The sequence below is a fragment of the Sphingomonas endophytica genome (assembly GCF_014199415.1).
Lineage (GTDB): Bacteria > Pseudomonadota > Alphaproteobacteria > Sphingomonadales > Sphingomonadaceae > Sphingomonas > Sphingomonas endophytica.
The window spans coordinates 112467-225407 of sequence record NZ_JACIJN010000002.1 but is presented as its reverse complement, the minus strand read 5'-3'; the positions used below and the strand labels follow the sequence as shown (position 1 = coordinate 225407).

Annotated in this window: 110 protein-coding genes, 1 tRNA gene and 1 riboswitch (2 of these 112 running past the window's edge); of the genes, 43 read left to right on the top strand and 68 right to left on the bottom strand. The window is 68.2% G+C overall.

Annotated features, from left to right (window positions below):
• The 3 genes from FHS97_RS03860 to FHS97_RS03850 all read right to left on the bottom strand — a co-directional run.
• Positions 1 to 829: the start of a CheR family methyltransferase gene (locus FHS97_RS03860; protein ID WP_343053359.1), read on the bottom strand. The gene continues 2636 nt to the left of window position 1, outside the view; only the first 829 of its 3465 coding nucleotides appear in the window; the start codon lies at positions 827 to 829; the stop codon falls past the left edge of the window.
• A complete protein-coding gene (locus FHS97_RS03855; protein WP_184033364.1) occupies positions 822 to 1379 on the bottom strand; it encodes a PAS domain-containing protein in 558 nt (185 codons plus the stop codon). Before FHS97_RS03855 ends, FHS97_RS03860 begins: the two co-directional genes overlap by 8 nt.
• Positions 1380 to 1539: 160 nt before the next feature.
• Positions 1540 to 2952: an L-serine ammonia-lyase gene (locus FHS97_RS03850; RefSeq protein WP_184033362.1), complete on the bottom strand. Its 1413-nt coding sequence runs from the start codon at positions 2950 to 2952 to the stop codon at positions 1540 to 1542.
• Positions 2953 to 3067: 115 nt separating this feature from the next.
• Positions 3068 to 3156: riboswitch (glycine riboswitch) on the bottom strand.
• Positions 3157 to 3233: 77 nt separating this feature from the next.
• Between FHS97_RS03850 and FHS97_RS03845 the strand changes: the two genes are divergently transcribed.
• Both FHS97_RS03845 and FHS97_RS03840 read left to right on the top strand, forming a co-directional pair.
• Positions 3234 to 3857, top strand: coding sequence for a TetR/AcrR family transcriptional regulator (locus tag FHS97_RS03845; RefSeq protein WP_184033360.1), 624 nt, complete (start codon positions 3234 to 3236; stop codon positions 3855 to 3857).
• A gap of 264 nt (positions 3858 to 4121) precedes the next feature.
• Positions 4122 to 4532 (top strand): hypothetical protein, encoded by a 411-nt coding sequence (locus FHS97_RS03840; RefSeq protein ID WP_246346426.1) that lies wholly within the window; start codon positions 4122 to 4124, stop codon positions 4530 to 4532.
• 84 nt (positions 4533 to 4616) lie between these two features.
• Here FHS97_RS03840 and FHS97_RS03835 read toward each other — a convergent pair whose 3' ends face one another.
• The 3 genes from FHS97_RS03835 to FHS97_RS03825 all read right to left on the bottom strand — a co-directional run bounded on the left by FHS97_RS03835 (position 4617) and on the right by FHS97_RS03825 (position 8106).
• Positions 4617 to 5867, bottom strand: a complete 1251-nt coding sequence (locus tag FHS97_RS03835) for an arsenic transporter (protein WP_184033358.1) — start codon at positions 5865 to 5867, stop codon at positions 4617 to 4619.
• 70 nt (positions 5868 to 5937) lie between these two features.
• Positions 5938 to 7206, bottom strand: a complete 1269-nt coding sequence (locus tag FHS97_RS03830; RefSeq protein WP_184033356.1) for an MFS transporter — start codon at positions 7204 to 7206, stop codon at positions 5938 to 5940.
• A gap of 408 nt (positions 7207 to 7614) precedes the next feature.
• Positions 7615 to 8106 carry a nucleoside deaminase gene (locus tag FHS97_RS03825; RefSeq protein ID WP_184034068.1) on the bottom strand — a complete coding sequence of 164 codons (492 nt, stop codon included), beginning with the start codon at positions 8104 to 8106 and terminating at the stop codon, positions 7615 to 7617.
• 108 nt (positions 8107 to 8214) lie between these two features.
• On the opposite strand from FHS97_RS03825, the gene FHS97_RS03820 reads away from it, so the two are divergent.
• Positions 8215 to 9198: a patatin-like phospholipase family protein gene (locus tag FHS97_RS03820; protein WP_184033353.1), complete on the top strand. Its 984-nt coding sequence runs from the start codon at positions 8215 to 8217 to the stop codon at positions 9196 to 9198.
• Positions 9199 to 9318: 120 nt separating this feature from the next.
• Here the strand turns inward: FHS97_RS03820 and FHS97_RS03815 are convergent, their stop codons facing one another.
• The 9 genes from FHS97_RS03815 to FHS97_RS03775 all read right to left on the bottom strand — a co-directional run bounded on the left by FHS97_RS03815 (position 9319) and on the right by FHS97_RS03775 (position 25648).
• A complete protein-coding gene (locus FHS97_RS03815; protein WP_184033351.1) occupies positions 9319 to 11661 on the bottom strand; it encodes a xanthine dehydrogenase family protein molybdopterin-binding subunit in 2343 nt (780 codons plus the stop codon).
• Positions 11658 to 12647 carry an FAD binding domain-containing protein gene (locus FHS97_RS03810; protein ID WP_184033349.1) on the bottom strand — a complete coding sequence of 330 codons (990 nt, stop codon included), beginning with the start codon at positions 12645 to 12647 and terminating at the stop codon, positions 11658 to 11660. The genes FHS97_RS03815 and FHS97_RS03810 overlap by 4 nt, the downstream gene beginning before the upstream one ends.
• Positions 12644 to 13135 carry a 2Fe-2S iron-sulfur cluster-binding protein gene (locus FHS97_RS03805; protein ID WP_184033347.1) on the bottom strand — a complete coding sequence of 164 codons (492 nt, stop codon included), beginning with the start codon at positions 13133 to 13135 and terminating at the stop codon, positions 12644 to 12646. The genes FHS97_RS03810 and FHS97_RS03805 overlap by 4 nt, the downstream gene beginning before the upstream one ends.
• 78 nt (positions 13136 to 13213) lie before the next feature.
• The gene (locus FHS97_RS03800) at positions 13214 to 14311 is read right to left on the bottom strand and encodes a lactonase family protein (protein ID WP_184033345.1); all 1098 of its coding nucleotides are present in this window, start codon (positions 14309 to 14311) and stop codon (positions 13214 to 13216) included.
• 35 nt (positions 14312 to 14346) lie between these two features.
• Positions 14347 to 17757 carry a glycosyl hydrolase 2 galactose-binding domain-containing protein gene (locus FHS97_RS03795; RefSeq protein WP_184033343.1) on the bottom strand — a complete coding sequence of 1137 codons (3411 nt, stop codon included), beginning with the start codon at positions 17755 to 17757 and terminating at the stop codon, positions 14347 to 14349.
• A complete protein-coding gene (locus FHS97_RS03790; protein ID WP_184033341.1) occupies positions 17758 to 18972 on the bottom strand; it encodes an ROK family transcriptional regulator in 1215 nt (404 codons plus the stop codon).
• A complete protein-coding gene (locus FHS97_RS03785) occupies positions 18969 to 20474 on the bottom strand; it encodes a tryptophan halogenase family protein (protein ID WP_184033339.1) in 1506 nt (501 codons plus the stop codon). Before FHS97_RS03785 ends, FHS97_RS03790 begins: the two co-directional genes overlap by 4 nt.
• 86 nt (positions 20475 to 20560) lie before the next feature.
• Complete coding sequence (locus FHS97_RS03780; protein ID WP_184033337.1) at positions 20561 to 23728, bottom strand: TonB-dependent receptor; 3168 nt, start codon at positions 23726 to 23728, stop codon at positions 20561 to 20563.
• A gap of 372 nt (positions 23729 to 24100) precedes the next feature.
• The gene (locus tag FHS97_RS03775) at positions 24101 to 25648 is read right to left on the bottom strand and encodes a glycoside hydrolase family 27 protein (protein ID WP_246346425.1); all 1548 of its coding nucleotides are present in this window, start codon (positions 25646 to 25648) and stop codon (positions 24101 to 24103) included.
• A 96-nt stretch (positions 25649 to 25744) separates the two neighbouring features.
• Here FHS97_RS03775 and FHS97_RS03770 point away from each other — a divergent pair, with 96 nt between their 5' ends.
• Together FHS97_RS03770 and FHS97_RS03765 are read left to right on the top strand one after the other, a co-directional pair.
• Entirely contained in the window at positions 25745 to 28120 is a 2376-nt protein-coding gene (locus tag FHS97_RS03770; RefSeq protein WP_246346424.1) for a glycoside hydrolase family 127 protein, read from the top strand.
• Positions 28117 to 29679 (top strand): family 43 glycosylhydrolase, encoded by a 1563-nt coding sequence (locus FHS97_RS03765; protein ID WP_184033335.1) that lies wholly within the window; start codon positions 28117 to 28119, stop codon positions 29677 to 29679. Before FHS97_RS03770 ends, FHS97_RS03765 begins: the two co-directional genes overlap by 4 nt.
• Before the next feature lie 354 nt (positions 29680 to 30033).
• Here the strand turns inward: FHS97_RS03765 and FHS97_RS03760 are convergent, their stop codons facing one another.
• The 3 genes from FHS97_RS03760 to FHS97_RS03750 form a co-directional block, all read right to left on the bottom strand.
• Complete coding sequence (locus FHS97_RS03760; protein WP_246346423.1) at positions 30034 to 30957, bottom strand: glycoside hydrolase; 924 nt, start codon at positions 30955 to 30957, stop codon at positions 30034 to 30036.
• Between the two features lie 2 nt (positions 30958 to 30959).
• On the bottom strand, positions 30960 to 32057 hold the full coding sequence (locus FHS97_RS17680) for a beta-L-arabinofuranosidase domain-containing protein (protein ID WP_221233099.1): 1098 nt from the start codon (positions 32055 to 32057) through the stop codon (positions 30960 to 30962).
• A 166-nt stretch (positions 32058 to 32223) separates the two neighbouring features.
• Positions 32224 to 32874: an OmpW/AlkL family protein gene (locus FHS97_RS03750; RefSeq protein WP_184033331.1), complete on the bottom strand. Its 651-nt coding sequence runs from the start codon at positions 32872 to 32874 to the stop codon at positions 32224 to 32226.
• 162 nt (positions 32875 to 33036) lie between these two features.
• Here FHS97_RS03750 and FHS97_RS03745 point away from each other — a divergent pair, with 162 nt between their 5' ends.
• Complete coding sequence (locus FHS97_RS03745; protein WP_184033329.1) at positions 33037 to 34698, top strand: methyl-accepting chemotaxis protein; 1662 nt, start codon at positions 33037 to 33039, stop codon at positions 34696 to 34698.
• Between the two features lie 135 nt (positions 34699 to 34833).
• On the opposite strand, the gene FHS97_RS03740 is transcribed toward FHS97_RS03745, so the two are convergent.
• From FHS97_RS03740 to FHS97_RS03730, 3 genes are all read right to left on the bottom strand, one after another.
• Positions 34834 to 35208 (bottom strand): response regulator, encoded by a 375-nt coding sequence (locus FHS97_RS03740; RefSeq protein WP_343053358.1) that lies wholly within the window; start codon positions 35206 to 35208, stop codon positions 34834 to 34836.
• A 208-nt stretch (positions 35209 to 35416) separates the two neighbouring features.
• Positions 35417 to 36304: a sensor histidine kinase gene (locus FHS97_RS03735; protein WP_184034058.1), complete on the bottom strand. Its 888-nt coding sequence runs from the start codon at positions 36302 to 36304 to the stop codon at positions 35417 to 35419.
• Between the two features lie 312 nt (positions 36305 to 36616).
• Positions 36617 to 36706 (bottom strand) — tRNA-Ser (locus FHS97_RS03730).
• Positions 36707 to 36834: 128 nt separating this feature from the next.
• On the opposite strand from FHS97_RS03730, the gene hspQ reads away from it, so the two are divergent.
• The 4 genes from hspQ (at position 36835) to FHS97_RS03710 (ending at position 38680) form a co-directional block, all read left to right on the top strand.
• Entirely contained in the window at positions 36835 to 37215 is a 381-nt protein-coding gene (hspQ, locus tag FHS97_RS03725; protein ID WP_184033325.1) for a heat shock protein HspQ, read from the top strand.
• A gap of 134 nt (positions 37216 to 37349) precedes the next feature.
• Complete coding sequence (gene rplU, locus FHS97_RS03720) at positions 37350 to 37646, top strand: 50S ribosomal protein L21 (protein ID WP_022687449.1); 297 nt, start codon at positions 37350 to 37352, stop codon at positions 37644 to 37646.
• A gap of 28 nt (positions 37647 to 37674) precedes the next feature.
• Positions 37675 to 37944, top strand: a complete 270-nt coding sequence (gene rpmA / locus FHS97_RS03715) for a 50S ribosomal protein L27 (protein WP_022687450.1) — start codon at positions 37675 to 37677, stop codon at positions 37942 to 37944.
• 184 nt (positions 37945 to 38128) lie between these two features.
• Positions 38129 to 38680 carry a GNAT family N-acetyltransferase gene (locus FHS97_RS03710; protein ID WP_184033323.1) on the top strand — a complete coding sequence of 184 codons (552 nt, stop codon included), beginning with the start codon at positions 38129 to 38131 and terminating at the stop codon, positions 38678 to 38680.
• An 85-nt stretch (positions 38681 to 38765) separates the two neighbouring features.
• Here FHS97_RS03710 and FHS97_RS03705 read toward each other — a convergent pair whose 3' ends face one another.
• Complete coding sequence (locus FHS97_RS03705; RefSeq protein ID WP_184033321.1) at positions 38766 to 40004, bottom strand: S41 family peptidase; 1239 nt, start codon at positions 40002 to 40004, stop codon at positions 38766 to 38768.
• A gap of 49 nt (positions 40005 to 40053) precedes the next feature.
• Complete coding sequence (locus FHS97_RS03700; RefSeq protein ID WP_184033319.1) at positions 40054 to 40908, bottom strand: metal-dependent hydrolase; 855 nt, start codon at positions 40906 to 40908, stop codon at positions 40054 to 40056.
• 55 nt (positions 40909 to 40963) lie between these two features.
• Here FHS97_RS03700 and FHS97_RS03695 point away from each other — a divergent pair, with 55 nt between their 5' ends.
• On the top strand, positions 40964 to 41563 hold the full coding sequence (locus FHS97_RS03695; protein ID WP_221233098.1) for a TetR/AcrR family transcriptional regulator: 600 nt from the start codon (positions 40964 to 40966) through the stop codon (positions 41561 to 41563).
• 19 nt (positions 41564 to 41582) lie between these two features.
• Here the strand turns inward: FHS97_RS03695 and FHS97_RS03690 are convergent, their stop codons facing one another.
• On the bottom strand, positions 41583 to 42203 hold the full coding sequence (locus tag FHS97_RS03690; RefSeq protein ID WP_184034054.1) for a DJ-1/PfpI family protein: 621 nt from the start codon (positions 42201 to 42203) through the stop codon (positions 41583 to 41585).
• A gap of 214 nt (positions 42204 to 42417) precedes the next feature.
• Between FHS97_RS03690 and obgE the strand changes: the two genes are divergently transcribed.
• The 9 genes from obgE to lptG all read left to right on the top strand — a co-directional run bounded on the left by obgE (position 42418) and on the right by lptG (position 52035).
• Entirely contained in the window at positions 42418 to 43464 is a 1047-nt protein-coding gene (obgE, locus tag FHS97_RS03685) for a GTPase ObgE (RefSeq protein WP_184033317.1), read from the top strand.
• Positions 43465 to 43477: 13 nt separating this feature from the next.
• Positions 43478 to 44068 carry a Uma2 family endonuclease gene (locus tag FHS97_RS03680; protein WP_246346422.1) on the top strand — a complete coding sequence of 197 codons (591 nt, stop codon included), beginning with the start codon at positions 43478 to 43480 and terminating at the stop codon, positions 44066 to 44068.
• A gap of 32 nt (positions 44069 to 44100) precedes the next feature.
• Positions 44101 to 45204, top strand: a complete 1104-nt coding sequence (gene proB / locus FHS97_RS03675; protein WP_184033315.1) for a glutamate 5-kinase — start codon at positions 44101 to 44103, stop codon at positions 45202 to 45204.
• Entirely contained in the window at positions 45201 to 46100 is a 900-nt protein-coding gene (locus tag FHS97_RS03670; RefSeq protein WP_184033313.1) for an NAD(P)H-binding protein, read from the top strand. The genes proB and FHS97_RS03670 overlap by 4 nt, the downstream gene beginning before the upstream one ends.
• Positions 46101 to 46142: 42 nt before the next feature.
• Positions 46143 to 46385: an acyl carrier protein gene (locus tag FHS97_RS03665; RefSeq protein ID WP_184033311.1), complete on the top strand. Its 243-nt coding sequence runs from the start codon at positions 46143 to 46145 to the stop codon at positions 46383 to 46385.
• 5 nt (positions 46386 to 46390) lie between these two features.
• Positions 46391 to 47659 carry a serine palmitoyltransferase gene (gene spt / locus FHS97_RS03660; RefSeq protein WP_184033309.1) on the top strand — a complete coding sequence of 423 codons (1269 nt, stop codon included), beginning with the start codon at positions 46391 to 46393 and terminating at the stop codon, positions 47657 to 47659.
• 47 nt (positions 47660 to 47706) lie between these two features.
• A complete protein-coding gene (locus FHS97_RS03655; RefSeq protein ID WP_343053357.1) occupies positions 47707 to 49659 on the top strand; it encodes an ATP-binding protein in 1953 nt (650 codons plus the stop codon).
• Between the two features lie 85 nt (positions 49660 to 49744).
• The gene (gene lptF / locus FHS97_RS03650) at positions 49745 to 50944 is read left to right on the top strand and encodes an LPS export ABC transporter permease LptF (RefSeq protein WP_184033307.1); all 1200 of its coding nucleotides are present in this window, start codon (positions 49745 to 49747) and stop codon (positions 50942 to 50944) included.
• Positions 50941 to 52035: an LPS export ABC transporter permease LptG gene (lptG, locus tag FHS97_RS03645; RefSeq protein ID WP_184033305.1), complete on the top strand. Its 1095-nt coding sequence runs from the start codon at positions 50941 to 50943 to the stop codon at positions 52033 to 52035. The genes lptF and lptG overlap by 4 nt, the downstream gene beginning before the upstream one ends.
• A gap of 161 nt (positions 52036 to 52196) precedes the next feature.
• On the opposite strand, the gene FHS97_RS03640 is transcribed toward lptG, so the two are convergent.
• Positions 52197 to 53276, bottom strand: a complete 1080-nt coding sequence (locus FHS97_RS03640) for a fatty acid desaturase family protein (protein WP_184033303.1) — start codon at positions 53274 to 53276, stop codon at positions 52197 to 52199.
• A 120-nt stretch (positions 53277 to 53396) separates the two neighbouring features.
• On the opposite strand from FHS97_RS03640, the gene FHS97_RS03635 reads away from it, so the two are divergent.
• Positions 53397 to 54548, top strand: a complete 1152-nt coding sequence (locus FHS97_RS03635; protein WP_184033302.1) for an N-acetyltransferase — start codon at positions 53397 to 53399, stop codon at positions 54546 to 54548.
• Between the two features lie 52 nt (positions 54549 to 54600).
• Here FHS97_RS03635 and FHS97_RS03630 read toward each other — a convergent pair whose 3' ends face one another.
• From FHS97_RS03630 to FHS97_RS03600, 7 genes are all read right to left on the bottom strand, one after another.
• Positions 54601 to 54846: a hypothetical protein gene (locus FHS97_RS03630; protein ID WP_184033300.1), complete on the bottom strand. Its 246-nt coding sequence runs from the start codon at positions 54844 to 54846 to the stop codon at positions 54601 to 54603.
• A 155-nt stretch (positions 54847 to 55001) separates the two neighbouring features.
• A complete protein-coding gene (locus FHS97_RS03625) occupies positions 55002 to 55802 on the bottom strand; it encodes a transporter (RefSeq protein WP_246346463.1) in 801 nt (266 codons plus the stop codon).
• Positions 55802 to 56572 (bottom strand): exodeoxyribonuclease III, encoded by a 771-nt coding sequence (xth, locus tag FHS97_RS03620; RefSeq protein ID WP_184033298.1) that lies wholly within the window; start codon positions 56570 to 56572, stop codon positions 55802 to 55804. Before xth ends, FHS97_RS03625 begins: the two co-directional genes overlap by 1 nt.
• 37 nt (positions 56573 to 56609) lie before the next feature.
• The gene (gene erpA, locus FHS97_RS03615; RefSeq protein WP_184033297.1) at positions 56610 to 56948 is read right to left on the bottom strand and encodes an iron-sulfur cluster insertion protein ErpA; all 339 of its coding nucleotides are present in this window, start codon (positions 56946 to 56948) and stop codon (positions 56610 to 56612) included.
• A gap of 156 nt (positions 56949 to 57104) precedes the next feature.
• Positions 57105 to 58241, bottom strand: a complete 1137-nt coding sequence (locus FHS97_RS17385) for a M23 family metallopeptidase (RefSeq protein ID WP_246346421.1) — start codon at positions 58239 to 58241, stop codon at positions 57105 to 57107.
• Between the two features lie 521 nt (positions 58242 to 58762).
• Positions 58763 to 59209, bottom strand: a complete 447-nt coding sequence (locus FHS97_RS03605; protein ID WP_184033296.1) for a peroxiredoxin — start codon at positions 59207 to 59209, stop codon at positions 58763 to 58765.
• Positions 59188 to 61833 (bottom strand): bifunctional [glutamine synthetase] adenylyltransferase/[glutamine synthetase]-adenylyl-L-tyrosine phosphorylase, encoded by a 2646-nt coding sequence (locus tag FHS97_RS03600; RefSeq protein WP_184033295.1) that lies wholly within the window; start codon positions 61831 to 61833, stop codon positions 59188 to 59190. The genes FHS97_RS03605 and FHS97_RS03600 overlap by 22 nt, the downstream gene beginning before the upstream one ends.
• A gap of 39 nt (positions 61834 to 61872) precedes the next feature.
• Here FHS97_RS03600 and FHS97_RS03595 point away from each other — a divergent pair, with 39 nt between their 5' ends.
• Positions 61873 to 62052, top strand: a complete 180-nt coding sequence (locus tag FHS97_RS03595; RefSeq protein WP_184033292.1) for a hypothetical protein — start codon at positions 61873 to 61875, stop codon at positions 62050 to 62052.
• Positions 62053 to 62116: 64 nt separating this feature from the next.
• Here the strand turns inward: FHS97_RS03595 and FHS97_RS03590 are convergent, their stop codons facing one another.
• The 3 genes from FHS97_RS03590 to FHS97_RS03580 form a co-directional block, all read right to left on the bottom strand.
• Positions 62117 to 62764 carry a sigma-70 family RNA polymerase sigma factor gene (locus tag FHS97_RS03590; RefSeq protein WP_184033290.1) on the bottom strand — a complete coding sequence of 216 codons (648 nt, stop codon included), beginning with the start codon at positions 62762 to 62764 and terminating at the stop codon, positions 62117 to 62119.
• 103 nt (positions 62765 to 62867) lie between these two features.
• Positions 62868 to 63005 (bottom strand): hypothetical protein, encoded by a 138-nt coding sequence (locus FHS97_RS03585; protein WP_184033288.1) that lies wholly within the window; start codon positions 63003 to 63005, stop codon positions 62868 to 62870.
• 86 nt (positions 63006 to 63091) lie between these two features.
• Complete coding sequence (locus FHS97_RS03580) at positions 63092 to 63886, bottom strand: response regulator (protein WP_184033287.1); 795 nt, start codon at positions 63884 to 63886, stop codon at positions 63092 to 63094.
• A 265-nt stretch (positions 63887 to 64151) separates the two neighbouring features.
• On the opposite strand from FHS97_RS03580, the gene FHS97_RS17380 reads away from it, so the two are divergent.
• The 3 genes from FHS97_RS17380 to FHS97_RS03565 all read left to right on the top strand — a co-directional run bounded on the left by FHS97_RS17380 (position 64152) and on the right by FHS97_RS03565 (position 66294).
• Complete coding sequence (locus FHS97_RS17380; RefSeq protein WP_246346420.1) at positions 64152 to 64310, top strand: NepR family anti-sigma factor; 159 nt, start codon at positions 64152 to 64154, stop codon at positions 64308 to 64310.
• A gap of 60 nt (positions 64311 to 64370) precedes the next feature.
• Positions 64371 to 65909: a sensor histidine kinase gene (locus FHS97_RS03570; protein ID WP_184033284.1), complete on the top strand. Its 1539-nt coding sequence runs from the start codon at positions 64371 to 64373 to the stop codon at positions 65907 to 65909.
• Between the two features lie 250 nt (positions 65910 to 66159).
• Positions 66160 to 66294 carry an entericidin A/B family lipoprotein gene (locus FHS97_RS03565; RefSeq protein ID WP_184033282.1) on the top strand — a complete coding sequence of 45 codons (135 nt, stop codon included), beginning with the start codon at positions 66160 to 66162 and terminating at the stop codon, positions 66292 to 66294.
• Between the two features lie 155 nt (positions 66295 to 66449).
• Here the strand turns inward: FHS97_RS03565 and tatC are convergent, their stop codons facing one another.
• The 10 genes from tatC to petA all read right to left on the bottom strand — a co-directional run bounded on the left by tatC (position 66450) and on the right by petA (position 73431).
• Positions 66450 to 67223, bottom strand: a complete 774-nt coding sequence (gene tatC, locus FHS97_RS03560) for a twin-arginine translocase subunit TatC (protein ID WP_184034045.1) — start codon at positions 67221 to 67223, stop codon at positions 66450 to 66452.
• Positions 67224 to 67228: 5 nt separating this feature from the next.
• Positions 67229 to 67747, bottom strand: coding sequence for a Sec-independent protein translocase protein TatB (tatB, locus tag FHS97_RS17375; protein ID WP_246346419.1), 519 nt, complete (start codon positions 67745 to 67747; stop codon positions 67229 to 67231).
• 29 nt (positions 67748 to 67776) lie between these two features.
• The gene (locus tag FHS97_RS03550) at positions 67777 to 68016 is read right to left on the bottom strand and encodes a twin-arginine translocase TatA/TatE family subunit (RefSeq protein WP_184033281.1); all 240 of its coding nucleotides are present in this window, start codon (positions 68014 to 68016) and stop codon (positions 67777 to 67779) included.
• A gap of 28 nt (positions 68017 to 68044) precedes the next feature.
• Entirely contained in the window at positions 68045 to 68614 is a 570-nt protein-coding gene (gene scpB / locus FHS97_RS03545) for an SMC-Scp complex subunit ScpB (protein ID WP_343053356.1), read from the bottom strand.
• Complete coding sequence (locus FHS97_RS03540; RefSeq protein WP_184033279.1) at positions 68611 to 69348, bottom strand: segregation and condensation protein A; 738 nt, start codon at positions 69346 to 69348, stop codon at positions 68611 to 68613. The genes scpB and FHS97_RS03540 overlap by 4 nt, the downstream gene beginning before the upstream one ends.
• Positions 69349 to 69419: 71 nt before the next feature.
• Complete coding sequence (locus FHS97_RS03535; protein WP_184033277.1) at positions 69420 to 69968, bottom strand: hypothetical protein; 549 nt, start codon at positions 69966 to 69968, stop codon at positions 69420 to 69422.
• An 89-nt stretch (positions 69969 to 70057) separates the two neighbouring features.
• Positions 70058 to 70588: an adenine phosphoribosyltransferase gene (locus FHS97_RS03530; protein ID WP_184033275.1), complete on the bottom strand. Its 531-nt coding sequence runs from the start codon at positions 70586 to 70588 to the stop codon at positions 70058 to 70060.
• Between the two features lie 90 nt (positions 70589 to 70678).
• Positions 70679 to 71521: a cytochrome c1 gene (locus tag FHS97_RS03525; RefSeq protein WP_184033273.1), complete on the bottom strand. Its 843-nt coding sequence runs from the start codon at positions 71519 to 71521 to the stop codon at positions 70679 to 70681.
• 30 nt (positions 71522 to 71551) lie between these two features.
• A complete protein-coding gene (locus FHS97_RS03520) occupies positions 71552 to 72838 on the bottom strand; it encodes a cytochrome b (protein ID WP_184033271.1) in 1287 nt (428 codons plus the stop codon).
• Positions 72839 to 72852: 14 nt separating this feature from the next.
• Positions 72853 to 73431, bottom strand: a complete 579-nt coding sequence (gene petA, locus FHS97_RS03515) for a ubiquinol-cytochrome c reductase iron-sulfur subunit (protein WP_376699661.1) — start codon at positions 73429 to 73431, stop codon at positions 72853 to 72855.
• A gap of 174 nt (positions 73432 to 73605) precedes the next feature.
• Here petA and FHS97_RS03510 point away from each other — a divergent pair, with 174 nt between their 5' ends.
• Entirely contained in the window at positions 73606 to 74058 is a 453-nt protein-coding gene (locus FHS97_RS03510) for a tRNA (cytidine(34)-2'-O)-methyltransferase (protein ID WP_184033269.1), read from the top strand.
• On the opposite strand, the gene FHS97_RS03505 is transcribed toward FHS97_RS03510, so the two are convergent.
• Complete coding sequence (locus tag FHS97_RS03505; RefSeq protein WP_184033267.1) at positions 73985 to 74761, bottom strand: AcvB/VirJ family lysyl-phosphatidylglycerol hydrolase; 777 nt, start codon at positions 74759 to 74761, stop codon at positions 73985 to 73987. The genes FHS97_RS03510 and FHS97_RS03505 overlap by 74 nt on opposite strands.
• 65 nt (positions 74762 to 74826) lie before the next feature.
• Here FHS97_RS03505 and hemF point away from each other — a divergent pair, with 65 nt between their 5' ends.
• A complete protein-coding gene (gene hemF, locus FHS97_RS03500) occupies positions 74827 to 75669 on the top strand; it encodes an oxygen-dependent coproporphyrinogen oxidase (protein WP_184033264.1) in 843 nt (280 codons plus the stop codon).
• 2 nt (positions 75670 to 75671) lie between these two features.
• Entirely contained in the window at positions 75672 to 76268 is a 597-nt protein-coding gene (locus FHS97_RS03495; protein WP_184033262.1) for a GNAT family N-acetyltransferase, read from the top strand.
• Here FHS97_RS03495 and FHS97_RS03490 read toward each other — a convergent pair.
• Together FHS97_RS03490 and FHS97_RS03485 are read right to left on the bottom strand one after the other, a co-directional pair.
• On the bottom strand, positions 76238 to 76981 hold the full coding sequence (locus FHS97_RS03490; protein WP_184033260.1) for a hypothetical protein: 744 nt from the start codon (positions 76979 to 76981) through the stop codon (positions 76238 to 76240). The genes FHS97_RS03495 and FHS97_RS03490 overlap by 31 nt on opposite strands.
• Positions 76978 to 77799, bottom strand: a complete 822-nt coding sequence (locus tag FHS97_RS03485) for a hypothetical protein (protein ID WP_184033258.1) — start codon at positions 77797 to 77799, stop codon at positions 76978 to 76980. The genes FHS97_RS03490 and FHS97_RS03485 overlap by 4 nt, the downstream gene beginning before the upstream one ends.
• Positions 77800 to 77923: 124 nt before the next feature.
• On the opposite strand from FHS97_RS03485, the gene lipB reads away from it, so the two are divergent.
• From lipB to FHS97_RS03470, 3 genes are all read left to right on the top strand, one after another.
• Positions 77924 to 78601 (top strand): lipoyl(octanoyl) transferase LipB, encoded by a 678-nt coding sequence (gene lipB, locus FHS97_RS03480; RefSeq protein ID WP_184033256.1) that lies wholly within the window; start codon positions 77924 to 77926, stop codon positions 78599 to 78601.
• A 92-nt stretch (positions 78602 to 78693) separates the two neighbouring features.
• Complete coding sequence (locus FHS97_RS03475; RefSeq protein WP_184033254.1) at positions 78694 to 78954, top strand: hypothetical protein; 261 nt, start codon at positions 78694 to 78696, stop codon at positions 78952 to 78954.
• A gap of 219 nt (positions 78955 to 79173) precedes the next feature.
• On the top strand, positions 79174 to 79863 hold the full coding sequence (locus FHS97_RS03470; RefSeq protein ID WP_184033252.1) for a hypothetical protein: 690 nt from the start codon (positions 79174 to 79176) through the stop codon (positions 79861 to 79863).
• Between the two features lie 40 nt (positions 79864 to 79903).
• Here FHS97_RS03470 and queE read toward each other — a convergent pair whose 3' ends face one another.
• The 7 genes from queE to parE form a co-directional block, all read right to left on the bottom strand.
• The gene (gene queE / locus FHS97_RS03465) at positions 79904 to 80536 is read right to left on the bottom strand and encodes a 7-carboxy-7-deazaguanine synthase (RefSeq protein ID WP_184033250.1); all 633 of its coding nucleotides are present in this window, start codon (positions 80534 to 80536) and stop codon (positions 79904 to 79906) included.
• Positions 80537 to 80546: 10 nt separating this feature from the next.
• The gene (queC, locus tag FHS97_RS03460; RefSeq protein ID WP_184033248.1) at positions 80547 to 81245 is read right to left on the bottom strand and encodes a 7-cyano-7-deazaguanine synthase QueC; all 699 of its coding nucleotides are present in this window, start codon (positions 81243 to 81245) and stop codon (positions 80547 to 80549) included.
• A gap of 297 nt (positions 81246 to 81542) precedes the next feature.
• Positions 81543 to 82457, bottom strand: a complete 915-nt coding sequence (gene hslO / locus FHS97_RS03455; protein WP_184033247.1) for an Hsp33 family molecular chaperone HslO — start codon at positions 82455 to 82457, stop codon at positions 81543 to 81545.
• Between the two features lie 147 nt (positions 82458 to 82604).
• Complete coding sequence (gene argF, locus FHS97_RS03450) at positions 82605 to 83522, bottom strand: ornithine carbamoyltransferase (protein ID WP_184033246.1); 918 nt, start codon at positions 83520 to 83522, stop codon at positions 82605 to 82607.
• A 51-nt stretch (positions 83523 to 83573) separates the two neighbouring features.
• The gene (locus FHS97_RS03445) at positions 83574 to 84776 is read right to left on the bottom strand and encodes an aspartate aminotransferase family protein (RefSeq protein ID WP_343053355.1); all 1203 of its coding nucleotides are present in this window, start codon (positions 84774 to 84776) and stop codon (positions 83574 to 83576) included.
• A 90-nt stretch (positions 84777 to 84866) separates the two neighbouring features.
• Positions 84867 to 85508: a YoaK family protein gene (locus FHS97_RS03440; RefSeq protein WP_184033245.1), complete on the bottom strand. Its 642-nt coding sequence runs from the start codon at positions 85506 to 85508 to the stop codon at positions 84867 to 84869.
• A gap of 324 nt (positions 85509 to 85832) precedes the next feature.
• A complete protein-coding gene (parE, locus tag FHS97_RS03435; protein WP_184033244.1) occupies positions 85833 to 87809 on the bottom strand; it encodes a DNA topoisomerase IV subunit B in 1977 nt (658 codons plus the stop codon).
• Between the two features lie 119 nt (positions 87810 to 87928).
• On the opposite strand from parE, the gene FHS97_RS03430 reads away from it, so the two are divergent.
• Complete coding sequence (locus tag FHS97_RS03430; protein ID WP_184033243.1) at positions 87929 to 88789, top strand: outer membrane protein; 861 nt, start codon at positions 87929 to 87931, stop codon at positions 88787 to 88789.
• A 333-nt stretch (positions 88790 to 89122) separates the two neighbouring features.
• Here FHS97_RS03430 and FHS97_RS03425 read toward each other — a convergent pair whose 3' ends face one another.
• Positions 89123 to 89872 carry a GcrA family cell cycle regulator gene (locus FHS97_RS03425; RefSeq protein ID WP_184033242.1) on the bottom strand — a complete coding sequence of 250 codons (750 nt, stop codon included), beginning with the start codon at positions 89870 to 89872 and terminating at the stop codon, positions 89123 to 89125.
• Positions 89873 to 89935: 63 nt separating this feature from the next.
• On the opposite strand from FHS97_RS03425, the gene FHS97_RS03420 reads away from it, so the two are divergent.
• Positions 89936 to 90787: an ABC transporter permease gene (locus tag FHS97_RS03420; protein ID WP_184033240.1), complete on the top strand. Its 852-nt coding sequence runs from the start codon at positions 89936 to 89938 to the stop codon at positions 90785 to 90787.
• A 92-nt stretch (positions 90788 to 90879) separates the two neighbouring features.
• Positions 90880 to 91491, top strand: a complete 612-nt coding sequence (locus tag FHS97_RS03415; RefSeq protein ID WP_343053353.1) for a phosphatase PAP2 family protein — start codon at positions 90880 to 90882, stop codon at positions 91489 to 91491.
• Between the two features lie 61 nt (positions 91492 to 91552).
• Here the strand turns inward: FHS97_RS03415 and galE are convergent, their stop codons facing one another.
• Positions 91553 to 92554 carry a UDP-glucose 4-epimerase GalE gene (gene galE, locus FHS97_RS03410; protein WP_246346418.1) on the bottom strand — a complete coding sequence of 334 codons (1002 nt, stop codon included), beginning with the start codon at positions 92552 to 92554 and terminating at the stop codon, positions 91553 to 91555.
• Between the two features lie 67 nt (positions 92555 to 92621).
• Between galE and msrA the strand changes: the two genes are divergently transcribed.
• Positions 92622 to 93161, top strand: coding sequence for a peptide-methionine (S)-S-oxide reductase MsrA (gene msrA, locus FHS97_RS03405; RefSeq protein WP_184033239.1), 540 nt, complete (start codon positions 92622 to 92624; stop codon positions 93159 to 93161).
• Between the two features lie 248 nt (positions 93162 to 93409).
• On the opposite strand, the gene FHS97_RS03400 is transcribed toward msrA, so the two are convergent.
• The gene (locus FHS97_RS03400; RefSeq protein WP_246346417.1) at positions 93410 to 94300 is read right to left on the bottom strand and encodes an L-threonylcarbamoyladenylate synthase; all 891 of its coding nucleotides are present in this window, start codon (positions 94298 to 94300) and stop codon (positions 93410 to 93412) included.
• Positions 94301 to 94373: 73 nt separating this feature from the next.
• Here FHS97_RS03400 and FHS97_RS03395 point away from each other — a divergent pair, with 73 nt between their 5' ends.
• Positions 94374 to 96044 (top strand): acyl-CoA dehydrogenase family protein, encoded by a 1671-nt coding sequence (locus FHS97_RS03395; protein ID WP_184033237.1) that lies wholly within the window; start codon positions 94374 to 94376, stop codon positions 96042 to 96044.
• A gap of 188 nt (positions 96045 to 96232) precedes the next feature.
• Here the strand turns inward: FHS97_RS03395 and FHS97_RS03390 are convergent, their stop codons facing one another.
• From FHS97_RS03390 to FHS97_RS03380, 3 genes are read right to left on the bottom strand one after another with little or no spacing between them, the layout of a single operon-like run.
• A complete protein-coding gene (locus tag FHS97_RS03390; RefSeq protein WP_184033236.1) occupies positions 96233 to 96721 on the bottom strand; it encodes a hypothetical protein in 489 nt (162 codons plus the stop codon).
• A gap of 16 nt (positions 96722 to 96737) precedes the next feature.
• On the bottom strand, positions 96738 to 97094 hold the full coding sequence (locus FHS97_RS03385) for a GntR family transcriptional regulator (RefSeq protein WP_159754887.1): 357 nt from the start codon (positions 97092 to 97094) through the stop codon (positions 96738 to 96740).
• Between the two features lie 37 nt (positions 97095 to 97131).
• Positions 97132 to 97710, bottom strand: coding sequence for a nitroreductase family protein (locus tag FHS97_RS03380; protein ID WP_184033235.1), 579 nt, complete (start codon positions 97708 to 97710; stop codon positions 97132 to 97134).
• Between the two features lie 129 nt (positions 97711 to 97839).
• On the opposite strand from FHS97_RS03380, the gene FHS97_RS03375 reads away from it, so the two are divergent.
• The 3 genes from FHS97_RS03375 to FHS97_RS03365 all read left to right on the top strand — a co-directional run bounded on the left by FHS97_RS03375 (position 97840) and on the right by FHS97_RS03365 (position 102546).
• Positions 97840 to 99639 (top strand): peptide MFS transporter, encoded by a 1800-nt coding sequence (locus tag FHS97_RS03375; protein ID WP_184033234.1) that lies wholly within the window; start codon positions 97840 to 97842, stop codon positions 99637 to 99639.
• 109 nt (positions 99640 to 99748) lie between these two features.
• Entirely contained in the window at positions 99749 to 101377 is a 1629-nt protein-coding gene (locus FHS97_RS03370) for a long-chain-fatty-acid--CoA ligase (protein ID WP_221233097.1), read from the top strand.
• 83 nt (positions 101378 to 101460) lie between these two features.
• Positions 101461 to 102546, top strand: coding sequence for a mechanosensitive ion channel family protein (locus FHS97_RS03365; RefSeq protein ID WP_184033233.1), 1086 nt, complete (start codon positions 101461 to 101463; stop codon positions 102544 to 102546).
• Here FHS97_RS03365 and FHS97_RS17675 read toward each other — a convergent pair.
• The 6 genes from FHS97_RS17675 to FHS97_RS03335 all read right to left on the bottom strand — a co-directional run bounded on the left by FHS97_RS17675 (position 102519) and on the right by FHS97_RS03335 (position 109502).
• Positions 102519 to 103673: a diguanylate cyclase domain-containing protein gene (locus FHS97_RS17675; protein ID WP_221233096.1), complete on the bottom strand. Its 1155-nt coding sequence runs from the start codon at positions 103671 to 103673 to the stop codon at positions 102519 to 102521. The genes FHS97_RS03365 and FHS97_RS17675 overlap by 28 nt on opposite strands.
• A 94-nt stretch (positions 103674 to 103767) precedes the next feature.
• A complete protein-coding gene (locus tag FHS97_RS03355; RefSeq protein ID WP_184033232.1) occupies positions 103768 to 105162 on the bottom strand; it encodes an alpha,alpha-trehalose-phosphate synthase (UDP-forming) in 1395 nt (464 codons plus the stop codon).
• Positions 105159 to 106940 carry a glycoside hydrolase family 15 protein gene (locus FHS97_RS03350; protein WP_184033230.1) on the bottom strand — a complete coding sequence of 594 codons (1782 nt, stop codon included), beginning with the start codon at positions 106938 to 106940 and terminating at the stop codon, positions 105159 to 105161. Before FHS97_RS03350 ends, FHS97_RS03355 begins: the two co-directional genes overlap by 4 nt.
• On the bottom strand, positions 106937 to 107680 hold the full coding sequence (gene otsB, locus FHS97_RS03345; protein WP_184033228.1) for a trehalose-phosphatase: 744 nt from the start codon (positions 107678 to 107680) through the stop codon (positions 106937 to 106939). Before otsB ends, FHS97_RS03350 begins: the two co-directional genes overlap by 4 nt.
• 47 nt (positions 107681 to 107727) lie before the next feature.
• Complete coding sequence (locus FHS97_RS03340) at positions 107728 to 108273, bottom strand: hypothetical protein (protein ID WP_184033227.1); 546 nt, start codon at positions 108271 to 108273, stop codon at positions 107728 to 107730.
• Positions 108274 to 108515: 242 nt separating this feature from the next.
• Positions 108516 to 109502: an NAD(P)H-dependent flavin oxidoreductase gene (locus FHS97_RS03335; RefSeq protein WP_184034029.1), complete on the bottom strand. Its 987-nt coding sequence runs from the start codon at positions 109500 to 109502 to the stop codon at positions 108516 to 108518.
• 234 nt (positions 109503 to 109736) lie between these two features.
• Between FHS97_RS03335 and FHS97_RS17610 the strand changes: the two genes are divergently transcribed.
• From FHS97_RS17610 to FHS97_RS03320, 4 genes are all read left to right on the top strand, one after another.
• Positions 109737 to 109871, top strand: a complete 135-nt coding sequence (locus FHS97_RS17610; RefSeq protein WP_260396382.1) for a hypothetical protein — start codon at positions 109737 to 109739, stop codon at positions 109869 to 109871.
• A gap of 95 nt (positions 109872 to 109966) precedes the next feature.
• Positions 109967 to 110878, top strand: coding sequence for a UDP-2,3-diacylglucosamine diphosphatase (locus FHS97_RS03330; protein ID WP_184033226.1), 912 nt, complete (start codon positions 109967 to 109969; stop codon positions 110876 to 110878).
• Between the two features lie 4 nt (positions 110879 to 110882).
• Positions 110883 to 111905 carry a glycosyltransferase family 4 protein gene (locus FHS97_RS03325; RefSeq protein ID WP_184033225.1) on the top strand — a complete coding sequence of 341 codons (1023 nt, stop codon included), beginning with the start codon at positions 110883 to 110885 and terminating at the stop codon, positions 111903 to 111905.
• Positions 111906 to 112004: 99 nt separating this feature from the next.
• Complete coding sequence (locus FHS97_RS03320) at positions 112005 to 112682, top strand: DUF1013 domain-containing protein (protein WP_184033224.1); 678 nt, start codon at positions 112005 to 112007, stop codon at positions 112680 to 112682.
• 242 nt (positions 112683 to 112924) lie between these two features.
• On the opposite strand, the gene ypfJ is transcribed toward FHS97_RS03320, so the two are convergent.
• Positions 112925 to 112941, bottom strand: partial view of a KPN_02809 family neutral zinc metallopeptidase gene (ypfJ, locus tag FHS97_RS03315; protein ID WP_184033223.1) — the final stretch only. Its footprint extends 886 nt past the window's final position; only the last 17 of its 903 coding nucleotides appear in the window; the start codon falls outside the window, past its right edge; the stop codon is at positions 112925 to 112927.

Here is a 112941-nt window from a genome sequence, read left to right as displayed (position 1 = left end):
GGAACAGCGCCTCGCACTCATCGGCGTCGCTGCGCACCCGCGTCAGATAGGCGCGCCCGGTATCGATCCCCAGCACGTGCATCCGCCGTTCGACCCGGCGGATCAGCGTCGAGCGCTTGTACCCCGAAAAGTCGTGCCCGATCGCGTTGCGCAGCACGCGGCACAATTCGTCGACATGGTCCGCGACCACCCCGGCCTCGGCCTCGCCCGTTTCGGTGTTGCGCCGCCCGAAGAAGCCGCGCAGGCAATCGAGGATCTCCCCCGCCGGCTTGACGAAATCGATCAGCCCGGTGCCAACCGCCGACAGCGGCATCCCGTCGTAGCGCGCGCTCTCCGGCTGCTGGACGACCCCGACGCCGCCGTTCTCCTTGATCGCGCGCAGCCCGGTCGTCCCGTCCGCGCCGGTCCCCGACAGGATCACGCAGGCGGCGTTCGATTGCTGGTCGCTCGCCAGCGACTGGAAGAAGTCGTCGATCGGGCGCCGCATTCCGCGCGGCTGCGCGAAGTCGGTCAGCTCCAGCACGCCGTCGCGGATCGCCAGCCCGCGCCCGGGCGGGATGATATAGACCTTGTCGGCCTCGATTCGCTCACCGCCCGCGCTCTGCAGCACCTCCAGCGCGGTGGCGCGGTCGAGCAGTTCGGCGAGCATGCTTTCGTGATTGGGGTCGAGATGCTGGACGACCACGAACGCCAGCCCGGTCGGGCGCTGTGCCGGCGCGAGCATCTCGCGCAACGCCTCCAGCCCGCCCGCCGATGCGCCGATCCCGACCACCGGAACGGTCCGTCCGGTCGCGGCGGGCGTGAGGCGGGCGCCGCCGGCGTTATGCACGATAATCGTGCTCCAGTCCGGCGAGCATCATCTTGGCCTGCGCCACCGTCGCGGCGCTGTTGGCGATCGTCAGCAGCGTGCCCTCGACGACGATCCCGGCATCGCCCGCGATCGGCGACAGCCGCCCGAGCGTCCGGCCAAGCTCGGAATCGTACTCGCTCAGCAGGTCGGGCTGCGAGCGGCTGACATCGAATTGCGAAGCGAAGATGTAATCGGCCGACCCGTCGATCGCGCGCAGCCGCGACATGTACAGCAGGTTGACGAACGGCGTCCCGTCCTTGCGGAAATTGACGATCGGCGTGCGGACATTCTCCTGCCGCGGGTTGGCGAGAAACTCGCGCAACCGCTCGCGCGGCTCGGTATTGGGCGCGGAGCGCTGCAACATCCGGCAATTGCGCCCGAGCACGTCCTCCGGCGTATAGCCGGTCAGCTGGCAGAAGCGGTCGCTGACCGCGAGCAGATGATTGTCGTCATCGGCAGTCGCGATCGCCAGCGCCACGCGCGACTGGCGCAGGTAATCGAGCAGCGCAGGGGGTAGTTCGGGGGTCACGCATACTCCGATCCGACACGATCCAAATCTGGATTACGCCCGAAGGCGTCCGCTCTACAACCGTCTTCGCGCGCGCGAGTGCCCCGGAACCGGCCAGCGGGGTTAAAACAGGTCATGACAGATGCGTCGCCATGTCCTTGATCCAGGGCAGGCGCATGGATCAACATTCCACGACGTTCACCGCCAGCCCGCCGAGACTGGTCTCCTTATATTGCGTCCGCATGTCCTCGCCGGTCTGGCGCATCGTCTCGATCACCGCGTCGAGGCTGACGACATGGCTGCCGTCGCCGCGCAGCGCCAGATAGGCGGCGTTGATCGCCTTCACCGCGCCCATCGTGTTGCGCTCGATGCACGGGATCTGCACCAGCCCGCCGATCGGATCGCAGGTCAGCCCGAGGTTATGCTCCATCCCGATCTCGGCGGCATTCTCGATCTGGCGGTTGGTGCCGCCCAGCACCGCCGCCAGCGCGCCCGCCGCCATCGAGCAGGCGACGCCGACCTCGCCCTGGCACCCCATTTCCGCCGCCGAGATCGACGCGCGCTTCTTGTAGAGCATCCCGATCGCCGCCGCGGTGTAGAGGAAGCAGCGCACCCCCGCCTGCCGCACCGGCGCGGGCTTGGTCTGCGCGACCAGGGTCTCGTAGAAGCGCAGCACCGCCGGCAGCACCCCGGCCGCGCCATTGGTCGGCGCGGTGACGACCCGCCCGCCCGCCGCATTCTCCTCGTTGACCGCCAACGCCCACAGGCTGACCCATTCGAACACCTCGGCCGGGTTGCGCCCGGGCGTGTTGCCGGTCAGCGCCTGTTCCAGCGCGCGCGCCCGCCGCCGCACCTTGAGTCCGCCGGGCAGCAATCCGTCCTGCGCGATCCCGCGATCGATGCACGCGTTCATGGCCGCATGGACCGCGTCGAGGAAGGCGTCCGCCTCCGCACCACTGCGCCACGCCTCCTCGTTGGCGCGGACCAGTTCGGCGATCGTCAGCCCGGTCGCGTCACCGAGCGCGAGCAGTTCGGCGCTCGACGAAAAGGGATGGCGCACCGCGACGTTCGCCGCCGCGACCGGCGCGCCCTTGCGCAGGATCGCGCCGCCGCCGATCGAGAAATAGGTCTCGGCATAGCCGGTGCCGTCGGCCAGCCGCGCGGTGAACCCGATCCCGTTCGGATGTTCGGGCAGGAAGTCGCGCGGGTGGAAGACGATGTCCGCCGCCTCGGCGAACGGGATCGTGCGCGCGCCCGCCAGCCGCAACCGCGAGGTCTCCCGGATCGTCTCCAGCACCGCCGGCGCGGCATCCGGGTCGACGCGCTCGGGCTCCCATCCCGCCAGCCCGAGGATCGCCGCGGTGTCGGTGGCGTGGCCGCGCCCGGTCAGCGCCAGCGAGCCATACAGGTCGCAGCGCACCGCGACGACGTCCTGCGCCAGCCCGATCGCGCGCTGCGCGAAGTCGAACGCCGCGCGCATCGGCCCGACGGTATGCGAACTCGACGGTCCGATGCCGATCGTGAACAGCTCCGCGACGCTGATCGGGCGCGTGGCGCAGCGGTCGAGCGGCTGATGGGTCGTGTCGACGTGCATGTGCTCTCCCCGGACGCCCCGTCGGCGCCGTCATGCCCCATCTGTCCCTTGCGCCTGAGATCGCTATCCCGTCGGCGGGCGCGAGGGAATGCCCCGCGCCTCTCTCCAGATGTCCGTCGTCGACCTGGTCCTTCTGCCTGAGAGTTTCCGGGGCGGTTGCTCCTTCGGCGCCGGGTCTGCCCCGGTCTCTCCCACATCGACACAGGCGGTATCGGGGAGCGCACCGGGCCGGTCAAGCGCCCCTCGACGCCGCGGGTCGGCGTGATTATATACCGCCCGTTATGGAATCGATCACCACCGCCGACGCCCCCGTTCCCACCCGTGGGCGTCCGCGCGAATTCTGTCCCGATGCCGCGTTGTCGGCGGCGCTCGGCGTGTTCTGGGCCAAGGGCTATGACGGCGCGTCGATGGCGGACCTGACCGCCGCGATGGGCATCACCAAGCCCAGCCTCTACGCCGCATTCGGCAACAAGGAACAGCTCTTCCACCAGGCGCTCGACCGCTACGAGGCCGAGAAGCTCGCCTATACCCGCGAGGCGCTGAAACAGCCGACCGCGCGCGCGGTCGCGGAGCATTTCATGCGCGGCGCGGTCGCGGCGCAGACCAGCACCTGCGATCCCAAGGGCTGCATGGGCGTCATCAGCGCCACCGCCTGCGGCGCGGAGGGCGATTCGATCAAGGCGCACATCATGGAGCGTCGGCAATCCTCGAACGCCGCGCTGGTCGCGCGCTTCGAACAGGCGCGGCAGGACGGCGACCTGCCGCAACACCTCGATCCGCAGGGGCTGGCCTATTATCTCTATGCCATCCTGCAGGGCATGGCGGTGCTCGCCACCTCCGGTGCGACCCGCGCCGATCTCGACGGCGTGGTGACGATTGCGCTGTCGATGTGGCCGACAAGTTGATTGAAAAATAAATTACCGATCGGTACACAAAGCCGTTGACGGGCCTTCGACCCCTTTATATACCACACGGTATGGAATAAGGAGCCAGCGCGGTTCCTTCCCTTCGAAGGAGCCGCTGATGGTTTCTCGTCGCTTCGTTCGTACCGGCGCGTCTTGAGACGGGCGCGCTCCGCCCGCTCTTTGCCTTTCACCTGCCAGCGCTTCCACCCGTCGTCCGCGACGCCGGGAACGACTGCGCCCGTCCGTTTCCAAGGGAGTTCGCCCATGGCCTATCTGATGCTCGACGACGATCGCTCGGTCGTCACCACCGCCCCGCTGCCCGCTACCGTCATCACGCCGTGCGCCGATCCGCTGCCGACCGACGCGCCGGCGCGGCTCAGCGCGCTCGAATGGTCGGTGGTCGCGCTGGCGCGCAAGGACCGGCTGTGGTCGCTCGACAAGCCCGGCCGGATCGCCAAGGCGATGGCGGTGCTCTTCAAGCCGCCGCACAACCACATGCTCGCCGACGAGCGGCTCGAGGCGCTGCGCCGCATCGCGGTGCTCGGCTGGCATTACGGCTATACGATCCCGACCGAGGAGCTGAAGCGCTTCCTCCACGCCGGTTTCTCGCCCGCGCAATATGAGCTGCTGATGGACAGCATCGGCGTCGCCAGACTGCGCAGCGCGCAACGGTGATCCCTCGTCATTGCGAGTGTAGCGCGGCAATCCAGGGCGTCCTGGTCCGGCACTGGATTGCCGCGCTACGCTCGCAATGACGGTTTACCCGATCAGCAACCGCACCCCCAACGCCGCGACCAGCGCCGGGATCATCGTCGCCACGCCGACCTTCAGAAACCGCCAGAAGCCGACATCCTCGCCCTCGCGCCGGATCGCCTGCAACCACAGGATCGTCGCGAGGCTCCCGGTGATCGACAGGTTCGGCCCGAGATCGACCCCGATCAGCAGCGCATCGACGATCACCCGCGGCGGCTGCGCCTGCGCCACGGCGGTGCTCGCGATCAACCCGGCGGGCAGGTTGTTCATCAGGTTCGACGCAAAGGCGAGGATCGTCCCGCTCCACGCCGCGCCGCGCACCGGGTCCGCCGCCACGCTACGCAGCCCGTCCGCCACCCAGGCGATCACGCCGGTGCGGTCGAGCGCCTCGACCAGTACGAACAGCCCCGCGACCAGCGGCAGCACGCTCCACGACACCGCGCGCAGCGTGTCGACCGGCGAGCGCTTCACCAGCGCCGCCACCCCCAGCATCGTCGCTACCCCGGCGACACAGGTCGGCAATCCCAGCGGCCGGTCGAGCGCCGACACCACCAGCAACAGCAAGGCCGTCGCCGCGATCCCTGCCAGCGCCGCCTTGCCCGGCCCACTCAGCGGGTCGCGCGTCACCGCCGCCTCGCACCCGCCCGTCAGCCGCGCGCGCTCGACATGGCGCAACGCGAAGAACGTGACGACGATCGCCGCCACCGATGGCAAGGCAAACGACGCGAACCACGCCCCCAGCGGCGGCATCTTCCCCCCGTACAGCACCAGATTGGCGGGGTTCGAGATCGGCAGCACGAAGCTCGCCGCATTGGCGATCAGCGCGCAGGCGAACAGCAACGGCAGCGGCTCGGCCTTCGCCTTGCGCGCGGCGGCATAGACCGCCGGGGTCAGCACCACCGCGGTCGCGTCGTTCGACAGGAAGGTCGTCGTCACGACCCCGGTCGCATAGACCAGCAGGAACAGCCGCCTCGGCGACCCCCCGGCATGGCCGATCGCCGTCGCCGCCACCCAGTCGAACAGCCTCTGCTCGCGCGCGGTCTCGCTCAGCAGCATCATCCCGATCAGGAACAGATAGACGTCGCCGCCCTTCGCGACCGCCGCCAGCGCGTCGCCCGGCGTCACCAGCCCGAACAGCAGCAGCGCCACCGCGCCCGCCACTGCCCAGATCGCCTCCGGCCAGCGGAACGGCCGCGCGATCACCCCCGCGGTCGCAGCGGCGCAAATCGCCCAGGTCGCCCCCGTGGCAAGGATCATCGCGCGCGGCCGGACAGGATCGACATGCCGCCCCCCTGCCGCAACGCCCGCCGCTCCGCCAGCGCCCGCGTCACGCCTGCGCCGTCGCGCACGCCTCGCGCACCACGCCCGCGAACACCACCCACAGCGCGACGCTGACCAAAGCGAAGCTTCCGAGAATATAGAAAGCAACGTGATAGCCGAGTTCCTGCGCCAGCCATCCGCCGATCGCCGGGCTCAGCGATGCACCGACCCCCTGCACCGTCATCACCGCGCCCTGACCCACATTGACGCGGCCCGTCCCGTTCAACAGGCACGCGACGAGTCCGGGCACCGCGACGCTCTGCAATCCCGCGCCGATCCCGTCGAGCGCCTGCACCGGCCACACGCCCCAATGTTCGATGAACGTCCCCGCCAGCGCGCCGCGCACCGGGAGCGCCGCGAACGAGATCAACAGCACCAGCCAGTAACCGCGGCCTGCCGACATCCGCGTCGCGACCAGCGCGGCGACGATCATCACCGCCTGCGCCACCACCACCGTCTCGGCGGTAAAGATCGCCGCATTGCCCTTCCCCGCGCCGACCACCGCCAGCCCGTAGAGCGGCAGCATCGCGCCATTCCCCAGATGGAAACACGCCAGCGCGGCGGCAAGCGCCAGCATCGGCCGGTTGCGGAGCAGCGCGCGAAAGCCTTCGGCCTGCCCGCCGTCCGCGCCGTCGTCGTCGCCCTTCTCCAGCCCGCGCGCGGCGCGGTGATCGATCGCTTTCTCCGGGATCATCAACACGCTGGTGATCGCCAGCACCCCGAACACCGCCGCGAGATAGAAGATCGCCGGCATCCCGAACCGCCAGCCGAGATAGCCCGACAGCCCCGCGCCGACCATGTTGCCGGCGTGGTTCCACGCCTGATTGCGCCCGTTCTGCGCGTTGAAGCCTTTCTGGCGGACGATCCCCAGCGTCATGCCGGTCACCGCCGGCCCGATCGCCGCCCCGGCGATCGCGGTCGCGACCTGACTGACCGTCACCACCCAGCCGGCCTGCGAGAACAGGATCAGGAACGACGCCATCACCGTGCAGATGCCGGTGACGATCACCACCAGCCGCTTCTTCTCGGTATGGTCGATGAACGCGCCGGCCGGAACGGTCATCAGCATGCCGGCGACCCCGCCGGCGGTCATCACCGATCCGATCGGCCCCGCGGTCCAGCCGCGCTGCTGGAGGAACACGCCCAGAAACGGGCCGATCCCCGCCTGCATGTCCGCCATGAAGAAGTTGAGCGCCTCCAGCGGCCGCGTCGCGCGCTTCCGCTCACCACCACGCGCCGGTGCTGCTCCACTCGGCGTGTCCGCCACCGTCGCCATGGTCCGCGCTCCTCCACCGTTCGCGCGCCCAACCCGGCAACAATCGGAAATATCCCGTTCGAACCTGATTTATATTGCTGACCGGGGTTCAGGAGCCGGCGAAGGTCGCGGTCCAGTGGGGCGAGGCTGATGAAGCGTACTCCGCTTCGTGCCGATGCCCGTCGCCCCGGACCCTTCGGGAAGCTCAAGAGAGCCTTGATCCGGGGCCCCGCTTCTTCCGCTGTGGGAATAAACCACGACACCCCCCCGTCATTGCGAGCGCAGCGAAGCAATCCAGGGCCGGATCAGGACGCCCTGGATTGCTTCGCTTCGCTCGCAATGACGCAAAAGCGGGATCGCGGATCAAGGCTCTCCTGAGCTTGTCGAAGGGTCCGGGATGACGGAAGACAGATAATCGGTCACCCCACCCTATAAATTCGCCTGCTCCTCCTCCGGCAGCTCGGCATCCGGCGGATAGTAGAGCGCCGCACATTCCTCGCGCAGGCACCCGCCCTCGATCACGATATCGTCACGATAGGCGTCAGCGATGAACGACAGCGTGTCGACATGCTTCGCCTCGAAATACATCGCATGGACGTCCTCACGCCCCGCGCCGTAGACGACCCGCCCGACCTTCGACCAGATCGACGCCATCGTGCACATCCCGCACGGTTGCAGCGTCGAATAGAGCGTCGCGTCGCGCAGCTCCAGCTCGCCCTCGGCCTCGCAGCCGCGCCGGATCGCCATCATCTCGGCATGCGCGGTGGCGTCGGGCAGTTCGTGGGTCTGGTTGCGCTCGGCGGCGATCACCCGCCCGCCGCGCACGATCACCGATCCCAGCGGCGAGGTGGAAGGGTCGCTGCCCTTGGACCGCGCGACCTTGATCGCCTCGCGCATCCAGCGTTCGTCATCCTGTGTCATCGCCGCTGAACGCCGCATCGTGCGATCAAGTGCCGTCGCCCGCACCTTTTCGCCGTGTGCAAGGGTTTGAAGGGACAAGCACCAATCGCACGGGATATTAAATGGCCATTGCTCCCCCCCTGTGACATCGCGCTGGTGCTGAGCGGCGGCAATGCGCTGGGCGCGTATCAGGCGGGCGCCTATCAGGCACTCGCCGAAGCCGGGATCGTCCCCGACCGGATCGTCGGCACCTCGATCGGCGCGATCAACGGCGCCTTGATCGCCGGCAACGCACCCGCCAACCGCCTGTCGCGGCTCGCCGATTTCTGGCGACCCGCGCCCGCTGCCGGCGCCGACTGGCTGGCGATTCCGGACGACTGGCGACGAACGGGGGAGGTGCTCGGCACCCTGTTCAGCGGCCGCGCCGGCATGTTCTCGCCGCCCGGCGCCACGCTGCCCGGTGGGCGCCCTGCGCTTTACGACACCGCGCCGCTGCTGCGCACGCTTGCGCAGTCGGTCGATCTCGACCGGCTCAACACCGGCGCGATCCGCTATGCCGCCACCGCGGTCGATCTCGACTCCGGCCGCGACGCGGTCTTCGATACCCGCGCGCTCGACGTCACCGCCGCGCATATCGGCGCCAGCGGCTCGCTCCCGCCGGGCTTCCCGCCGGTCACCATCGAGGGCGTCCGCTATGTCGACGGCGGCCTGTCGGCGAACCTACCGCTCGACCCGTTGCTCTCGGACCCCGGCGAGCGCCCCGTCTGGTGCATCGCCATCGACCTCCTGCCGCTCGCCGCTCACAACCCCGCGACCCTCGGCGCGATGGCCGAACGCGCACAGGACCTCACCTTCGCGATCCAGTCCCGCCGCAGCATCACCCGGTGGACGGAGCGCTACGCCACCGATCCGGCGTTCGCGGCGCGCGCGGTGACGCTCAGCCTGCTCACTTATGCCGACCAGCAGCCGGAAGTGGCGGGCAAGGCGATGGACTTCTCCCCCGCCTCGGTGCGCCGCCGCTGGGACGCCGGCCACCGCGACGCCAGCGCGCTCGTCGCGCGCTGGCGGCAGGGCGCGCTCCCGATCGGCGAACGCGGCCTGCGTCTCACCTAAAATCCAGCGCACATAGCACTCCGTCATGGCGAGCGGAGCGAAGCAATCCAGGGCGTCCTGATCCGGCTCTGGATTGGTTCGCTACGCTCGCCATGACGAGACGGCGGATCAACGAACCGCCTACAACAGCTTGTCGAGCGTAATCGGCAGCTCGCGCACGCGCTTCCCCGTCGCATGCCACACCGCATTGGCGACCGCCGCCGCAACGCCGGTGATCCCGATCTCGCCGATCCCGTGTGCGCCCATCGGCGTGTGCGGATCAGGGATATCGGTCCACAACACCTCGATCTCCGGCACGTCCATGTGCACGGGCAGGTGGTATTCGGCGAGGCTCGGGTTCATGATCCGCCCGTTGCGCTCGTCGAACTGCGTCTCCTCCATCAGCGCCATCCCCAGCCCCATGATCATCCCGCCGCGGAACTGGCTGGCGGCAGTGCGCGGGTTGAGGATACGCCCGCAATCAAACGACCCGAGCAAGCGGCTGACGCGCAACTCGCCGGTCACCGCATTAACCCGCACCTCGCAGAAGATCGCGCTGTGCGAGTGCATCGACCAGTGCATCAGTTCGAGCGGCATCGACCCCGCCTTGGTCACCGACACGCTCCCCCGCTGCGCGCGCGACAGGATCGAGGCATAGCTCTCGCGTCGCGCCGGATCGGTGCGGCTCGCCAGCCCACCGTCGATGCTCCCGACCTCGTCCGCCGACAGCCCCGCCAGCGGCGAGTCGTTGCCCGCCAGCTTGAGCAAGTCGGCGACCAGCGCATTATGCGCCGCGATCACCGCCGCGCCGATCGCGGCGGTCTGCTGCGACCCGCCCGCCATGATCGCACCGGGGATCGCCGAGTCGCCGTAGCCGACCTCGACCTGTTCGATCGGCAGCCCCAGCCGCTCCGCCGCGACGATCGCGGTGGTGGTGGAGGTGCCCATCCCCATCTCCGCCGCCGCGACCTCGACCTGCGCGCGCACCGCATCGCCGTCGCGCGTCAGCGTGATTCGCGCCTCCGCGCCGGGCATCCGGTAATAGGGATAGGTGCCGGTCGCGCAGCCGGTGCCGACCAGCCACTCGCCCTCGCGCCGCACGCCCGCACGCGGATCGCGCCCGGCCCAGCCGAACCGCGCCGCCCCCTGCCGCCACGCCGTGACGATATGTCGCGACGAGAAGGGTACGCCGCTCAGCGGGTCCTTGTCGGGCTCGTTGAGGATCCGCAGCTCGACCGGGTCGATCCCCAGCTCCACCGCCAGCTCGTCGACCGCCACCTCCAGCGCGAAGGTGCCGACCGCCTCACCCGGCGCGCGCATGAAGGTGTTGGCGAGCATGTTCATCCGCGCCACCTCGACCTTCAGCGCGAAGCTGCGCGCGGCATAGGTGCAGCGCGTGCCGAGGATGAACGGCTCGGGCATGTTGTTGTGCGGGGTCATGACCGAAAGGCCGGTGTGGACGATCGCGTCGAACGTCCCGTCCTGCTGCGCGCCGATCGCGACACGCTGTTCGGTCAGCGTGCGCCCGCCGACCGTCCGGTACACGCCCTCGCGCGACAGCGTGATCCGCACCGGGCGTCCCGCCAGCTTCGCCGCCGCCGCGCCGATCACCTGATGATCCCACAGCCCCTTGCTGCCGAACCCGCCGCCGACATAGGGCGAGGTCAGCCGCACCTTGTCCGCCGCCAGCCCGAACACCGCGCCGATCGACTCGGCCTGTTGCGAGACCATCTGGCTGGCGTCGTGGATCACCAGCCCGTCTTCGACCCACGCGATCGTCGCGGCGTGCGGCTCGATCGGGTTATGGTTGTGGCGCGGCGTGCGATAGGTCTGGTCGACCTTGACCGGCGCCTTGGCCAGCAGCGCCTCGGCATCGCCGACATCGTTGCGCAGCGGCTGGCCGAAGAACATCGCCTGCTCGGTCCCGTTCGCCACCGCCCCGGCGACCGTGGTGGTCGAGGGTTCAGCGTCATAAGTCACCTTCAGCAGCGAGGCGGCATGATCGGCCTGCTCCTGCGTCTCGGCGAGCACGCACGCGACCGGCTGCCCGTTCCAGTGGATGCGATCGTCCTGCAACACCGGCAGATTGTGCGGCCCGACCGCATTCGGCGACGACCCGAACACCGGCATGTTCTTCATCCGCGGCGCGTTCAGGTGCGTCATCACCAGCGCCACGCCCGGCGCAGCTTCCGCCGCCGCGCTGTCGATCGCCGCGACGCGCCCACGCGCGATCGGTGCATAGACCAAAGCGGCATAGGCCATGTTCTCGAAGCGATATTCCGCCGCGAACCCCGCCGCGCCCTTCACCTTCAGCGCGCCGTCCAGCCGCGACACCGGCGTCCCGATCAGCCCGTGTTTGCGCGCGATCAGCGGGTCGGGCACCCCACCGGGGATCCAGCTGTCGGGCGCGAGCGGCACCAATTTCTGCATCGCCCCCATCATCAGCCCCTGGGCAGCCTGCTTGGCGTCGTCGACGATGCTCATGCCGTCTCTCCCGTCTTCAGCGCGTTCAGCACCGCGATCAGCGTCCGCGTCGCCAGCGCCGGCTTGAACGCATTGTCGCGCAACGGCTGCGCGTCCGCGAACTCGCGCGCCGCCGCTGCCCCGATCGCCTCATCGGTCAACGCCGCCCCGCGCAGCGCGTCCTCAACCTGCGTCGCACGCCACGGCTTGTGCGCCACCCCGCCGAACGCGACACGAATGTCCGCGACCCGCTCGCCGTCCATCTCCAGCGCCGCCGCTACCGAGATCAGCGCAAAGGCATAGCTCGCCCGGTCGCGCACCTTCCGATACGTCGACCGCCCCGCGACCGGCAGCGCGGGCAATTCGATCGCGGTAATCAGCTCGCCCGGCTCCAGCACGGTATCCAGATCGGGCCGCTCGCCCGGCAGGCGGTGGAAGTCGCCGAACGCCACCGTCCGCGTCGCGCCCGCGCGCTCGACATGCACCATTGCATCCAGCGCAGCCAACGCCACGCACATATCCGACGGATGCGTCGCGACGCACGCCTCGCTCGCCCCCAGCACGGCGTGGATGCGCGTGAACCCGCCCCGCGCGTCGCACCCGCTGGCCGGCTCCCGCTTGTTGCAGCGCGACCCATCAGTGTCGTAGAAATAGGTGCACCGCGTCCGCTGCATCAGATTGCCGCCGACCGTCGCCATGTTCCGGATCTGCGCCGACGCCCCCGCAAGGATCGCGCGCGACAGCACCGGATAGCGTTCGCGCACCACCGGATGCGCCGCCAGCGCGGTGTTGCGCACCCCCGCCCCGATCAGCAACCCGCCGTCGTCGGTTTCGCTGATCGCATCCGACAGCGCCGAGACATCGACCAGCCGCTCCGGCCGCGCCACCGTTTCACGCAACAGGTCGACCAGATTGGTCCCGCCGCCCAGATATGCCGCGCCCGGCGCCGCGCCCATCCGCACCGCCTCGGCGACATCGCCGGCCCGGTCGTAGCTGAACGGCGTCATGCCACCGTCTCCAGAATCGCGTCGATGATCCCGTTATGCGCGCCGCAGCGGCACAGATTGCCGCTCATCCGCTCCTGCACTTCCTCGCGCGTCAGCGTCACCGCGCCGCCCAGATCGGCGGAGACATGGCTCGGCACGCCGCGCTTCGCCTCCGCCGCCATTCCGATCGCCGAGCAGATCTGCCCCGGCGTGCAGTAACCGCACTGGAAGCCGTCATGTTCGATGAACGCGGCCTGCAACGGATGCAGCGCATCGCCCTCCGCCAGTCCCTCGATCGTCGTGATGTCGCGCCCGTCGTACTGCACCGCCAGCGCGAGGCACGACAGGATGCGCTCGCCGTCCACCAGCACCGTGCACGCCCCGCACGCCCCCTGGTTGCAGCCCTTCTTGGTGCCCGTCAGGTGAAGCGTCTCGCGGAGGTGATCCAGCAGCGACACGCGCGGATCGCCCGGCGGTGCCACCGCCAGACCATTGACGACGATCGACATCCCACTCTCCATCTTCAGACAGAAACACAGGATAACAATCATTTCGCGCGGCGGAAGCCCCGCGCGCGAAGATCGTCGTCAGATACCGATGAACACCGCCGACGGAATCCGCACCACCTGCGTCGGCCGCCCCACGACGCCGTCACGCCCGACCGGCAGCCGCGCGACATCGCCCGAGCGCTGGTTGGCGACCAGCATTTCGCCGCTCGCTTCCAGCATCCGGAAATAGCGCGGCCAATGCCCACCGCTGGCGACATGCCCGATCAGCCGCAGCTCGCCCCGGCCATCGATCGCGAAGGTCGCGATACTGTCGTGCCCGCGGTTGGAGACATACAGCCGCGTCCCCGCCGCGTTCATCGCGATATGCCCGGCATAGCTCTCGCCGCGGTAGCCGGCGGGCACCGTCGACAGCACCTTGTGCGCCACGAAGCGCCCGTCCGGCAACGCCCGCAGCACCGTGATCGTATTCGCCAGCTCGGCGACCAGATAGGCGACCGGCAGGTGCGGATGCCGCGCCAGATGCCGCGGCCCCGACCCCGGCACCGCGCGATAGGCGATGTCGGTCCCGGTCACGCCACCCGCCCCGAGCCGGTGCGCAAAGATCGCGTCCGCGCCGAGATCGACCGAATGGAGCGTTCGCCCGTCGCGCGTGAAGCCGACCCAATGCGCGTGCGGCCCGGCCTGCCGCTCCTTGTTGGGGCCGCTGCCCTTGTGCTGGAGCGCGAGCACCGGCCCCTTCGGCAGACCGGTCGCCCGGTCGAGCGTCCACAGCGCGACGCTCCCGCTCGAATAATTGGCCGCCGCCAGCATCCCGCCATCCGGCGACAGCGCGGCATGGCACGGGTCGGCGCCCAACGTCGACGACACCGCCACCCGGCGGAAGCCACGATCGTAAACGCCCAGCCCGCCTTTCTGCTGCTCGTCGAGCACGTAGCGCAGCCCGCGCGCGCCACCCACCGCAAACGAGGCGTTGCGAATGCCCGCCACCGCCGCTCCGATTCCCCACGCATCGCCGACCTTGCGCAGCGGCACCACGCCCGCCCCGCCCTCGGCGACATAGGTGCCGACCCATAACGCCGGCGCGGCCACCGCCGCCCGCACCGGCAACGCGCCCAGCGCCAGCAGCCCACCGACGCAGCCGCGCCGCGTCATCATCAGGGTTCGATCGTCGTTCATGGCTCCAGCCAACGCTTTTTGTCCCGCGCCGTCAATCACCCGGCCGGGATCGTCGCGGCGGGCACGTTCCACCCGCCCAGCGTCACGCGCGCCGCGCCCTCCACCGTCGCCGGATAACGGATCGCGATCGCACGCCGCTCGCCGGGCAGCAGCGAGACGTAATTGTCGTCGTAGAAGGCCGGCAGGATGCGCTTGCCCTGCGCGTCGACCAGCGTCAGCTTGGCGTTGAGCGCGGGCGTCGTGGTCTCGTTCGCCAGCGTCACCCGCACGACGCGATCATTGCCCTCGACCACCGCCGCCGCCGCGCGCGCGGTCAGCTCCGCCGGCGCCAGCGTGTCGAGCGCCCGGTACGCGCTCTCGTCGCGTCCGCGCCAATAGAAGTTCTCCGACACCAATGCCCCGTCCGCGCCGATCAGCGACAATTTGACCAGCAACATCGGGTTCGCCGCGAACAGCCCGTCGAGCGGCACCGCCGCCAGCGCGGTCGCGCGATTGGCGAGCGCATCCAGCTTCGTGTCGCGCGCGAACAACTCGCGATTGTCGAGACCGACCACCTTCACCCGTGCGGTCAGCCCCTTGGCATCGGCCTGCGTGGTGTTGAGCACCACCAGTTCATTGCCCGGCAGGTTGAGCTGGACGTGCAGCGGCTCGACCGCCTTCTTCGCCCCGTAATAGGATGCCTGTGTGTCATAATCCCACGAATAGATCTGCCACGCGTTCGACGGCCACGCCGGGTGCGTCATCCACAGCAGCCGCCCCGAATTCTTGGTCCACAGATGCCCCAGGAAGCCCTCGTACATCGCCTTGTGCGTTTCGAGGTTCATCATCTGCGCCTTGCGCTCGAAATCGGCGAAGCTGGTCCCCGCGCCATACATGCGGTCGAGCGCGGCCATGAACGTCTTGGTGTCGCCGTTCCCGCCGAAATGCCAGTCGTGATAGGCGAGCACGTCGCCGAGCGGCCAGCGGTCGCCCGCGGGCACGTAACTGGCGATCGACTCCGCGGTCGAGAAGGACGGCGTGCCCGTTTCGACCGAGAAGCCGGTGGCAAGATCGGTGAAATAGCCGACCGGCGCGCGGTAATTGTACGGCCCCGACCCTTGCAGGTTCACGACGTTCGAGCTGCCCGTGAACCAGCGCGTCCCGTCCAGCTCGAACACCGCCTTCGCCAGCCCCTCGTTGAGCACCGGATAGGGCACGCCCTCGTTGCGCCCGAACCACAGGATGATCGACGGATGGTTGCGATAGCGCGCGATCGTGTCGCGCGCATTGTCGAGGAACAGCGACGCATCTTCCGGTTCGATCTGGAAATTCTGCGTCGACTGCCAGAAGTCGTTGAGGACCATCATGCCGTTCTCGTCGGCGAGGTCGAAGAACTCCTCCTCGTTGTTGTTGCCCATCCAGTTGCGGATGATGTTCATGTGCGCCTCGCGCTGGAGGCGGAAATAGGGCGCGAGCCGCTCATAGCTGACGCGCTTCATCGCATCGTCCATGCCCCAATTGCCGCCGCGCGCCGCAATCCGCACGCCGTTGACGCGGATCGTCAGATGCGGCTCGGGCAGCGTCTCGGTGATCGGCGTCACCGCGCGAGACGTCTCGCCCGCCGCGGTCAGCGACTCCGCCCAGCCGGTCGGCGACTGCTTGATCGCGGCGTGGCGAATGTCGATCAGCGGCGTGCCCGCCAGCCCACCATCGGTGGTCTGGACGTTGACGCGCCGCAGCGCTCCGCCCGCGTCGAACAGCGACAGGTCGTAACTGACCTCGCGAATCCCGAACCGCGCCTTGCGCTCGTCCGACACGCCGCGCGCATCCGCGACCTGATAGGTCACGTCGTACAGATGCGGCTCACCATAGCCGTTCGGCCACCAGAGCTTGGGATTGGCGACGCTGAGCTGGCGGAACTCGGCGGGCGTGAACTTGACCTCGCTCTTGCCCGCCGGCGCAGTCACCTGCTTCTCGACCGTCACGCCCTCGAACGCGACGCGCACCGTCACTGGCGTTGCCGCCTCGGCATTGTCGAGCGGCACCGTGACATAGACGTCGGCGCGATCGGTGCGCGGCAGCGGCAGGTCGGTGACGACATGCGGATCGCCGATCCGCACCGCGCCGGTCGCGACCAGCTCGACCGGCCGCCACAGCCCGGTGTTGCGGTCGCGGATACCGGGGATCCAGTCCCAGCCCTCGGTCGCGACGAACGTCGGCCCGTCGATCGCAAGCTGCCCGCCGTTCTCGCCGACCCCCGCTTTGACCGACTGCTCGTGCGGGATGCCCGGATGCGGCGGCGGCGACACGCGCACCGCGATGACATTCTCCCCCGCGACCGGCACATAATCGAATTGCCCGCGCACGAACGCGCCGCGCGTCTCGCCGAGGCGCTGTCCGTTCGCCCAGATTTCCGACGCGTAATTGATCCCGCCGAACACCAGCGTCAGCCTTTTGCCCGCCGCCGCCTCGGGAACGGTGAAGCGCGTGCGATACCAATAATCCTGCCGCGCGAGGCTCTCGGGAATCTTCAGGTTGTTCAGCCCGTAATAGGGATCGGGATAGACGCCGCGATCCACGAGGGTCTGGAGCACCGTCCCCGGCACCGTCGCCGCGCGCCACGTCCCCGAAGGCGCGCCGGGCCGCGACAGCGTCGCCCCGTCCCCCTTCACCTCGGGCGCGGCGGCGAGCGTCCAGCCGTTCACCTGCCAGCGATGGTCGGCGAGCGGCTGCATCACCGCAACGTTTGCGACCGGCTTTGCGACCGGCGCGGTGTACGCACCGTCGCGCGACTGCGGCAGCGTCCACGCGTCCTGCTGCGTGGTCAGCCCGATATTGGCCTGCTTCTGGAACGGCCAGCCGACCCCGACCTCGGTCATCTGCACCAGCGCGGCATCGGGCTTCGCCCGCGCGATTGCCGCCACCTGCCGCGCGTCGAGCGCCGTGCCGCCGACCCGCGCGTCGATCAGCTGTCCGCCGAAATGTGGCTCGCCCGGCGTCGCCGGCGCGATCGCGATCTGCGCGGCGACCGCGCTCGCCCGCGCCGCGCCACCGCCGACGCGGCGGCCGTCGAGATACAAGGTCACCCGCCCACCATCCGATACGGCGGCGAGATGATGCCAGCCCTTCGGCACCACGGCACCGCGCAGCATCGTCGCGCCATCGCGCAGCACCATTCGCCCGTTTTCGAGCGACAGCGCGCGCACGGAGGCTGGTATTCCGAGCCGGATCAGCGTCCCCGACGCGTCATTTGGCGCACCCGCCTCGACCCAGGTGGCGATCGTGTACGCCGCCCCTGCGGCCACCAGCGCATCGGCACGCACCAACGGCCGCTCGATTCCGATCCCGCCCTGCAGGAAGCGCGCATTATACGGTCCCGCATTGCCGATTTCCTGCGCCTGCGCGCTCCCGGCCAGCGTGGTGCCGGCCAGCAGCAGCCCGGCGACCATCCTCGATGCGCGCGTCATTTATCGCCCTTTGTCTCGTGAAATCACTGCCGCCGGCTGCCGCCCCGGCGTGTCGGCGGGCAGCAGCAGATGCCCGAACGCCAGCAACGCCGCGCCGATCGCCGGGGAGTCCTCGGCCAAGGCAGCGGTACGAATCGGTGCCAATACAGGCGCATGGCCGCCGTCGCGCTGCATCAGCGCGCTGGTCGCCTGCGCCAGCCGCTCGACCAGCGCGACCGGCAGCCGCCCGCCGACCAGCACCGCGCCGGGATTGAGCAGGCAACTGACCGCGATCAACGGCTGCGCCAGCGCCGCCGCGGCGCGCGCCACCCAGGCGTCGGTCACCGCAGCCACCGCCGGATCGTCGAGGTCCAGCGCGTGAATCGCCTGCCCGCCCAGTCCCTTGGCCGCCAGCGCGCGCGCCAGCCCGCCGATCGACAGCACCTCCTGCAACGGCACGCGCCGCGCGTCCTGGTCCTCGACCAGCAGGAAGCCGATCTCGCCGCTGCGCCCGTCGGCACCGCGATCGTAAAGCGAGTTGACGACCACGCTCCCGCCGAGCCCGACGGTAATCAACAGATAGAAAAAGCTCGCATATTGCTGCCCGAGCCCGAACTGCATCTCGCCGATCGCCGCCGCCGCGGCATCGTTCTCGACCGTCACCGGCAGATCGAGCGGCTCGGCGAACAGCGAGGCGACATCGTGCGTCGACCAGCGATCATAGTCGCGCGGCCGCCCCGGCAGGTCGATCGCGCCGAGATCGTCCGGGCGCGCCACCCCGATCCCGCTCAATGCCTCGGGAGCGATCCCGCCCTGTTCCAGCAGCTTGTGGACATGCTTGCGATAGAAACACTGGACATCCTCGGGGCTCGAATAGGCGGCCTCGCGGCTGATCCGCGCGCGCGACCGTCCCTCGAAATCGACTGCCACCATCGTCAGGTGATCGCGGTCGATGTTCACCCCGATCGCGAACGCGCCATCGGGGTTGACGCACAGCCGCGTCGCCGGCTGCCCGCGCCCGCCGCGCCGCTGCCCGGCACGATCGAGCAATCCTTCTTCGAGCAAGCGATTGGTAATATTGGTGACGGTCGCAGTCGTCAGCCCGGTGACCGCCGCCACCTCGGCGCGCGTCGCCGACCCCGCGACGCGGATCGCATGCAGCACGACGCGCTGGTTGTGGAGCCCGGCATGTTCGATATTGGCGCCGGTCAGGCGCAGCAGCGCCGCGACGTTCATGCCCGACCTGCATGGACGCGGGTCAGGAAATCTTCGTGCGGCTCGGCATGGCGCAGCGTCCCGTCGATCGCCGCGCGCATCCGCATCAGGCTGTCGCGCAGGTCAGCCACCGGCACCTCGTCGGCGCGCACTGCATAACGTGCTGGCAGATCATCGAATCCTGCATACATGCTCAGCCAGCTCGCATCCTGGAACGTGTCCCACTCGCGCCGCACGAACTCACCCGCCGCGCGCCACGCGTCGAGCTTGCCCTGCAACCCCTCGGTCGGTTTGATCGCGCGGACATGGTCCCAGAAGGGCTCGCCGACCCGTTGGTTACCGCTGTAATGCAACATCAGGAAATCGCGGATCCGCTCGAACTCCAGCACCGACTGACGATTGTAGGTCGCGGCAAGCCGCGGGTCGATATCGCACGCCGGAAACAGCGGGATCAATCGCTCCAGCCCCGACTGGATCAGCGTGATGCTGGTCGATTCAAGCGGTTCGAGGAACCCCGATGCCAGCCCGAGCCCGACGACATTTTTCTCCCAGAAGCGTGCGCGATGCCCGGCGGTGAAGCGGATGCGGTTCGGTGCGGCGAGCGGCTCACCCTCCAGCGCAGCGAGCAATTCGTCCTCCGCCGCGGCATCGTCGATGAAGTCCGAGCAATAGACATGCCCGTTGCCGACACGATGGCGGAGCGGGATGTGCCAGCGCCAGCCCGCCCGCGTCGCGGTGGCGGTGGTGAACGGCCGGTGCACCTGCGCCGCCGTGCACGGGATCGCCACCGCCCGGTCGCACGGCAGCCAGCGCCGCCAGTCGACGAAGGGCACATGGAGGGCCTCACCGAGCAACAGGCTGCGAAACCCCGAACAATCGATCCACAGATCGCCCGCGATCGCGCGACCGTCGTCGAGCGTCACCGTGGTCACCCGCCCGTCCTCGCCGTCGCGCGCCACCGCGTCGATCCGCGCATCCACATGCTGCACGCCATTAGCGAGCGCGAGCCGCCGGAGCAGCGCCGCGAATTTCGATGCATCGAAATGCACCGCGAAGTTGAACACGCCCAGCTCGTTGGCCGGGCGGTCGACCGGCGGCAAAAACAGCCCGCGCTCCGCCAGTTGCGTCGCGAGACAATAAGCGCCGAGCGGGGTCGCGTCGCCGTTCGCGCGCAGCTTCAGCCAGTAATGATGAAACGGCACGCCATGCGCGGCGACGCCGTACAGGCCGAAGGGGTGGAAGAAGTCGTGCCCCGGTTCCTTCCATCCGGCGAAGCGGATGCCGTATTTGATCGTCGCTTCGGTTTCGCGCAGGACGTCCGCCTCGCCGAGGTCGATCGCGGCGAAGAAGTCGCGGACCGCGGGCACCGTCGCCTCGCCGACCCCGATCGTGCCGATCGCCGAGCTTTCGACAACGGTGATCGACAGCCGCAGGTGCGCCAGCCGCCGCGCCAGGAAGGTCGCGGCCATCCAGCCTGCCGTTCCGCCGCCGACGATCACGATCGATCGTATCGGATCACGCATTCTGCTCTCTCACCCTCACGCTGTCGCGGGCCTTGGGCCGTCGTACGTGCGAACACAGCACGACGGCCCGCGGCAGGGAAGCGCGATCAGAAGCGCACGCGCGCCCCGGCGATGAAGCGGCGCTCGTAGATGTTCTCGTTGAACACCTGATCGGTCCAGGTCAGGTAATAACGCTCGGTCTCGCCGGTCAGGTTCGAGGCCTGGCCGTACAGCGTAATGAACGGCGTCACGTCGTAGGAGATCGACGCATCGAGATAGTTGGTCGGCGCCTGATATTGCGCCAGCCCGACGATCCCGCCGTAATTCGACGACACCAGTCGCTTCGAGCGATAGTTATAGGCGACGCGCGCCTGCAACCCGTACTTTTCGAACCACAGCGCCGCATTGACCTGATGTTTCGAATTGTCCTGGAACGGCTGGTTGTTGCCGGCCAGATCGACCAGTCCGGCATCGCCCAGCGACAGCGTGTAGTTGGCGTCGACGCCGAACCCGCCGAGGAAGCCGTTGACGCCATAATCGGCGAGCGACTGCCGCGCCGAGGCCTCGATGCCCTTCAGCGTCCCGCCTTCACCCTGCGCGAGCGTGTTGGTGACGACCGGACGACGGATCACGCCGTCATTGTCGGGGATGTCGTTGCGGATCTCGGTCGTGTTCGTGATGAAGCTGTCGACCGCGATGTAGAACGCGCCGACCGCGAGCAGGCTCGACCGTCCGGTATAATATTCGAAGCTGGCCTCGACGTTGGTCGCGCGCCACGGGTTGAGGTTCGGATTGCCGACCGAGGTCGCGGTCTGCGCCTCGAAGCGCGCCGGATTGATCGTGGTGTTGATCGCATAGCCGACGTTCAGACCGCCGCCCCATTGCTGGAAGTCGAGCAAGGTCATCGTCTTCGAGAAAGCGGCGCGTGCGCGCAGCTTGCTGGTGACGTCGAAGGCGATGTTGATCGACGGCAGGAAGTCGGTGAACTCGCGCTTGGTCACCAGATCACCCGCGTCGACGCCCGATACGCCGTACGGCTGCGGATTGCCGACGATGTTCTGGCGGACGTTCAGCTTGGTGTTGACGACCTGCAGGCCGCCATTGGCGCGGAACGGCATCCCGAGCAGCTCGCCCTCACCCGACACCTGCGCATAGCCCGAGATCTGGCGCGTGTGGACGTCGAACGACAGCGCCGGGTTCACGAGATTCTGGCTGCCTGGATAGAATTTGTTCTGCCAGGCCTCACTGTCGTCCATCGCCTTCGGATCGAGCGCGTAGAGGTTCGGCGCACCATTGGCCGGCAGCTGATATTGCTTGATGAGCCCGGCGAAGATCGGATCGGTCGCCTGCCGCGTCAGCCCGGCGGTATAGGCATTGCCCTGCGGATCGAGCACCGAGCACGACTTGTCGTTCAGGTTGACGTCGAACGCCTTCCACTTGACGAGGCAGCCCGCCGCCGGGTTGACCGCATTGTCGCGGTTGCCGGCATAGAAGGGCGACACGCGGTCGAACGTGAACTGATCGACGCTCCGCTCGCCGTAGCGGCCGCCGAACGCGACCTTGAGCTGGTCGTTGGCCTGCCATTCGGCATCGCCGCGCAGCGCCCAGATGTCGCCGTTCTGATAGACGTTGCCTTCGGACGAGATCGTCTTCAGCCCGTAACGCGACGGGTCCGACGCCTGCGCCAGGAAGCCCGGCGAGAAGCCGAAGACAGGCGCGCCGCTCGAATAGTCGACGGTCGCGGTGTCGCCGTAGATCTGATAGCCGGTAGGATTGAAGGTGACGTCACCGCCTGGATAATTGCCGACGCCATTATACGCCCACTGCTTGCCATTGGTCAGGCTGAACTGCGTATAGGACTGATCGCGGTTGCGATATGCCTTGCCGTAGATGCCGCGCACCGTCGCCTTGAAGGTCTCGGACGGCTTCCAGTCGAGCTGCAGATTGTAGTTCTGCGACTCGCTCTTGGTGCGGAAGGTTTCCGAATAGCTGTCGAAGTTGGGCAACCCGTAGGTATATTGCTGGACGGTGTTGACGTTGAACGGCCGGCTGGCGGTGATGGGAATACGGTCGCCACCGTTCGGGTTGGCGCGGTCGCCGATATTGACCGCCTGATTGTAGGTCGCGCCGGTATCGGTCGACTTGGTCGGCACGAACGGCGACGACAGCCAGTCAACATTCTGGAACTGGAAGCCCGCGGTGCGATCATATTGGGTCTGACGCGTGTAGAAGGCGTCAGCCGTCAGTTGCAGCGCATCGTTGATCTCGAATTGCAATGAAGCGTTCGCGCCGAAACGCTGACGATCGGTGATCCGGTTCCACGCGGTGTGCGATTGCGGCGTGATGAAGGTGTCGTTTGCGTCACCATCGCCGTTGAGGTCGTAACCGACGAGCGCGCCCGACGCGTTGCGGATCGGCGTGCCTCGGCTGACGCCATTGTTGCCGGTGGCGAACTGCCCCGCGATCGCGGGTGACAGCACGCCATCGCTGCCCAGCACGGCGTCGCGGCCATATTCGTTGTTCAGCGCGACACCATAATCCTGGATCCCGCGGAAGCTGTTGGCGAGCGTCAGGTCGCTGTAGGCGGCCGACACCAGCAGGCCAACGCGCTCGCCATGAAAGGCGATCAGGCCGTTGGCGGACGGATTCCACTTCTTGGTCTTGTCGCCATACTGCCCCTCGGCGGCGGCCGAGAAGGTCAGGCCGCGCTTCAGGTCGAACGGGCGGCGCGTCAGCAGGTCGACGGTGCCCGACAGGCCCGCCTGCTGGAGCGAGGCGGTCGGCGACTTGAACACGGTCGCGCCCGAGAAGAGCTGCGACGGAATGTCGGTGAAGTTCGGCTGCACGGTGGTGACCGAATTGGCGCCGAGGAACTGCTCGCCGTTGAGCAACGTCGTCACCTGCGGCAGGCCGCGGATGTTGATCGCCGCGCCCTCGCCCGCGTCGCGACGGATCTGGACGCCGGCGATGCGTTGGAGCGAATCGGAGATGGTGACGTCGGGCAGTTTGCCGATGTCCTGAGCGCTGATCGCCTCGACGACGCTGTCGGCATTGCGCTTCACCTCGATCGCACGCGCCTGCGACGCGCGGATGCCGGTGACAACGATATCGCCGGCGCCATCGTCGGTCTGCGTGGGTGCGGCGACCTGATCGGCGGACGTGGCGACGGCATCGGCGGTGGCGGTCTGCGCCGCGGCGCTCCCGATCATCGCCATGGTGAGCACGACCGGCGAGGCGGCGGCCATCATGGCGCCGCGCATTGTAATCTTACGCATTGATCCTCCCCTTCATCCCTGAAAACAGCTTTTTATTTAATAAGGCTTTTTTATTTAATGAGCCACGCCGCGATTTTGTCAAGCGCTTCTCACGCCAGACATCTTGATCTGCAGCGATTTTCAAGGCCGCACATCATGGTAAAGAGACGACGATCTGCCGGCGACTTGAGCAGACCAGCGTTCGTCCGCCTCCAACTGCGACAAGTCTATAAAACCAAAGACTTACCAATATCAAGCCTCTTTGATGATTGGCATTGCCCTTCGAGTGGAGGGGCCGCCAGCCGCGACGCGGCAATGCGCGCGCGGTCGGTCCGCAGCTATCCATTGGCGAGCTTGGAACCTCGCGCGTGACGACACGCGGGGTGGAGGCGATTACGCCCGCTCGCCCGCGGCGCGCAGGAGGACCGTGCCATGCGCCGGGACGGTAAAGGTGGTGCCCGCAGGCGGCAGGTCCGCATCACGCCACAGATCGCGGAGCGCCGAGAAGCGCGCGAAGCCGGCGTCGGCGGCCGTCACGCGCATCTCAACCGGCCGGTCGCCGCGGTTGAACAGGGCGATCGCCACCGCGCCGTCCGCCAGCCGCTTGGCCCAGACTTCCTGTGCGCCGGCCACGCGCACCGCCTTCCCCTGAACGCCGGCCGCATCCTGATCGATCGCAATCACCGCGCGGTGCGACAGCAGCGCCAGCGCAGCGGGACTGGTGGTGCGCACGTCATGCCCCATCATCAGCGGCGCGGCGGACATCGCCCATAACGTCAAGTGGGTGCGATATTCGTCGTCGCTCATCCCGCCATTACCGATCTCGAGCATGTCGGGATCGTTCCACCCGCCCGGGCCGGCAGGCGCGAAGCGCGGGTTTCGCACGAAGCCGATTTCGCTCATGCTGGCATAGTCGTCGGTGATGTCGCCGGTCGTGCGCCACAGATGCCCGCCGACCGCACGGCCCCAGCTGGCTACTTCGAACCGCCCGTATTCGCACAGCGAGTAGACGATCGCGCGGCCGGTCGCCTTCAGCGCCGCCCCCATCTCGTAATAGCTGCGGCGCACGCGGTCGGCATCGTCATATTGCCATTCGCCCGAGCAGAGATCGTACTTCAGATAGTCGACACCCCAGCGCGCAAAGGTCCGCGCATCCTGCGCGACATGGCCGTAACTGCCCGTATAGCCCGCGCAGGTCTTCAATCCCGGCGAGCTATAGAGCCCGAGCTTCAGCCCGCGCGCATGGACGTAATCGGCCAGCGCCCTCATGTCGGGGAATTTCGCATTCGGCCGCAGTTCGCCATCCGCGCCGCGCTCCCCCTGCCAGCCGTCGTCGATGTTGACGTAGCGATAGCCGGCATCGCGCAGCCCGCTCGACACCATCGCATCGGCGATCGCGCGGATCGTACGATCATCGATCCGTTCGGCAAACTTGTTCCAGCTGCTCCACCCCATCGGCGGTGTCGCCGCCAGCCCGTCGGGCGCGATCGTGCCGAGCGCGGGCAAGGCGACCGCGTGATGCGCCAGCGCCGCCGCGCGCGCCGCGCCGACCGGCTTGCCGGTCTGCCGCACCTCCGAGAACCAGATACCGCCGGTCAGCAGCACCCCGGACGGGGTCAGCGTCGCGGTCCAGCGCCGCACCGGCTGGCCGGGCGTGTTGATGTTGCGGACATCGAAGCGGACCGTGTCGCCGTCACGGACGATGTTGCGCATCGGCATCGTCCCGTACCAGTCGGAGGTGAGCTGCCCCCGCCAGCCGTCGCGCGTCCGCGTCAGCTCCAGCAATCGCACGCCGGGCCGCGGCGCGCGCTGGTCGAAGGCGACGCGCAACGTCGCGCCCGGCCTGGCCGGCAACACGGGCGCGGCGGCGCGCGCCAGCGCCGGCGCCGACGCCACGCTCGCCGCCATGATCGAAAACGCCATCGCGAATGTGCGCATCATCCCACCCCCTGTCGTCATCAGCGACCCTTGCACCGCAGCAGATATCGTATACGTTTTATGTCCGAGTAAAGTAGAGCAATCAACAGGAGGATCTGGATGTCGGCCTTAACCCGCCGCGCGCTGATGACCGGAGCGGCTGCCGTGGCGACCGCGACCGCGCTGCCGCAGGCGCTTCGAGCTGCCGGGCGCGCTCGCCTCCCGGCGCACGCCGCGCCGCTGCCGCTCTCCGACATCCGCCTCGCTCCCTCCGACTTCGCGACCGCAGTCGAGGCCGATCGCGCCTATCTGCTCGGGCTCAGCGCCGACCGCTTGCTGCACAATTTCCGCAAATATGCCGGGCTCGAGCCCAAGGCCGAGATCTACGGCGGCTGGGAGAGTGACTCGCTCGCCGGTCACACGCTCGGCCATTATCTGACCGCGCTGGTGCTGATGCACCAGCAGACCGGCGACACCGAATGCCGCCGTCGCGCCGATTACATCGTCGCCGAACTCGCCGAAGCGCAGGCGAAGCGCGGCACCGGCTATGTCGGCGCGCTCGGCCGCAAGCGGAAGGGCGAAACCGCGATCGTCGACGGCGAGGAGATCTTCCCCGAGCTGATGCGCGGCGAGATCCGCTCGGGCGGGTTCGACCTCAACGGCTCATGGTCGCCGCTCTACACCGTCCACAAATTGTTCGCCGGCCTGCTCGACGTCCACGCCGGCTGGGGCAATGCGCAGGCGCTGACCGTCGTGCTGGGGCTCGCGACCTATTTCGAGCGCGTGTTCGCCGCGCTCGACGACGAGCAGATGCAAAAGGTGCTCGCCTGCGAATATGGCGGGCTCAACGAAAGCTTCGCCGAACTTTATGCGCGCACCAAGGATCCACGCTGGCTCGCGATCGCACGGCGCATCTACGACCGTCGCGTGCTCGATCCGCTGGCGAACCAGGAGGACAAGCTCGCCGGCTTCCACGCCAATACGCAGGTGCCGAAACTGGTCGGGCTCGCGCGGCTCTACGAGCTGACCGGCGAGCAACGCTATCGCACCGCGTCGCACTTCTTCTGGGCGCGCGTGACCCAGCATCACAGCTACGTCATCGGCGGCAATGCCGACCGCGAATATTTCTTTGGCCCGGATCGCATCGCGCGCAATCTCAGCGAGGCGACCTGCGAGCATTGCAACACCTACAACATGCTCAAATTGTCGCGGCACCTGTTCGCCCAGACGCCGGATGGCGGCTATTTCGACTATTACGAGCGCGCCCACCTGAACCACACGCTGTCGCAACTGAACCCGCGCACCCGCGGCTTCACCTATTTTACCCCAATGCTCTCGGGCGCGGCGCGCGACCATGCGCCGGCCGGTCAGGAAGGCTTCGTCTGCTGCGGCGGCAGCGGCATGGAGGCGCACGCCAAGCACGGCGACTCGATCTTCTGGGAGGGCGAGGGCATGTTGCTCGTCAACCTCTACATTCCCGCGCAGGCGCAGTGGCGCGCACGGGCCGCGACGCTGGCGCTGGCGACCGGCTACCCGTACGAGTCCGAGGCGCGGCTGACCTTCACGACGCTCGGCAAGCGCGGCCGCTTCCCGGTCGCGCTGCGCGTCCCGGCCTGGGCGGCGGGCCGCGAGCAGGTCACCGTCAACGGCGAGCCGGTGACGACCGGGCACGCTGGCGGCTATGCGATCGTCGAGCGCCGCTGGAAGGCCGGCGATACGCTCGCGATCACGCTGCCGCTGGAGCTGCGCACCGAAGTCGCGCAGGGCGGCGGGCGGGTCGCGATCCTGCGCGGCCCGCTGGTGCTCGCCGCCGACATGGGGCCGGCGGAGACGCCGTGGCAGGGCGCCGAGCCGGCGCTGGTCGGCGACGACGTTCTCGCCGCCTTCACGCCCGTCGCGGGTGCGGCGGCGACCTTCGCCACCAAAGGAGTCGGCCGCCCGGGCGACCTGACCTTCGTTCCCTTTTACCGCCAGTACGAACGTCGCAGCGCGGTCTATTTTCGCGAGTTCACCGAGGGCGAGTGGCGCAAGGAGGAAGCCGCCTTCCGCGCCGAACAGGCCCGCCAGCAGGACGTCGCCGCGCGCTCAATCGACGTCATGCACTTCGGCGAGATGCAGCCCGAGCGCGACCATAATCTCGAAAGCGAGCAATCGTGGCCGGTCAGCTATCGCGGCCGCAACGGGCGCGACGTACGCTCGGGCGGCTATATGGCATTCACGCTCAAGGCGCGGCCCGGCCCGTTGGTGCTGCAGGCGACCTATTGGGGCGATGACAGCAATCGCGGCTTCGACATTCTGGTCGACGACGTGAAGGTCGCCAGCGAATTGCTCAAGGGCAGCGCGCCCGGCCGCTTCATCGACATCGACTATCCGCTGCCGCAGGCGCTGACGCGCGGCAAGTCATCGCTGCGTGTCCGCGTGGTGCCGCATCAGGGGCAGACCGCCGGCCCGCTGTTCGGGGCGCGGCTGCTCGCCGAGAAGGAGGCCGCGAAGTGAGCCGCTTCACCATCGCCGCCGTGCTCGCCACCCTCCCCGCCGCGGTGCTTGCACAGGATGGCATTCCGGTAGTCGCGCCGGGCAATCCGATCCTCGCCGACGGGCGTTATTACTCGACCGATCCCGCACCGTTCGTCGATGGCGGGACCTTGTGGATCCTCGCCGGCCGCGACGAGGCGGCACCGAACGTCAACGACTTCATCATGAACGAATGGCAATTGCTGTCGACCAAGGACCCCGCCTCCGGGCGCTGGCGCCACTATCCGTCGATCGCGCGCCCGGAGGCGGTGTTCGCCTGGGCCGAGCCGGGCCGCGCCTATGCGGGACAGATCGTCAAGGGCCTCGACGGCCGTTATTACCTGTACGCGCCGGTGCTGGAGCGCGACAGCGACGCGCCGGACCGGTTCGCGATCGGCGTCGCGGTCGCCGATCGGATCACCGGGCCGTGGCGCGACGCGCATCCCTCCGGGCCGATCATCTCGCAGCGCGTGGGCGTTCCGAACGACATCCAGAACATTGACCCCACCGTGCTGATCGATGACGACAAGCGCGTCTATCTCTACTGGGGCACGTTCGGTCAGTTGCGCGGGGTGGAACTGGCGCAGGACATGCTGACGCCGAAGGGCGACGCGATCAGCGTGAAGACGCTCACCGGTTTCTTCGAGGCGCCGTGGCTGATGAAGCGCAAGGGCACCTATTACATGCTCTATGCGGGCAACAACGCCGGCCCGAACTCGCCCTGCACCCCCGCGGTCTATCACGCCTGCATCGCCTATGGCAGCGCGCCCTCGGCGCTCGGGCCATGGACCTATCGCGGCGTCGTGCTGCCGCCGGTCAGCTCGACCACCGACCATCCCGGCGCGGTCGCGTTCAAGGGGCAATGGTATCTCACCTACCATACCGCCGATGCGGTCGGCGGCGGGCATTTCCGCCGCAGCGTCGCGATCGACCGAATGGAATGGGACGACAGCGTCACCCCCGCGGCGATCCGCCCGGTCACGCCGACCCGCCGCCCGCAGCCACCCGCGACCCCGACGCGCAACATCGCCGCTGCCGCCCATGCTGCTGCCTCGAACGAGCCGATCCCGCTGCAATATTGGATCAAGTCGCTCAACGACGGCGTGGTCAAGGACAACCCGCTGCCGCCCGACCTGTGGGGCAGCTGGTCGCCCAGCAACCCGCCGCAGCAATGGATCGAATATCGGTGGCCGAAGCCGGTGACGCTGGACGGCAGCCGCATCTACTTCTGGTCCGACCACCCCGCCGGCGCGGAAGAAGGCGTCGCGCCGCCGCGCGGCTGGCATCTCGAATATTGGCGAGACGGGTGGAAGCCGGTGCCGGACGCCAGCGGCTATGGCACGGGCGTGAACGGCTGGCAGGCAGTGCGCTTCCCGACGATCACCACCCGCTGCCTGCGCGCGGTGTTCGACGCCTCGGGTCGCGCCGGCAAATATGCCGGCGTCGCGGTACAGGAATGGGAAGCACTCGCCCCCCGCGCGGCGGTGCCGACGAAGGCGAAGCCATCGGTCGTCCCGGGTTGCGGCGCGTCGAAGGGCTAAGTCCAGCGCCACCTCTCGTCGCCCCGGGGCTCGACCCGGGGCCCCGCTTCTTCGGCATTGACGGGGTAAAAGCGGGGCCCGGATCAAGGCTCTCCTGAGCTTGCCGAAGGGTCCGGGACGACAGACAAAGGCAAGTGCCGGCCACTTGTTGAAGGTAAAGAACCTGCTTCAGCAAAGCTGACGCCCCACCCCGGCGAAGGCCGGGCCCGGTTGGGGGACGCTGAGGATGCGTCGCGCTTCGTTACCTCGGCCTCCCCAACTGGGCCCCGGCCTTCGCCGGGGTGACGGGCGCAGATACTTCAACCCAGCGCAATCAAATCGCCGCGCCAACCTACCGACAAATCAACAGCCGCCTCAACACACCTCGGCAGTCGCCCGCGGCGGCGCGCCAGCGGGCGCCCCCGGCCGTACCCGCGCCGGATGCATGTAGAACACGTCGCCCGACAGATGGTGGTTGCTGCCATACACTTCCGACAGCACGTTATAGAGCGCCGGATCGTAGCGGAGCAGGTCGGCATCGTTCAGGATCACCTGCCCGTCGACCACCGCCTGCATGTTCGAATTGAACCAGGTCTGCGTGCCCTCCGCCCAATATTCCTGCATCGTGGTCATCGCATATTCGCCCTTCCACATGCCGCGCGCCGCGGCCGCCGCATAGGCGCGCTCGACCCGCGCATAGAGCGCCGGATCGGCGACCGCGACCGCGCTGAGGATGCCATGCGAGAATTCGTGGACGAAGATATGCTCGCCGAAATAGCGCTCGCCAGGGATGCCGAGCAGATTCTCCGCCCCGGCGCTGATCAGCTGCCCGCCGGTACCCCGCGCGCGGCCGTTCCAATATTGCGCATCGGTCAACCGCCCGATTCGCTCGTCATAATGTTTGCGCTCGCAGATCGTCAGACGCGGATCGTCGCGCGTCGGCTTCTTCCAGTCGCGCTGCTCGGGCAGGTCGACCGTCCCCTCCTGCACGCCGAGGATCGCGACGCGGATATGTTGCGCGATCATCACGCGCCGCACGTCGGGGCGGTCGATCAGCATCCCGGTCACGATGTCGCGCGCGCGCAGCAACGCGGCATCGGGCACCGCGGCCGACGAGGTGATTGGAATCCCCACCGCATCGACATAGCGTTTGTAGAAGGAATCGAGCTTCCATTCGGCTGGCGGCGCGCCGATCACGCTCGCCGCATAATCGCCGCCCGGTGCCTGCGCCGTCGCCGTGCCGGCCATGCTTGCCGCCGCCAGCAGCAGCGCGCGGCGGATCTTCTTCGTCACGTTCATGTTCAGGCCTGCCCCTTCCGGTCCTGCGCAATCCACACCAGCGACTGCGGCCCCCGCTCCCTGCGCCGCTCCTGCGCGACCGCCTGTTGCGCGCCTCCGGCATCCACGCTGCCCGGTGCATATTCGACGTTGGCGCGCCCCGGAAATTCGGGGATTGCCCAACCGGTGCGGTTCATCCGCGCATAATTGGGGATCGCGGTCAGCGGCGAGCCGTCCGCCCAGCGCCCGCGGATCGCGACCACCCCGCCGAGCAGGTCGCCGGGCCATTCCGGCACCAGCGGGTCCGTACCAATCGGCAAGTCAATCCGCCGCTGGTCGGCACGCTCGACGTTATACACCAACGGTCCATAGCGCAGCGCGACCTTGCCGCGCGTCGCCTCCTCGCGCTCGTCGGCGGTGACGCGCTGCACCGCCATCGGCAATTCCAGCTCGACCTTGTCACCCTCGCGCCATTCGCGCGTGATGACGGCATAGCCTTTCTCCGCGCGGTCGACCCCCTTGCCGACCACCGGCGCGAAGGCCGCGACCGGCCCGGCGTTGTAAACCTTCCATTGCAGCATGCCGACCGACTTCTGCCCGTCACCGACGAATTCCAGCTTCAGCTTCCACGTCGTGATGCGGTCGAAGGTGGTGCGGTTGAAGCGGTCCCCCGCCACCCCGCCACCGCGCGCGTTGCGCACCGGGACGAAGGCCTTACCGTCCCAGAAGGAGAGCTGCGCCGAGGTCGGCAGCGCGATCCCTTGCGCGTCCTGCCACCAATAGAGATCGACGCTGTCGGTCGAGACTGGCTGCTCCCATTCATAGAGCACCCATTGCCGCCCGGTTTGCGGCCAGGTGCCATAGGCGCCATGCGAGGCATCGGCGGAACTGCTTGGTTCGGCACTGTTGTTGAGCGCCGCATAGCTCGTGTCCCCCGACACGAACCCGCCATGCGCCTTCGTCACCTTGGCCAGGTTGACCGGCCCGTCCGCCGGCTCCGCCGCCGCGACACCGACCGCGAGCGGCAGCCCGAGGCCCGTCGCCAACCCGGCGAGCACCTTGCGCCGGCCGATCCCGAACGCCTCCTGACGCTCGCCGCCGTTCACCTCATCCTGCGCCACGCCGCTACCTCCCCCGTCTACGATGTGCGACGCTTCCTGGAGGAGCCGATGCACAACAAGGCTAATAGGGATACGGTATACGAAAGCCATATTGCAGGCCAAGCCTGTTTGATGCGGCAAGCGCGCTATGGATAAAGCGCCTGTCGGCTAGCCGCCGCTAGGATTGTCAGAGTCGGAGCGCCACTCCGGCTTGCAGCACCGTCGGATCCATCTGCAGGCGCGTCGACGACGGATAGCCGGCGACGGTCCCGCGGGCGACGGTGCGCACATAAGCCTTTTTGACGTCTGCAAAGACGCCCCAGCGGTGATGCGGAAAGAGCGAAAGCCCCGCTTGCAGGACCGGCGCAACGTCATCGTCGACCGTTGCGTCCGCCATTCCGCGATCGCGGGTTGCCACGACATGCATGTAGGTCACGCCGGCACCGACATAGGGGGTGATCACGCGGGCGCGCAGGGGAGACCAGACGAGCGTAACCGCGGGTGCGGCATAGCGGACGTCGAGCAGCGGTCCCGCCGTCGCCAGAACACCCGCGCCGCGATACTTGATCGTCGGGGGCAGACCGGTGCTCAGGTTCAGGCCGAGGTCGAACTTCACAAAGCGGGTGACGTTCAGCGACGGCACCCATTGCGGATCGCTCTTGACACCTGCGCTGGCCAGCCGCTGCCCGGCCAACGTCACCTCGGCCTTGTCGACCATCGCGAGACGCGTGACGCCCACGTTGATCAGCCACGCCGCCCGGTTCGCCGCCTGCGCGCTGGCCAAGCCCGGCGTCGCCGTCAGCATCGCGGCGAGCAGCATCTTGATCGTCGGCCTCATCATCAAACTTCCTGCTCTCGGTATGTGGCCCGGCGGTTAGGTGCGGGCACACTAACGAGCAGTGAAGGTGGATAGCCGTTAAATGGCTGGTCTTCGTCAACATTCCCGCGCAATGTTGACGACATTAACTATCCCGCAAGGTCGCTGGACGACGAAGCCGGCATGACAGCCGACACCAGCTCGCTCCCAGCACCTCGCGCTCGCGCCGTCATCGCAGAGGCGCGCAGCTACCTGGTCGATGTGCTCACCGTCACCGCCGGTGACGAGCCACAACGTCAAAAGGTGTTCGCCCAGCAACTGATCGGCGTGGTGCGCGGTCTCAGGCCGCTCATCCCGCTCGCCTACCTGCTGGTCGTCATCGCGGTCGCATTGTTGTGGCGCGATGCAAACCATCCGCTGATGACGGCGGGCGCCGCGACGATCGTCGTCACCGCCACCTTCGCACGACTGAGGCTGATGCGGCCTTGGGCCGACCTGAACGCCTTCGCGCGCGCGCACGTCGGGGTTGCCGCGGCGTTCGGCATCGGCTGGGCCGTCTTCAGCACCGCGATCCTGTGGTCCAGCGACGAGCGACTCGTCACGGTGATCCTGTGGATCGAGATGGGGCTGATCGCCTCCGGGCTGGTCATGTACATGTACCTCCCGGTCGCGTTCGTCGTCTATGCGGTGCCGATCGCGGTCCCGATGACGATCATGTCGGCGAAGTTCGGGGTCGGCGGATCGATGACCGCGGTGCCGCTCACCATTCTCTATCTCGTCGTGCTGGCGCGTTGCGCGGTCGACCAGTGCCGGATGTTCGTCGAGGGCGAAGTGACGACGGCGCGCCTCATCGCCAGCGAGGCCGCCGCCGCGCTGGCGGACGCCGATGTCGCGGTCGCCCGCAGCGAGGCGGCGGAAGCACGTCTCGCGACGGCGCAGGCGCAGAGCAATGCGACGCGGGCGATGGCCGCGGCGGCGCAGCTGGCGGAGGAACGGCGCCACGCCGACATGATCGCGCTTGCCGAGCGCTTCGAGCGTAGCGTCCTCTCGGCGGCACGGCAGGTCTCGTCAGCGGTTCACGATCTCGACGGCTCGGCGCAGCGGCTGGCGGAGGTCGCGCTGCGCAGCACCGATGCGGTGCGCGGCATCTCCGAGCGGACGCACGAGGCCTCCTTGTCGGTGTCGACGCTCGCAGCCGCCGCAACCCAGCTCGGCACCACCATCACCAACATTTCGAGCCAGGTGGATGAGCATGCCGCGCTGTGCACGTCCGCGCACGCGTTGGCGGCCGAGAGTTCGACGGCGATCCGGGGGATGATCGACAGCGCGACGCAGATCGGGGACATGACCGCGATCATCAGCAACGTCGCACGTCAGACCAATATGCTCGCGTTGAACGCGACGATCGAGGCCGCTCGCGCCGGCCAGGCGGGCCGCGGCTTCTCGGTCGTCGCGGCGGAGGTGAAATCGCTCGCCAACCGGACGCAGACGACGGCGGGCAGCGTCTCGCTGCAGATCGGGGATATCCTGTCGCGGGTCGATGTCGCCGCCGGCAGCGTCCGCGAGACGGTTCAGGGTATCGACGACGTCGCCGGCATCGCGAGTTCGATCGCGGACAGCATCGTCGAACAGCGTCTCGCCACGATCGACATCGGCGAGGCCGCACAGATGGTTGCCAATCGCGTCAACGAGGCGCGCGACCATGTCGCGCTGTTTGCCGATGGCGCGCAGGCCGCGAGCCTGCTCACCGACGACGTCAGCGCGACCAGCCGGAAGGTTGCGGCGCAATCCGCGGCGCTGCAGGCGGCAACCGCCGAGTTTCTCTCCCAGCTGCGCGCAGCGTAGCAGGCGGGAAACACGCGGTACGATCGCCGGTCGTGCCGTCCGCTCACCGCGGCGAGAAGAGAAGCACGGCGAGACGAGGCCGGCGCGACGCCGGGTCGCGGAAGCCGGCGTCGCGCCCGGCCAGCCGGACCGGGATCACACCGCCGTTCTAAGCGGCGCCGGCTTCTTGTCGTCGGGCAATGTCCGTTTGAGATGTTCGTGCACCGTCCGCTGATTGAACGGCTTCGCAACGAACGTCGCCTTGCCCGGCATGTCGCCCGGGTTCGGGGAAACGTGGCCGGAGGCGATGACGATCTCGATGAGCGGCCAGTGCCCGGCGACGTGGCGCGCAAGCGCGAAGCCGTCGGTCGCGCCCGGCATGTCGACGTCCGAGAATAACAGGATCGTGCGCTCCCAATGCTCGGCCAGATGCGCGATCGCTTCGTCCCCGTCGAAACATTCCTGAACCCGGAAACCGGCCTCTTCAAGGATATGCGTCGTCTCCATGATGATCAGGGGATCGTCTTCCACGACGACGGCATAAGGTTTGGTCGAAAGCGGCATAGCGCCCCAACTTCCGGCCGCCGCGCAAGTTGCAGCGTCTTGCCCCGATCGGTCGATCGGTCGTCAGACCCAGCAGGCCGCTCGGCCATCGGCTCCCGTGCCGTGGCGCGCGCGTTCAGGACGGTTGGCGATCGTCCGCGACCGCGCTTGGCGGCGTACGCCCCTCACCACCCGATCAGCTGGCCAGACGCTCCCGCCTGGCACGCAGCGTGACGATCAGGCCGTCTTCCGACCAGTCGTAATGGTTCGCGCCGCTCAACTGCCCGGTGACGCTGCGATTGACCAGCCTGCTCCCGAAGCCGGCCACGTCGTCGGGCTTCTCGACGCGTGGGCCACCCTGCTCCAGCCATGTCAGAACGAGATCCTCGCCATCGGTGGCGCTGGAAACGTCGAGCGTTCCGGTGGGCGAGGAAAGCGCGCCGTATTTCATGGAGTTGGTCGCAAGCTCATAGATAATGAGCGCGATCGCCGTGGCCGAGGCTTCGCCGACCCCGATGCGCTCGACCGCCACGCGGATGCGGCCCTTGAAGGCGCCGAGATCGTCATACGGGAACAGCAGGATCGAGAGCAGATCCCCCAGCAGCGCCGCCGTCCCCTGGTCGGGGGACAGCGGCCGAACCAAATTGTGGGCACGCCCCAGTGCCGACAGGCGGCCGGTCAGTTCGTGCGCCATCTGCTCGACGCTGGTCGCCGATCGCGAGCTGATCGCGGTCAGCCCCGACGCGATCGCGAGCAGGTTCTTGACGCGGTGGCTCATCTCCCCGGCGAGAAGCTCGCTGCTTTCCTCGGCCTGCTTCCGGCCGGTCACATCGAGGAAGATGCCGAACATGGTGCGCGCGACGATGTCGGCGTCGTTGCCTTTTCCGCGCGCCGCCACCCAGCGAACCTTGTCGCCGATCAGGATGCGGAAATCCGTCTCGTACGATCCGGTCATCACCCGCGTGGCATTGAAGGCGGAGCGGACCCGGTCGCGATCGGCAGGATGGATGCGGGCCGGCAATTCCTCGAACGTCACCTTGTTGCTCCAGGGCAGACCCCAGAGCTCAAACCCGCACGGGTCCATCGTCAGCACGCCCGTGTCGACGTTCCAGGACCAGAGCGCCACCCCCGCCGCCTTGATCGCACGCTGAAGCTGGTCGAGTTGCCATTCGTGCGTCGCAGGTGCTTCGGTCGCCACATCTTTCCCCCTCGCCGATTGTCTGCGCTCATCCACTGCCCCGGGGGCCGGCGGTCTATGATCTGCGCTAAGCCGGTGCAGCCACGGCCCTCCGCCGCATCAGCCCCGCGCGGCTCCATCGTTCGGCTCGCACGGCTTCCCGCATGAGCGGAGATCGACCCCGTCCGGGGCCTTTGGAAACCAGCTGAGATGATGAAGTGGCGGAGAGGGTGGGATTCGAACCCACGGTACCCGTGAGGGCACGCCGCATTTCGAGTGCGGTGCATTCGACCACTCTGCCACCTCTCCGCGAGGGTCACCGGCGGCTCCGAAAAGCGCCCGGCGGTGGGTCGAGGCGCGGCCCCTAGCGGCTTGCGATACACAGCGCAAGCGCATCTCGTGTTGTGCTGCACGATTTCTGCACTAGATACGCTGGCATGACCCGCGATGCGCTGGCTGATACCCGCCTCCCTGCCGATCCGATCGCCCCGCCGATCGCCCACGCCCGTTTCTCGATCGGCGACGTGGTGCGCCACCGCATGCTCGATTTCCGCGGCGTGATCTTCGACGTCGATCCGGTCTTCGCCAACAGCGAGGAATGGTATCAGTCGATCCCGGAGACGCTGCGTCCCGCCAAGGACCAGCCCTTCTACCATCTGCTCGCCGAGAATCTCGAATCGAGCTACGTCGCCTATGTCAGCCAGCAGAACCTGGAGCATGACGACAGCGACGAACCCGTCGACCACCCCGCGATTGCTGGGCTGTTCGACCGGTTCGACGGCGGACGCTATGGACTGAAGCGGCTGCACCGCCATTAACCTGTCCCGCGGCCGGGGAATCGGTTGACATCCCGAAAGGGCTATCCTAACCGCCACGCTTCAACCGTGCGGCTGTGTCCGTCGCGGTCCATGACATTTGGGAAGCAATTCCCGTTGAAGGAAACATCGTAGCCATGTTCGCAGTCGTGCGCACGGGCGGCAAGCAGTACCGCGTCGCCGCCGGAGACAAGATCGTCGTCGAGAAGATCGAGGGCGAGGCCGGCGCGTCGGTGACGCTGGGTGACGTGCTGCTCGCTGGCGAGGGCGCGGAGCTGAAGGACGTCGCGGGCCTGACGGTCGCCGCCGAAATCATCGCCCAGGCGAAGGGTGAGAAGGTGATCGTTTTCAAGAAGCGTCGCCGTCACAACTATCGTCGCCGCAATGGCCATCGCCAGAACCACACGATCCTGAAGATCGTCTCGGTCGGCTGAGCCCCAAAGCGCGAAAGGAACAGACACAATGGCACATAAGAAAGCAGGCGGTTCGTCGCGTAACGGTCGTGATTCGGCCGGCCGTCGCCTTGGCGTGAAGAAGTTCGGCGGTCAGGAAGCGATCGCGGGCAACATCCTCGTGCGTCAGCGCGGGACCAAGTTCTATCCGGGCCGCAACGTCGGCATCGGCAAGGACCATACCCTGTTTGCGCTCGTCGACGGCCGCGTGGTGTTCCACGACGGCAAGCTCGGCCGCAAATTCTGTTCGGTCGACATGATTGCGGCCGCGGCCGAATAACATCGGGTGACCACACGGGTTGCCCACCAGGGCGACCCGGGGTTCCGCGACGGAACCCAGCCAGACAAGGGAGACGGGTCCGCCCCGGCTCCCTTTTTTATTGCTGCTCCCTCCACTTAACCGTTCCCGTGTCGCGCGCGCGTCATTGTCGCGTGCCACGGGCCCGTCGCAGGAGATGGAGCACATGTTCGCGTTGACGCCCCGCTTGACGTTACGGCCCGGCTGGTTCGAGGACGCGCCCGCGCTTGCGCAGGCGATCGGCCACGAAGCGGTCGTCAACCGCCTTGCGCGCGCGCCCTGTTCCTATACGCCGGCGGATGCCGAAACCTTCCTGTCGCTCCCGCGTGGCGCGACCGAGCCGCGCTTCGTCATCGTCGAGCGCAGCGGCGATCACCGGCTGATCGGCGGGATCGGGCTGCACCGCGCCGAAAACGGCGATCACGAACTCGGCTACTGGCTGACCCCCAACGCCTGGGGCCGCGGCTATGCGACCGAGGCAGGGCGTGCGGTGCTCGCCATTGCGCGCCACGCGCTCCCGCTGACGCGACTCACCGCCTATCATCACGCCGACAATCCGGCGTCGGGGGCGGTCCTGCGCAAGCTCGGCTTCGTTGAGACGGGTCGCTCACAGCGCTGGTCGCTGGCGCGCGGCGGGACGGTCGCGGCGGTCGACTTCGCGCTCGATCTCGACGCCGCAGCGGCACCGTTTGCCGGGACGATGCCGATCGCGGCTTGACCGCGCGATCGGATGCGGCATTCGCGCGCGCCGGATCGGCGAGGCTGGCGCATCGCGACCATCCGCACGCGCACCGGGGCGGTCGTCAGCGCGCGATCGCTGCCAGCACCGGGTCGCCCTGCGCGGTGCGTTCGGCATGGTCCAGATAGAGCGTCGGACGATAGGACTCGCGGGGCAGCCCGGTTACGGTGAACAATTGTTCGGTGCCGAGGTCGATCGTCGCGCCCGATCCCTCGATGGTGGCATTGTCGAGCGCGCCGAGCAGGTGCGCCAGCACGCTGCCGACCGTCGTCGCGCCGATCGCGTCGAAACCGATCATCAGTCCTTCGCCCATGCTGCCCGTCCAGCGCCCCCCGGCGACATAGACCTTACCAGGATAGCGCGTGCCGAACGGCGCGACATATTCGACGAACTTGCGCGTCGGCCCCAGCACCCGCGTCTCGAAGGGGACGACGTGCATCTGGTACGGCCGGTCGTGATCGACGAAATGCCCCATGATGCCGCGTGCGACGCTCGTGTTGCCGCCGCTCGGCGTATTGCGCAGGTCGATCAGCAGCGTATCGGTGTCGGACAGCCCGGCCAGCGCCGCGCCGAACGCCGCAATCAGCTTCTGGTCGCCGAGTGAATTGTTGATGCGGATCACCCCGATGCGCCCGTGCCGTTCGACGGTCAGCAGTGGACCGTCCTCGATCCGCTGCGCCAGATCATTGCTCGCCGTCAGCGCGAACCGCCGCTGCCGTCCGCCATCGGCAAGCTCCAGCGTCCGCGCGCGCTTGCGATGCCCGGCCAGCGCGACGTTGAACGCAAAATCGATCTGCAGCGCGCTCAGCTCGGCGAAGCGTCGTCCGGTCACATCCTCGACGGCCGCGCGCGGCGTGAGTCCCTCGACACGCACAACCGTCATGCCCGGCCGTACGCCCTGCCCGGCGGCATCGCCATTCTCGCGCACGTCCGAAATTACGAAGTTGCCGCCATCGTAGCGGCCGAAAAGATCAGAGGCGGTCGGGACGATCGACCAGTCCTCGCTGTCGAGCGGACCGACGACGAAATGCGGGTCGGCGAAATTGTGCGCGACGTGCTGCAGGACATTGATGAACGCCTTGTCGTCCGGCGCGGTGCGCGCGCGATCGGCGAAGGCGGCGAGGATCCGTTCGCCATCGACCCCGCTGCGCGCGAAATAACCGTAACGCTCGTGCAGCAGCGTCGCGAACTCGGCCCATGCCTTCGGTGCTTCGAACGCGGCGGCGCGCTCCTGTGCGCCGACGGCCGTGGCGGGCAGCGACAACAGCGCTGCGATACAGGCGATCAGGCTAGGGCTTTTCATCGCGGCAGCATCGATGACGCGGGCGGCCGAGGCAAGCGCCGCGACCGGCTCAGGCGGCAACCTTCGGCAGCACCGCCGCCTCGTAATCGCTCTCGGCCAGCCCGATCAGCGCCCGATCGTCGTGCTTCCACGGGTGAAAGCCGGGCAGGAAATATGCCAGCCACACCCCCGCCACTTTCCGCGCCATTCCCGGATAACCGAACGCATACCATGCCATCCGCGCCCACACTTTCGGCCCGGTCAACCCGTCCTGCCGCAGCAACTCGGCCATCCCGCGCGCGCGGCCATGAACGAACCGCCACGTCGTGATCAGCATCACCAGCGCCTTGACGCGCCAGCGCGTGAAGCGCGGCCAGTCGCGCGTGGCGTGCAGCCAGGTGTCATAGGCGACGCCCTTGTGCTCGATCTCCTCGGCGGCGTGCCACAGCCACAACGCCCGCGCCTGTTCGTCGCCGCCGGCCAGATGGCGCGGATCGGCGATTAACTCGTGCGCGAGCATCGCCGTGAAATGTTCGAGCGCGGTGGTCGCGGCGAGGCTGCCGATCGGCGGGCGTCCCTTGGTCAGCGCCAGCGCGGCATCGACATCGCGATCCAGCAGCGCCGTGTCATACCCCTGATCGGCGACATGGCGGTTGAACGCCACATGCTCGCGGGTATGCAGCACCTCCTGTTTGATGAAGGCGTTGATCTCGCGCGTCAGCCGCGGCGGGGTGCCGTCGCGAAACGTGCGCACGCTGTCGACGAAGAACCCTTCGCCCTTCGGGAAGGTGACGGACAGCGCGTTGTAGAAGGCGGTCGCATAGGGATCGTCGTTGAGCCACCAGCGGCGAATCGCCGCACCGCGTCCGAACCGCCGGTCGCGCGGGGTGATGGTCAGGTCGGCGGGAGTGGTTGCTTTCGCCATGGAAACCTCCACTAAGGACGAACACGATCCGTCTATTTACATTGGTGTCAGTTAATTGTCTCCTGCCCCGATTGCAACCCCACGCCGGCGGCTGAGCCCCGAGGCGTCGCGCGACGCGGCGCTGGAGGCGGCGCGCGTGCTGCTGGTCGAACAGGGACCGCAAGCGGTCACGCTGAAGGCGGTAGCGGGGCGGATCGGGCGGACGCACGCCAACCTGCTCCACCATTTCGGCTCGGCGGACGGGCTGCAATCGGCGCTGATCGAGCGGATGACCGCCTTGGTTGTCGCGCCGATCCGTGACGCGGCGCGCCGCTCGCGCGAGCGCAAGGACCCGGCCGAGCTGGTCGACGTGGTGTTCGACGCCTTTGGCGCGAACGGCGCGGGGGCGCTGGCGACGTGGATGATCCTCAACGGCAATCAGGACGCGCTCGACCCGATCCTCACCGCGGTCCACGATCTGGTCGAGGATTTGTCGCGCGAGGAACAACGCCCCGACGCGCCGATCAAGGACGAGACGCTGCAACTGGTGCTGGCGGCGCTGGGCGACGCGCTGCTGGGTGGGCCGATGGCGCGCGCACTGGGGCTGCCGCGCGACCGCGCGCGGGCGATCGCGCGGACGATGTTGCTCAGGGATCGGGGCGTGACGGAGGCATAATCGCCGATCCGTTACACCATCAGGCAGCGATCGCAGCGTCGTCGCTGAGAAACGGAGCGACGACACCCACCGCTCGATCGACATAGAGCGCCTTTTCGCCGACCGGCGCGACATAACGGATCGCCTCCTCGGCATCGCGGATCGATGCGCCACGCGCGATCATCCAGGTCGCAAGATACTGCGATGCGAGGCATCCACCTGCGGTCGCAACATTGCCATGGGCGACGAACGGCGCATCGATCACTTTCACTCCCGCCTCGACGACCCATGGCTTCGTCGTCAGATCGGTGCAGGCGGGAAGATCGCCGATCAGACCCAATTTGGCGAGCAACAATGTCCCGGAACATTGCGCGCCGATCAGCTGCCGGGCGGGATCAAGCTCGATCCGGGCAAGCAGGTCTTCGTCAGCCGCGATGTCACGCGTCTTGATGCCGCTGCCGATCAGCACGGCATCCGCCTCGGCCGCAAAGGCCAGCGGCTTTTGACGCTGAACCGTGATGCCGTTCATCGACGTCACTTGCTCGGTCGGGGAGGTGATGTGCGCTGCCCATCCAAGCGGCTTCAGGCGATTAAGGATTGCCGCCGCAACGAACGAGTCCAGTTCGTTGAACCCCTCGAACGTCAGAACTGCAATCTGCATGGCCGCTTTCCTTGGCGATGATTGAGGCGCCTTCATACAGCGCCAGCCCACGGAACGCCCGCAATTTCACCGTTCCACCCGCGTTTGCGTACAAGCGATTGCCGTCGCTCGATCTTCGCGAAGGAAGCCGCGTTGTCGGTCGCGGGACGAGCCCGCGACTGCCGGGCGCGCTCCGATATCGCTTTAGCCGCGCTAAAGCGGTACGGAGCACGCCATGCACTTTCTCGATCAAGCGAAAATCTTCGTCCGCTCCGGCGCGGGCGGTCCCGGCGCGGTCAGCTTCCGGCGCGAAAAATTCATCGAATATGGCGGACCGGACGGCGGCAACGGCGGCAAGGGCGGCGACATCGTCTTCGAGACCGTCGCTGGGCTGAACACGCTGATCGACTTCCGCTACACCCAGCATTTCCGCGCCCCGCGCGGGCTGGGCGGCTCGGGCAGCAATCGCACCGGCGCGGGCGGCGACGATCTCGTCATCCGCGTGCCGGTCGGGACGCAGATCCTCGCCGACGACGAGGAACGCACGCTGCTCGCCGACATGACGCGCGTCGGGGAGCGGCTCACCTTCCTGCGCGGCGGCGACGGCGGGCGCGGCAACGCCAGCTACAAGACTTCGACCAACCGCGCGCCGCGCCAGCACGGCACCGGCTGGCCGTATGAGGAGGCGTGGGTGTGGCTGCGGCTCAAGCTGCTCGCCGACGCTGGCCTCGTCGGCCTCCCCAATGCCGGCAAGTCGACCTTCATCAACCAGGTGACGAACGCGCAGGCCAAGGTCGGCGCCTACGCCTTCACCACCACCCGCCCGCAGCTCGGCGTCGTCCGCCACAAGCAGCGCGAGTTCGTCGTCGCCGACATTCCGGGTCTGATCGAGGGCGCGGCGGACGGCGCCGGGATCGGCGACCGCTTCCTCGGCCATATCGAGCGCTGCCGCGTGCTGCTCCACCTGATCGACGCCAACGACAAGGACGTCGCCGAGAGCTACCGGATCGTCCGCGACGAGCTGACCGCCTATGGCGGCGGGCTCGACGAGAAGCCGGTGGTGGTCGCGCTCAACAAGATCGACACGCTCGACGACGAGCTGATCGCGGCACTGTCGGCCGAGTTGGAGGAAGCGAGCGGCGCCGAGGTGATCCCAATCTCGGGCGCGAGCGGCGTCGGGGTCGACTGGGCGCTCGACCGGCTGCTCGAGGCGATCCCGACCCCCGACCGCCCCGTCGACGACGATGGCGAGGAGCAGGAAGTCGAATGGTCGCCGGTGTGAGGCGGTGGTCAGCATGGCCGCCAGCGACTATGCTGGCACCATGTCAACACTGGTCGTCCCCGACTATCCGCTGCTAAGTGCCGCGGGGTTTCTCGAAGTCGATTTCGGCGACCTGAAGGCGGAACTGGATAACGGGATCATCCGCATGATGGCGGGCGGCTCGGCGCGGCACGCCGAAGTGGCCGGCAACATCCAGGCATTCCTGCGAACGGCGCTGCGCGGCAGCGGGTGCAAGCCCTATACGTCGGACATGGCGACGCGCACCCACGATCTGTCGGTGCGCTACCCCGATGTGTCGGTGTTCTGCGGCAAGAACGATCCTGCGCACGACGCCGCCAAGTCGTTCGACGATCCGCGCGTGCTGTTCGAGGTGCTGTCTGCCAACACCGCGCGTACCGATCTGCGGACGAAGCTCGACGAATATAAGGCGCTCGACAGCGTCGACACGATCGTCTTCGTCGACATCGCCAGCGAGCGGCTGCGCGTCATCCAGCGCACCGGCCCGCACGGCTGGAGCGACGTGGCGCACGACGGACCGTTCGACGTGCCGCTGCCGACCTTGTCGCTCACCCTCCCCCATGCCGAGATCTTCGCGCGCGATTGAGCCCCGCCGCGCGCCGCGCTAACGCCGCGCCCATGTCGCTCTTCCCCCCCGCCGCCTGTCCGCGGCTGATCGTCAAGATCGGCTCGGCATTGCTCGTCGACCCCGAAGGCGGCGTGCGGCGCGCGTGGCTGGAGGGGATCGCGCGCGACATCGCCGAACGTGCCGCCGCCGGGCAACAGGTCGCGGTCGTCTCGTCGGGCGCGATCGCGCTCGGCGCGCGCCGGCTCGGGCTCGCCAAGGGCGGGCGCGCCAGTCTCGAGGATGCGCAGGCCGCCGCCGCCACCGGGCAGATCGCGCTGGCGGGCGTATGGGCCGACGTCCTCGCCGCGCAGGGGCTGACCGCCGCACAGATGCTGGTGACGCTCGGCGATCTCGAGGAGCGCCGCCGCTACCTCAACGCCGCCGCGACGCTTGGGCGGCTGCTCCAGCTCGGCACCGTGCCGGTCATCAACGAGAACGATTCGGTCGCCACCGAGGAAATCCGTTTCGGTGACAACGACCGGCTCGCCGCGCGAATCGCGCAGGCGGCGGGCGCGCAGGGCGTTGTGCTGCTCTCCGACATCGACGGGCTCTACGATCGCAACCCCGCGCAGCCCGGCGCGCAGCACATCCCGCGCGTCGAGCGGATCGACGCCGGTATCGAGGCGATGGCCGATCGCGGCTCGGCCTCCGGCATGGGCTCGGGCGGGATGGTGTCGAAGATCGCCGCCGCGCGGATCGCGAATGCCGCCGGGGCCGCGCTCGCGATCGCCTCCGGCCACGCCGAGCGCCCGCTGTCGACTGCCGCGCGCCACACCCTGTTCGTCGCCGAGCGCACCGCACCCGCGCGCAAGGCGTGGCTGGCGGGCGGGCTAACCGCGGCGGGGACGATCCACGTCGATGCCGGCGCGGCGCAGGCGCTGACCGAGGGCCGCAGCCTGCTCGCCGCTGGCGCGACTCGCGTCGAGGGCACGTTCGCGCGCGGCGATCTCGTCGCAATCACCGGTCCGGCTGGCCCGATCGCGCGCGGCCTGTCCGAATATGACGCCGCCGAGACCGCACGGCTGCTCGGACGGCGCAGCGACGAACATGCCGCGCTGCTCGGCTACGCGCCACGCGCCGCGCTCGTCCATCGCAACCATATGGCGTTGCTGTGATCCTCGCGCTGACCGGCGGCACCGGCTTCGTCGGCGGTGTGCTGATCGAACAGGCGCTTGCCGCCGGGCATCAGGTGCGCGCGCTCGCCCGCCGCCCGCAGCCGCCGCGCGAGGGCGTGACGTGGATCGCCGGCGCACTCGACGACCCGTCGGCGATCTCGACGCTCGTCTCGACCGCCGGGGCGGTCATCCACGTCGCGGGCGCGGTCAACGCCCCCGATCGCGCTGCCTTCGCCGCCGCCAACATCGATGGTACGCGCAACGTGGTCGACGCGGCGCGGACGTGGAACGTCCGCCGCTTCGTCCATGTCTCGTCGCTGGCGGCACGCGAGCCTTCGCTGTCGAACTACGGCTGGTCGAAGGGCGGCGCCGAAGACGTGGTCACCGCCAGCGCGCTCGACTGGACGATCGTCCGCCCGCCCGGCGTCTACGGCCCCGGCGACGTGGAGCAGCGCGATCTGTTCCGCGCCGCGCGCCGCACCGGGGTGGTGCCGATTCCGCCGCGCGGGCGATTGTCGATCATCCATGTCGCCGATCTCGCCCGCCTGTTGCTCGCGCTCGCCGAAGCGCCCGGCGACGGTGCCGTCTACGAAGCCAGCGACGGCCACCCGCTCAGCTATGCCGATTTCGCGCGCGCGATCGGCGCGGCGGTCGGGCGGCGCGCCGTCCCGCTTCCGCTCCCCGCCGCGCTGCTGCGCACCGCCGCCCGCGCCGACCGGCTGCTGCGCGGCCGGAAGGCGAAGCTGACCGCCGACCGCGTCGCCTATATGGTCCACCCCGACTGGACCGCCGACCCCGCCAAGGCTCCGCCGCCTGCGCTCTGGCAGCCGCAAATCGCCGCCGCCGGGGGGCTGGCCGAAACGGCACGATGGTATCGCGCCCACGGCTTGCTATAGCGCGGTCAGACAACTGCCGCATTTCAGGGCCACAGCATCCGCATGACCGACCGCACCGCCATTCTCGACACGCTGCGCACGCAGATCGAACCCTTCAACAAGAAGGGCGTCGCGATCACCGAAGCGACCAGCTTCCAGGGCGACCTGGAATGGGATTCGCTGACCGTGATGGACTTCGTCGCCGCGATCGAGGACGAATTCGACATCATCATCACGATGAACATGCAGGCCGAGATCGAAAACGTCGGCCAGCTCGCCGACGCGGTCGAGAAGCTGCGGGGCTGAACGACATGACCGAGACCGGCCTCCAGAGCGAGAAGCTGCCCGCCGAGCCCGTCGCCGCGCCGCCCGCACGCGATCTGTTCGCGAAGTTCGATCCGCTGCTCGCCGAGCGCACGGCGCTGATGAGCTCGGGCGTACGCGATCCGTTCGGGATCGTCATGGAGGAGGTCACCTCGCCGACCACCGCGGTGATCCGCGGTCAGGAGACGATCCTGCTCGGCACCTACAATTACATGGGGATGACGTTCGACCCGGACGTGATCGCCGCCGGCACCCGCGCGCTCGAACGCTTCGGCAGCGGCACCAACGGCAGCCGGATGCTCAACGGCACCTTCCGCGATCACGTCGAGGCCGAGGACGCGCTCAAGGAATTCTACGGCGCGAGCGGCGCGATCGTCTTCTCGACCGGCTATCAGGCCAACCTCGGCACGATCTCGACGATGGCGGGCCGCGGCGAGTACGTCATCCTCGACGCCGACAGCCACGCCTCGATCTACGACGGCTGCAAGATGGGCGATGCGGAGATCGTCCGCTTCCGCCACAATTCGGTCGAGGACCTCGACAAGCGCCTCGGCCGCCTGCCCAAGGAGCCGGGCAAATTGGTGGTGCTGGAGGGCGTCTACTCGATGCTCGGCGACATCGCCCCGCTGCGCGAGATGGTGCAGGTCGCCAAGAAGCACGGCTGCATGGTACTGGTCGACGAGGCGCATTCGATGGGCTTCTTCGGCGAGCATGGCCGCGGCGTCTACGAGGCGCAGGGGCTGGTGCTCGGCGAGGACGTCGATCTGGTGATCGGCACCTTCTCCAAGTCGGTCGGCACGGTCGGCGGCTTCTGCATCTCGAACCATCCCAAGTTCGAGGGGCTGCGCTTCTCGTGCCGCCCGTACATCTTCACCGCCTCGCTGCCGCCATCGGTGGTCGCGACCGCCGCCACTTCGGTGCGCAAGCTGATGACCGCGCACGACAAGCGCGCGCGGCTATGGGACAATGCCCGCCGGCTCCACGCCGGGCTGAAGGGGCTGGGCTTCGCGCTCGGCACCGAAACCTGCGACTCGGCGATCGTCGCGGTGATCCTGCAGGATCAGGCGCAGGCGGTGGTGATGTGGCAGGCGCTGCTGGAAGCGGGGCTGTACGTCAACGTCGCGCGCCCGCCCGCCACGCCCTCGGGCACCTTCCTGCTGCGCTGCTCGATCTGTGCCGAACATACATCGGAACAGATCGAACAGGTCATCACGATGTTTGCGGCGGCGGGCCGCCTTGCGGGTGCGACCAAGTGATGGCGCATTTGCCTTCTCTTTACGCTTGTTAACCTAACGTCGCGGCCGTGACCGATCGCGACGACATCACCGGACGACTGACCGGCGCCTGGCGCACCATCACGCTCAGCGTGATGGCGATCGCCGGCGCGGTCGTGCTCGCGTTGCTCGTCGTCACGCTGGCCGAGGTGAACGGGCAGCGCGACCGCGCGCTGGCGTCGCAGCGGCACAGCTATGACGTGATGATCCTCGCCCGCACGGTGCAGGGGACGGTCGCGCATGCCGAGGCGTCGCTCGGCCGCTACGTGATCTCGGGCGACCAGCAACTCGGCCAGATCTATTACGACGACTGGCGGCGCGCGCGGCAGGCGATCGGGCGGCTTGCCAAGCTGGTCCGCGACAATGACGTGCAGCTCACGCATGTCGCGATCCTGCAGGAGGCGTTCCGCACCCGCGGCGACGAACTGGCGCTGACCGCGCTCAGCACCAATTACGGCAAGAACAGCCAGGCGCTCTCGCGCTTCTACCAGGCGCGGCAGAGCGACGCGCTTACGCGCATCAACGATTCGCTCGACGGGATCATCACCGACGAACGGCTGCTGCTGGAGATGCGCACCACGCAGGCGCGCGCCTCGGTGCGCCGCTCGACAACCATCGCCAAGGTGCTCGCGGTGTTCGGCGTGCTGCTGGTCGGCGGCGGGATCACGATGGGCTGGGTGATGGTCGAGGCGCTTGCGGGCCGCGCGATCGCGCGCGACGAGGCCGAAAGCGAGCGGCTCCGCGCCGACGAACTGGCGGAGGCGGTGGCGCGCGCGACCGAGGAATTGCGCGCGCAGGAGGCGCGGCTGCGACAGGTGCAGAAGATGGAGGCGGTCGGGCAATTGACCGGCGGCATCGCGCACGACTTCAACAACATGCTCGCGGTGGTGCTGAGCGGGGTCGAACTCGCCGCCCGCCATCTGCCGCACGGCGCGGATGAGACCGCGCGGCATCTGGAGGGCGCGCGCGAGGGGGCGGAGCGCGCCGCGGCGCTGACCGCGCGGCTGCTCGCCTTCGCGCGCGAGACCGCGATCAACCCCGAACCGATCACCGCCGCCGCGCTGTTCGATGGGCTGGGCGACATGCTCACCCGCTCGCTGGGCGACGGCATGACGCTGGTGCTGAAGGATGAAAGCGACGGCTGGTGCGTGCGCGTCGACCGCGTGCAGCTGGAAAACACCCTGGTCAACCTCGCGGTCAATGCCCGCGACGCGATGGAGGGACGCGGCACGCTGACGATCCGCGCCGGCCATACGTCGCTTCCCGGCGACGGTGCGGCGGGCGCGAGCGGCGAGTTCATGACGCTTGCGGTCGCCGACACCGGCTGCGGCATCGCACCGGACGTCCTCGACCGCGTGTTCGAGCCGTTCTTTACCACCAAGCCGCTCGGCAAGGGCACCGGGCTGGGGCTCAGCCAGACCTTCGCCTTCGCGCGCCAGATCGGCGGCGAGGTGACGATCGCCTCGCGCGTCGCAGAGGGTACGACCGTGACGCTGCTGTTGCCGCGCGACCGGCGCAGCGAGAAGTCCCCGTCGGCGCCTACGCCCATCGCCCCGACGCCGATCGCGCTGGCGCCCGCCGCGCCGGCCGATGCCGGCCGCGCGATCCTCGTCGTCGAGGACGATCCGCGCGTCCTGTCCGCGACGATGGAGGCGCTTGCCGACCTCGGCCATCAGCCGGTCGCCTGCGACGACGCGACGCAGGTCGGCACGGTGCTGGCGGGGATGACGCAGGTCGACCTGATCCTGTCTGACGTGCTGATGCCGGCGCTGACCGGGCCGGAGATGATCGCGACGCTCCCGCCCGCCTTCGCGCACGTGCCGGTCCTCTTCGTCACCGGCTTCGCGGGGGAGGCGAACGGCGGCGTCGCGCTCGGCGACCATCCGGTGCTCCGCAAGCCGTTCACGCTCGCCGCGCTCGACCGCGCGGTGACCGCCGCGGCGGCGCGCGGCGATCATCCGGCACCGCTTGCGGCGGAATGACCCAAATCGGCTACTGACGCGCCCGCCGACCCATCCTATAGCCGGTCGTCTCGTCTCCCCTCGCAAAGGCAGCGCCGCCCCGCCCATGACCTCGATCGACCGCTACATGGCCCGGCTGATCGCGCTGCCATTGTTCTCGACGTTGCTGATCTCGGCGATGCTGCTGATCCTCGACCGGATCCGCCGCTTGTTCGACTTCGTCGCGACGCAGGGCGGGCCGGTCAGCGTCGTGTGGAAGATGCTCGCCAACCTGCTCCCCGAATATCTCGGGCTCGGCATTCCGATCGGGCTGATGCTCGGCGTGCTGCTCGCCTTCCGCCGCATCGCGACCTCCAGCGAGCTGGACGTGATGCGCGCGGTCGGGATGAGCTACGGTCGGCTGCTGCGCGTGCCGTATTTCTACGCGATCGTGCTGGCGGCGCTCAACATCGCGATCGTCGGCTATATCCAGCCGCAGGCACGCTACGCCTATGAGCAGTTGCGCTTCGAGCTGCGCACCGGCGCGCTCGGCGCGTCGATCAAGGTCGGCGAGTTCACGCATCTCGGCGACCGGATGACGCTCCGCATCGAGCGCAGCCAGGATCGCGGCCGGCAATTGTCGGGGATCTTCGTCCATGCCGAATCGCCCAAGGGCGACTGGGTCGGCGTCACCGCCGCGACCGGGCAGTTCCTTGCGACGGATGATCCGAACGTCATCATCTTCCGCCTGACCAACGGCACGCTGATCCACAACCGCCCGGATTTCACGACGCCGCGAACCTTGACCTTCACCGCGCACGATCTGCCGATCAACCTGCCGCGCTTCGAGAGCTTCCGCACCCGCGGCGGCAAGAATCTCGAATATACGCTCCCCGAACTGGCCAAGCTCGGCCACGCGCCGACGCGCAGCGCGGAGCAACGCGACGGCAGCCGCGCCGAATTCCATTTCCGGCTGGTCGAGGTCGCGTCGATGTTCCTGCTGCCGCTGCTGGCGGTCGCGCTCGGCGTCCCGCCGAAACGCTCGACCTCGGCGCTCGGCGTGTTCCTGTCGATCGTGATGGTCGTCACCTATCACAAGATCAACCAATATGCCGCGTCGCTCGGCGAGCGCGGCGCGGTCGACCCGGCGATCGCCTTGTGGGTGCCGTTCGTCATCTTCGCCGCGTTGATCTTGTGGATGTACCACACCATCGCCAACGTCCCCGGCGGGCAGCCGATCGGCGCGCTCGAGCGGTTCTTCGGCAAGGCCTGGGCGATGGTGGCGCGCTACCTGCCCGGTCGCCGCCGCAAGGAGGCCCGCGCATGACCGCGCTGTTCCCGTCGCGCACCGTCGCGATCTACATGGCGCGGCTGTTCCTGACGCGCACCTTCGGCATCCTGTTCGGGCTGGTGCTGGTGCTCCAGACGCTCGACCTGCTCAGTGAGAGCGGCCGCATCCTCGCCACCGCCGGCAACGGCGATGCCGAGGTGTGGCGCTACGTCTCGCTGCGCGCGCCGCAGCTCATCTCGACCTTCCTGCCCTTCTCGGTGCTGCTCGGCACGATCCTGACGCTGATCACGATGAACGCGAACAGCGAGGTCGTGGCGCTGAAGGCCGCCGGGCTGTCGGCGCATCAGGTGCTGGCGCCGCTGGTGATCGCCAGCGTCGGCATCGCGCTCGTCACCTTCGCGTTCAACGACCGCGTGGTCAGCCGCGCCACGGCGGAGCTGAGCGCGTGGCAGAAGGTCAATTACGGTACGATGCCGATCGATCGCGGCAACCGCAGCAACGTCTGGGTTCGCGCCGGTGACGATCTGATCCAGGCGGGCGCGATCGGCGGGCGCGGCACCGGTGCGCGGCTGGGCAATGTCACGGTCTACGAACGCAATCCCGATGGCGGGCTGCGCGGGCTCATCAACGCGCCGAACGGCGTGCGTGACGGCGATGGCTGGCGGATCTGGCCGGCGCGCCGTTTCGACGTGGCGTCGGGCGCGGTGACGCGGCTGGGCGCGACCGTCGTCGGGCGCGGGGTGACCCCCGACCAGTTCACGCTCGCCAACGTCGACGGCGACGCCTTGTCGTTCGCCGGCCTGCGCGAGGCGATCGGCGATCTCGAGGAAGCCGGCCGCCCGACCAAGGCGCTGGAGGGCGTGCTTTGGCACAAATTGTCGGGGCCGCTGTCGTCGGTGCTGATGCCGCTGCTCGGTGCGGTCGCGGCGTTCGGGATCGCGCGTTCGGGGGCGCTGTTCGTCCGAGCGGTGATCGGCATGGCGCTCGGCTTCGCTTATTTCGTCGCCGACAGTTTCGCGCTGGCGATGGGCAATCTCGGCGCCTACCCGCCGTTCCTCGCCGCGTGGGCACCGTTCCTGCTGTTCCTGCTGATCGGCGAAGCGGTGCTGCTCAGGACCGAGGAATAGCGGCGGCACGTTCCGGGCTGCGAAGACCCCGGACACTTCAATGAACGGCTCGGAATTCGCCATTGTGAGCGTAGCGCGGCAATCCAGGGCGTCGTGATCCGGCGCTGGATTGCCGCACTACGCCCGCAGTGACAGCCTGACTGGAAACGACGACGGACCGATCAACGCCCGCGTAGCGTCGCCATCGTCAGCTTGCCGACCAGCCCCGGCAGCCCGCGATAGTTCGCCTTGTAATAAGGCGAGTCTGCTTCCAGCACCCCGCTCAGCCGCTGATGCGCCTCGCCCAGCGCGTGGTACGGCACGCCCGGCAGCAGATGGTGCAGTGCGTGATAGCGCAGCCCGATCGGCGCCCACAGCACCGGCAGCAGCGCCGGCGGCGGCACGTTGACCGAGTCGAGATATTGCGCGGTGACGGTCATCACCTCACCCTCGTTCTCCCACAGATGCGCGACCAGCGTCCGCACCTGGTTGATGAGCGCCACGCCCGACCCGACGGCAAGGAAAATCAGGAACGCCGTGAGCGGCAGCACGCCGGTGGCGGTGAGCACGATCAGCGCGAGCGCCCATACCGCGGTCGCGGCCTCCAGCCGCTCCCAGCGCGTCTTTTCGTCGCCCTGCGGCATCCGACGACGGAACTGTGGGTTGATCGACAGCGCCGAATAACGCGACACCACCGCCGCCCGCAGCTTCGGCGACAACACCGACAGCGGGGCGAGCACGCCGAAACGGATCAGCAGCCCGACCGGCGCCAGCGCCGAAACGAGGATGAACACCGGCAGCGTCCACGGCTTCATCAGCGCGAGCGGCAGATACTCCGGGTCCTCCGACGTGCCGTAACGCGTCTTGGCATGGTGCAGGTTATGCACGCCTTCATACATGAAGGACGGGATCATCATCGGCACGCCGATCAGTGCGTTCCACCCCGCGCGGAAACCGGGCAGCGCGGCATGCTTCACGTGCGTCAGCTCGTGGATCATGCTCATCCCGCGATACAGCGCGAACACCGAAACCACTCCGGCGACGATCGCCAGCGCGGTCGAGGTGGCGACGATCGCCACCGCCAGCGCACCATAGCCGACCAACGACGAGGCGATCAGATCGGCCCAGTAGATGCCGGGGCGCGGCTTGAGCAGGTCGCGGGTCAACTCGGCAGCCGCGCGCAGCATCGCCTTGTCGTCAGCGATCACCGGGCGTGCCGCCCGCGCGTCGGCAGTCGCACGATCGAGAGTCATGGTGTTCATGGGCATATCCATTGTCCGAACATAGTGGCGACAGCGTGACCGGAACAGGACCGGCGTGCCCGCCATTCTGGATAATTGTTCACTCGCCATGATCGAGTGAGCCGTTTACACGCCAGCAACATGGCTGAGCTTTCGATCACTCCCGTCCTGACCAAGAGCGACCGCAAGGCGTTCGTCGACCTGCCATTTCGTCTTTACAAGGACGATCCCTACTGGGTGCCGCCGCTGAAGGGCGAGGCGCTCGGGCTGATCACGCCGGAGAAGAACGGCTGGTTCAGCCACGCCAAGGCGCAATTGTTCCTCGCACGCCGCGACGGCCGGGTGGTCGGGCGCATCTCCGCGCACATCGACACGCTCGGGCTGGAGATGCCCGCCGAACGCGGCTTCGGACCCGGCTGCGGGCAATGGGGGCTGATGGATGCTGAGGACGAGGGCATCTTCACGTCCTTGCTCGCGACGGCGGAGGGCTGGTTGCGCGAACAGGGGATGACGCGCGCGCTTGGCCCGGTCAGCATGTCGATCTGGGAAGAGCCGGGCCTGCTCATCCAGGGCTATCACCAGTCGCCGACCGTGATGATGGGGCATCACAAGCCGGAATATCGCGGCTGGATCGAGCGCGCCGGCTATGGGCCGGTCAAGCAGCTCATCACCTACGAGCTGGACATTACGCAGGAATTTCCGCCGCTGGTGAAGCGGATCATCCGCTCGGGCGATGCGAACAAGAGCATCGTCATCCGCGAGGTGAACAAGAACAAATTCGAGGAAGAGGCGGGGATCATCCTCGACATCCTCAACGACGCATGGTCGGACAATTGGGGCTTTATCCCGCTCACCCCGCCCGAGATCAAGGATGTCGGCGTCAAGCTGAAGCCGATCGTCTTCAACGACCTGATCCGCATCGCCGAGCTGGACGGCAAGCCGGTCGCGTTCATGATCACGCTTCCCGACCTCAACGAGGCGATCAAGCCGCTGCACGGCAACCTCTTCCCCTTCGGCTGGGCGAAGGTGCTGTGGTGGCTGCGCAAGCCGCGCGTGCAGACGATGCGCGTGCCGTTGATGGGCGTGCGCAAGGAGCTGCAAAGCTCCCGGCTTGCCGGGCAACTGGCGTTCATGATGATCGAGGCGATCCGCAAGGCATCGGTCACGCATTACGGTGCGACACGCGGCGAGATCGGCTGGGTGCTCGACGACAATCAGGGCATGAATTCGATCGCGACCGCGATCGATAGCCGCGTCAACAAGATCTATCAGGTGTACGAGCGGACCTTCTGATCCGCTGCGGCGGGGCTCCGGCCGGCGCCGGCGCCCCGCCGGATGCCGGCGGTCACAGGCTCTCGGGAACGATGACGCCGATGTCCTTCCAGGCATCGCGGGTCTTGCAGACGCGCGACACGATCCGCGAACCGGTCATTTCGGTCTTGTAGCAATAGCGGGTCTTGGCGTTGCGGACCGGCACGGACAGCGCGCCGACGGCGGGCGACGGCTCGGCGGTCGGCGTCGCCTTGGGCGCGGCATGCGCCGGAGCGACCGCGAACAGGCTGGCGATGACGGCGGTGGCGATGGTCTTCATGGCGGGTCTCCCTGCCCCGTTGATCGGGGACGCAGGACACATTGCAGCCATCGTGCCAATTCGAAATTCGACGGTTTTCCGCGCTTTCTCGTCTATGACAGGTGTATTACGCTGGCAAAGCACACCAAGTTTCGGCGCGATGCGCCGATTGGCGGTCAGAACAGCAACGCGCCGCCCAGCGCCACCCGCGCATCGGGGGCGTGATGGTTCAGCCCAGCCACCGCCAGCAGGTCCAGCTGGGTGCGTTTGGTCAGCTTCCACGCCAGCGACGCCGCCGCTAGCGTCCGGACGACATGCTCCGCCGGATCCTGATCGCGCTCGACCGAGACTTCGGCATTGGCGGTGACGCTGTCGGTCAGCGCATAGCCGATGCCGAACACGCCGGTGGCGTCGAAATGTCGGCCATGGCCATCCTGATCGACCGCGGCGGCGACCTGCCCGGTGAAGTCGACGCTCCACTTCTTGTCGATCCGCCACATCACCGGCAGCACCATACCCGCCGACCAGTCGCCCGCGCCGATCTCATGCTGGCCGACCGGCAGCGTCACATACGGCTGCACCGCCGACGACAGCTTCTTGCCATCGGGATGGCTCAGCGCGCGCCGCCAGCCGAGCGTCACATCGCCCGCGCCGGTGTCACGCGACACCGCGCCGCTCGCGAGATCGCGCGTCCGCAGCGTGCCGAGCGGCGTCCACCCGATCTGCGCCTCGCTGTTTCGCGTCAGCCCGATCCGCGCGGTCACCTCACTGCGGATCAAATCCTCGCGCGTCTCGCCGTCATCGTCGCGCTGCCAGTCGACCCCGGCCAGCTCGACCTGCACCTGTCCGGGCAGGGTCGTGCACCCGCTCGCCCCCAGCGACGGCCGGTTGGGGCAGAAGCGCACCCCGGGTGCGTCCTGCGCGGCCGCCGCGGTCGCGAGCGACGCCAGCAGCGCCACCGCGCCCCATCGGCGCATCACCGGAGCCGCACCCAGGTCGGCGCATGGTCGCTGGCCTTTTCGCGCCCGCGATACGCCTTGTCGACGCCCGCGTCGGCCAGCCGGTCGGCGACCGCCGGGCTCAGCAGCAGATGGTCGATCCGGAACCCCGCGTCGCGCTGCCATGCGCCCGCCTGATAATCCCAGAAGGTCCAGACGCCGCCCTTGGGGTTGCGCGTGCGCAGCGCGTCGGTCCAGCCCTGCGCCAGCAGCGCGCGATAGCCGTGGCGGCTCTCGGGCTGCATCAGCGCGTCCGACGCCACCGCCTTGACCGAGAAGGTGTCGTCGTCGTTGGGGATGACGTTGTAGTCGCCTGCCAGCACGACCGGCAGCTCCTCGGCGAGCAACGCGCGCGCGCGCTCCTGCAACCGCCCGATCCAGCGCAGCTTATAGTCGAACTTCGGCCCCGGCAGCGGATTGCCGTTGGGCAGATAGATCGACGCCACCACCAGCCCGAAGATTGCACATTCCAGATAGCGGCTATGCTCGTCCTCGGGCTCGCCCGCCAGCCCGCGCTGCCGCTCGACCGGGTCGACGCCGCGCGCCAGCACCGCGACGCCGTTGAACCCCTTCTGTCCGTGCCATACCGCGCCATAGCCGGCGGCACGGATGTCGGCCTCGGGAAAGGTACCGTCGCTCGACTTCAGCTCCTGGAGACAGACCACATCGGGCTGCTCCTCGGCGAGATATTCGAGCAGACGCGGGAGCCGCGCCTTGATGCCGTTGACGTTGTAGGTGACGATCTTCACGCGCGCCGGTCTAAACGCCGCGCAGGCGCTTGTCTAACTACACCGAAAAGCTGGTGCCGCACCCGCAGCCGCTCGCGGCATTGGGGTTCTCGACCTTGAACGACGCGCCGCCGAGCGACTCGACATAATCGACGCTGGCGCCGCGGACGAGATCGAGGCTGATGTCATCGACCACCAGCCGCACCCCATCGGTTTCGGCGATCAGGTCGGCGGGCTCGGGCGCGTCGGCGAAGCCGAAGCGATACTGGAACCCCGAACAGCCGCCGCCCTCGACCGACAGCCGCAGGATCGCGGGCTTGTTCTGGCGTGCGGCGATCGCCGCAACGCGCGCCGCGGCGGCAGGGGTGAGGATGATGTCGGGTGCGAGCGTGGCCATGGCGGGCAAGATAGGCGCGATCGGCTCAATCGGAAAGAGTATCCCTTCTTCGTCATCCCGGACCTGATCCGGGATCCCGCTTCTTACCGCGGCCGGCGGAAAGAAGCTGGGCCCCGGATCAAGTCCGGGGCGACGGTATGAGGAAGTCGCCCCGCCTCAGTCCTGCGGCGCGGGGCCGGTGGTCGACACCGGGATCTGCCCGACCGCGCGATCCTGCGCGGCCATCAGATAATCGGCGGTGGTCAGGAACGGCACCGGATTCACCGCGTGACCGTCGATCCGCACCTCATAATGAAGGTGCGGCCCGGTCGAGCGCCCGGTCGAGCCCATCAGCGCGATCAGCTGCCCGCGCTTCACGCGCGTGTTGTCGGCGACGATGATCTTGGAAAGGTGGCCGTAGCGGGTCGCGATGCCCTTGCCATGGTTGATCTCGACCATGTTGCCGTACCCGCCCTGCCGGCCGGCGTGGCTGACGACGCCATCGGCGGTCGCGTAGATCGGCGTGCCCGACGGGCCGGGAATGTCGACCCCGGCGTGCATCGCGGCGGTGCCGCGGAACGGGTCGGAGCGGATCCCGAAATTGCTGGTGAACTGGAGCTTCTGCACCGGCTGCACCGACGGGATCGCGATCACGCCCTGTTCGAGCCGATCGAGCTTCTTCCAGGTCATGAACAGCGAGCGGAACTGCTGGTCGGCGGCGAGATCGGCGCGCGCCTCGGTGCTGGTCGCCTCGACCAGCGGGCCGCCCATCGCCGAACCTGCCTTGGCAACGCGGCTCGGCGCGATGCCGCGCTGGCGAAGTTGCTGGGCGGTCGCGGCATAGCGATCGAGCAATTGCTGCTCGGCGAGTTGCGCCAGCGCGACCTGCCGACGCTCGACCTTCAGGAACGGACGGATCGTGTCGGCGGCGACGCGCGTCGCCTGCGGATCGACCGCGAGCGTCGCCAGCGCCATCCGGCGTGCATCGCCCTGCCCGGTCAGCGCCGCGGTCAACAGCGCCTGCCGCTGCTCGATGCGCGTGGCATGTTGCTGCGCGGCGGTGCGGATCGTGGCGACCCGCGCCTGCATCCGCGCGACCTTATGCTCCATCGCCTGCATCCGCTGCGCCTGCGCCGCGGCGGCGGGCGTCAGCCCGGCGGCCTCGGCGACCTGCGTCGACGCCTGCAGCGCGCCATAGCCAGCGAATCCGAGCAGAAGTGCGGCGCCCCCGCGCAGCAGCGCCGGTCGTCCGGCGAATACGGCATTCAGGCGAACAAGCGGCCGCCCGGCCGGCAAAGAAGCGGTGTCGGTCATCGAACCCCAGATCAAGACTGCGACCGGTGCGGCACGCGCCGGTCTTCCCCTTTTTCCGTGTCCGCCCGCGAAAGAACCGCTGCAGCGAACGCAAAGGTTTGTGCGCGGCAGAAGGTTAATCACGCAATAGCGTCAGCCGCCGGGCGCGTCCAAGCGCCGGAGTCCTGCGCCGAGCCGTTGTAAGAAGCGGCAGTTCGGCCGCTCGCGGGGCGGTCGACGTCCGGGTCGTCGGGATTGTTGTCGGCGCTTCGCGCCGAATACCCGTCCCGTTCGTCGCTCCGGATCACGTTCGGGGTCGCAGAAAAGACGGGTGCTCGGTGATCGTAGATTGACTATTGTACGGGACGGCACCTGCAACCCACCAACATCCTTCGTCATCCCGGACCTGATCCGGCACCCCGCCTTTCGCCGCGCTTGCCGAAAAGAAGCGGGGCCCCGGCTCAAGTCCGGAGCGATAAGGAGGAAATGAGACGGAATGCAACGGCGGCGAGCCGACGTCATCCCGCGAATGTCGGCTGGCTCTACAGCGCCTTCGCGGCGTCGAGCACTGCCGCCGCATGCCCCGGCACCTTCACCTTGCGCCACACGTGAACGAGCTTGGCCTCGCGATCGAACAGGAACGTCGCGCGGTCGATCCCCATGTACGTCTTGCCGTAGAGTTGCTTCTCGCCCCAGACACCGAACGCCTCGGTGACACTGCCGTCGAGGTCGCTGGCCAGCGCGACGGTCAGCGCATGTTTGTCGCGGAACCTGGCGTGTTTCGCGACCGTGTCGCGCGACACGCCCAGCACGCCGACGCCCGCGGCGGCGAAGTCGTCGGACAAGGCCGAAAAGTCCTGCGCCTCGCGCGTGCAGCCCGGCGTGTCGTCCTTCGGGTAGAAATAGACGACCAGCGGGCGCGGCAGATCGTGCAGCCGCACCGGCGCACCATCGGCGCCGGTCGCGGTCACGTCCGGGAGGGTGTCCATGCGATGCTCTCCTGCCAGCTTGCCGCGACGCTCTCGCGCACCGTGGCCAGCGTGGCAAGCACCGTCTCCCAGTCCGGTAGCATCACCGCGCGCGCGATCAGCGCGCGCGTCACCGCCGCGGCAGGCTCCTGCGCATCGGGCGCGATCAGCCGGACGGTGACGAGCAGACGGCCGAGCAGGTCATAAGACGGGCGCAGCGCTGGGGCGAACACCCCGGCAGCGATCAATGCATCGATCGCCTTGCCGAGTTCGGGGGTGAAGGCGATGCGGCGCGTCAGTTGCGCGACATGGACCGCAAACTCCAGATCGACCAGCCCGCCGGGCAGCAGCTTGGCGTCGAGCGGCCCTTGCGGCGGCTTGTGCTGCGCCATCTCGGCGCGCATCGCCGCGGCGTCGCCGGCAATATCGTGTTTGGCCCGCTCGCCGCCCAGCACCCGCGCGACGATCGCCTCGACCGCGCCGCGCGCCGCCGGGCTGCCATAGATCGCGCGCGCGCGGGTCAGCGCCATATGCTCCCACGTCCACGCCTCCTCGCGCTGGTACCGCGCGAACGAGTCGACGCTCACCACCAGCGGTCCCTGCGTACCGGAGGGCCGCAGCCGCGTATCGACCTGATAAAGCGGCCCCGCCGCGGTCGGTACCGACAGCGCCGCGGTCACGCGCTGCGCCAGCCGCGTGAAATAGAGCGTCGCCCCCAACGGCTTGGCGCCATCCGAATCGGCGGTGAAGTCGCCGGTGAACAGATAGATCAGGTCGAGGTCGGACGCGTGGGTCAGCGCCGCGCCGCCGAGCCGCCCGAGCGCGAGGATCACCAGCTCGCCGCCCGGCACGCGGCCATGCGCTTCCTCGAACGGCGCGATTGTCGCGGCGGTCAGCACCGCCACCGCCGCCTCGGCCACCCGCGCATAGCCGGCGGCGACCTCCAGCGGATCGGCACGCCCGGCGACGATCTGCGCGCCCAGCGCGAACTGCCGGTCGCCGACGACGCGCCGCACATGATCGAGCACCGCCTGATAGTCCGCACCCGGCTCGGTCGCGCGCATCTGCGCCATCAACGTCGGCACGTCGCCGACCGGATCGAACGCACTCGCGTCGATCAACCCGTCGAGCAGGTCGGGGCGCCGCGCCAGCGCCTCGGCCAGCGTCGGCGCGTGGCTGAGGATCTCGGCGAGCAGCGTGGCGAGTGCCGGCCGCGCCTCCAGCAAGCGGAAGATATTGATCGCGCTCGGTAACCGCTCGAGCAACCGGTCGAGCCGATTGAGCGCCAGCAACGGCACCGGCGCCTGCGCCAACGCCTCGACCAGTCCGGGGAGCACCGCTTCGAGCGCGCTTTGTGCCGCGCCGCTGCGCAGCGCCGGGTAGCGCGCCTCGCGCCACGCGACGATCCGGCGGGCGGCATCGTCGGTCTCGGCGAACCCGGCAGCGGCGAGATAGTCGGCCAGCCGCCCCGCCTCGTGCGGCACCGCGGCGGTCGGCGCGGGCGCGAGCCGGTCGAAGGTCGCCGCGACCCGCTCGACATGCGGACGGAGCAGGTCGAGCAACGCCGCGCCATCCGTCAGTCCGTGCAGCCGCGCGACCCGGTCGAGCCCCTCGCCGGTCGGCAGCGCATGGGTCTGCCGGTCGTCGATCATCTGGATGCGATGCTCGATCGTGCGAAGCAGCGTATAGGCCGCCGTCAGCGCGTGCGCATCCTCGGGGTCGATCCGACCCGCCGCGGCCAGCGCCGCCAGCGCATCGCGGGTGGCGGGCGCGCGGAGCGTCGCGTCGCGGCCGCCGTGGATCAACTGGTGGATCTGCGCGAAGAACTCGATCTCGCGGATGCCACCGCGGCCGCGCTTCAGGTCATAGCCGGGGCCGAACGCCTGCCCCTGCGCATGATGGTCGCGGATGCGCCGGGTGATGTCGAGGATCTCGCCGACCGCGCCGAAGTCGAGGCTCCGCCGCCAGATGAACGGGCGGATCGTGTCGAGGAACCGCTGGCCGAGCGCGCGGTCGCCCGCCGCCACCCGCGCGCGGATGAAGGCGGCGCGCTCCCACGGCAATGCCTGCGACTCATAATAAGCGATGGCCGCGTCGATCGGGATGACGATCGGCGTCGCCTCGGGCGACGGCCGCAGCCGTAGGTCGACGCGCAGCACGTAACCGTCGGCATCGCGCGCCTGCAGCAACTCGAGCACGCGCCGCCCGATCCGCACTGCCGCATCGGCGACGTCCTCGCGCGCGCGATGCGGCAGCGTGCGCGGATCATAGAGCAGGATCGGATCGATATCCGACGAATAATTGAGTTCGCGACTTCCCTGTTTGCCGAGCGCGATCGCGACAAAGCCTTGAGGTGTCGCCTCGGGAGTCCGCTCGGCGATCGCAGCCGTGATCGCGCGGTCGAGCGCCGAATCCGCGAAGTCGGTCAGCGCCGCGGTGACGCCGGTCAGATCCAGCCTCCCGGCCAGATCGCCTTCGGCGACCCGCAACGCCAGTTCGCGCCGTTCCAGCCGCAGCCGCTTGCCGACGGGCAGCGCTTCCGCCGCGAGTGCGGCGGCCGTTACCGCCTCTCGCGCGATCAACCCGTCCAGAAACGGCGCAAAGCGTGCGGCGCGCGCCCGCGCCTCGGTGACAGCATCTGTCATACGCCCGCAACCTTAGCGCAAAACCGGCGTTGCCACACCATGGTTCATGAAGCCTCCTCTGACGGTATGCCGCCGCACGGCGCCTATGTGGTGCGCGATCCGCACGCCGCGGATGCGCTGGCCACGCCGTTGCGCGCGGCGTTCCGCAAGGAGACAAAGTTGCCGTGCGAGATGGAGGCGTGCCTCGACCAGTTGCGGCGGGTACGCTTTCGAAACTGATTATCCGCCGAACCCGTCACCCTGGACTTGATCCGGGATGACGTTCGAGGAACGGGACCGTTACCTACGCGTCGCGATCGCGGCTGAGTTCGTCGACTTCGCTCATGATCGAGTCGAGCGTCGATCGCTCGCTATCGACTTCGTGATCGCGCCGCGAGGACAGCGCGCTTCCCGCCATCAACGCCTCGAGCGCCACGCGCCCTCGCGCCACGCGGCTCTTGATCGTGCCGACCGCGACACCGCAGATCTCGGCCGCTTCCTCGTAAGCGAACCCGCCCGCGCCGACTAGGATCAGCGCCTCGCGCTGCGGCTGCGGCAGGTGCATCAGCGCGCGCTGCATGTCCGCCAGCTCGACGTGCTTGTCCTGGCTGGCCGGTGCGGCGAGCACGCGATCGGCGACCAGATCGTCCCACTCGCCCTTGAAACGCGCACGGCGCATCTGGCTCAGGAACAGGTTGCGCAGGATGATGAAAGTCCAGGCGCGCATGTTGGTGCCGGCCTGGAAGCGTTTGCGCGCCGCCCATGCCTTCAGCAACGTCTCCTGCACCAGATCGTCGGCCAGATCGCGATTGCCCGACAACGACCGCCCGAAGGCGCGCAGGTGCGGAATCACCAGCGCCAGCTGCTTCTTGAACTCCGGGTCGGAGAGCGCGACGTGCTCGACCGGCGCCGTGTCGGGCGCGTCGTCTGCGAGCGTATTGGATTGGGTCATGCCGCTCCGTTGTGCTGGACCGGCGCCCGTCTGGCGCACGTCCGAGCCGTCAAGATAGGTAGCGTCTGGCCGCTTGGCCAGTCCGTCGGTCAACATCCGTGCGTCAGGACAGCAGAATGGCCGCGAAGATCGCGATGATCAGCAGCAGCGACGCCACCAATATATATCGCGTCATGCCCGGCGTGCTGCCCGCCCGCGCCTCGTCGGTTTCGAGGTGAATGCGCTCGTTTTCGTCTGCCATAAGCGATGTAACCCCTTAGAACCGTTTTGGGTCCGTACCGAATACGGACCCGCCACCCCGGCCGGATCGAATGGCAGCGCCGGCGATCAGGCCGGAACCGTGCTCTCGTCGAAGAACAACGCCTGGCTGATCGCCGCCTTCACCGTCGACCGCTGGAACGGCTTGGTGATGAGGAAGGTCGGCTCGGGCCGCTCGCCGGTCAGCAACCGCTCCGGGAAGGCGGTGATGAAGATCACGGGCACGTTGAATTCGGCGAGGATGTCCTTGACCGCGTCGATCCCCGAGCTGTCATCGGCGAGCTGGATATCGGCAAGCACCAGCCCCGGGCGATCCTCCATCGCCAGCGCCACCGCCTCGTCGCGCGTCACCGCGACGCCGGTCACTTCATGACCCAGGTCGCGGACGATCGACTCGATATCCATCGCGATGATCGGCTCGTCCTCGATGATCAGGACTCGCGCGCGCGTCTGCTTCTCGATCTCGGCCAGCGCCTCGGCGACCAGCGCGTCGACCTCGGCGGCATCGACCTCGATCAGATAGGCGGCATCCTCGGGGGTAAAGCCTTCCATCGCGGTCAGCAGCAGCGCCTGCCGCGACAGCGGCGTCATCCGCGACAGCCGCGCGCGCGCCACTGCCTCTTGGTCCTCGGCCGGCATTTCATCGGCGGTCTCGTCGAAATTGGCCGAGTTCCAGATCGCCTGAAAGGTACGATACAGCCCCAGCCGCGGATCGACGTCACGCGGAAATTCCTCCGGCGCGGCCACGATCGCTTCCAGCGTGGCGCGCACGTACCGGTCGCCCTGCGCCTGGCTGCCCGTCAGCGCGCGACCATAGCGGCGCAGGAACGGAAGGTGCGGCGCGAGTTGTTGTCCGAGCGACATGTGTAGAAAACCCTCCCTGCGGCGCGGCTCCGGCCGGCACCGCCGATACCCAAATATGCGTGCACGTCATGACAGGTCGCAGATGATACCCCCCGACCGGCGATTTTCGTCGCACCGGCATGGAACCAACGACCCCCGATTTGGTTTCATCGCCCATACGTGCATTACGCGCTTGTCCGGCTGGGGCGTTCGTCCGACGAACGTCCTGCGGTGCCGTGTTGGCCCGGCAGCGGTGCCAACGTCGGACGGTCTTAGGGGGTTTACGTTGACGTCGGATAAGGAAGCGCCTGAACAGCCGAAAAAGGGCACCGCGGCCCAATCGAAGAACCGCGACATGGGATCGGCGTTGCGCTCCGTCTATCAGAAGACCGTGGAGGAAGCGGTGCCGGACGACCTGCTGTCACTGCTCGGCAAGCTAGACTAACGCGACGTGACCACCCCTCCAGCGGCTGACGCCCCCCGGCCCGCCGCGGGGCGTCTGGACATGGTGTCGCGCTGGCCGACCGGGGCCAAGCTGTTCCTGATCCTCAGCATCGCGCTGCTCCCGCTTGCGCTGATCGCGATCTTCGCCACGTTGCGAGTCACCCAGATCGCCGACACCGAATTGCGTTCGCACCTGCGCGTCGCCGCCTCCGAATCGAGCCGCGCGATCGCGATCGAGCTGGTCGGCGACATGACCGCGCTGCGCGTCGCGGTCGACGCGCTCACCGCCGATCGCGGCGATGCGCCGAGCTGCGCCCGCGCGCAGGGTGTCTTCGCCCAGCAATCCGCCGCCGGCACCGGCTTCGTCATCCTCGACCGCCGCGGCCGCGCGATTTGCGGCGAGCCCTTCCCCGGCGCCGCCGCCTTCGCACGCCAGTCGGCGACCGATGCGGTCAGCGCGCGGATCGTCGAGAAGCGCGGCGTGATGCTTCGCTTTGCCGGACGCAATGACGGGCTCACCGCCGCCGCCTATTTCCCCGCGCCGTTCCTCGCGCAGATCAGCCAGCCGAGCGGCTTCGCGCCCGATTACGGTCTCTCGCTGGCGCTGGGCGACGAGCGGCTCGAGCTTGATCCGCTGGTGCGTGAAAGCGCGCTGGAGCGGCGCGAGACGATCCGCAGCGATCTCGGCATCGCCGGGCTCGCGCTCGAAATGCAGGTGCGCAGCGCGCCGATCGGGTCGCCGCTGCTGATCGCGCTGACCTTTCCGCTGCTGATGTGGGCGGCGGCGGCGGCGATCAGCTGGTTCGTCGTCGATCGCCTGCTGATCGCGCCGCTCCGCGCGCTGCGCGGCAGCATCGCGGCCTATGCGCCGGGCGACCAGCCCGACCCGGCGATGCTCCGCGCGTTGCCCGCGCAGGAGATCCGCGACCTCGGCGACACCTTCCGCGCGCTCAGCCGCACGGTCGCGATCCACGAGGCCGGACTGGCCGACGGCCTGATGCGCCAGACCAAATTGACCCGCGAGGTCCATCACCGCGTCAAGAACAACCTCCAGGTCATCTCCAGCCTCATCAACTTTCACGCCCGCGGGGCGCGTAGTGTCGAGGCGACGCAGGCCTATGCCTCGATCCAGCGGCGCGTCGACGCGCTCGCGGTCGTCCACCGCTACCATTATGCCGAGATGGAAGAAAATCGCGGCGTCGGGCTGCGCGCGGTCTTGGGCGAACTGGCGTCGAGCATCCGCGCCACCGCGCCCGAGGGCACGCGCGTCGGGATCGTGCTCGACATCGACACCTATTACGTCACGCAGGACGTCGCGGTCGCCGTCGCCTTTCTCGTCACCGAACTGGTCGAGCTGGCGATGACGTGCGTCAGCGAAACGCAGGTACGGATCACGCTCAAGCCGCTCGACGATCCACAGCGCGCGCTGCTGCGCCTGTCCTCGCACGCGCTGGTCGACACCGATCATCTCCGCGAGGGGCTGCAGCACCGCTACGGCCGGGTGATCGAGGGGCTGACGCGACAATTGCGCTCGACCTTGCAGCACGATCCGCTCACTGGCGCCTATGAAATCGCCATCGCGGTCACAGGTCGCGAATAACGCTGCAAATTTTTATCCAATTGCGGCTTCGGGGCGGAACCCCGCAGGTCGGTCGTCGTTCTCCTGTGCGGATAGCGACTATACGCCCCCCCGCTTTCGCTATCCAAGACATAGGCCCGGAAGCATCCACCCTCCCCCCCCCGGTGATGCTTTCGGGCCTTATTCATTTCCCCGCTGCCCCCTTTGTCACCGACGCGGAACGAAGCGCGACGGCCGGCATTGTGCGAAGTGTATTTAGGGAGATCGTTCAATGCGTAAGGTTCTGACTGCTGCGGTGCTGGCGGGTGCGGTGCTGGTCTCGGCGTGCAACACCGTCGGCGGTGTCGGCAAGGACGTCTCGTCGGCGGGTGACGCGGTCGCGGGCGCGGCCGACAAGAACAAATAAGCTTCGCCCCATCGAAGCGAAACGGGCGGTTCGTCAGCGACGAACCGCCCTTTTTCGTTGAGGTAGCCGTCGTGCGCGGCCATCGCGATCGCTGAGAACCGCGGTGTCGAGCCCGGTTCCGCGCGTTCGCAGACGGTCGCTTCGAAACGCTTCGGCTATTCCGCGCTGGCGGCAGCCACGCCTTCCTCGCGGGCACGTTTGCGCTCGGTGAACCAGATGCCGATGATCGCGGCTTCATAGAGAATGACCAGCGGGATCGCGAGCAGCAGCTGCGATCCAACGTCGGGCGGGGTGAGCACCGCCGCGATCGCGAACGCGCCGACGATCGCATAGCGTCGCGCGCCGATCAGTTGCTTGCGGGTAACGATCCCGCCGCGCTCGAGCAGCATCAGCAGCACCGGCAACAGGAACGCTGCGCCGAACCCGAACAGGAACTGCATGACGAAGCTGAGGTAATTGCCGATCGCCGGCAGCGCCTGCTGCTGCACCCCGCCGATCATCCCCGAATAGCCGAGCAGGAAATGCAGCGCCATCGGGATCGCGATATAATAGGCCATCGCCGCGCCCATCAGGAACAGCACCGGCGTTGCGAGCAGGAATGGCAGCAGCGCGCGGCGCTCCTTGCGGTACAGCCCCGGTGCGACGAACTGCCATAACTGATTCGCGATCACCGGAAAGGCGATCATCATCGCCGAGAAGAAGGCCACCTTCACCTGGACGAAGAACGCCTCGAAGATCTGCGTGTAGATGACCGTCTTCTGACCGGCGTGCAGCAGCGGCTGGACGAGGAATGCGAAAATGTCCTCCGCGAAATACCAGCAGACGAAGAACGCCAGCAGCACCGCCACGATGCAATAGAGCAGCCGCCGACGCAGTTCGAGCAGATGGTCGAGCAACGGCGCGCGCGAGTCTTCCAGTTCGTCGACGATCTCGGTCACGATGCAGCCTTGTCCTGAACCACGCGCCCGTCGGCAGCATGATGATCGTCGTTACGCGGTTCTGCGCCACCATGAGCGTTGTCGTGCGCAACGGGCGGCGGGGCGGGATCGGGGATGCCGCCGGGCACGACGTTCGGCTTCTCGACCATTACCGGCTGCTGCGTGTCGTCGTGCGGCAGGGTGTCGCCGTGTCCCGGCGCTTCGTTGCTGCCCGACGCAGCTTCGTCGCTGCCCGAGGCATGATCGGGGAGCGCCGGTGACGCGGGCGGCGTCGGGACGAACGGATGCTCGCGCATGATCCGCTCATTCTCCGCCTTCCACTTCTTCTCCATCTCTTCCAGCTCGGCCTCACGGACCATCTCGTCGAAGCCGTTGCGGAACTGGCGACCGACCGCGCGCGCGCGGCCGACCCAATAGCCAAGGACGCGCATCGCCTTGGGCAGGTCCTTGGGGCCGATCACCACCAGCGCGACGAACGCGACCAGCAGGAATTCGGAGGGAGCGATGTCGAACATTCAGCGCGCGCCGGATCGGATGCAGGGGCTCAGCGACGTTCCTCGCGAACCGGCTCGGCATCGCGGTCGAACGCCGGCTCGGCGTGGCTCTTGGCCTCGATCCGCGGCTTCGGACGCACGTCGCCCTCATCCTCTTCGGCCATGCCCTTCTTGAAGTTCTTCACACCCTTGGCGACGTCGCCCATCAGGTTGGAAAAACGCCCGCCGCCCAGCAGCAGGATCGCGACCACCGCGAGGATGAGGATATGCGGAAGGCTGAAACTGCCCATGACGAAATCTCCTAAGATGAAACGGTATCTAGTCTTCCTCGACGGCGTTTTCCACCGCGAGTTGATCGAAGGCCAGATCGACCGGATCGAGCAGCCCTGCGGCGCGCAGGTCGTCGATGCCGGGCAGGTCGCGGCGGGTCTTGAGCCCGAAATGTGACAGAAATTCGGGGGTTGTCGCAAACATCAGCGGCCGGCCGGGCACCTCGCGTCGTCCGGCGGGCCGAATCCATCCCGCCTCCATCAGCACGTCGAGTGTCCCGCGCGCGGTCTGCACGCCGCGGATCGCCTCGATCTCGGCGCGCGTCACCGGCTCGTGATAGGCGATGATCGCCAGCGTTTCGATGCCGGCGCGGCTGAGTCGCCGGATCTCGTCGCGACCGCGCCGCAGCAGATGCGCGAGGTCGGCGGCGGTCTGGAAATGCCAGCGTCCGCCGCGCTCGACCAGCTCGAACCCGCGCCCGCGGTACCGGATGCTCAGCCGGTCGAGCGCGCCGCTCACGTCGCCGTCGCCGGCATGGGCGCGGATCGCGTCGCGGGTCAGCGGCTCGGTCGCCGCGAACAGCACCGCCTCCACCGCACGGTCGTAGCTGTCGCTCACGATGCGACCCGCCGCAGATATAGGGCCGCAAAGGGCGCCTCCTGCTGCACCTCCGCGCGTCCCTGCCGGGCCAATTCGAGCACGGCCAGGAAACTGGACGCCAGACTGGAGCGCCGCAACCGCGGACTCTCGGTCTCCGGGAGGAAAAGTTCGATCTCGCGCCAGTCGATCGCAGTTCCCAGCAGCGCCGCGATGCGCGTCAGCGCCGCGTCCAGCGTCACCACCTCACGGTCGCGCACCACATGCAATGTCGGCCGCGTTCGCGCCCTTACCTGCCCGTATGCGGCGAGCAGGTCGTAATATTCCACCGACCAGAACGCCTTGCGCACGACGTGCAGCCCCTCGGGCGCGCCGCGCCGGAACACATCGCGATCCAGCCGGTCGCGCGCCATCAACCGCGCGCCGGCCTCGCGCATCGCATCGAGCCGTTCCAGCCGCAATTGCAAGCGGATCGCCAACTCCTCGACGTCCGGCTCGACCTCGGGATCGCGCGGCAGCAGCAGCGCAGATTTGAGATACGCCAGCCACGCCGCCATCACCAGATAATCCGCGGTGAGTTCGAGCTGAAGGACGCGCGCGCGCTCGACATAGCCGAGATATTGCTCGACCAGTTGCAGGATCGAAATCTCGCGCAGATCGACCTTTTGCGCGCGGGCCAGCGACAGCAGCAGGTCGAGCGGCCCCTCGAACCCGTCAAGGTCGAGCGTCAGCTGTTCGGGGACCGCGTCGCTCATGCTGCCAAGGGATCAATGACATAGGCCACGCGCCGAGACTGGCATAACCCGGCGCGCGCGGCCAGAGGCGTTCAGCGCCGCTGTCGCGGCCGGAAGGCGCCGCCGGGACGCGGGGTGCGGACGCCCTCGGCGCGGTTCTGGCGACGCAAGTCACGGAAATCGCGCCGGACGTCGTTGCGATATTCCTGCCGCGCCGCACGGCGCTCCTGCCGAAATTGGTCGCGTGTCAGGCGTCCGTCGCGATAGGCCTGGCGGTCGGCGCGGACATCGCCGCGATAGTCGCGGCGTTCGCGGCGCACGTCACGGCGGAAATCCCGCCAGTTGGACCGCACGTCGCGGTCGCCGTAGCCGGAACGGCGCTGCGCCCAATATTGCTGCTGACGATCGTTCCACGGATAGGCGCGGCGATAGCGGTCGTAGACATAGCCGCCGGTGCCGGGATAATAATAATTGTCGTACCAGCCATAATAGCCGGTGCCGTATCCGCCGGCATAATAAGCGTCATCGTAATGACCGGTGCCGAGTCCGACACCGGAATAGCCATATCCGTCGGTACAGGCGGCGGTCGCAAGCGACAAACCACCCAACAGCCCGATCAGCAGCACGCGTGGCGCAAACATCGTGGCATCTCCTCACATGGAGCAAGGCGGCAGAACGCGCCGCCGATCGAGACCAACGAGGGGTGACCGGCGCGGTTCCGGCGGCCGGCTCAGTGCCCCGGGAACGCGACCAGCGCGGCCACCGCGATGTCCTCGGCGCTCAGTAGCTCGGCGCCGCCGAGATCGGGCAGGTCGACGACGAACTGCGCCTGCGTCACCACCGCGCCGGCCTTGCGCAGCAGCCGCACCGCCGCGCGCGCGGTGCCGCCGGTCGCGATCAGGTCGTCGACCAGCAGCACCCGCGCGCCCGGCGCACAGGCGTCGGCATGGATCGCGATCCGGTCGGTGCCATATTCCAGCGCATAATCCTCGGCGATCGTCGCGCCCGGCAATTTGCCGTCCTTGCGGATCAGGACCACGCCGGCCTGCAACGGGATCGCCAGCGCCGCGGCGAACAGGAAACCGCGCGCCTCGATCCCGGCGACGAGGTCGACCGGTCCGTCGACCACCGCCACCATCCGCTCGACGCAGGTCGCCAGCCCGGCCGGGGAGAGCAGCAATGTGGTGATGTCGCGGAACTGGATGCCCGGCTTGGGGAAATCGGGGATGGTGCGGATCAGCGCCTTGAGATCGTCGTTCATGCCGCCCCGCCTACACGAAAACGGCGGCCGGGGGAGTGCCCCGGCCGCCGTGTCGCGCACCGACCCTGCCGCGGCAGGTCCGGAACCCGCTCAATGCTTGATGTTGCGCCACACGTTCTGATACGCGCCCCACGTCAGATAGACGAAGATCAGCAGGAAGATCACCACCGCGATACCCGCGGCGTGGCGCGCCTCGAGGTTGGGCTCGGCGGTCCAGGTCAGGAACGCCGCCACGTCGCGCGCCATCTGATCCTTGGTCGCCTTGGTCCCGTCCGAATAGGTCACCTGCCCGTCCGAGGTGATCGGCGGCGGCATCGCGATGTTGAGGTTCGCGAAATAGGGATTGTAGTGAAGGCCCTCGGGCGTCTTGGCGTCCGGGAATTCACGCAGCAGTTCGGCGGGCTGGTCACGATAGCCCATCAGCAGCGCATGGACGTAGTTCGACCCGTCCTCGCGCGCCTTGGTCATCAGCGACAGATCGGGCGGCAGCGCATTGTTGTTCGCCGCGCGCGCCGCGACCTCGTTGGCGAACGGCGACGGGAAGTGATCCGACGGCAGGTTCTTGCGCGTCGCCGCCTCACCGGTCTCCGGGTTCACGCTCGGCTGCTCGATCACCCACTGATTGGCGATCGCCTTCACCTCGGCCTCGTTATAGCCGATCTTCTGCAGGTCGCGGAACGAGACGTATTTCAGCGAGTGGCAGGCGGCGCAGACTTCCTTGTAGACCTGGAAGCCGCGTTGCACCTGCGGGCGATCGAACTTCCCGAACAGCCCCGCCGAGGACAGATGAATGTTCTCGGGATGCTCGTGGAACGCATGTTCGGCGGTGTGCGGTGCCGGGTTCTGGATCGCGTCCTTCGCGGTGAAGAACAGCGCCAGCGCCAGCACGAAGACGAACCCCGCGCCGACCAGCAGTGAAATGAGACGAACCATATTCTGTCGAATCCCCTCTTCGTCTCTGTCTCAGCTCGCCATCGCGGTCTGCGCGGGGCTGGTGCCGCCGTGCTTCGCCAGCACCGCCTCGGTGATCGAGTTGGGCAGCGGGCGCGGACGCTCGGCCGCCGACACCAGCGGCAGGATGATGAGGAAGTGCGCGAAATAATATCCCGCGGCGATCTGACCCATCATCACGTTACGCGCGGTCGCCTCGGCCCCGCCGACATAGCCGAGCACCAGCACGTCGAGCAGCAGCACCAGCAGGAACCAGCGGTAGGTCGGACGATAATTGGCCGAGCGCACCGGCGACGAATCCAGCCACGGCAGGAAGAACAGCAGCAGGATCGAACCGAACATCGCCAGCACGCCCCACAGCTTCGCCGGCAGGATGAAGTCCGCGGTGAAGCTCTTCAGGATCGCGTAGAACGGCAGGAAGTACCATTCGGGCACGATGTGCGCCGGGGTCGAGAGCGGGTTCGCCTCGATATAATTGTCCGGGTGGCCGAGCAAATTCGGCGAGAAGAACACGAACAATGCGAAGATCAGGAAGAACACGCCGACGCCGACGCCGTCCTTCGCGGTGTAATAGGGGTGGAACGGCACCGTGTCCTGCTCGCCCTTCACGTCCACGCCGGTCGGGTTGTTCGACCCCGGGATGTGCAGCGCCCAGATGTGGAGGATGATGACCCCCGCGATCACGAACGGCAGCAGATAGTGGAGCGAGAAGAAGCGGTTGAGCGCGGCGTTATCGGGCGCGAACCCGCCGAGCAGCCACACGCGGATCGTCTCGCCGACCAGCGGGATTGCCGAGAAGAAGCCGGTGATAACCTGCGCGCCCCAGAAGCTCATCTGCCCCCATGGGAGCACATAGCCCATGAACGCGGTCGCCATCATCAGCAGGAAGATCACGACGCCGAGCAGCCACACCATCTCGCGCGGCGCCTTGTACGACCCGTAATAGAGCCCGCGGCCGATGTGGATGTAGACCACCGCGAGGAACATCGACGCGCCGTTGGCGTGCGCGTAACGCAGGAACCAGCCGGCGTTGACGTCGCGCATGATGCTTTCGACCGAGCCGAACGCGACCCCGGCGTTGGCGGCATAATGCATCGCCAGCACCACGCCGGTGACGATCTGCAGCACCAGCGCCGCGCCCGCGAGCACGCCGAAGTTCCAAAAATAATTGAGGTTGCGGGGCACCGGATAGCCCGCGCCGATCGCGTTATAGACGAGGCGCGGCAGCGGCAGCTTCTCGTCCATCCAGCGCATCAGCGGCTGTTTCGGCTCGTAATGCTTGGCCCAGGGAAAGCTCATTTCTCTATCTCCCCTCAGCCGACCGTCACGACGGTGTCGGAATTGAACGTATAATCGGGCACGTGCAGGTTCTGCGGCGCCGGCCCCTGCCGGATGCGTCCGGCGGTGTCATAGGCCGAACCGTGGCACGGGCAGAAATAGCCGCCGAACGGCCCCTTGTTCTCGCCCTCGCCCGCGCCGAGCGGCACGCAGCCGAGGTGCGTGCAGACGCCGAGCGTGATCAGCCAGTTCTTCTTGCCCGCCTTGGTGCGCTCTTCCAGCGTCTGCGGATCGCGCAGCGACGCGACGTCGACCGCATCGGCCTCGCCGATCTCCTTCGGCGTCAGGTTGCGGACGAACAGCGGCTGCTTGCGGAAGCTGGCCTTGATCGCCTGCCCCGGCGCAATCTTGGAAATGTCGATCTCGGTGGTGGACTGCGCCAGCACGTCCGCCGACGGGTTCATCTGGTTGATGAGCGGCAGGACGATCGCGACCGCGCCTACCCCGGCGAACGACACCGCGGCGATGTTGATAAAGTCGCGGCGGCGCGGATCGTGCGCTTCCTCATGATAAGGCGCGGGATCTTCGCCGAGGGGGATTTCCTGCTCTGCCATCGCCATTCGCGTCACACCTCTGCCCGTTCCTCTGTCCGGCGGGTGGCTGATGCCGCATGCGACATGGTTGCTCCCCGCCTGTGGCCTGCCCGTCCCCACGGCGACCTTTCCGGCCTGATAGCCGTGCCCTCGCCGCTTTGCCAACAGCATTTTGCGTCGGTAAGGACCGCGGCGATGCGGATCGCGCTCTACCAACCGGACATTGCGGGCAACGTCGGCACGCTGCTGCGGCTCGGCGCGTGCCTCGATGTCGCGGTCGATCTGATCGAGCCGATGGGCTTTGCGTGGAGCGACCGGGCACTGGCGCGCTCGGGAATGGACTATGCCGGCAAGGTCGCGGTGCGCCGCCACGCCGACTGGGACGCCTTCCTTGCCGCCAGCACCGGCCGGATCGTGCTGGCGACCACCACCGGTGCGGTGCCGCTGACCGAGGCGCGGTTCGCGCGCGATGACATTTTGTTGCTCGGCAGCGAGGGCGCGGGCGTGCCGGCCGCGGTGCACGAGCGCGCCGACGTGCGCGTGCGGGTGCCGATGCGCGCCGGCCTGCGATCGCTCAACGTCGCGGTGGCGGGGGCGATGCTGCTGGGCGAGGCGCTGCGCCAGACGGACGGCTGGCCGGCGGCGTAGCGCGGGCGACCGCGCCGAGGACGTGTGCGAGCAGGCCGACGCCGTCATGGTGGAGATTGTGCCCGCCCGGCATCGCGACGATCTTCGAGCCCGGCACGCGCAGCTTCGGGCAAAGGCTGTCGTCTTCCTCGTCACCATAGATGCAGGTCAGCGGCGCCCAGGTCAGCGTGTTGCCCGTCTCCACGCCGTAACTGTCCGGAGTGCCCCGGTACACCCAGCCGGTCGGGTCGGCGCGATAGAAGACCGTCTCGCCGGGCAGGATCAGCACGATCCCCGCGACGTGGCGGCGCAGGTCGTCGGGCAAATGCGCCAGCCCGGTCTGGACGATATCCGCCCCATAGGATTGCCCCATCACCACCACCCGCTGCTGCCCGGTGCGCTTCAGCGCGGTGCGCACCGCATCGGCGACGAACGCGTCGACCTCGGCCCGCGTGCGGCGGAAGCGGAAGAAGACCGGCGACGACACGCCGAGCACGGAGACGTGATGTTCGGTCAGCCCGCGCGAGGTCGAGGCGCCGAGCAGGAAGCGCAGCCCCATGTCGCCCGAAATATTGACGACCGCGAGCGGGCGCGCCGGCGGCACCGCGGGGTAGAGATGATAGGGATCGCGATCGAAATAGCCGCCCGCCGCGACCAGCGCACAGACGAAGGCGGAGCTGACCGCGGTCACCCGCACCCCGCGCCAAAAGGATTTCGCGTTCATGGATCATCGCTCTGCCATTGCCGCTGCGCCTTGGCCAGCGCGCAGCGACACGCTAGGCCGGCGGCATGATGACGCTGGATGACGAACAGGCCGCCGCGCGCGCCTGGTTCGAGGAGTTGCGCGACCGGATCTGCGCGGAGTTCGAGGCGATCGAGCGCGAGGCGGGATCGGACGCCGGGTTCGACTATACGCCCTGGGATCGCGTCGATCCGAGCGGCGGTCCGGGCGGCGGCGGGGTGCGCGGGGTGATGAAGGGCCGCGTGTTCGAGAAGGTCGGGGTCAACGTCTCGACGGTCGGCGGCACCTTCGAGGGCGAGTTCGGCAAGACCATCCATGGCGCGGGCGACGATCCGCGCTTTTTCGCCACGGGCATCAGCCTCGTCGCGCACATGGCCAATCCGCACGTGCCCGCGGTGCATATGAACACGCGCTTCCTCGTGACCACCAAACGCTGGTTCGGGGGTGGCGCGGACCTCAACCCGCCGCTGCCGATCGCCGAGGACACCGAGGATTTCCACGCGACGCTGGCGCGCGCCTGCGCCGCGCACGACCCGGAACATTATCCGCGGTTCAAGCAATGGGCCGACGATTATTTCTACATTCCGCACCGGCAGGTGCATCGCGGGGTCGGCGGGATCTTCTACGATCATCTCGAGGGCGATTTCGCCCGCAACTTCGCGTTCACGCAGGATGTCGGCCGCGCCTTCCTCGACGCCTATCCACGGATCGTGCGGCGGCGGATGGACATGCCGTTCAGCGAGGCCGATGTCGCCGAGCAGCGCGCATGGCGCGGACGCTATGCCGAGTTCAACCTCGTCTATGACCGCGGCACGCTGTTCGGACTCAAGACCGGCGGCAATATCGACGCGATCCTGATGAGCCTGCCCCCGCTCGCGACCTGGGCATGACGATGGCCGGGCTGACCACGCTCTCCAACGAGCAGGTCGCGACGATCGTCACCACGCTGGTGATGACCGGGCGCCCGCGCCCGCGCGCGCTGCCCGACGCCGCGCTGCGGCTGGTGCGCTGGGAGCGGCCGTCGCCCGACCGGTATCGGACGCTGTTCCGCCGCGTCGGCGCGCGCTGGCTGTGGTTCTCGCGGCTGGTCATGGACGATGCCGCGCTCACCGCCATCGTCCATGATCCCGCGGTCGAAGTCTATGCCGCGGTCGATCGCGCCGGGATCGAGGTCGGCATGCTGGAGCTGGACTTCCGCCACGGCGCAGCGTGCGAGATCGGCTATTTCGCGCTGATCCCCGAACTGGCGGGTCGCGGACTCGGGCGCTGGCTGATGGCGCAGGCGCTGGGGCTCGCGTGGCGGGGCGGGATCGAACGGGTCTGGCTCCACACCTGCACGCTCGACCATCCGCATGCGCTCGGCTTCTACCGCGCGCAGGGGTTCGTCGCGACCAAGCGGACGGTCGAGACCTTCACCGATCCGCGCGTGCTCGGCGTGCTGCCCGCCGACGCCGCGCCTCAGGTACCCTTGCTGGCGCGGATCCGGTAGGCGACGACGCCGAGCAGCAACGTCGCGGTTGCATAGCTCGCGCCCATCGCGGCGATCAGCGCGTCGACCAGCGCCAGCGTCAGCGGATTGGCCGCGCCGCTCCGCAGCGATTCGTCGGCGAGCAGCAGCGGCGACACCGCCAGCCATTGCGCGAGAAACAGCGCGACCAGCGCGCCGGTCAGCGCGCGGTCCAGCCCCTTGGTCATCTTCCAGCTAAGCCGCAGCGACGCGAGCGGCTTCAGCGCCGGATGCCGCGCCATCGCCGGCACCGCGACGATCAGCCGCGCCTGCACGTACAGCCCCGGCAGCACCAGCATCCACAGCCCCATCGCGACCGGCACCGCCATCGCGGCGGTCGCGATCGTGAACGCGACCAGTCGCACCATCGCCTGCCCCAGCGCCTGCCCGATCGTCAGCCGGTCGGGCTCGAGCAGGAACAGCGCGATCGCCGCCAAGCCAAAGGTGCCGACCAGCTCGGCGAGCAGGAACCAGACGCCGTTCCCCTGCCCCCACGAGGCGACATTGTTGAGCCATGCCTGCATCACCACTTCGTCGCGCGGGCCGGACGGCAGCGGCGGGACCGGATCGCACAGCAGCAGCGCCGCGAACGACGGCAGGAAGACGAACGCGCCGATCACCGGCAGCAACAGCGCCGCGTCGCGGCGGAACAGCCGCCAGACGACCGACAACAATCCTGCGAACCCGATCGTCATGCCAGCGGCGCCATGCGCTGCTCGCGCTCGATCGCCGCGACATAGAAGCGCGCGTAGAAGACGCTCTGCACCGTCGTCGCGCCGGCCGAGATCAAGGTCCGGACGACCGCGACCACGAAGGCCACGCCCGCGGTCGCGTCCCCGCCGAGCGCCAGTCGCGCGACGACGCCGCTCACCATCGTCGCCGCCAGCATCGCGACGGTGGTGAGGATGAAGTAGAGGATCAGCACCCCGATCAGCTTGAGCGTCGATCCTTTGGTCAGCGCCAGGCTGCGGCGCAGCGCGCCGAACCCGCGACGTTCGTTGACGACGATCCCGAACAACGGCACGATCCGCGCGCTCAGCCACAGGCCGAGCAACGCCGCCAGCAGCACCAGCAGCCCGGCGCCGGCGGCATAGCCCGAAGCGGCGTGCGACATGTCGAGCGTCCCGGCGCCGCTCAGCGTCGCGCCCGACAGCCGGAACAACACGCCCGCCGGAATGAACAGCGCGAGCGCCGCGAGCACCAGCGCGATCAGCACGCCGAGCGCCGCCAGCAGGCGTTGCGCCGCGATCCGCAGCCCCTGCGCGCGATCCACCGCCGGGTCGCTCGCCACCGCGGTCATCGCCAGCACGCCGAGCACCAGCAGCACCAACGTAGCCAACCGGACCAGCGGCACCGCCACGATGAACGGGTCCTGGAGCGGCACGACGGTGCCGAGTGCGCCGGCGACGATCCCGGGCAGGACCAGCGTCAGCAGCGCGATGCCGATCAGGATCGCCGTGCGCCCGCGCAGGACGTCCACCGTCCGGTCCCACACGTCGCCGATCCTGACCATCGTCACCTCACGCCACCCGCGGTTGCATCTGCCCAGCGGCCTAGGGACAGTTCCGCCGCTCGGCAATGGGCGTCGTCGGCGCGGCCGGCTTGCCAAGCGCCCGACGCGCCCGCATCTGTGGCGGGTGGAGACGAACACGCAAACCCCCGACGGGATCGAGTGGCGGCTGACGCCGGGGTTGACCGACTATGCCGCCGCGCTGGCCGAGATGGAGGCGCGTGCCGCCGCAGTCGCGGCCGGCACGGCGCGCGAGCTGGTGTGGCTGCTCGAACATCCGCCGGTCTATACCGCGGGGACCAGCGCCGACCCCAGCGAGCTGGTCGATCCGCGCTTTCCGGTCGTGCCCGCCGGGCGCGGGGGGCGCTATACCTATCACGGGCCGGGGCAGCGCGTCGGCTATCTGGTGCTCGACCTCAATAGGCGCGGGCGCGACGTGCGCTGCTTCGTCCATGCGGTCGAGGGCTGGGTGATCGCGGCGCTGGCCCGGATCGGGATCGCCGCGTTCCGCGCGCCGGGGCGGATCGGGATCTGGACGCAGGATGCCGCCGGGCAGGAGGCGAAGATCGGCGCGATCGGCATTCGCGTGCGCCGCTGGGTCACGCTGCACGGCTTCTCGGTCAATCTTTCACCGGACCTGCAACACTTTACCGGGATCGTGCCATGCGGCCTCGCCGATTATCCGGTCACCAGCGCGGCGGCTTTGGGGATGTCGTCGGACCCTGCAACCTTCGACGCCGCTCTGGCGTTCACCGCCGAGGCCTTTCTCAATAGCCTGAGTTGTGCGGGTGAAAACGAGACTTGAGAGGTCACTCATCTGTGATTAATGTCCACGTCGGTTTGGGAACAAAGAAACGGCCGCAGGGTCGCCAAATCCACAGTCTAGGGAGCAATTTCATGCGTGCAGTCATCACCAAGTTCGTGGCCGGCTCGGCACTCGCGGCGGCCGCTCTCGCGGTTTCGGCGTGCGGTTCGAAGACCGAAGGCACCGAGAACACCATGGTCACCGACATGAACGCCACCGAGGGTATGGACACCATGACCGACAACATGACCGCCGTCGATGGCGCCATGAACGGCGGGATGATGGCCAACGATTCCATGATGAGCAACGACATGATGATGTCGAACATGGGCGGCATGTCGAACGCGATGTAATCTGCCGCATCGGCGATTGTATCCGAAAGGCCGTCCGGGCGACCGGGCGGCCTTTCTCTTTGTGGCAACGAACCGTTACGCGGCGTCAACAAGTTCCGGTTCCGCAAGCTATTTGCGGCGAACCGAATCCGATCCGCGCTAGTTTGCGCTTGGGTCGCCACCCCATATCATCGTAAAAGGTGCCATACGGCGTTGCCGTGTGCGAGGAGTATTGGGGAAATGCAAAAGGTGGGGATCGCCGCCGCGATCGCGACGCTGGCGGCCGGCGTGCTGGTGACGATGCCGGCAACGGCGCAATTCTACATGAAGAGCAAGGATCTGCGCGGCGAACGCGTCCGCGGCGACGAACCGGGCATCGGGCAGTTGATGCCCGGCGCGACCCCCGACGAGTTGCGCGCGGCGATGGTGTGGAACCTGCGCGCGGCGCTCAACGTCGCGGCGCTGCAATGCCAGTTCGAACCGTCGCTGCTGACCGTCCAAAACTACAATGCGATCCTTTCGGATCACAAGCAGGAGCTGGCGCAATCCTATGCGACGCTCACCAAATATTTCGAGCGGACCGCCAAGACGAAGAAGGAAGGGCAGAACGCGCTCGACCAGTTCGGCACGCGCACCTATTCGGGCTTCGCGACGGTCGCGGCGCAATATGGCTTCTGCACCACCACGTCGAGCATCGGTCGCGAGGCGCTCTACGCTCAGCGCGGGTCGTTCGGGGAGATCGCGCTCGGCCGGATGCGCGAGGTGCGCAACAGCCTGACGCCGTGGGGCGAGCAGCAGTTCCCGCGGATGCTGGTCTCGCTGACCCCGGCGTTCCTGCCGCGCTTCGACAAGGCGTGCTGGAAGAAGGACCAGTTCGTCACCAAGAAGTGCGGACAGCCGTTCGGCATCGTCAGCTACGCGGCGCGATAACGTGAGCACCGGTGTGGCGCGACCGCACCGGTAGCCGGTCTCACCGCAGGCCGAGCAGCTTGTGCGTCTGGAGCGACAGCCGCCAGCGCGGCCGCTCCATGACCACCGCCATCGCCGCCGCGACATTCGCCTCCCCTGCGGCGTCGTCGAGCGGTTGCAGAAGGAAGTGCTGGAAGTCCCAGCCCTCGATCGCGTCGATCGCGGTGCCCGGCTGCGGCCAGACCAGCTTCAGTTCGTCGCCGCGGCGCTGCACCGTCTCGCTGCCCGCCTTGGGGCTGATGCACACCCAGTCGATGCCGGGATGCACCGCCAGCGTGCCGTTGCTCTCGATCGCGATCTCGAACCCGGCGGCGTGCAGCGCGTCGACCAGCGCATCGTCGACCTGCAGCATCGGCTCGCCGCCAGTCAGCACGACGAAGCGCCGCGCGCTGCCGCCGCCCCAAAAGCCCTCGACCGCCGCGACCAGCGCCGCGGCGTCAGCGAACTTGCCGCCGCCCAGCCCGTCGGTGCCGACGAAATCGGTGTCGCAGAAGCGGCAGACCGCGGTCGCGCGGTCCTGCTCGCGCCCGCTCCACAGGTTGCAGCCCGCGAAGCGCACGAACACCGCGCGCCGCCCGGCCTGCACGCCCTCGCCCTGAAGCGTCAGGAACATTTCCTTGACGGCGTAGCTCATGATGTGAGGCTCATGGCGCGGGCGGGGTGACCGCGTAGACGGTCGGATCAGGGATACCGGCGTCTTCGAAGCCCTTGTGGCGCAGCCGGCAGCTGTCGCACAGCCCGCAATGCTTCGCGTCGGCGGTCGGATCGTAGCATGACCAGCTCATCCCCATGTCGAGCCCGAGCCGCGCGCCCTCGCGGACGATATCGGCCTTGGTCATGTGCTGGAGCGGCGCGCGAAACCGGAACGGCACGCCCTCGACCCCGGTCTTGGTGGCCAGCGCGGCGAGATGCTCAAAGGCGGCGATGAACTCGGGGCGGCAATCGGGATAGCCCGAATAATCGAGCGCGTTGACGCCGAGATAGATGTCGCGTGCCCCCGCCGCCTCTGCCCAGCCGAGCGCGAGGCTGAGAAAGATCGTGTTGCGCGCCGGCACGTAGGTGACCGGGATCGCCGCGCCGACGCCGTCCTTGGGCACGTCGATCGCGGCATCGGTCAGCGCCGAGCCGCCGAACGCCGACAGGTCGATCGGCAGCACGACATGCCGCACCGCGCCGAGCGCCGCTGCGACACGGCGGGCAGCGTCGAGCTCGACGTGGTGCCGCTGGTTATAATCGATCGACAGCGCATAGAGCGGATGCCCGGCCTCGCGCGCGAGCGCCGCGGACACCAGGGAGTCGAGCCCGCCCGAGACGAGCACGACCGCAGGAGTAGGTTGGGTCATGATCCGCGCGAGCTAGGCGCACTCCCGCCCGAGTGCAACCACCGCCGCGGCAGGCATCGCTGCAAAAAAGAACGGGTCGCCAATGAGGCGACCCGCAGGATGCCCGTACGACCGGGCGGGGAGAGAGCATGCCGCCGAAACAGCATGGCATCCTTATGACGGACAAGGGTTAATGAAGGCTTAGGGCCGATTGGCTGTCCGTGACCTTTCGGTCATCGCCCCGGACTTGATCCGGGGCCCCGCTGCTTCTTCGACCCAGCGGAAGAAGCGGGATCCCGGATCAAGTCCGGGACGACGTCACGCCGCCAGATCTTCCGCGCGCAGCGGGAAGACGGTCGAGCAGAAGGCGCAATCGACCGCGATCAGCCCGCGCTCGTCCGCCATCTCCAGCCGCTGGTCGAGCGGAAAGCGCTCCAGCACCGAACGGATATGCTCGACCGTGCAGCGACAGCCGCGCGACACCGGCTGCCCGTCGAGAACCCGCACCTCGCTCTCCTCGTTGAACAACCGCCACAGCAGCGTCTCCAGCGGCAGTTGCGGGTCGGCGAGTTCGTCGGCGGCGATCGTCTGCCCCAGCGCCTCGACATGCTCCCATTCGGGATGGTCGAGCTTGGTGTGGAGCCGCTCACGCCCCTCTTCGCCCTCGGGAAGATGCTGGAGCAGCAGCCCGCCCGCGACGCATTTGCCCGCCGCGTCCTTGTGCATCCCGACCCGCACCAGCGTCGGGATCTGCTCGGACTGGTAGAAATAGCTCTGCGCCGCCTCGGCGAGCGTCGCGCCGTCGAGCGGCACGATCCCCTGGTAACGCTCGCCGGTGCTCGCCAGATCGAAGGTGATCGCGAGATAACCGGGGCCGAACAGCGCGAACAGCGTCGGCTCGGCGGGCGCCGCCGCGAGCTTGTCGGCGTCATACTGGACATAGCCGCGCACCTCGCCGCCGCGCCAGTCGCAGACCAGCAAGGTGACGATCCCGTCCTCGGTCTGCGTCTGCATCGTCAGTTGCCCGGCGGGGTCCTTGAGCGTCGCGCCGATCAGCGCGGTCAGCGTCAGCGCCTCGGCGAGCAGCTTCTCGATCGCGGGCGGATAGGCGTGCGCGGACAGGATCGCGTCAAGCGTCGGCCCAAGCCGCACCGCGCGCCCGCGCGCGTGCCGGTCGGGGATGGTGAAACCAAGCGCGCGGTCGAGATCGGGGGTCGTGGTCTGGTCGGTCATCGTCTCTTTCGCCACCGAGCCGTCACCCCGGGACTGATCCGGGGTCCCGCGACCTCGTGGCGCAGGAGAAGCGGGACCCCGGATCAAGCCCGGGGTGACGAAGGATGTTCCGGTGAGCCGCCTAGATGGTGGCGCCCCCGCCCGCGATCAACCGATCTGCCCGAGGCACCAGCGCAGCACCGCCTTCTGCGCGTGGAGCCGGTTCTCCGCCTCCGCCCAGATCAGCGACTGCGGGCCGTCGATCACCTCCGGGGTCACTTCCTCGCCGCGATGCGCGGGCAGGCAGTGGAGGAATTTCGCATCGGGCTTCGCCGTCGCCATCAGCGCCGCATCGACCTGATAGGGCAGCATCGCCGCCAGCTTGGTGTCGGCATGCGCCTGCCCCATCGAGATCCACGTATCCGTGACGACCACGTCGGCCCCCGCCACCGCTTCGCGCGGATCGGCGACGACGCGCGCGCGGCCGCCGGCGCGCGCGATCGACGCTTCCTCGGGCTGGAACCCTTGCGGACACGCCGCGACGACGTCGAAGTGCATCAGCCCGGCGGCCTCGACGATCGAGGCGAGCACGTTGTTGCCGTCGCCCAGCCATGCGACCTTGAGTCCGGGCAGCGCCTTGCCGCTTTCGATGATCGTCAGCAAATCGGCCATGATCTGGCACGGGTGCGATTCGTCGGTCAGCCCGTTGATGACCGGGACGGTGGCGTGATGCGCCATTTCCTCGATCTTGGCGTGATCGTCGGTGCGGATCATGATCGCGTCGACATAGTTCGACAGCACGCGTGCGGTGTCGGCGACCGTCTCGCCGCGCCCGAGCTGCATCTGCCCGGCCTCCATGACGATCGACTGCCCGCCGAGCTGGCGCACCGCCATGTCGAACGACACGCGCGTGCGCGTCGAGTTCTTCTCGAAGATCATCGCCAGCACATGGCCGGCGAGCGGCGCGTCGGCATCGACGCGCCCCTTGGTCCAGCCGGCGCGCGCCTGCTTGCGCGTCAGGGCATCGTCGAGCATCGCGGCGAGCGCATCCGGCCCGGCATCGGTCAGGTTCAGGAAATGGCGCATCGTCTCTCCCCCGCTCCGCCCCCCGCGTCGAAGGGGGCGGAGATCAGGCCATCAATCGTCGGCGACCGGCACGTAGACCCGTGCCGCTTCGCTCAGCTTCTCCACGCACTCGGCGATGTGACTCTCGTCGATCACCAGCGGCGGCAGGATACGGACGACATTCTCGCCCGCCGCGACCAGCAACAGCCCGTGATGGTCGCGGCAATGCGCGACGAAGCGGCGGCTGTCGCTCTTGAGCTTCAGCCCCTGCATCAGCCCGTGCCCGCGCACCGAATCGAACAACCCGTCGTGGTTGGGGATCAGCTGCTCCAGCGACGAGCGCAGCCGCTCGCCCATCTGCGCGACATGGTCGAGGAAGCCGTCGGCGAGGATCACGTCGAGCACCGCCTCGCCCGCCGCCATCGCCAGCGGGTTGCCGCCATAGGTGGAGCCGTGCGTGCCGAACACCATGCCCTTCGCCGCCTCGGCGGTGGCGAGGCATGCGCCGAGCGGGAAGCCGCCGCCGATGCCCTTGGCTGCCGCCATGATGTCGGGGGTGACCCCATATAGCTCGTGCGCGAAGAACTTGCCGGTGCGGCCATAGCCCGCCTGCACCTCGTCGAGCACCAGCAGCAGGCCGTGTTCGTCGCACGCCTTGCGCAGCCCGTGCAGGAATTCCTGCGACGCCGGGCGAATGCCGCCCTCGCCCTGGATCGGCTCGACCAGGAAGCCGGCGGTATTGCCGTCGATCTGCGCCAGCGCCCCCTCCAGATCGTTGAACTGCGCATATTTGAAGCCGGGCAGCAGCGGCTCGAACCCGTCGCGCATCTTGGCCTGATTGGTCGCCGAGATCGTCCCCAGCGTCCGCCCGTGGAAGGCGGTGTCGAAGGTGATGAGATCGTGCCGCTCGGGATTGCCATTGGCGTAATGGTAGCGACGCGCGGTCTTGATCGCGCATTCGACCGCCTCGGCGCCCGAATTGGTGAAGAACACCGTGTCAGCGAAGGTGTTGTCGACCAGCCGCTGCGCGAAATGCTCGCCCTGCGGGCTGCCGTACAGGTTGCTGACGTGCATCAGCGTCGCGGCCTGTTCCGCAATCGCCTTGGTCAGCGCCGGATGGCCGTGGCCGAGTGCGTTGACCGCGATCCCGCTCGCGAAGTCGAGATACTGGCTGCCGTCCTCGCCATAGAGGTACACGCCCTCACCGCGCACCGGTCGCACGCCGCACCGCGGGTAGACGGGCATCAACGGCGGGATGGATGCGTCAGGCGACACGGGGCCTTCTCCTCGAACGAAAGCGGGCGGCCCGACACGGACCGCCCTTGTTCCACTAATAGCGCAAAAACGCGGACGAACAACACCGCGTCAACGTCGCGCGAACCCCCGCCCCGCCGCCGCGACCGCCAGTGCGAAAGCGAAGGAAGCCGCGCCCCACAGGGCATCGGTGCCGAGCGCGCGATAGGTCAGCGTGCCCCCGACCGCACCGATCACCAGCCCGCTCCACAGCAGCAGATACGGCACCCAGCCGGTCGCCGAAGCGGTGCCGAGCAGCGCGCCGGCCAGCGACTGGCCGAGCCGAACCAATGTCCCGGTCACATAGGTGATCGGAATGCTCACCCCGCCACCGCGCTGGAAGACGACGTTCAGCGCGCCCATCGCCGCCGCGAGCAGCACCGCGCCCGGCCCGTCGACCATCAACAACGCCGACCAGGCGAGCAAGGCGGTGCCGAACAGGATCATCGCCATCGGCGACCAGCGCCCGAGCCGCTCGCCGAGGATCGACGCGGTCATCACGCCCGACAGAAAGCCGAGGATCAGCGCGATGACCGTGATCGTCGCCCCGTCGCGCTGGACCAGATCGATCCCGAGCAATGTCGAATTGCCGCTCATGAACGACACGAACAATCCGCCGATCCGCAGGAACCCCACCGCATCGACGAACCCCGCCAGCACCGCCAGTGCGATCGCCAGCGGCCAGTCGGCGCGCGGCCGCTCGGCTATCGGCATGTCGGTTCAGCCTCGGGCCTAACCCGCCCGTCATTGCGAGCGCAGCGAAGCAATCCAGGGCCGGACCAGGACGCCCTGGATTGCTTCGCTACGCTCGCAATGACGAAGGTGCAGGGGTCGCAATCATCGGAGACAGGCGGCCTTGCGAAGATCACCACATTCAGGTCCTTGAACTTGCGTCACCGCACCTTCGTCGCCCCGGACTTGATCCGGGGCCCCGCTTCTTCTTGGCGACCGACGTAAGAAGCGGGATCCCGGATCAAGTCCGGGATGACGGGAAGTAGGCGGGCGGTAAACCTCAACTGCCCCTTGTGAAGGACCCGATCACGCATCGATCGCCTCTTCGTCGAGCCGCGCGGCATTCTCCTGAATGAACGCGAACCGATGCGCGGGATTGGTGCCCATCAGCCGGTCGACCAGGTCCTTGACGCCCATCCGCTCTTCATATTCGTGCGGCAGGGTGATGCGGATCATGCTGCGCTTCGCCGGGTCCATCGTCGTCTCGCGCAGCTGCTGCGGGTTCATCTCGCCCAGCCCCTTGAAGCGCGCGACATCGACCTTCTTGCCCTTGAACGCGGTGCGTTCGAGCTGCGCACGATGCGCATCGTCGCGCGCGTACAGGCTCTTGGTTCCCGCGGTCAGGCGGTAGAGTGGCGGCTGCGCCAGATAGAGGTGCCCCTGCCGCACCAGATCGGGCATCTCCTGAAAGAAGAACGTCATCAGCAAGGTCGCGATATGCGCGCCGTCGACGTCGGCGTCGGTCATGATGACGACGCGTTCGTAGCGGAGCTGCTCCGGGCGGCACTCCTTGCGCGTGCCGCAACCCAGCGCCTGGATCAGATCGGCGATCTCCTGATTGGCGAGGATCTTGGCGCTGGTCGCCGAGGCGACGTTGAGGATCTTGCCGCGGATCGGCAGGATCGCCTGCGTCTTGCGGTCGCGCGCCTGCTTTGCCGACCCACCCGCCGAATCGCCCTCGACGATGAAGATTTCGGTGCCGTCGGAATTGTCGGCGGCGCAGTCGGTCAGCTTGCCGGGCAACCGCAGCTTGCGCGCCGAGGTCGCGGTCTTGCGCTTGACGTCGCGCTCGGCCTTGCGCCGCAACCGCTCGTCCATCCGTTCCAGCACATAGCCGAGCAGCGCCTTGCCGCGGTCCATATTGTGCCCGAGCCAATGGTCGAAATGGTCGCGCATCGCTTTCTCGACCAGCCCGGCTGCCTCCGGCGAGGTCAGCCGGTCCTTGGTCTGCGACTGGAATTGCGGCTCGCGGATGAACACCGACAGCATCAGCTCGCTGCCGACCATCACGTCGTCAGCGGTCATGTCCTTGGCGCGCTTGCTGCCGACCAGATCGCCGAACTGGCGAAGGCCCCGCACCAGCGCCTGCCGCAACCCCTGTTCGTGCGTACCCCCGTCAGGGGTCGGGATCGTGTTGCAATACCAGCTGTAGCTGCCGTCGCTCCACAGCGGCCACGCCACCGCCCATTCGACCTTGCCCTGGCTGTCCGCGAAATCCTGCTGCCCCGCGAAGAAATCGGCGGTCGCGCATTCGCGGGTCCCGATCTGCTCCCTGAGATGATCGGACAACCCGCCGGGAAACTGGAACACCGCCTCGGCGGGCGTCTCGTCGCCGATCAGTGAGGCGGCGCATTTCCAGCGGATCTCGACCCCGGCGAACAGATATGCCTTCGATCGCGCCAGCTTGTAGAGCCGCGCCGGCTTGAAGTGCAGCTCGGGCCCGAAGATCTCGGTGTCGGGGACGAAGCTGACCGTCGTGCCGCGACGATTGGGCGCCGCGCCGACCGTCTCCAGCGGCCCCAGCGTCTGCCCGCGCGAGAAGCGCTGGCGATACAGCTGGCGGTCGCGCGCGACCTCGACCACCGTCTCGCTCGACAGCGCGTTGACCACCGATACGCCGACGCCGTGCAACCCGCCCGAGGTCGCATAGGCTTTCCCCGCGAACTTGCCGCCCGAGTGGAGCGTCGACAGGATCACCTCCAGCGCCGACTTGTCGGGGAATTTCGGATGCGGGTCGACCGGAATACCACGGCCGTTGTCGTGGATCGTCAGGCGATTGCCCGGCTCCAGCGTGATCTCGATCCGCGTCGCATGGCCCGCGACCGCCTCATCCATCGCATTGTCGAGCACCTCGGCGGCGAGATGGTGCAGCGCCCGCTCGTCGGTGCCGCCGACATACATGCCGGGGCGGCGACGCACCGGCTCCAGCCCTTCCAGCACCTCGATCGACGACGCATCGTAACTGGCGGGGGCGGCGGTGGCGGACGCGAAGAGATCGGACATGCGCGACATATACGCCCGCACCGCCCCGCGCGCCACCGCGTCCGGGGCAGCAACCGTTCGTCACGCAACCTATCGCAGCATCCTCCCGTTGCCCGGACGTCTTTTCAGGGAGTTCGTGAATGAAGGCGTATTTGTTGGCGGCGGTTGCCGCGCTGATTTCGGTACCCGCAATGGCGCAGGACGGCTCCGGCGGCGATCCGGCGGTGACCAGCGGCTTTTCGGGCATCTACGTCGGCGCATCGGGTGGTTATGACGTGCAGCCCAACGATCGCGGCGCGACGATCCTGTTCGACCGCAACCTCGACGGGCGGTTCGGCGACACGGTGCTGACCGGCACCGGCGGCAACGCCTTCGGCCCCGGCTTTTGCGGCGGCCGCGCCACGGCGGCGACCGGCCCCGTGAACGGCGGCAACGGCTGCCGCAAGGACAAGGACGGCTGGGCGTACAATGCCCGCGTCGGTTTCGATCACCAGTCCGGTCCGATCGTCTACGGCGTCGTCGGCGAGTTCGGGAAGTCACACATCAGCGACAGCGTCACCGGCTTCTCCACGACGCCGGCCAATTACGTCATGACGCGCGAGATCGGCTGGGAGGCCGCGGTGCGCGCGCGCGCCGGGTTCACCCCGAACGACTCGACGCTGTTCTACGGCACCTTTGGCCCGTCATACGCGCGGATCGACCGCGATTTCTCGTCGAGCCAGAGCACCAACAGCTTCGAACAGCGCGGCAAGCGCAACCAGTTCGGCTTCCAGGGCGGCGGCGGCATCGAGCAGCGCATCGGCGACCATTTTTCGGTCGGCATGGAATATGTCTACCATCAGTATCAGGACAACGACTTCCGCGTCCGCGCCGCGGGGCCAGCCGCCACGCCGTTCACCAACGCCAACAACGGCGGAACGGTGAGTGGGACGGACTTCCGGCGCTCGGACGACAAGTTCAACTGGCACAGCCTGCGCGCGACCGCCGCGTTCCGGTTTTAAGGCGCCGGGTGGCCTGCGCCATACTGGCGCAGGACTCACCCAAGCCCGGCCAGCGGGGCAGCACCCCGACTGACGACGCGGCTTTGCCGCGGCGGGCTTGAGGAGAGAACGCCACACCCTCAAGCCGTCATTGCGAGCGTAGCGAAGCAATCCAGCGCCGGATCAGGACGCTCTGGATTGCTTCGCTGCGCTCGCAATGACGAAGATGCACAGTTGACCCGGAACGACCCCGCCGCGGGCAAAGCCCGCGTCGTCGGACGCGGCTGTAGCCGCGCCGGCCGCGCCGATCGCCGGTTGCGCGCTCCAGCTTCGCTGGAGCTTGCGCGATCGGCGTCAGCGCATCCGCGGCCCGCCGAACGGCAGCGGCGGCGCGCGGCGATCGCGGCGCGGCAACTGCGCCTGATAGGCGTGCCCGCAATGTGTCACGCAATACGGGAAGCCCGGGTTCACCTTCTCGCCGCAAAAATGGAAATCCGGCTCGCCCGGATGCCCCAGCGGCCATTTGCAAATCTTGTCGTTCAGATCGAGCAACGACGTCTTGTCGGCATATTCCGGCGCGGTGCGCGCGGGCACCAGCCGGCGCGGCGGCGCGGGGGCGATCGGCGGCTGCTGCTCGCCGGGCGCTTGGCGGACGAACCCGCCCGGCCCGACCGAACGCAGGATCGGCTGCGGCGCGCGCTCCGGCGCGGGGGCGGCGGGCGTCGCATCCTCGGCGGCGAAGGGCGCGTCGTCCTCGTCCTCGTCGTCCGCCTCGACGGCAGGGGCGGGCGGCGGCGGCGGGGCGACGGGAGCGGCGGCGACCGGCTTGGGGCGCGGCTCCGGCTTCGGCTCGGGCGGCGGCGGCGGTGCGGCGGCCGCAGCGACCGGTGCCGGCGCGGCGGCGGCGCTGGCCTTTTCCGCAGCGACGCGCGCCTCTTCCTTGCTGACCACCGGCGACGGACGCGACTGGAGGCCGAGACGATGCGCCTTGCCGATCACCGCGTTGCGGCTGACGCCACCCAGCGCTTCGGCGATCTGGCTGGCGGTCTGGCCGCCTTCCCACATCGTCTTGAGCGTATCGATGCGCTCCTCGGTCCAGGACATGATCGTCTTCCTCGTTCGCGTTCCGGTTGCGGGCGGCGGCGGCAGCGGGTACCCGCCTTTGGAATGAGCAGCCAGCCCCCGATCGGACAAATTCCATCAGGCGTCAGAAACGCCCCCGGCGTCCCGGTGATCCGGAACGTCAATTGGGGCGGCCTGAAGACCCTCTATGTGAAGGAGGTGCGCCGTTTCTTCAAGGTGCAGCTCCAGACGATCTGGGCGCCCGCGATCACGACCCTGATGTTCCTCGTCATCTTCACCGTCGCCAATGGCGCGCGCAACCCGGTGCGCGTCGGCGGCAGCGAGGTGGCGTTCGCGGACTTCATCGCGCCCGGGCTGATCGTGATGGGGATGCTCAACAACGCCTTCGCCAACGCCAGCTTCTCGCTGCTGGTCGGCAAGATCCAGGGCACGATCGTCGACTATCTCCAGCCGCCGCTGTCTACCGCCGAGCTGCTCGCCGCGCTGACCGGCGGCGCGGTGACGCGCGCTTTCTGCGTCGGCGCGACCGTGTGGCTGGCGATGGCGCTGTGGCCCGGCGTCCACGTCACGCCGCAGCATCTGTGGGCGGTGCTGTGGTTCGGGCTGCTCGGCGCGGTGTTCCTCAGCCTCGCGGGCGTGCTGACCTCGATCTGGGCGGAAAAGTTCGACCATGCCGCCGCGGTCACCAATTTCGTGATCGCGCCGCTCACGCTGCTCAGCGGCACCTTCTATTCGGTCGACCATCTCGCGCCCGCCTTCCGCGCGTTCAGCCATGTAAATCCGTTCTTCTACGTGATCTCGGGCTTTCGCTACGGCTTCCTCGGCACCGCCGATTCGCCGGTCGCGACCGGCAGCGTGGTGATCCTCGCGATCGACGTGGCGCTGGGGCTGCTCTGCTACACGCTGCTGCGCCGCGGCTGGAAGCTCAAGAGCTGACCCACGCGCTTACCTCGGCCGAGCCGCAGGCGACGCCCCCGGCCCCGCGACTGGCGTGGATCGCGCTGGCGATCGCCGGGCTGATCGCCGCCGTGCTGCTCGGCTTCGAAATTCGTGACGGAGGACCGCTGGCGTGGGACCGCGCGATCATCCTCGCGCTACGCACCCCCGGCGATACCGCGCAACCGCTCGGGCCCGCATGGCTCCACGCGGCGATGGTCGACATCACCGCGCTCGGCAGCGGCACGATCCTGACCTGCGTGGTGATCGCGGTGGCCGGCCTGCTGCTGGTCCAGCGGCTATGGCTCACCGCGGCGCTGGTGCTGGTCGCGACGCTCGGCGGCTCGATCATCGCCGGACAGGCGAAATATTGGGTCGGCCGTCCGCGCCCCGAACTGGTCGACCATCTGGTGCAGGTGACCGGGCTCAGCTTCCCGAGCGGTCACGCCACGAACAGTGCGATCATCTATCTGACGCTCGCCGGGCTGGTCGCGCAGGTCACGCCGCGCCGCGTCGTGCGCCGCTACGTGCTGCTGCTCGCCGTGGTGCTGGTCGGCGCGATCGGGGCGAGCCGCGTCTATCTCGGCGTTCACTGGCCGTCCGACGTGCTGGCGGGCTGGTGTGCAGGCACCGGCTGGGCGGCGCTCTGGTGGTGGATCGCCGCAACCCTGCGCGGGCGAATAGGTCCGTCATTGCGGGCGTAGCGAAGCAATCCAGCGCCGGATCAGGACGCGCCGGATCGCGTCGCTCCACTCGCAATGCCGATCAGCCCTGCCGCTCGGCGAGCTTGCGCTCCCACGTCAGCGCATCGCGGACGATGCCTTCCAGATCGTCGCGCTTCGGCGTCCAGTCGATCGTCTTGAGGATCGCGCTGTTGTCCGCGACCAGCTCGCCCGGATCGCCGGGACGCCGCCCCTGCAACTTGCGCTCGATCGTCCGGTTGGTGACGCGGTCGACCGCATCCAGCACCTCGAGCACCGAGAAGCCGCGACCATAACCGCAATTGAGCACATGGCTCTCGCCCGGCTGGTCGATCAGCAGCTTGAGCGCCGCGACATGCGCCTCGGCCAGATCGCTGACGTGGACGTAGTCGCGCACGCCGGTGCCGTCGCGCGTCTCGAAATCGGTGCCGAACACCCCGACGCTGTCGCGCTTGCCGGTCGCCGCCTCGACCGCGATCTTGATGAGATGCGTCGCGCCGATCGTCGACTGCCCGCTGCGCCCCTCGGGATCGGCGCCCGCGACGTTGAAATAGCGCAGGCAGCAATGATTCATCGGGTGCGCCGCCGACACGTCGCGCAGCATGAACTCGGTCATCAGCTTCGACATGCCGTACGGGTTGATCGGCACCTTCGGATCGTTCTCCGAAATTGGCACGCGCTCGGGCGTGCCATAGGTCGCCGCGGTCGAGGAGAAGATGAAGTGCGGCACGCCCTCCGCCACCGCGCTCTCGATCAGCGTGCGCGTCGCGGCGGTGTTGTTGCGGTAATATTTGAGCGGATCGCTGACCGACTCGGGCACCACCACCGAACCGGCGAAGTGCATGATCGCCTTGACGTCGTGCTGGCGGATCACGTCGCGCACGCCCGGATCCTCGACCGCGATCCGCACGAACGCCGCGCGCCCGTCGACCGCCCAGTCGAACCCGGTGACGAGGTTGTCGATCACCACGACCTGATAGCCGGCATCGAGCAGCGCCAGCACCGCGTGGCTCCCGATATAGCCCGCGCCACCCGTCACCATCACCTTGCCGTTCAACGCCGTCATGTCAGTCTCCCGAGAAGTTGCCGCCGCGTAGCGACTTCCTACATGGGACGCAAAGGAGACGAGTTTCATGACGGACTATGCGACGCTGGCCGGCGGCTGCTTCTGGTGCACCGAGGCCGTGTTCAAGGACGTGATCGGCGTCGAGAGCGTCGAGAGCGGCTATATCGGCGGGCACGTCCCCAACCCGACCTACAAGCAGGTGTGCGGCGGCGACACCGGCCATGCCGAGGCGATCCGCGTCGGCTTCGATCCGGAACAGGTCAGCTATGCCGATCTGCTCGACATCTTTTTCGCGACGCACGATCCGACGCAGCTCAACCGGCAGGGCAACGACGTCGGCACGCAATATCGCTCGGCGATCTTCCCCGAGACGGTGATGCAGGAAGAACAGGCCAACCAGGCGATCGCGCGCGCGCAGGAGAATGCGTCGGGGAAGATCGTTACCACGATCGAGCCGTTCGCGGACTGGTACCCGGCCGAGGGCTATCATCAGGATTATTGGGAAACCTCGGGCCGCTCGAACCCCTATTGCATGGCCGTGATCCCGCCCAAGCTCCAGAAGCTGCGCAAGAGCTTCGCGGCACGCAGCAGGGCGGTCACGGCCTGATCCCGTCGCCCCTGCGCAGGCAGGGGCCCATGTCTGTGTCGTGCGTCGGACCATCTGACACAGCCACGACGTTCCTGTGTCAGATGTTTCACGGAACGAAACAGCCATGGGCTCCGGCCTGCGCAGGAGCGACGTCTCAAACAGTCGTCATTCCCGCGAAGGCGGGAATCCAGAACTCCTGACGTCCCAACTCCTGCAAAAGACCTGCGCGTCTGGCGCCCCGCCTCCGCGGGGCTGACGGATGGGACTTACCGATGCGCCGCGCGGCGGAGTCGATCATTGATCGCGACGCCGACCCCCGTTTCCGGGATCGGAGCGACCGCAATCCCCTCACGATCGCTGGCATCCGCGCGGTGGAGTGCGTCGAACAGCCGCGCCGCCGCCGCCTCCAAATCACCTGTCGCCGACAGCGTGTCGTCACCCGCGACCGCGCCGAAGCCGATCAGCCACTCCCCCACGCCGTGCGCAACCGCCGCCAGCCGCAACGGCTTGCGCGGCGCGTAATGCGTCGCGAGCTGCCCGGGCGCGCTGATACGCGCGGTCGTGCCCGCCGCGACCGGCAGCACCTCGCCCAGCATCTCGGCGGTCACCGGCCCCGGCCGCAGGATCGTGCGCCCCGCGACGATCGTCGACTCGACCCCCGTCGCGGTCGCACCGTCGTCGAGGATCAGCGCCACCGCCCCGCCGAGGCTCGCCGCAACGTGCGGCGCGCGCGTCGGGCTGATCCCGTTGCTCGCGTTGGCCGACGGCGCGGCGAGCGGTGCGCCGCTCGCCGCCAGCAATGCCTGCATCGCCCGGTGCGCCGGCACGCGGAGCGCGATCGTGTCGAGCCCCGCGGTCACCAGCGACGCGATCCCCGCTTCTGCACGCACCGGCAGCACCAGCGTCAATGGCCCCGGCCAGAACCGCGCCGCCAGCGCGCGCGCATCGGCATCGAACACCGCGATCCGCTCCGCCGCCGCCAGATCCGGCACATGGACGATCAAGGGATTGAAGCTCGGCCGCCCCTTGGCCGCATAGATGCGCGCCACCGCCGCCGAATCACGCGCGTCGGCGGCGAGACCGTAGACGGTTTCGGTCGGCACCGCGACGATACCGCCGGCACGAATAACGCCGGCGGCTTCCTCGACAGCCGCCATGCCGTAACGTCGAATGACAGGGTCTTGAGCACGCATCGCGCTCGGCTATAGCGGCTGGACAGGAGAGAGAGAAATGCCCTTCGCCGCCGCCACCGCCGATCAGCGCTTCGTGCTCGACCATGTCGTCCGGCTGGACGAGATCGCCGCCGCCGACCGCTTCGCCGCCGCCTCGCCCGACGTGATCGAGGCGGTGCTGGACGGCGTGGCGCAATTCGCGGCCGGTGAATGGGCCCCACTCTTGCGCGCGGGTGACACGATCGGCGCGAAATGGACCCCCGATGGCGTGAAGATGCCCGCCGGGTTTCCCGAAGCGTATCGCGCCTATGTCGAGGGCGGCTGGGGCACGATCGGCGTCGACGAGCAATGGGGCGGACAGGGGCTGCCGTTCGTCGTGCAGGCCGCGGTGCTGGAGACGCTCGGCACCGCCAACATGGCGTTCGCGCTGTGCCCGACGCTGACGGTCGGCGCGATCGAGGCGCTGGCGCATCACGGCTCGCCCGAGCAGCAGGCGACCTACCTCCCCAGGCTCGCGACCGGCGAATGGACCGGCACGATGAACCTCACCGAGCCGCAGGCGGGCAGCGACGTCGGCGCGCTCCGCACCACGGCCACGCCGCGCGGCGACGGCACGTTCGCGATCAAGGGCACCAAGATCTTCATCAGCTTCGGCGACCACGATCTGGCGGACAATATCGTCCACCTCGTGCTCGCGCGCACCCCCGACGCGCCGGCCGGCACGCGCGGCATCTCGTTGTTCCTCGTGCCAAAGGTCCGGCTCGACGGCACCCCCAACGACGTGCGCGTGGTGTCGATCGAACACAAGATGGGGCTCCACGCCTCGCCGACCTGCGTGCTGTCGTTCGGCGATCACGACGATTGCCGCGGCGAGCTGATCGGCCCCGAGTTCGGCGGGATACGCGCGATGTTCACGATGATGAACAACGCCCGCCTCAACGTCGGGCTACAGGGCGTGCAATCGGCGGAAGCGGCGACGCAGGCGGCGGTCGCCTATGCGCGCGACCGCGTACAGGGCGCGCGCGACGGCAGGGCGGCGGCGATCGTCGAACATGCCGATGTCCGCCGGATGCTGCTGCGGATGAAGGCGCAGACGATGGCGGCGCGCGCGCTCGTCTATTACGCCTGCGGGCAGGTCGATCGCGCGACGCTCGGCGATGCGCGCGCGAAGGAGCGGCTGGAGATCATGACCCCGCTCGCCAAGGCGCATGCCACCGACATCGGCAACGAGGTCGCGAGCCTCGGCATCCAGGTCCACGGCGGGATGGGCTATGTCGAGGAAACCGGCGCGGCGCAGTTCTTCCGAGATGCCCGGATCACCCCGATCTACGAAGGCACCAACGGCATCCAGGCCGCCGATCTGGTCGGGCGCAAGCTGGGGCTGTCGAACGGCGGCGCGTTCGCCGACCTGATCGCCGACATGCGCACCGAGGCGCAGGCCCCGGCGCTGGTGCGGCTGATCGACGCGTGCGAGGCGGTCGGGCGGCGCTTGCAGGGCGCGAACGCCGACGATCGCCATGCGGCGAGCTATCCGTTCCTGACGATGCTGTCGGTCGCGTCGTGCGGCTGGCTGATGGAGCGACAGGCGCGCGTCGACGGCGCGGATCGGGTCAAGAAGGTCGCAGCGGCTTTCTATCTGGAGCAGGTCGTGCCCGAGGCGTTGGGGCTGGAAGCGGCGGCGAACGCCGACGCGTCGGTGCTCTACGCGCTGCCGGCGGAGGCATTCTGACCTTTCCGTCATTGCGAACGTAGCGAAGCAATCCAGGGCGTCCTGGTCCAACCCTGGATTGCTTCGCTACGTTCGCAATGACGGACGATTCTTCGTCGTCCCGGGCTTGACCCGGGACCCCGCTTCTTCTTCACGCACGTCAAGAAAAAGCGGGACCCCGGATCAGGTCCGGGGCGACGGGGAACGATCTACTCCCCCGACGGGCATCCATTAACCGGTGCCGGCCCCGCCTTCTCCGGGTACCAGCGCGCCACGCGCCGATCCTGATCGTAGAGGCACACCGCCGGGTCGGTCCCGTCCGGCCGGATCGCGACCGCCCAGTTATGCGGCCCGCAATTGTGCGGCTCGCACCCGAACGCGACCAGTTTGCCCTCGACCAGCGCGATCGGCGTCGCGGTCACGTCGCTGCCGAGCACCAGATCGCGCACCTGCTTGTCGGGCACCACCGCCGCCACCGCCTCGCGCACCTGCGGCTGGCGCAGGAAGCTGGGCGCGGCCCCCTTCGGCTCGGTCGGATATTCACCGACATAGGCCGACAGATCGGACGGCGGCGACGGCGCAGCGCTCGGCGTCGGCGACGGCGCGGCCACGCTGGGGGTCGGGGTCGGTGCAGCGGGTTCGCGCTGGCACCCGGCCAGCACGACGCCCAGCGTCAGCGGAAGAAGAAAGACACGCATCATCCGGGTCAAAGCGTCACGCCGGCGCGCGTTCCAGCAGTTCGGCCGCATTCAGCCCGAGCAGCGCGATCCGCTCGCGGATCCGCGGCCATTGCTGCGCGACGAAATCCTCGCGCTCGACGGTCCGCAACCGTTCGGCCGCGCCGGGCAGCACGAACATCCCGACGCCGCGCCGCACCTCGACATAGCCGTCGTCCTGAAAGCTCTGATAGGCCTTGGCCACCGTCAGCGGGTTCGCGCCATGCTCGGCGGCAAGCGCCCGGACCGAGGGGAGCTGGTCGCCCGCGCCGAACTCGCCGCGCAGGATCGCCGCCGCGATCGTGCCGCGCAGGCGGAGATAGACGGGCGAGTCATCGTTGCTGAGCGCTGCCATGCTGCCTTAATACAGCATGGGTCTAGCGGTGTCGAGGTCAGCCCTGCCAGTCGCTCCACAGCCGCGCCTCGTCGGGACGCGGACGCTCGTCGAGCGGGCGGCCGGGCGTGCCGATGAACATGAACCCCGCAATCCGCTCCGGCGCTTGCCCGAACGCGTCGCGGACACGGTCGGAAAACGCCGGCCAGCCGGTCAGCCACCCGCCCGCAAACCCGGAAGCATGGACGGCGTGGAGCAGGTTCATGCACGCTGCCCCCGCCGACAATTCCTGCTCCCACAACGGGATGTGGCTCTCCGTCCGCGGGCTCGACAAGGCGATCACCAGTGCCGGTGCCTGCCGCGCGAACTGCTCCATCGCCTCGATCTCGGCGCGTCCCGCGGCGGGACGCTCCTCGCGATAGGCATCGACCAGCAACGCGGCGAGCGCGTCGCGGCGGTCGTCGCCGACGATCACGAACCGCCACGGCGCGAGCTTGCCGTGATCGGGAGTGCGCCCGGCGATGCGGATCATCTCGACCAGTTGCGCATGATCCGGCCCCGGCGCGATCAGGTCGCGCGGCTTGCCCGAACGGCGCGTGGTCAACAGCGAGAGCGGCGAGGAAAGGTCGTTGAACATCACGCGACCTTGGATAGGCGATGTGACAGGATATTTACAGCGCCCGCTTAACCGTTAGTCTCGGGCGCAACCTTGTTCCCCCGCGCATGACCGCGGGCGACGACCCGTATTCTGGAGAGCTTGCCCCTCATGGTGGACACCCCAACCGCGGACAGCCCGCGCGAGCCGGATATCAGTCACGTCAATCCGGCCGAGGAGGCGACCTGGTTCGGCCATCCCCGTCAGCTCGCCCGGCTGTTCACGACCGAGATGTGGGAGCGGTTCGGCTTCTACGGGATGCGTGCGCTGCTCACGCTGTATCTGACGCAGCATTTCCTGTTCGGCGACCGGCAGGCGACCGGGCTGTACGGCGGCTATACCGCGCTGGTGTACCTCACCCCGCTGATCGGCGGCTATCTCGCCGACCAGTATCTGGGCTCGAAGCGCGCGGTGAAGTTCGGCGCGGTGCTGATGGCGATCGGCTATTTCACGCTCTGCTTCGGCGGCGAGACCGCCAAGCCGTTCGCGACCGTCGACGGCCAGCGCTACGAGGTCGCGATCGAGAAGAACGCCGAGGGGGTCGAGACCCGCTACGTGCTCGACGGCGCGAAGCGGCTGGCGATCAAGGGCAATGACGACGGCACCGTCGCGCTGCTCGGCGCGGACGGCCAGCCCGAACGCACCGTCGCCAAGGGCGCGTTCCAGTCGGATGGCGAGCGCAGCCCGTTCTACGTGACCGTCATGCTGCTCGCGCTGTGTCTGGTGTCGGTCGGCAACGGCTTCTTCAAACCGAACATCTCGACGATGGTCGGCGAGCTGTATCCGGCCGGCGATCGCCGTCGCGATACCGGGTTCACGATCTTCTACATGGGGATCAACATCGGCTCGACGCTGTCGCAATTGCTCTGCCCGCTGCTCGCGACGATGGTCGGCTGGTGGGCGGGCTTCGGGCTCGCGGCGATCGGGATGCTCGCCTCATGGGCGCTGATCCAGTTCGATGGCGGGCGGCTCGCCGGCTATGGCGAATCGCCGGTGAAGCCCGGCCAGCGCGACCGCGCGCTGGGCATCTATGCCGCCGCGCTGATCGGCGTACCGATCTTCTATTTGCTGTTCACCAACCTGATGAACGCGCCGGACCCGGTCGCGGGCGCCGGGCTGATCGGCTACATCATCGCGCTGCCCTTGATGGGCAAATTGCTGTTCGGCACCTTCCTGATCGCGGTGCCCGGCATCCTGATCTGGTCGTTCGCCAACGGCTCGCGGGTCGAGTTCCAGATGATGCTGGCGGCGATGGTGCTGATCGTCTTCAACGTCGTGTTCTGGACGCTGTTCGAACAGGCCGGATCGAGCCTGACGCTCTACGCCGACCGCAACACCGATCTCTCGATCTTCGGATTGTTCTCGCTGTCGGCGGGGCAGACGCAGTTCTTCAACGCCTTCTTCATCGTCGTCTTCGCGCCGATCATGGCGGCGATGTGGACGAAGCTGGCGGCGGCGGGGCGCGAGCCGTCGATCCCGGTCAAGTTCGGCATCGCGCTGATGCTGGTCGGGTTCGGCTTCCTGTTCCTCGTCTTCGGCGGGCGCTTCGCGGGCGCGGACTTCAAGGTCGCGATCTGGTGGCTCGCCGGGCTGTACCTGATCCACTCGGTCGCGGAATTGTGCATCTCGCCGGTCGGGCTGTCGATGATCACCAAGCTGTCGATCGCGCGCGTCGTCGGGCTGATGATGGGCGTGTGGTTCCTGTCGGTGTCGGTGGCGCAATATGTCGCCGGGATCGTTGCGCAGGTCGCCAGCGTAGAGACGGTCGGCGGACAGGTGACGAACCTCAAGGTCAGCCTCGATACCTATAACGGCGTGTTCTGGACGATCGGCCTTGCCGCCACCGCGATCGGCCTGCTGCTGATCGCGCTGTCGCCGGTGATCCGGAAGTGGATGCACGGCGTGCAGTGATCGACATCAATCGACACGCGACAAAAGCGTAGCCTTCTGGCAGCAAGACGGCGGCGACCCGGCAAATGGGCGCCGCCGTTTTTCGTGGTGGAGGGACCGGGGAGCGCCGATGGCTGAGTTGTTCGGATTGATGCAGGACACCCCGCTTACCGTCGACCGCTTCCTCGATCATGGCGCGACCTGGCACGGCGACCGCGAGATTGTCTCGCGCGAGGCGGACGGCAGCATCACCCGCGCCGATTACCGCCAGCTCCACCATATGGCCAAACAGGTCTCCGACGCCTTGCTCGCCGCCGGCATCGCGCGCGGCGACCGCGTCGCGACGCTCGGCTGGAACGGTGCGCTCCACATGGCGGCGTGGTACGGCACCACCAACATCGGGGCGGTGCTCCACACGCTCAACCCGCGGCTGTTCCCCGAACAGATCGCGTGGATCGCGGCGCATGCCGGCGACCGGCTGCTGCTCGCCGATCCCGCCTGCGCCGCGCTCGCCGCGCGGCTGGTGCGCGACGTGCCGTCGATCGAACGGGTCGTGTTTCTGTGCGACCGCGCCGCATTGCCGGCGACCGACTATCCGGCGGTCGCGTTCGACGACTGGATCGCGCCGCACGCCGGCACCGCCACATGGGGCGGGTTCGACGAGCGGCTGGCGTGCGGGCTCTGCTACACCTCGGGCACCACCGGCGATCCCAAGGGCGTGCTCTACTCGCACCGCTCCAATTACCTGCACACGATGATGGCGTTGCAGGCCGATGCGCTCGCGCTGACGCAGCGCGACACGGTGCTGCTGGTGGTGCCGATGTACCACGCCAACGCCTGGGGCGTCGTCTATGCCGCGCCCGCCGCGGGCGCGAAGCTGGTGCTGCCCGGCGCGCGGATGGACGGCGAATCGCTCTACGAGCTGATCGAGCAGGAGGGCGTCACCTTCTCCGCCGCGGTCCCGACCGTCTGGCAGGGCTTGCTCCAGTATCTGCGCGGCACCGGGCGCGCCTTCTCCACCCTCCACCGCGTCGTGATCGGCGGCGCGGCGCCGCCGCCGGCGCTGATCCGCGCCTTCCAGGACGATTACGGCGTCGAGGTCGTGCAGGGCTGGGGGATGACCGAGACGTCGCCGCTCGCCACCCTCTCCGCCCCGACCGCCGAGGTACTGGCGCAGCCCTATGACGAGCAGGTGCGGCGCAAGGCGATGCAGGGCCGGTTGCAGGTCGGGCTCGATTTCCGGCTGGTCGACGACGCCGGGCACGCGCTGCCGCACGACGGGCAGACCGCCGGGCGGCTGCTGATCCGCGGGGCGACGATCACCAGCGGCTATTTCCGCGACGACACGCCGGTGCTCGACGCCGACGGCTTCTTCGACACCGGCGACGTCGCGACGATCGACGCGGCCGGCTACATGCACATCACCGATCGCGCCAAGGACATCGTCAAGTCGGGCGGCGAGTGGATCAGCTCGATCGAGATCGAGAATATCGCCAGCGCGCATCCGGCGGTGGCGATCGCGGCCGTCATCGGCGTGGCGCATCCGAAATGGGACGAGCGCCCGATCCTGCTCGTCCAGCCCGCGCCGGGACAGACGCCGGACAAGGCGGACGTGCTCGCGTATCTCGACGGCAAGATCGCGCGCTGGTGGATGCCCGACGACGTGCTGGTGGTCGACACGATCCCGCTCGGCGCGACCGGCAAGATCGACAAGAAGCTGCTGCGGCGCCAATTCGCGGATTATCGGTTGCCGGGCTAGTCGCTCAGTGACGTAACCTGTCCGGGAACACCCCGCCCCGCCACCTCGTTACGCTCCCGACCACCGATAAATTGAGAGAAGCAATGGCGGACGCGATCAGGACCGCGCGCGGCTGGCTGCACGATCTGCCCGGCTGGCTGTCCGGCATATTCTATGTGGCAGCGGCGCTGGCGCTCGCGCTGGTGCTCCACCGGATCGTGATCTGGGTCGCGCGCCGCGCCACCGCCGCGCGCCCCGACAGCGCCAGCGCCTTGTTCGTCGAACGCATCCGCAAGCTGCTGCGCTGGCTGATGCTCGCGATCGCGCTGGCGGCGGTGCAGCCCGCGCTCGACCTCACCCGCGGTCAGGCGACCCTGTGGGGGCGGATCGCTGCCTTGCTGGTGCCGGGGCTGATGGGCTGGTGCGCGATCGTCGCGGTCGGGACCGTCACCGACGTGATGATCCGCCATGCCGACATCAGCGTCGCCGACAACCTGCGCGCGCGCCGCCGTCGCACGCGGCTCGGCATCTTCCAGCGGATCATCATCTCGGTCATCATGCTGGTGACGATCTGCACGATGCTGATGACGATCCCCAGCGTCCGCAGCCTCGGCGTGACCCTCGCCGCCTCGGCGGGCCTCGCCGGCCTCGCGGTCGGCGCCGCCGCGCAGCCCGCGCTCAAGAACCTGATCGCCGGCTTCCAGATGATCTTCACCGAGCCGATCCGCATCGACGACGTCGTCATCATCGACAACGAATGGGGACGGATCGAGGAAATCCGCCTGACCTATGTCGTCGTCAAGATCTGGGACGAGCGGCGGCTGGTCGTGCCCGTCTCCAAATTCCTCGAACAGAGTTTCCAGAACTGGACCCGCCAGTCGAGCGCGCTGCTGGGCAGCGTCTTCTGGTACGTCGACGCCGGAACCGACGTCGAGGCGCTGCGCGCGAAGCTCGGCGAGATCGTCACCAGCAACCCGCGCTGGGACGGACGGTTCTGGAACCTGCAGGTCACCGACGTGAAGCCCGACGGCTCGGTCGAGCTGCGCGGCCTCATGACCGCCAAGGACGCCTCGACCGCCTTCGACCTGCGCTGCGACGTGCGCGAGGCGTTGCTGGCGCACATCCGCGCCGAACAGCCCGGCGCGATGCTCCGCCGCCGCGCCTATGTCGCGCTGGAAGGCGCCGGATAGATGCGGTCGCGCCCGGCCTGCTTGGCCTCATAGGCCTGGCGGTCGGCACGATCGAGCAACGTCACCAGCGTGTCGTGCGGGCGCAGCTCGGCGATCCCGCCACTCACCGTCACCGGCGGCAGGCCGGGGCCGAGCCGCGTCACCGCGACGCGGAACTCCTCCGCGACCCGTGCCGCCCCGCCGAAGCCGGTGCCGCCGAGCAGCGCGACAAATTCCTCGCCGCCCAGCCGCGCGATCAGCGCATCGCGCGGCGCGGTGCGCGTCAACGCCTGCCCGACCGCCTGCAGCACCGCATCGCCGGTCGCATGGCCAAAGCGATCGTTGACCTGTTTGAAATGGTCGAGGTCCAGCATGATCGCCGCGATCGCCTGTCCCTCGCGACGCGACAGCGCGATCAACCCGGCGGCGCGGCGCTCGAACCCACGCCGGTTGGCGATACAGGTCAGCATGTCGGTCTCCGACTCCGCGCGCGTCGAGCGTAGCACCGCACGCACGATCATCAGCAGCACCGCCAGCGCGCTGGCGATCGTCAGAAGGCCGCCCAGCGCCTGCGAGAACAGCGCGTAGCTGCTCGCCGCATAGTCGCGCATCGTCGCCCCCGAACCGAAGGCGGCGGCGAAGAACGGCTTCACCAGGAAATGGCTGGCGGTCACCGCGAAGATGATCCCCAGCGCCGCCCACGACGGATCACGCCGTTCGCGCACCGCCCGGATCGCCATCACCGTGCACAGCAGCAGCATCGTGTAGAACGGAAACTGGTAGACGAGGCCGTAACCGATCGAGTTGCGCGCACCGTCGACGAGCATCACCCGCCCGAACAGCGCGACGACCGCGATCGCCGCCGCCGCGCGCGGCGGTCGCCGCCCGCTCAGCTGCGCCACGCCGAGCGTGAAGCACAGCATCGACAGGACGAGCGTCAGGTAACTGGTGGCGGTGAACAGCGCCGGGGTCGACGCGAACCGCACCCCCAATTCGCTCAGCGGCGAGAACAGCCCGATTGCGTAAGTGGCGCAGAACCAGCCGCTGGCGCGCTGTTGCGGATAGGAGGCGCGCAGCACCGCGAACGTGGCCGCGAACAGCATCGCGACACAGGCATTCACGATCAATGCATAGACCGCACCGCTCACGCACGTACCAGTATCGTTGCCACTTGGCAGTTCGTGCGACGAAGATCGCGCGGCAGCAACCGGAAGATCATCCGCGCTGCGGATTTATTTCATGTCAGCTGCCGACATCGGCGGGGATCCTGCTCTTCTCCAGCGCGGTCAGGAAGGTCTTCGCCCACCATGTCACGTCGAATTCCTGCACCCCCGCCATCAACTTTTCCCAGCGCCGCACGCGTTCCTCGCGCGGCATCCGCAGCGCCTGATAGATGGCGTCGGAGACTTCCTCGGCACTGTACGGATTGACCAGCAGCGCGTCTTCCATCTGCTCGGCCGACCCCGCGAACCGCGACAGCACCAGCACGCCGGGATCTTCCGGGTCCTGCGCCGCGACATATTCCTTGGCGACGAGGTTCATCCCGTCGCGCAGCGGCGTCACCAGCCCGATCTTGGCAGCGCGGTAGATGCCGGCAAGATGGTCGCGCGGATAGCCCTGATTGACGTAGCGGATCGGCACCCAGTCGACATCGGCATAGGCGCCGTTGATCCGTCCCGACAGCCCTTCGAGCGACTGGCGGATCCGCTGATAGCTTTCGACCGACACGCGGCTGGGCGGCGCGATCTGGAGCAGGAACACTTCCTTGCGCTCTTCGGGATGCTCGTTGAGGAACCGCTCGTAACCGAGAAACCGCTCCTCCAGCCCCTTGGAATAATCGAGCCGGTCGACCCCGACGATCATGTCGCGCCCGTCGGCGCTGTCGCGCATCCGACGGTAGGCGAGCCGCGCCGGCACGCTCTTCGACATCTCGGCGAATTCGACCGCGTCGATCCCGATCGGGCAGGCGATCAGCTCGACCTGACGATCGCCGAGCCGCGCGATATTGCCCTCGATCGTCGCGCCCATGTCGTGCCGGGCGAAGTCGCAGAACGACTCGAGCCACTCCTCGGTGTGGAAGCCGATCAGATCATAGGCGAACAGCGACTCGACCAGCTCGCGGGCGTTGGGCAGCGTCCCGAGCAGCCGGCGCGGCGGCCACGGAATGTGCAGGAAGAAGCCGATCCGGTTGGCGCAACCACGCGCCCGCAGCTCCGCGCCGAGCGGGAACATGTGGTAATCCTGAATCCAGATCACGTCGTCCGGCTCGATCAGCGGGCGCACCGTATCCGCGAACCGCTGGTTGGTCCGCTTGTAGCCACCCGCAAAGTCGCGCTCATATTCGGCCAGATCAATGCGGTAATGGAACAGCGGCCACAGGGTCCGGTTGGCGTAGCCGTCGTAATATTCCTGAACGTCCTGCTCTTCGAGGTCGACCGTCGCGGTGGTGACGCCGCTGTTGCGCTGGAAGTTGATATGGCCGTTGAACTGGTCGGTCTGCTCCCCCGACCAGCCGAACCACATGCCGCCGCGATCGCGCAGCGCGGCGGCGAGCGCGACCGCCAGCCCTCCCTGTGCGCCGGCGGTCGAGCCCTTGGGCGCGGTGACGCGGTTGGAGATGACGATCAGGCGATTCAACGGATACTACTCCACGGTTTACTGAGCATGGCGGCGCAGTTGATCATGCCGACCAACGAATAGGTCTGCGGATAATTTCCCCACAACTCACCGCTTTGCGGATCGATGTCCTCCGACAGCAGCCCGGCGGCGGTGCAGCGCGACAGCATTTCCTCGAACAGCGCGCGCGCCTCGTCGCTGCGCCCGGTTAGGAACAGCGCCTCGATCAGCCAGAAGGTGCAGACGTTGAACGCGGTCTCCGGCAGCCCGAAATCGTCCTCGGTATCGTAGCGCAGCATCGTCGAGCCGCGCCGCAACCCCTTCTCGATCGCGACCAGCGTATCGAGGAAGCGCGGATCGTCCGCCTCCAGAAAACGCAGGTCGAGCAATTGCAGCACGCTGGCGTCGAGGTCGTCGCCGGCAAAGGTCGCCGACATGCGCCGCGTATCCTCGCGCCACGCCGCGCTCTCTATCCGCTCCCGGATCACCTGAGCGCGCTCCGACCACAACGCCTCGCGCTCGGGCAGCTTCAGCCGCTCGGCGGCATTGGCGAGCCGGTCGCACGCCGCCCAGCACATCGCGCTCGAATAGGTATGGACGCTCTGCCGCGTGCGCAGCTCCCACAGCCCGGCGTCGGGCTGGTCGTAATAGGCCCAGGCGCGCTCGCCGACCCGCTCCAGCGCCTCGAAATCCTCGATCCCGCTCTGGCGGAACAAGCGGTGGTCGAAGAAGGCGTGGACCGAGCACAGCACGATCTGGCCATAGGCATCGTGCTGGATCTGCTCGGCGGCCTGATTGCCGACGCGCACCGGCCCCATGCCGCGATAGCCGCCAAGCGATTCCTCGATCCGCTCGGGCAGCTGCGCCTCGCCCAGCACCCCGTACAGCGGCTGGATGTGTCCGCCGCGCGCGCCATCGACGATGTTGCGGAGGTAGCCGAGATAGCCCTCCAGCACGTCGAGCGCGCCGAGCCGGTTGAGCGCCTGCACCGTATAATAAGCGTCGCGGATCCAGCAGTAGCGATAGTCCCAGTTGCGCTGCGACCCGGCATGTTCGGGCACCGAGGTGGTCAGCGCCGCGACGATCGCGCCGGTTTCCTCATGCTGGCAGAGCTTGAGCGTAATCGCGCAGCGGATCACCACTTCCTGCCATTCCAGCGGCACCGCCAGCCCGCGCACCCAGCCCTGCCATTCCTGCGTCGTGCGGTACAGCATCAGGTCGACGGTGCTGGCGAGATCGCCCTGGAAGCTCTCGTCCGGTCCGAGGAAGAAGTGCAGCGGGCGTTCGACGCGGAAGGCATGTTCGCCCTGCACCATCGCGATCGGCGCGGTGGTGGTCAGCCGCAGCGCGATCGTGTCCATCAATAACCGTAGATGGTTCGATCCGCCAATCTGCTCGCGGCATCCCCCGCCCCAGCCGCAGGTCGGGCGCAGCGCGATGCGAACACGCGGGCTGCCCTCGATCGGCCGCACGATCCGCGCAAACGCGACCGGACGATAGGTGCGTCCTTCGCGCTGAAAGCGTGGGCAGAAATCGATCACCTCGATCGCGCCGCCGTGGGAGTCGCGATGCGTGGTGACGAGGATCGGCGTGTTGCGGATATATTCCTGCTCGATCGACACGCTGTCTTCGAGGCAGATCCCCCAATAGCCGGCGTCTGGCTCTTCACCGCCCAGCAGCGCCGAGAAGAGCGGATCGCCGTCGACGCGCGGCACGCAGCCCCAGACGAACCGTCCCTCGCGATCGACCAGCGCACTTACCTGGCAATTGCCGATCGGCCACAGATCCAGCGTCGTCATGTCTTCTCCCTGCATGCGGCATCAAGCCACGCGAGCACGTCGGCGACGCCCTCGACCCGGTAGGTGGCGGCGGTGTCGCGCGCCGGGCCGACCAGCACGCCCGCGCCACCCAGTGCGGCGGCAGCGGCGAAGCCGGCCTCGTCGGTCACGTCGTCCCCCACAAACACAGGAACCGTGCGCTGCCGTAACGGTTCCCGCATCAGCAACTCGACCGCCGCGCCCTTGTCGCGCCCGGCCATGCGCAGCTCGACCACCATCTTGCCGTGCTGGAGATGCAGGTCATGGACGGTGGCGAGCTGTTCGGCGAGCGCGGTCATCGCCGCGCCGGCCGCGGGCGCACCGCGGAAATGCAGCCCGACCCCGAACGGCTTGTCCTCGACCAGCGTGCCGGGATGATCGGCGGCGAACGCCTGCGCCTCGGCCAGCGCGGCGTCGAGCGCGGCGGAGCGGTCGGGCGCGGTGATTCTGCCGTCCTTCGCGGCGACCTCCAACCCGTGGCTGCCCGCGATCGGCAGCGCGGCGGGCGCGACCAATGCGCTGATCTCCTGCACCGGCCGCCCGCTGACGATCGCGACCCCGCCGGGCAGGCTTTTGCCCAGCCGTTCCAGCAACGGCGCCACGTCGTCGGTGACCTCCACCCCGTCCGGCGTCTCGGCGATCTCGACCAGCGTCCCGTCGAAGTCGAGGAACAGGCTGGCGTCGGTCAGGAGCGAAGGCGGCGGCGGCGCGAGGTCGGTCATGCACGCTCAAACCCGGCACGCCCCGTTTCGATGCAAGCGCGCAACGATTACCGGCCGGTTGCGATCTCCACGGGCGGGTCGGCGGCCCGCACCAGCGCGCCGGAGCGCCAGCGATCGTACGCGGCGAAGAAATCGGTGAACGGCGCTTCCAGAACCGGCAACCGCTGCGCCGCGAACATGGGTATTTCGGATGACGGCACGCTCCCGATCGACGCCAGAGCGTCACGCGCCGCGCCGCAGAATCCCGCGTGCGCGAAATCCTGCGCGAAGAAATTGTACAGCCGCGTCATCTGGTCGTCGAACGCGTCCTCCCACTGCGTCCCGCGGGAAGCGCGATATTCCTGCTGCAACGCCTTTTGCGCCTGTGCCAACTCGGCTTTGCGCGCAGTGAGCAAGGCGTTGTATTCATTGACCATCACCGCCTGATCCGCGCCGTGGCACGCCAGCACCGCGACGTTGAGCGCCGCGCGCAGATGCCAGACGCTACCCGCCGCCGACAGCTTCACATTGGGGGTCGCCCACCGCCCGTCCGCCAGCTTTGCCGGGATCCGCATCCCCGCCCGCGCCCCTGCCGGCATCGGCGCAAGTGTCATCTTTACAGTGGGTTGCGACGGCGGCGGCGGCGGTGCGGGCGGCGGCGTGCGCGAACACGCCGCCGCAAGAAGCGACGCCGCCCCGACGGCGAACAGGCGCAGGCGCATCGTAAAACCCCTTTTCGAACGCGACCTTGCCGCGATCCCATCGCGGGGCGGCCGGCGATAGAGCCGAGCCGCCGCGCCGTGCGTCAGACGGGCCGAGGCGAGTCGCCCGCGCAGGCGAGGGTCAGGAGCGAGGCTTATCCCGCCCGCTTTTCAAACGCCTGCGCCGCTTCTGCCATCAACGTCGCGATAATCTCGGCGATCGGCTCTTCCTTGGTGACCATTCCGACCGACTGCCCGGCCATCACGCTGCCATGCTCGACGTCACCGTCGATCACCGCGCGCCGCAGCGCCCCCGCCCAATAATGTTCGATCTGCAATTGCGCCTCGACCATCGCGACACTGCCTTCGTCGAGCGCTTGCGCCACCTCACGCTGCCGCGCCGTAAACAACTCACCGCCCGCGTTTTTCAGCGCGCGCACCGGGATCACCGGCAGCCGCGGATCAAGCTGGACGCTCGCCACCGCGTCGCGCGCCGAGGCGCGGATGAACGCCTTCTTGAAATTGGCGTGCGCGATGCTCTCGCTCGCGCAGACGAAGCGCGTGCCGAGCTGCACCCCCGCCGCGCCCATGTCGAGATAGCCCGCGATCGCCTCGCCGCGTCCGATCCCGCCCGCGACGAACACCGGCACCGCCTCGGCCAGTTCCGGCAGCATTTCCTGCGCGAGCACGCTGGTCGACACCGGGCCGATATGGCCGCCCGCCTCCATCCCCTCGATCACCAAAGCATCGACGCCCGAGCGGACCAGCTTCTTGCCCAGCGCCAGCGTCGGCGCGAAACAGATCGCCTTGGCCCCGCTCGCCTTGATCGCCTCCAGCGAACCCTTCGGCGGCAGCCCGCCCGCCAGCACGACATGCCCCACCTCGTGCGTCGCGCAGACCTCGATCAGCGCGGTCAGATCGGGGTGCATGGTGATCAGGTTCACGCCGAACGGCTTGTCGGTCATCGCCTTGGTCGCGGTGATCTCGGCATCGAGCAGCGCCGGCGTCATCGCGCCGCACGCGATCACGCCGAAGCCGCCCGCATTCGACATCGCCGAGACGAGGTGCCGCTCCGAAACCCATGACATCGCGCCGGCCATGATCGCCACCTCGCTGCCGAGGAAACGCGCGCCGCGCTCCATGCGCGCGGCGAGCCGCTTTTCACCGAAGCTGGAGGCGGAAACGGCCGGCGCGGCGGCGGTCAGAATGTCGGTCATCGCCCCTGACTAGGCGGGGTGTCGACCGCTGGCAACACAGCCGCTCGATCAGTGCCCGCGCAATCGTTCGCAGTGATCGAAAATTTGCACGGAGAACGGCAGCAATCCGTACTTTTCGGCACGCCGCGGACGTGTCACCTTCCTGTCATAAGAAAGAGGATGAGGACCCTGAAAATGACCGCCGGCTATAATTTCTCGTCGCGTCGTCGCTTCGCCACGCTGGCGGGGCTGGCCGTCGCCAGCTGGGGCGTCATCGCCGTGACGATCGACGCGCTAGTACAAATGGCCCGCTGACGCGGAACCGTCACCGATCGGCCATATCGCCGTCACTGCGGCGAGACAGGCGCGTCACATGAAGGCGGCATAACGGCGGCGAGGGAGAGCCGCTCATGCCGCCGATCGCCGCCACGCTTGCCCCCGTCGCAGGGGGGATCGCCCCGACCACCGGGCATCTCGTAGACGTCGCCGACCTGTTCGATTTCACGCACTCGCGCCCGCATCGTCCCGAGGAGCCGGTCGGCGAGCGCCGCCGCTATCGCACGGTGTGGATCAGCGACGTCCATCTCGGCACGCGCGGCTGCAATGCGGACATGCTGATCGACTTCCTCGACCATGTCGACAGCGACACCATGTATTTGGTCGGCGACATCGTCGACGGGTGGCAACTCAAGAAGCGCTTCTACTGGCCCGCCGCGCACAATGACGTCATCTGGCGGCTGATGAAGCGCGCACGGCGCGGCACGCGGATGATCTATATCCCCGGCAACCATGACGAGATGTTCCGCCAGTTCGCGGGGCTCGACTTCGGCGGGATCAAGATCCGGCGCAAGGCGGTTCACGAGACCGCCGACGGGCGGCGGTTGCTGGTGCTCCACGGCGACGAGTTCGACGCGATCACCTTGTCACACCGCTGGCTCGCGCATGTCGGGGACGCCGCCTACACCGCATTGATGACGCTCAACCGCGCGGTCAGCGCGGTGCGCCGCAAGTTCGGGATGCCTTATTGGTCGCTCAGCAAGCACGCCAAGGCCAAGGTGAAGAACGCGGTCGCGTTCATTTCACGCTTCGAGGAGATCGTCGCCGAGGCGGCGGGCGATCGCGGGGTCGATGGCGTGGTGTGCGGCCACATCCACACCGCGGAGATTCGCGACATCGCCGGGGTCGCCTATTACAATGATGGCGACTGGGTGGAGGGGTGCAACGCGCTGGTCGAGCATTTCGACGGAACGATGGAGATCCTCAACTGGGGTGACGAGATCGCGCGGCGCGAGACGCCTACCGTCACCGCGCTTGCCGCCTGACGCGATGCGGATCGCGATCGTCACCGATGCCTGGGCACCGCAGGTCAACGGGGTGGTCCGCACGCTGGAGAATGTCGTCGCGGAGCTGCGCAACCTCGGACATGAAATGCTGGTCGTCTCGCCCGCCGACGCCCCGTCGATCCCCTGCCCGACCTATCCCGAGATCCGGCTGGCGCTGATGCCCCCGCCGACGATCGGGCGGCGGATCACGCGCTTCGGCGCCGAGGCGGTGCATATCGCCACCGAGGGTCCGTTGGGGATCGCGGCGCGGCATTGGTGTCTGTCGCGCGGCCTGCCGTTCACCACTGCCTATCACACGCAATTTCCGGACTATGTCGCGGCGCGCACCGGGGCCAATCCCGAGTGGGTATGGCGCTATGTCCGCTGGTTCCACACCCCTGCCGCGGCGGTGCTCGCCTCCACCCCGACGATCGAGCGGGCACTGGGCGCACATGGCCTCACCCGCGTGCGACGCTGGGGCCGCGGCGTCGCGCCGCTCTTCCGGCCGACGGGCGAGCGCAACGCGACCATGGCCGCGCTGCCCGGCCCGGTGCTGCTCCACGTCGGGCGTGTCGCCGTCGAGAAGAACATCGCCGCCTTCCTCGCCGCCGACGTCCCCGGCACAAAGGTGGTGGTCGGCGACGGCCCGGCGCGCGCGGCGCTCGAACGCCACTATCCCGACGCGCTTTTCCTCGGCGCGCTGTTCGGCGAGGCGCTCGCCGCGGCCTATCGCGCCGCCGATGCGCTGGTCTTTCCCAGCCGCACCGATACGTTCGGGCTGGTGATGATCGAGGCGCTGGCGTGCGGCACGCCGGTCGCGGCCTTTCCGGTCGCGGGGCCGGTCGACGTGCTGACCCCGGAGACCGGCGCGATGGACCCAGACCTCCCCACGGCGATCGCGCGTGCGCTGACGCGCGATCGTGCCGCCTGCGCCGCAGCGGGCGCGCGCTTCACCTGGCCGGCGAGCGCGCGGCAATTTCTTGAGGCGCTGCAACCGTTCGGCCCGGCGCTCGCCCGCGCGGCGTGAGCGCGCGCTTGCCCTAACGCGCGCCACGCACTAAGTCGCTAGGTAACAGGCGGCCGCTCCGGGAAGGGGCGGCCCTTTGCATTTATGGAGACTGTCCGCATGGCCCAGCCGCTCATGCCCCACGCGACCGCCTCGTGGCTCGTCGACAATACCGCGCTGTCCTTCGAGCAGATCGCCGACTTCTGCGGGCTGCACATCCTCGAGGTGCAGGCGATCGCCGACGACACCGCTGCGACCAAGCTGACCGGGCGCGATCCGGTACGCGCGCACGAGCTGACGCAGGACGAGATCGACAAGGCGCAGGCAAATCCCAATTATCGTATGACGATGACCAAGGGGCCGGAGCAGGTGCGCCGCACCAAGGGCCCGCGCTATACGCCGGTCAGCAAGCGGCAGGACAAGCCCGACGGCATCGCCTGGATCATCCGCAACCACCCGGAGATTTCGGACGGCGCGATCAGCAACCTGATCGGCACCACGCGCACGACGATCGCGGCGATCCGCGACCGCAGCCACTGGAACATCGGCAACATCACCCCGAAGGATCCGGTGACGCTCGGCCTGACCACGCAGCGCGAGCTGGACTCGGCGGTCAACAAGGCGGCCAAGGCGGCGGGCATCGAGCAGGCCCCGACCGATACCCGGCTGGACGGCGACCGCGAGGCGCTGATCGCCTCACTGCGCGCACAGCGCGAGCAGGCCGCGCGCGATGCCGAGAATGGCGTGACGAGCGATGCCCCTACGCGTCCTGCGTTCGAGGACCCGTTCCGCCGCTGATTTTAGGTGGCAAGCGCTGAGCTTCTACCGTCGTCCCGGACTTGATCCGGGACCTCGCTTCTTCCTTCTCCACCCGCAGGAAACAGCGGGCTCCCGGATCAGGTACCCGGGTAACGAACGATCGTCATTGCGAGCGTAGCGAAGCAATCCAGGGCAGGATCAGGACGCCCTGGATTGCTTCGCTACGCTCGCAATGACGGCTATCGAACGGGGAAGCGTTTTACCGCCCGCCCCAGCCCCCCTCAGATCGCGCCCGAGA

Bases quoted from the DNA above. Each gene is read 5' to 3' on its own strand.
- FHS97_RS03330 (WP_184033226.1), top strand. From the start codon at position 109,967: ATGCCGCCGATCGCCGCCACGCTTGCCCCCGTCGCAGGGGGGATCGCC.
- hslO (WP_184033247.1), bottom strand. From the start codon at position 82,457: ATGACCGACCAGACCACGACCCCCGATCTCGACCGCGCGCTTGGTTTC.
- FHS97_RS03475 (WP_184033254.1), top strand. From the start codon at position 78,694: ATGCGTGCAGTCATCACCAAGTTCGTGGCCGGCTCGGCACTCGCGGCG.
- FHS97_RS03585 (WP_184033288.1), bottom strand. From the start codon at position 63,005: ATGGCAGACGAAAACGAGCGCATTCACCTCGAAACCGACGAGGCGCGG.
- FHS97_RS03710 (WP_184033323.1), top strand. From the start codon at position 38,129: ATGTTCGCGTTGACGCCCCGCTTGACGTTACGGCCCGGCTGGTTCGAG.
- spt (WP_184033309.1), top strand. From the start codon at position 46,391: ATGACCGAGACCGGCCTCCAGAGCGAGAAGCTGCCCGCCGAGCCCGTC.
- argF (WP_184033246.1), bottom strand. From the start codon at position 83,522: ATGCGCCATTTCCTGAACCTGACCGATGCCGGGCCGGATGCGCTCGCC.
- FHS97_RS03775 (WP_246346425.1), bottom strand. From the start codon at position 25,648: ATGATGCGCACATTCGCGATGGCGTTTTCGATCATGGCGGCGAGCGTG.
- FHS97_RS03605 (WP_184033296.1), bottom strand. From the start codon at position 59,209: ATGGACACCCTCCCGGACGTGACCGCGACCGGCGCCGATGGTGCGCCG.
- FHS97_RS03425 (WP_184033242.1), bottom strand. From the start codon at position 89,872: ATGTCCTGGACCGAGGAGCGCATCGATACGCTCAAGACGATGTGGGAA.
- obgE (WP_184033317.1), top strand. From the start codon at position 42,418: ATGCACTTTCTCGATCAAGCGAAAATCTTCGTCCGCTCCGGCGCGGGC.
- FHS97_RS03690 (WP_184034054.1), bottom strand. From the start codon at position 42,203: ATGCAGATTGCAGTTCTGACGTTCGAGGGGTTCAACGAACTGGACTCG.
- FHS97_RS03750 (WP_184033331.1), bottom strand. From the start codon at position 32,874: ATGAGGCCGACGATCAAGATGCTGCTCGCCGCGATGCTGACGGCGACG.
- FHS97_RS03590 (WP_184033290.1), bottom strand. From the start codon at position 62,764: ATGACCCAATCCAATACGCTCGCAGACGACGCGCCCGACACGGCGCCG.
- FHS97_RS03540 (WP_184033279.1), bottom strand. From the start codon at position 69,348: ATGAGCGACGCGGTCCCCGAACAGCTGACGCTCGACCTTGACGGGTTC.
- FHS97_RS17385 (WP_246346421.1), bottom strand. From the start codon at position 58,241: ATGACCGACACCGCTTCTTTGCCGGCCGGGCGGCCGCTTGTTCGCCTG.
- FHS97_RS03350 (WP_184033230.1), bottom strand. From the start codon at position 106,940: ATGACGACGCTGGATCTGTGGCCGATCGGCAATTGCCAGGTAAGTGCG.
- FHS97_RS03370 (WP_221233097.1), top strand. From the start codon at position 99,749: ATGGCTGAGTTGTTCGGATTGATGCAGGACACCCCGCTTACCGTCGAC.
- lptG (WP_184033305.1), top strand. From the start codon at position 50,941: ATGACCGCGCTGTTCCCGTCGCGCACCGTCGCGATCTACATGGCGCGG.
- FHS97_RS03630 (WP_184033300.1), bottom strand. From the start codon at position 54,846: ATGAAGACCATCGCCACCGCCGTCATCGCCAGCCTGTTCGCGGTCGCT.
- FHS97_RS03840 (WP_246346426.1), top strand. From the start codon at position 4,122: ATGGCCTATCTGATGCTCGACGACGATCGCTCGGTCGTCACCACCGCC.
- FHS97_RS03570 (WP_184033284.1), top strand. From the start codon at position 64,371: ATGGTGTCGCGCTGGCCGACCGGGGCCAAGCTGTTCCTGATCCTCAGC.
- FHS97_RS03850 (WP_184033362.1), bottom strand. From the start codon at position 2,952: ATGCACGTCGACACGACCCATCAGCCGCTCGACCGCTGCGCCACGCGC.
- petA (WP_376699661.1), bottom strand. From the start codon at position 73,431: ATGGCAGAGCAGGAAATCCCCCTCGGCGAAGATCCCGCGCCTTATCAT.
- galE (WP_246346418.1), bottom strand. From the start codon at position 92,554: ATGACGGCGTTGAACGGCAAGGTGATGGTGACGGGTGGCGCGGGCTAT.
- FHS97_RS03810 (WP_184033349.1), bottom strand. From the start codon at position 12,647: ATGACGCCGTTCAGCTACGACCGGGCCGGCGATGTCGCCGAGGCGGTG.
- FHS97_RS03790 (WP_184033341.1), bottom strand. From the start codon at position 18,972: ATGAACGTCGCGGCGCTGCTGCGCCTGACCGGCGCCAATATCGAACAT.
- FHS97_RS03395 (WP_184033237.1), top strand. From the start codon at position 94,374: ATGCCCTTCGCCGCCGCCACCGCCGATCAGCGCTTCGTGCTCGACCAT.
- FHS97_RS03830 (WP_184033356.1), bottom strand. From the start codon at position 7,206: ATGGCGACGGTGGCGGACACGCCGAGTGGAGCAGCACCGGCGCGTGGT.
- FHS97_RS03390 (WP_184033236.1), bottom strand. From the start codon at position 96,721: ATGCGTGTCTTTCTTCTTCCGCTGACGCTGGGCGTCGTGCTGGCCGGG.
- FHS97_RS03700 (WP_184033319.1), bottom strand. From the start codon at position 40,908: ATGGCGAAAGCAACCACTCCCGCCGACCTGACCATCACCCCGCGCGAC.
- erpA (WP_184033297.1), bottom strand. From the start codon at position 56,948: ATGGCCACGCTCGCACCCGACATCATCCTCACCCCTGCCGCCGCGGCG.
- FHS97_RS03785 (WP_184033339.1), bottom strand. From the start codon at position 20,474: ATGCGTGATCCGATACGATCGATCGTGATCGTCGGCGGCGGAACGGCA.
- FHS97_RS03600 (WP_184033295.1), bottom strand. From the start codon at position 61,833: ATGACAGATGCTGTCACCGAGGCGCGGGCGCGCGCCGCACGCTTTGCG.
- FHS97_RS03365 (WP_184033233.1), top strand. From the start codon at position 101,461: ATGGCGGACGCGATCAGGACCGCGCGCGGCTGGCTGCACGATCTGCCC.
- FHS97_RS03535 (WP_184033277.1), bottom strand. From the start codon at position 69,968: ATGTTTGCGCCACGCGTGCTGCTGATCGGGCTGTTGGGTGGTTTGTCG.
- FHS97_RS03635 (WP_184033302.1), top strand. From the start codon at position 53,397: ATGGCTGAGCTTTCGATCACTCCCGTCCTGACCAAGAGCGACCGCAAG.
- FHS97_RS03680 (WP_246346422.1), top strand. From the start codon at position 43,478: ATGGCCGCCAGCGACTATGCTGGCACCATGTCAACACTGGTCGTCCCC.
- FHS97_RS03835 (WP_184033358.1), bottom strand. From the start codon at position 5,867: ATGATCCTTGCCACGGGGGCGACCTGGGCGATTTGCGCCGCTGCGACC.
- FHS97_RS03770 (WP_246346424.1), top strand. From the start codon at position 25,745: ATGTCGGCCTTAACCCGCCGCGCGCTGATGACCGGAGCGGCTGCCGTG.
- tatB (WP_246346419.1), bottom strand. From the start codon at position 67,747: ATGTTCGACATCGCTCCCTCCGAATTCCTGCTGGTCGCGTTCGTCGCG.
- FHS97_RS03580 (WP_184033287.1), bottom strand. From the start codon at position 63,886: ATGTCGCTCGGACAACAACTCGCGCCGCACCTTCCGTTCCTGCGCCGC.
- proB (WP_184033315.1), top strand. From the start codon at position 44,101: ATGTCGCTCTTCCCCCCCGCCGCCTGTCCGCGGCTGATCGTCAAGATC.
- FHS97_RS03845 (WP_184033360.1), top strand. From the start codon at position 3,234: ATGGAATCGATCACCACCGCCGACGCCCCCGTTCCCACCCGTGGGCGT.
- parE (WP_184033244.1), bottom strand. From the start codon at position 87,809: ATGTCCGATCTCTTCGCGTCCGCCACCGCCGCCCCCGCCAGTTACGAT.
- FHS97_RS03625 (WP_246346463.1), bottom strand. From the start codon at position 55,802: ATGCGCCGATGGGGCGCGGTGGCGCTGCTGGCGTCGCTCGCGACCGCG.
- FHS97_RS03505 (WP_184033267.1), bottom strand. From the start codon at position 74,761: ATGAACGCGAAATCCTTTTGGCGCGGGGTGCGGGTGACCGCGGTCAGC.
- FHS97_RS03420 (WP_184033240.1), top strand. From the start codon at position 89,936: ATGAGCAGCCAGCCCCCGATCGGACAAATTCCATCAGGCGTCAGAAAC.
- FHS97_RS03800 (WP_184033345.1), bottom strand. From the start codon at position 14,311: ATGAACGACGATCGAACCCTGATGATGACGCGGCGCGGCTGCGTCGGT.
- queC (WP_184033248.1), bottom strand. From the start codon at position 81,245: ATGACCCAACCTACTCCTGCGGTCGTGCTCGTCTCGGGCGGGCTCGAC.
- FHS97_RS03495 (WP_184033262.1), top strand. From the start codon at position 75,672: ATGGCCGGGCTGACCACGCTCTCCAACGAGCAGGTCGCGACGATCGTC.
- FHS97_RS03335 (WP_184034029.1), bottom strand. From the start codon at position 109,502: ATGGAGCGCGGCGCGCGTTTCCTCGGCAGCGAGGTGGCGATCATGGCC.
- FHS97_RS03530 (WP_184033275.1), bottom strand. From the start codon at position 70,588: ATGAACGACGATCTCAAGGCGCTGATCCGCACCATCCCCGATTTCCCC.
- FHS97_RS03825 (WP_184034068.1), bottom strand. From the start codon at position 8,106: ATGACACAGGATGACGAACGCTGGATGCGCGAGGCGATCAAGGTCGCG.
- hemF (WP_184033264.1), top strand. From the start codon at position 74,827: ATGATGACGCTGGATGACGAACAGGCCGCCGCGCGCGCCTGGTTCGAG.
- lptF (WP_184033307.1), top strand. From the start codon at position 49,745: ATGACCTCGATCGACCGCTACATGGCCCGGCTGATCGCGCTGCCATTG.
- hspQ (WP_184033325.1), top strand. From the start codon at position 36,835: ATGACCCGCGATGCGCTGGCTGATACCCGCCTCCCTGCCGATCCGATC.
- FHS97_RS03665 (WP_184033311.1), top strand. From the start codon at position 46,143: ATGACCGACCGCACCGCCATTCTCGACACGCTGCGCACGCAGATCGAA.
- rpmA (WP_022687450.1), top strand. From the start codon at position 37,675: ATGGCACATAAGAAAGCAGGCGGTTCGTCGCGTAACGGTCGTGATTCG.
- FHS97_RS03485 (WP_184033258.1), bottom strand. From the start codon at position 77,799: ATGGTCAGGATCGGCGACGTGTGGGACCGGACGGTGGACGTCCTGCGC.
- FHS97_RS17610 (WP_260396382.1), top strand. From the start codon at position 109,737: ATGAGGACCCTGAAAATGACCGCCGGCTATAATTTCTCGTCGCGTCGT.
- FHS97_RS03805 (WP_184033347.1), bottom strand. From the start codon at position 13,135: ATGTCGATCGTCGTCAATGGTCTGGCGGTGGCACCGCCGGGCGATCCG.
- FHS97_RS03705 (WP_184033321.1), bottom strand. From the start codon at position 40,004: ATGAAAAGCCCTAGCCTGATCGCCTGTATCGCAGCGCTGTTGTCGCTG.
- msrA (WP_184033239.1), top strand. From the start codon at position 92,622: ATGACGGACTATGCGACGCTGGCCGGCGGCTGCTTCTGGTGCACCGAG.
- FHS97_RS03430 (WP_184033243.1), top strand. From the start codon at position 87,929: ATGAAGGCGTATTTGTTGGCGGCGGTTGCCGCGCTGATTTCGGTACCC.
- FHS97_RS03400 (WP_246346417.1), bottom strand. From the start codon at position 94,300: ATGGCGGCTGTCGAGGAAGCCGCCGGCGTTATTCGTGCCGGCGGTATC.
- FHS97_RS03780 (WP_184033337.1), bottom strand. From the start codon at position 23,728: ATGCGTAAGATTACAATGCGCGGCGCCATGATGGCCGCCGCCTCGCCG.
- FHS97_RS03325 (WP_184033225.1), top strand. From the start codon at position 110,883: ATGCGGATCGCGATCGTCACCGATGCCTGGGCACCGCAGGTCAACGGG.
- FHS97_RS03470 (WP_184033252.1), top strand. From the start codon at position 79,174: ATGCAAAAGGTGGGGATCGCCGCCGCGATCGCGACGCTGGCGGCCGGC.
- FHS97_RS03815 (WP_184033351.1), bottom strand. From the start codon at position 11,661: ATGAGCATCGTCGACGACGCCAAGCAGGCTGCCCAGGGGCTGATGATG.
- FHS97_RS03490 (WP_184033260.1), bottom strand. From the start codon at position 76,981: ATGACGATCGGGTTCGCAGGATTGTTGTCGGTCGTCTGGCGGCTGTTC.
- FHS97_RS03520 (WP_184033271.1), bottom strand. From the start codon at position 72,838: ATGAGCTTTCCCTGGGCCAAGCATTACGAGCCGAAACAGCCGCTGATG.
- FHS97_RS03525 (WP_184033273.1), bottom strand. From the start codon at position 71,521: ATGGTTCGTCTCATTTCACTGCTGGTCGGCGCGGGGTTCGTCTTCGTG.
- FHS97_RS03385 (WP_159754887.1), bottom strand. From the start codon at position 97,094: ATGGCAGCGCTCAGCAACGATGACTCGCCCGTCTATCTCCGCCTGCGC.
- FHS97_RS03735 (WP_184034058.1), bottom strand. From the start codon at position 36,304: ATGGACCCGTGCGGGTTTGAGCTCTGGGGTCTGCCCTGGAGCAACAAG.
- FHS97_RS03550 (WP_184033281.1), bottom strand. From the start codon at position 68,016: ATGGGCAGTTTCAGCCTTCCGCATATCCTCATCCTCGCGGTGGTCGCG.
- FHS97_RS03745 (WP_184033329.1), top strand. From the start codon at position 33,037: ATGACAGCCGACACCAGCTCGCTCCCAGCACCTCGCGCTCGCGCCGTC.
- FHS97_RS03595 (WP_184033292.1), top strand. From the start codon at position 61,873: ATGGTTCATGAAGCCTCCTCTGACGGTATGCCGCCGCACGGCGCCTAT.
- FHS97_RS03795 (WP_184033343.1), bottom strand. From the start codon at position 17,757: ATGACGCGCGCATCGAGGATGGTCGCCGGGCTGCTGCTGGCCGGCACC.
- FHS97_RS03565 (WP_184033282.1), top strand. From the start codon at position 66,160: ATGCGTAAGGTTCTGACTGCTGCGGTGCTGGCGGGTGCGGTGCTGGTC.
- otsB (WP_184033228.1), bottom strand. From the start codon at position 107,680: ATGACCGACCTCGCGCCGCCGCCGCCTTCGCTCCTGACCGACGCCAGC.
- FHS97_RS03640 (WP_184033303.1), bottom strand. From the start codon at position 53,276: ATGAACACCATGACTCTCGATCGTGCGACTGCCGACGCGCGGGCGGCA.
- FHS97_RS03320 (WP_184033224.1), top strand. From the start codon at position 112,005: ATGGCCCAGCCGCTCATGCCCCACGCGACCGCCTCGTGGCTCGTCGAC.
- FHS97_RS03380 (WP_184033235.1), bottom strand. From the start codon at position 97,710: ATGTTCAACGACCTTTCCTCGCCGCTCTCGCTGTTGACCACGCGCCGT.
- FHS97_RS03340 (WP_184033227.1), bottom strand. From the start codon at position 108,273: ATGACACTTGCGCCGATGCCGGCAGGGGCGCGGGCGGGGATGCGGATC.
- queE (WP_184033250.1), bottom strand. From the start codon at position 80,536: ATGAGCTACGCCGTCAAGGAAATGTTCCTGACGCTTCAGGGCGAGGGC.
- FHS97_RS03510 (WP_184033269.1), top strand. From the start codon at position 73,606: ATGCGGATCGCGCTCTACCAACCGGACATTGCGGGCAACGTCGGCACG.
- FHS97_RS03440 (WP_184033245.1), bottom strand. From the start codon at position 85,508: ATGCCGATAGCCGAGCGGCCGCGCGCCGACTGGCCGCTGGCGATCGCA.
- FHS97_RS03760 (WP_246346423.1), bottom strand. From the start codon at position 30,957: ATGAACGTGACGAAGAAGATCCGCCGCGCGCTGCTGCTGGCGGCGGCA.
- FHS97_RS03375 (WP_184033234.1), top strand. From the start codon at position 97,840: ATGGTGGACACCCCAACCGCGGACAGCCCGCGCGAGCCGGATATCAGT.
- rplU (WP_022687449.1), top strand. From the start codon at position 37,350: ATGTTCGCAGTCGTGCGCACGGGCGGCAAGCAGTACCGCGTCGCCGCC.